The organism is Pseudomonas sp. SWI36, assembly GCF_002948105.1.
GTDB lineage: Bacteria > Pseudomonadota > Gammaproteobacteria > Pseudomonadales > Pseudomonadaceae > Aquipseudomonas > Aquipseudomonas alloputida.
Map to the genome: position 1 here is coordinate 4,511,849 of NZ_CP026675.1, position 114,542 is coordinate 4,626,390.

General features: G+C 63.1%; 96 protein-coding genes, 1 tRNA gene and 2 riboswitches (1 of these 99 cut by a window edge). Of the genes, 46 read left to right on the forward strand and 51 right to left on the reverse strand.

Translation table 11 applies throughout. The features are described 5' to 3' along the window. Positions 1-58: 58 nt before the first annotated feature. Both C4Q27_RS21565 and C4Q27_RS21570 read left to right on the forward strand, forming a co-directional pair. Positions 59-349 (forward strand): hypothetical protein, encoded by a 291-nt coding sequence (locus C4Q27_RS21565; RefSeq protein ID WP_014591666.1) that lies wholly within the window; start codon positions 59-61, stop codon positions 347-349. Positions 350-462: 113 nt separating this feature from the next. Next, positions 463-1,440: a L,D-transpeptidase family protein gene (locus C4Q27_RS21570; RefSeq protein ID WP_020192894.1), complete on the forward strand. Its 978-nt coding sequence runs from the start codon at positions 463-465 to the stop codon at positions 1,438-1,440. A 133-nt stretch (positions 1,441-1,573) separates the two neighbouring features. Here the strand turns inward: C4Q27_RS21570 and C4Q27_RS21575 are convergent, their stop codons facing one another. Further along, positions 1,574-1,825, reverse strand: coding sequence for an Lpp/OprI family alanine-zipper lipoprotein (locus C4Q27_RS21575; protein WP_003250288.1), 252 nt, complete (start codon positions 1,823-1,825; stop codon positions 1,574-1,576). A gap of 507 nt (positions 1,826-2,332) precedes the next feature. On the opposite strand from C4Q27_RS21575, the gene C4Q27_RS21580 reads away from it, so the two are divergent. Then, complete coding sequence (locus C4Q27_RS21580; RefSeq protein WP_003250290.1) at positions 2,333-2,614, forward strand: GNAT family N-acetyltransferase; 282 nt, start codon at positions 2,333-2,335, stop codon at positions 2,612-2,614. A 69-nt stretch (positions 2,615-2,683) separates the two neighbouring features. Here C4Q27_RS21580 and C4Q27_RS21585 read toward each other — a convergent pair whose 3' ends face one another. Beyond that, positions 2,684-3,760, reverse strand: a complete 1,077-nt coding sequence (locus C4Q27_RS21585; protein WP_014591663.1) for a 3-deoxy-7-phosphoheptulonate synthase — start codon at positions 3,758-3,760, stop codon at positions 2,684-2,686. Between the two features lie 232 nt (positions 3,761-3,992). Here C4Q27_RS21585 and C4Q27_RS21590 point away from each other — a divergent pair, with 232 nt between their 5' ends. The 3 genes from C4Q27_RS21590 (at position 3,993) to cysB (ending at position 6,665) form a co-directional block, all read left to right on the forward strand. Then, a complete protein-coding gene (locus tag C4Q27_RS21590; RefSeq protein ID WP_104887343.1) occupies positions 3,993-4,940 on the forward strand; it encodes a putative 2-dehydropantoate 2-reductase in 948 nt (315 codons plus the stop codon). Between the two features lie 124 nt (positions 4,941-5,064). Beyond that, the gene (locus C4Q27_RS21595) at positions 5,065-5,562 is read left to right on the forward strand and encodes a universal stress protein (RefSeq protein WP_003250295.1); all 498 of its coding nucleotides are present in this window, start codon (positions 5,065-5,067) and stop codon (positions 5,560-5,562) included. A gap of 128 nt (positions 5,563-5,690) precedes the next feature. Then, complete coding sequence (cysB, locus tag C4Q27_RS21600) at positions 5,691-6,665, forward strand: HTH-type transcriptional regulator CysB (RefSeq protein ID WP_010953293.1); 975 nt, start codon at positions 5,691-5,693, stop codon at positions 6,663-6,665. Between the two features lie 170 nt (positions 6,666-6,835). On the opposite strand, the gene C4Q27_RS21610 is transcribed toward cysB, so the two are convergent. The 5 genes from C4Q27_RS21610 to C4Q27_RS21630 all read right to left on the reverse strand — a co-directional run bounded on the left by C4Q27_RS21610 (position 6,836) and on the right by C4Q27_RS21630 (position 12,257). Beyond that, entirely contained in the window at positions 6,836-7,570 is a 735-nt protein-coding gene (locus C4Q27_RS21610) for a phosphoadenylyl-sulfate reductase (protein ID WP_003250299.1), read from the reverse strand. 80 nt (positions 7,571-7,650) lie between these two features. Next, positions 7,651-8,991, reverse strand: coding sequence for an aminodeoxychorismate synthase component I (gene pabB, locus C4Q27_RS21615; RefSeq protein WP_104887345.1), 1,341 nt, complete (start codon positions 8,989-8,991; stop codon positions 7,651-7,653). A 208-nt stretch (positions 8,992-9,199) separates the two neighbouring features. Then, complete coding sequence (locus C4Q27_RS21620) at positions 9,200-10,180, reverse strand: alpha-L-glutamate ligase-like protein (RefSeq protein ID WP_064493421.1); 981 nt, start codon at positions 10,178-10,180, stop codon at positions 9,200-9,202. Then, positions 10,180-11,715: an inactive transglutaminase family protein gene (locus C4Q27_RS21625; protein ID WP_014591660.1), complete on the reverse strand. Its 1,536-nt coding sequence runs from the start codon at positions 11,713-11,715 to the stop codon at positions 10,180-10,182. The genes C4Q27_RS21620 and C4Q27_RS21625 overlap by 1 nt, the downstream gene beginning before the upstream one ends. A 5-nt stretch (positions 11,716-11,720) precedes the next feature. Beyond that, the gene (locus C4Q27_RS21630; protein ID WP_010953297.1) at positions 11,721-12,257 is read right to left on the reverse strand and encodes an ATP-dependent zinc protease; all 537 of its coding nucleotides are present in this window, start codon (positions 12,255-12,257) and stop codon (positions 11,721-11,723) included. Positions 12,258-12,563: 306 nt separating this feature from the next. Between C4Q27_RS21630 and C4Q27_RS21635 the strand changes: the two genes are divergently transcribed. The 6 genes from C4Q27_RS21635 to prpD all read left to right on the forward strand — a co-directional run bounded on the left by C4Q27_RS21635 (position 12,564) and on the right by prpD (position 21,103). Continuing rightward, the gene (locus C4Q27_RS21635) at positions 12,564-13,280 is read left to right on the forward strand and encodes a GntR family transcriptional regulator (protein ID WP_003250308.1); all 717 of its coding nucleotides are present in this window, start codon (positions 12,564-12,566) and stop codon (positions 13,278-13,280) included. Next, on the forward strand, positions 13,277-14,167 hold the full coding sequence (gene prpB, locus C4Q27_RS21640) for a methylisocitrate lyase (protein ID WP_012053054.1): 891 nt from the start codon (positions 13,277-13,279) through the stop codon (positions 14,165-14,167). Before C4Q27_RS21635 ends, prpB begins: the two co-directional genes overlap by 4 nt. A 60-nt stretch (positions 14,168-14,227) precedes the next feature. Continuing rightward, positions 14,228-15,355: a 2-methylcitrate synthase gene (prpC, locus tag C4Q27_RS21645; RefSeq protein WP_104887346.1), complete on the forward strand. Its 1,128-nt coding sequence runs from the start codon at positions 14,228-14,230 to the stop codon at positions 15,353-15,355. A gap of 161 nt (positions 15,356-15,516) precedes the next feature. Continuing rightward, positions 15,517-18,105: a Fe/S-dependent 2-methylisocitrate dehydratase AcnD gene (gene acnD / locus C4Q27_RS21650; RefSeq protein ID WP_019752043.1), complete on the forward strand. Its 2,589-nt coding sequence runs from the start codon at positions 15,517-15,519 to the stop codon at positions 18,103-18,105. Between the two features lie 151 nt (positions 18,106-18,256). After that, the gene (prpF, locus tag C4Q27_RS21655; RefSeq protein WP_104887347.1) at positions 18,257-19,447 is read left to right on the forward strand and encodes a 2-methylaconitate cis-trans isomerase PrpF; all 1,191 of its coding nucleotides are present in this window, start codon (positions 18,257-18,259) and stop codon (positions 19,445-19,447) included. Between the two features lie 171 nt (positions 19,448-19,618). After that, complete coding sequence (prpD, locus tag C4Q27_RS21660; protein WP_104887348.1) at positions 19,619-21,103, forward strand: 2-methylcitrate dehydratase; 1,485 nt, start codon at positions 19,619-19,621, stop codon at positions 21,101-21,103. A gap of 175 nt (positions 21,104-21,278) precedes the next feature. Here the strand turns inward: prpD and acnB are convergent, their stop codons facing one another. Next, positions 21,279-23,888, reverse strand: coding sequence for a bifunctional aconitate hydratase 2/2-methylisocitrate dehydratase (acnB, locus tag C4Q27_RS21665; protein WP_064493418.1), 2,610 nt, complete (start codon positions 23,886-23,888; stop codon positions 21,279-21,281). 405 nt (positions 23,889-24,293) lie between these two features. Here acnB and C4Q27_RS21670 point away from each other — a divergent pair, with 405 nt between their 5' ends. Next, positions 24,294-24,776, forward strand: a complete 483-nt coding sequence (locus C4Q27_RS21670; protein ID WP_003250325.1) for a DUF1289 domain-containing protein — start codon at positions 24,294-24,296, stop codon at positions 24,774-24,776. A 10-nt stretch (positions 24,777-24,786) separates the two neighbouring features. On the opposite strand, the gene queD is transcribed toward C4Q27_RS21670, so the two are convergent. Further along, positions 24,787-25,143: a 6-carboxytetrahydropterin synthase QueD gene (gene queD, locus C4Q27_RS21675; protein WP_003250327.1), complete on the reverse strand. Its 357-nt coding sequence runs from the start codon at positions 25,141-25,143 to the stop codon at positions 24,787-24,789. Positions 25,144-25,196: 53 nt separating this feature from the next. Continuing rightward, positions 25,197-26,276, reverse strand: a complete 1,080-nt coding sequence (locus C4Q27_RS21680; protein WP_064493417.1) for a patatin-like phospholipase family protein — start codon at positions 26,274-26,276, stop codon at positions 25,197-25,199. Between the two features lie 238 nt (positions 26,277-26,514). Between C4Q27_RS21680 and C4Q27_RS21685 the strand changes: the two genes are divergently transcribed. From C4Q27_RS21685 to C4Q27_RS21705, 5 genes are all read left to right on the forward strand, one after another. Next, on the forward strand, positions 26,515-26,823 hold the full coding sequence (locus C4Q27_RS21685; RefSeq protein WP_010953306.1) for a PepSY domain-containing protein: 309 nt from the start codon (positions 26,515-26,517) through the stop codon (positions 26,821-26,823). After that, complete coding sequence (locus tag C4Q27_RS21690) at positions 26,823-27,137, forward strand: PepSY domain-containing protein (protein WP_003250344.1); 315 nt, start codon at positions 26,823-26,825, stop codon at positions 27,135-27,137. Before C4Q27_RS21685 ends, C4Q27_RS21690 begins: the two co-directional genes overlap by 1 nt. Continuing rightward, positions 27,138-27,806 carry a response regulator transcription factor gene (locus C4Q27_RS21695; RefSeq protein WP_104887349.1) on the forward strand — a complete coding sequence of 223 codons (669 nt, stop codon included), beginning with the start codon at positions 27,138-27,140 and terminating at the stop codon, positions 27,804-27,806. Further along, positions 27,803-29,119 (forward strand): sensor histidine kinase, encoded by a 1,317-nt coding sequence (locus tag C4Q27_RS21700; protein WP_104887350.1) that lies wholly within the window; start codon positions 27,803-27,805, stop codon positions 29,117-29,119. The genes C4Q27_RS21695 and C4Q27_RS21700 overlap by 4 nt, the downstream gene beginning before the upstream one ends. Before the next feature lie 286 nt (positions 29,120-29,405). Further along, on the forward strand, positions 29,406-30,560 hold the full coding sequence (locus C4Q27_RS21705; RefSeq protein WP_104887351.1) for an HPP family protein: 1,155 nt from the start codon (positions 29,406-29,408) through the stop codon (positions 30,558-30,560). Here the strand turns inward: C4Q27_RS21705 and C4Q27_RS21710 are convergent. Beyond that, positions 30,534-31,400 carry a LysR family transcriptional regulator gene (locus tag C4Q27_RS21710; RefSeq protein WP_010953310.1) on the reverse strand — a complete coding sequence of 289 codons (867 nt, stop codon included), beginning with the start codon at positions 31,398-31,400 and terminating at the stop codon, positions 30,534-30,536. The genes C4Q27_RS21705 and C4Q27_RS21710 overlap by 27 nt on opposite strands. A gap of 180 nt (positions 31,401-31,580) precedes the next feature. Here C4Q27_RS21710 and C4Q27_RS21715 point away from each other — a divergent pair, with 180 nt between their 5' ends. Beyond that, a complete protein-coding gene (locus C4Q27_RS21715; protein ID WP_064493414.1) occupies positions 31,581-33,470 on the forward strand; it encodes a propionyl-CoA synthetase in 1,890 nt (629 codons plus the stop codon). Between the two features lie 146 nt (positions 33,471-33,616). Here C4Q27_RS21715 and zapE read toward each other — a convergent pair whose 3' ends face one another. Beyond that, positions 33,617-34,687: a cell division protein ZapE gene (zapE, locus tag C4Q27_RS21720; RefSeq protein WP_104887352.1), complete on the reverse strand. Its 1,071-nt coding sequence runs from the start codon at positions 34,685-34,687 to the stop codon at positions 33,617-33,619. A gap of 132 nt (positions 34,688-34,819) precedes the next feature. Continuing rightward, entirely contained in the window at positions 34,820-35,062 is a 243-nt protein-coding gene (locus tag C4Q27_RS21725) for a hypothetical protein (protein WP_020193386.1), read from the reverse strand. Between the two features lie 259 nt (positions 35,063-35,321). On the opposite strand from C4Q27_RS21725, the gene C4Q27_RS21730 reads away from it, so the two are divergent. Further along, positions 35,322-35,396: transfer RNA gene (locus C4Q27_RS21730), tRNA-Gln, on the forward strand. A 117-nt stretch (positions 35,397-35,513) separates the two neighbouring features. Here the strand turns inward: C4Q27_RS21730 and C4Q27_RS21735 are convergent. Genes C4Q27_RS21735 through C4Q27_RS21745 form a run of 3 tightly spaced genes read right to left on the reverse strand, consistent with a single transcriptional unit; the run spans position 35,514 to position 40,638 of the window. Then, a complete protein-coding gene (locus C4Q27_RS21735) occupies positions 35,514-37,901 on the reverse strand; it encodes a hybrid sensor histidine kinase/response regulator (RefSeq protein WP_064493412.1) in 2,388 nt (795 codons plus the stop codon). Between the two features lie 13 nt (positions 37,902-37,914). Beyond that, a complete protein-coding gene (locus C4Q27_RS21740) occupies positions 37,915-38,376 on the reverse strand; it encodes a response regulator (RefSeq protein WP_020191520.1) in 462 nt (153 codons plus the stop codon). A gap of 15 nt (positions 38,377-38,391) precedes the next feature. Then, entirely contained in the window at positions 38,392-40,638 is a 2,247-nt protein-coding gene (locus C4Q27_RS21745) for an ATP-binding protein (protein ID WP_020191521.1), read from the reverse strand. A 267-nt stretch (positions 40,639-40,905) separates the two neighbouring features. Here C4Q27_RS21745 and C4Q27_RS21750 point away from each other — a divergent pair, with 267 nt between their 5' ends. From C4Q27_RS21750 to C4Q27_RS21780, 7 genes are all read left to right on the forward strand, one after another. After that, positions 40,906-41,433, forward strand: coding sequence for a spore coat U domain-containing protein (locus C4Q27_RS21750; RefSeq protein ID WP_104887353.1), 528 nt, complete (start codon positions 40,906-40,908; stop codon positions 41,431-41,433). A gap of 30 nt (positions 41,434-41,463) precedes the next feature. Next, positions 41,464-42,000 carry a spore coat U domain-containing protein gene (locus tag C4Q27_RS21755; RefSeq protein WP_064493411.1) on the forward strand — a complete coding sequence of 179 codons (537 nt, stop codon included), beginning with the start codon at positions 41,464-41,466 and terminating at the stop codon, positions 41,998-42,000. An 18-nt stretch (positions 42,001-42,018) separates the two neighbouring features. Beyond that, positions 42,019-42,552 (forward strand): spore coat U domain-containing protein, encoded by a 534-nt coding sequence (locus C4Q27_RS21760; RefSeq protein WP_064493410.1) that lies wholly within the window; start codon positions 42,019-42,021, stop codon positions 42,550-42,552. Positions 42,553-42,555: 3 nt separating this feature from the next. Next, entirely contained in the window at positions 42,556-43,059 is a 504-nt protein-coding gene (locus C4Q27_RS21765; protein ID WP_104887354.1) for a spore coat U domain-containing protein, read from the forward strand. Between the two features lie 40 nt (positions 43,060-43,099). Further along, on the forward strand, positions 43,100-43,876 hold the full coding sequence (locus C4Q27_RS21770) for a molecular chaperone (protein WP_020192457.1): 777 nt from the start codon (positions 43,100-43,102) through the stop codon (positions 43,874-43,876). Positions 43,877-43,984: 108 nt separating this feature from the next. Then, positions 43,985-46,282, forward strand: coding sequence for a fimbria/pilus outer membrane usher protein (locus tag C4Q27_RS21775; protein WP_104887355.1), 2,298 nt, complete (start codon positions 43,985-43,987; stop codon positions 46,280-46,282). After that, complete coding sequence (locus tag C4Q27_RS21780; RefSeq protein ID WP_020192455.1) at positions 46,279-47,250, forward strand: spore coat U domain-containing protein; 972 nt, start codon at positions 46,279-46,281, stop codon at positions 47,248-47,250. The genes C4Q27_RS21775 and C4Q27_RS21780 overlap by 4 nt, the downstream gene beginning before the upstream one ends. 76 nt (positions 47,251-47,326) lie before the next feature. Here C4Q27_RS21780 and C4Q27_RS21785 read toward each other — a convergent pair whose 3' ends face one another. The 5 genes from C4Q27_RS21785 to dkgB form a co-directional block, all read right to left on the reverse strand. After that, the gene (locus tag C4Q27_RS21785; RefSeq protein WP_064493408.1) at positions 47,327-48,475 is read right to left on the reverse strand and encodes a M14-type cytosolic carboxypeptidase; all 1,149 of its coding nucleotides are present in this window, start codon (positions 48,473-48,475) and stop codon (positions 47,327-47,329) included. 141 nt (positions 48,476-48,616) lie between these two features. Next, positions 48,617-49,390, reverse strand: coding sequence for a helix-turn-helix domain-containing protein (locus C4Q27_RS21790; protein WP_064493407.1), 774 nt, complete (start codon positions 49,388-49,390; stop codon positions 48,617-48,619). Positions 49,391-49,426: 36 nt separating this feature from the next. Continuing rightward, entirely contained in the window at positions 49,427-50,659 is a 1,233-nt protein-coding gene (locus C4Q27_RS21795) for an MFS transporter (RefSeq protein WP_104887356.1), read from the reverse strand. Between the two features lie 162 nt (positions 50,660-50,821). Next, positions 50,822-51,994 (reverse strand): MFS transporter, encoded by a 1,173-nt coding sequence (locus C4Q27_RS21800; protein WP_104887357.1) that lies wholly within the window; start codon positions 51,992-51,994, stop codon positions 50,822-50,824. 20 nt (positions 51,995-52,014) lie between these two features. Then, positions 52,015-52,818: a 2,5-didehydrogluconate reductase DkgB gene (gene dkgB / locus C4Q27_RS21805; protein ID WP_064493404.1), complete on the reverse strand. Its 804-nt coding sequence runs from the start codon at positions 52,816-52,818 to the stop codon at positions 52,015-52,017. 203 nt (positions 52,819-53,021) lie between these two features. Between dkgB and C4Q27_RS21810 the strand changes: the two genes are divergently transcribed. Next, positions 53,022-57,209: an NEL-type E3 ubiquitin ligase domain-containing protein gene (locus tag C4Q27_RS21810; RefSeq protein WP_104887358.1), complete on the forward strand. Its 4,188-nt coding sequence runs from the start codon at positions 53,022-53,024 to the stop codon at positions 57,207-57,209. Positions 57,210-57,255: 46 nt separating this feature from the next. On the opposite strand, the gene C4Q27_RS21815 is transcribed toward C4Q27_RS21810, so the two are convergent. Continuing rightward, on the reverse strand, positions 57,256-57,750 hold the full coding sequence (locus C4Q27_RS21815) for a DUF934 domain-containing protein (protein ID WP_003250391.1): 495 nt from the start codon (positions 57,748-57,750) through the stop codon (positions 57,256-57,258). Further along, positions 57,734-59,386, reverse strand: a complete 1,653-nt coding sequence (locus C4Q27_RS21820; protein ID WP_064493402.1) for a nitrite/sulfite reductase — start codon at positions 59,384-59,386, stop codon at positions 57,734-57,736. The genes C4Q27_RS21815 and C4Q27_RS21820 overlap by 17 nt, the downstream gene beginning before the upstream one ends. A 213-nt stretch (positions 59,387-59,599) precedes the next feature. On the opposite strand from C4Q27_RS21820, the gene C4Q27_RS21825 reads away from it, so the two are divergent. Beyond that, positions 59,600-60,676 (forward strand): ABC transporter substrate-binding protein, encoded by a 1,077-nt coding sequence (locus tag C4Q27_RS21825; RefSeq protein WP_064493401.1) that lies wholly within the window; start codon positions 59,600-59,602, stop codon positions 60,674-60,676. 1,260 nt (positions 60,677-61,936) lie between these two features. Here the strand turns inward: C4Q27_RS21825 and C4Q27_RS21840 are convergent. Beyond that, positions 61,937-62,152: a DUF2970 domain-containing protein gene (locus tag C4Q27_RS21840; RefSeq protein WP_020193229.1), complete on the reverse strand. Its 216-nt coding sequence runs from the start codon at positions 62,150-62,152 to the stop codon at positions 61,937-61,939. A gap of 169 nt (positions 62,153-62,321) precedes the next feature. Beyond that, positions 62,322-66,029: a methionine synthase gene (gene metH / locus C4Q27_RS21850; RefSeq protein ID WP_104887361.1), complete on the reverse strand. Its 3,708-nt coding sequence runs from the start codon at positions 66,027-66,029 to the stop codon at positions 62,322-62,324. A 182-nt stretch (positions 66,030-66,211) separates the two neighbouring features. Here metH and C4Q27_RS21860 point away from each other — a divergent pair, with 182 nt between their 5' ends. The 5 genes from C4Q27_RS21860 to C4Q27_RS21880 all read left to right on the forward strand — a co-directional run bounded on the left by C4Q27_RS21860 (position 66,212) and on the right by C4Q27_RS21880 (position 71,670). Continuing rightward, positions 66,212-68,512, forward strand: coding sequence for a fatty acid cis/trans isomerase (locus C4Q27_RS21860; protein WP_104887878.1), 2,301 nt, complete (start codon positions 66,212-66,214; stop codon positions 68,510-68,512). Positions 68,513-68,704: 192 nt separating this feature from the next. Further along, complete coding sequence (locus C4Q27_RS21865) at positions 68,705-69,739, forward strand: acyltransferase (protein WP_104887362.1); 1,035 nt, start codon at positions 68,705-68,707, stop codon at positions 69,737-69,739. 58 nt (positions 69,740-69,797) lie between these two features. After that, positions 69,798-70,382, forward strand: a complete 585-nt coding sequence (gene nfuA, locus C4Q27_RS21870; protein WP_104887363.1) for a Fe-S biogenesis protein NfuA — start codon at positions 69,798-69,800, stop codon at positions 70,380-70,382. 196 nt (positions 70,383-70,578) lie between these two features. After that, positions 70,579-71,187 carry an SCO family protein gene (locus tag C4Q27_RS21875; RefSeq protein ID WP_003250418.1) on the forward strand — a complete coding sequence of 203 codons (609 nt, stop codon included), beginning with the start codon at positions 70,579-70,581 and terminating at the stop codon, positions 71,185-71,187. After that, the gene (locus tag C4Q27_RS21880; RefSeq protein WP_104887364.1) at positions 71,188-71,670 is read left to right on the forward strand and encodes a copper chaperone PCu(A)C; all 483 of its coding nucleotides are present in this window, start codon (positions 71,188-71,190) and stop codon (positions 71,668-71,670) included. 49 nt (positions 71,671-71,719) lie between these two features. On the opposite strand, the gene C4Q27_RS21885 is transcribed toward C4Q27_RS21880, so the two are convergent. From C4Q27_RS21885 to C4Q27_RS21920, 8 genes are all read right to left on the reverse strand, one after another. Then, the gene (locus C4Q27_RS21885) at positions 71,720-71,947 is read right to left on the reverse strand and encodes a hypothetical protein (RefSeq protein ID WP_003250422.1); all 228 of its coding nucleotides are present in this window, start codon (positions 71,945-71,947) and stop codon (positions 71,720-71,722) included. Positions 71,948-72,217: 270 nt separating this feature from the next. Beyond that, positions 72,218-73,063: an AraC family transcriptional regulator gene (locus C4Q27_RS21890; RefSeq protein ID WP_003250425.1), complete on the reverse strand. Its 846-nt coding sequence runs from the start codon at positions 73,061-73,063 to the stop codon at positions 72,218-72,220. Further along, a complete protein-coding gene (locus tag C4Q27_RS21895; protein WP_064492421.1) occupies positions 73,060-73,374 on the reverse strand; it encodes an AzlD domain-containing protein in 315 nt (104 codons plus the stop codon). The genes C4Q27_RS21890 and C4Q27_RS21895 overlap by 4 nt, the downstream gene beginning before the upstream one ends. Next, positions 73,371-74,063, reverse strand: coding sequence for an AzlC family ABC transporter permease (locus C4Q27_RS21900; protein WP_004573762.1), 693 nt, complete (start codon positions 74,061-74,063; stop codon positions 73,371-73,373). Before C4Q27_RS21900 ends, C4Q27_RS21895 begins: the two co-directional genes overlap by 4 nt. 147 nt (positions 74,064-74,210) lie before the next feature. Continuing rightward, a complete protein-coding gene (locus tag C4Q27_RS21905) occupies positions 74,211-74,906 on the reverse strand; it encodes a sel1 repeat family protein (RefSeq protein WP_020193372.1) in 696 nt (231 codons plus the stop codon). A gap of 138 nt (positions 74,907-75,044) precedes the next feature. Continuing rightward, the gene (locus tag C4Q27_RS21910; protein WP_104887365.1) at positions 75,045-76,127 is read right to left on the reverse strand and encodes a hypothetical protein; all 1,083 of its coding nucleotides are present in this window, start codon (positions 76,125-76,127) and stop codon (positions 75,045-75,047) included. A gap of 39 nt (positions 76,128-76,166) precedes the next feature. Next, the gene (locus C4Q27_RS21915) at positions 76,167-76,793 is read right to left on the reverse strand and encodes a LysE family translocator (RefSeq protein ID WP_010953344.1); all 627 of its coding nucleotides are present in this window, start codon (positions 76,791-76,793) and stop codon (positions 76,167-76,169) included. Between the two features lie 2 nt (positions 76,794-76,795). Beyond that, positions 76,796-77,584, reverse strand: coding sequence for a YqcI/YcgG family protein (locus C4Q27_RS21920; RefSeq protein WP_010953345.1), 789 nt, complete (start codon positions 77,582-77,584; stop codon positions 76,796-76,798). 160 nt (positions 77,585-77,744) lie between these two features. Here C4Q27_RS21920 and C4Q27_RS21925 point away from each other — a divergent pair, with 160 nt between their 5' ends. Beyond that, the gene (locus C4Q27_RS21925) at positions 77,745-78,665 is read left to right on the forward strand and encodes a LysR substrate-binding domain-containing protein (RefSeq protein WP_003250438.1); all 921 of its coding nucleotides are present in this window, start codon (positions 77,745-77,747) and stop codon (positions 78,663-78,665) included. On the opposite strand, the gene C4Q27_RS21930 is transcribed toward C4Q27_RS21925, so the two are convergent. Then, positions 78,646-79,542: a LysR family transcriptional regulator gene (locus C4Q27_RS21930; RefSeq protein ID WP_014591618.1), complete on the reverse strand. Its 897-nt coding sequence runs from the start codon at positions 79,540-79,542 to the stop codon at positions 78,646-78,648. The two genes, C4Q27_RS21925 and C4Q27_RS21930, sit on opposite strands and share 20 nt — an antisense overlap. Positions 79,543-79,659: 117 nt before the next feature. On the opposite strand from C4Q27_RS21930, the gene C4Q27_RS21935 reads away from it, so the two are divergent. The 8 genes from C4Q27_RS21935 (at position 79,660) to C4Q27_RS21970 (ending at position 95,413) form a co-directional block, all read left to right on the forward strand. Continuing rightward, entirely contained in the window at positions 79,660-80,850 is a 1,191-nt protein-coding gene (locus tag C4Q27_RS21935; protein ID WP_104887366.1) for an MFS transporter, read from the forward strand. A gap of 66 nt (positions 80,851-80,916) precedes the next feature. Beyond that, a complete protein-coding gene (locus C4Q27_RS21940; RefSeq protein ID WP_064492426.1) occupies positions 80,917-83,277 on the forward strand; it encodes a DNA polymerase II in 2,361 nt (786 codons plus the stop codon). Positions 83,278-83,355: 78 nt separating this feature from the next. Further along, positions 83,356-87,780 carry an NEL-type E3 ubiquitin ligase domain-containing protein gene (locus C4Q27_RS21945; protein ID WP_064492427.1) on the forward strand — a complete coding sequence of 1,475 codons (4,425 nt, stop codon included), beginning with the start codon at positions 83,356-83,358 and terminating at the stop codon, positions 87,778-87,780. A gap of 97 nt (positions 87,781-87,877) precedes the next feature. Beyond that, positions 87,878-92,371, forward strand: coding sequence for an NEL-type E3 ubiquitin ligase domain-containing protein (locus C4Q27_RS21950; protein ID WP_064492428.1), 4,494 nt, complete (start codon positions 87,878-87,880; stop codon positions 92,369-92,371). A gap of 228 nt (positions 92,372-92,599) precedes the next feature. Next, positions 92,600-93,151 carry a DUF4174 domain-containing protein gene (locus tag C4Q27_RS21955; RefSeq protein WP_049587595.1) on the forward strand — a complete coding sequence of 184 codons (552 nt, stop codon included), beginning with the start codon at positions 92,600-92,602 and terminating at the stop codon, positions 93,149-93,151. Positions 93,152-93,325: 174 nt separating this feature from the next. After that, entirely contained in the window at positions 93,326-93,817 is a 492-nt protein-coding gene (locus tag C4Q27_RS21960) for a hypothetical protein (protein ID WP_064492429.1), read from the forward strand. 74 nt (positions 93,818-93,891) lie between these two features. After that, complete coding sequence (locus C4Q27_RS21965; RefSeq protein ID WP_064492430.1) at positions 93,892-94,725, forward strand: DUF692 domain-containing protein; 834 nt, start codon at positions 93,892-93,894, stop codon at positions 94,723-94,725. Further along, entirely contained in the window at positions 94,718-95,413 is a 696-nt protein-coding gene (locus tag C4Q27_RS21970) for a DUF2063 domain-containing protein (protein WP_064492431.1), read from the forward strand. The genes C4Q27_RS21965 and C4Q27_RS21970 overlap by 8 nt, the downstream gene beginning before the upstream one ends. 34 nt (positions 95,414-95,447) lie before the next feature. Here the strand turns inward: C4Q27_RS21970 and C4Q27_RS21975 are convergent, their stop codons facing one another. From C4Q27_RS21975 to C4Q27_RS21990, 4 genes are all read right to left on the reverse strand, one after another. Continuing rightward, on the reverse strand, positions 95,448-95,936 hold the full coding sequence (locus C4Q27_RS21975; RefSeq protein ID WP_064492432.1) for a DoxX family membrane protein: 489 nt from the start codon (positions 95,934-95,936) through the stop codon (positions 95,448-95,450). 14 nt (positions 95,937-95,950) lie between these two features. Beyond that, entirely contained in the window at positions 95,951-96,568 is a 618-nt protein-coding gene (locus tag C4Q27_RS21980; protein WP_104887367.1) for a ferric reductase-like transmembrane domain-containing protein, read from the reverse strand. A 163-nt stretch (positions 96,569-96,731) separates the two neighbouring features. Beyond that, on the reverse strand, positions 96,732-98,018 hold the full coding sequence (locus C4Q27_RS21985) for a HAMP domain-containing sensor histidine kinase (protein WP_064492434.1): 1,287 nt from the start codon (positions 98,016-98,018) through the stop codon (positions 96,732-96,734). After that, positions 98,015-98,755, reverse strand: coding sequence for a response regulator (locus tag C4Q27_RS21990; RefSeq protein WP_014591607.1), 741 nt, complete (start codon positions 98,753-98,755; stop codon positions 98,015-98,017). The genes C4Q27_RS21985 and C4Q27_RS21990 overlap by 4 nt, the downstream gene beginning before the upstream one ends. A 220-nt stretch (positions 98,756-98,975) precedes the next feature. On the opposite strand from C4Q27_RS21990, the gene C4Q27_RS21995 reads away from it, so the two are divergent. Together C4Q27_RS21995 and C4Q27_RS22000 are read left to right on the forward strand one after the other, a co-directional pair. Then, on the forward strand, positions 98,976-99,251 hold the full coding sequence (locus C4Q27_RS21995) for a DUF2790 domain-containing protein (protein WP_064492435.1): 276 nt from the start codon (positions 98,976-98,978) through the stop codon (positions 99,249-99,251). Positions 99,252-99,261: 10 nt separating this feature from the next. Next, the gene (locus tag C4Q27_RS22000; RefSeq protein WP_064492436.1) at positions 99,262-99,777 is read left to right on the forward strand and encodes a thioredoxin family protein; all 516 of its coding nucleotides are present in this window, start codon (positions 99,262-99,264) and stop codon (positions 99,775-99,777) included. 113 nt (positions 99,778-99,890) lie between these two features. On the opposite strand, the gene C4Q27_RS22005 is transcribed toward C4Q27_RS22000, so the two are convergent. The 6 genes from C4Q27_RS22005 to C4Q27_RS22030 all read right to left on the reverse strand — a co-directional run bounded on the left by C4Q27_RS22005 (position 99,891) and on the right by C4Q27_RS22030 (position 105,933). Beyond that, the gene (locus C4Q27_RS22005; RefSeq protein WP_010953360.1) at positions 99,891-100,739 is read right to left on the reverse strand and encodes a shikimate dehydrogenase; all 849 of its coding nucleotides are present in this window, start codon (positions 100,737-100,739) and stop codon (positions 99,891-99,893) included. Then, positions 100,736-101,185 carry a type II 3-dehydroquinate dehydratase gene (gene aroQ / locus C4Q27_RS22010; RefSeq protein ID WP_014591603.1) on the reverse strand — a complete coding sequence of 150 codons (450 nt, stop codon included), beginning with the start codon at positions 101,183-101,185 and terminating at the stop codon, positions 100,736-100,738. The genes C4Q27_RS22005 and aroQ overlap by 4 nt, the downstream gene beginning before the upstream one ends. 183 nt (positions 101,186-101,368) lie before the next feature. Then, positions 101,369-102,706, reverse strand: a complete 1,338-nt coding sequence (locus C4Q27_RS22015; protein WP_064492437.1) for an MFS transporter — start codon at positions 102,704-102,706, stop codon at positions 101,369-101,371. A 180-nt stretch (positions 102,707-102,886) separates the two neighbouring features. Continuing rightward, positions 102,887-103,663: a ParA family protein gene (locus C4Q27_RS22020; protein WP_104887368.1), complete on the reverse strand. Its 777-nt coding sequence runs from the start codon at positions 103,661-103,663 to the stop codon at positions 102,887-102,889. A 159-nt stretch (positions 103,664-103,822) separates the two neighbouring features. Continuing rightward, positions 103,823-105,394 carry a sensor domain-containing diguanylate cyclase gene (locus tag C4Q27_RS22025; protein WP_064492439.1) on the reverse strand — a complete coding sequence of 524 codons (1,572 nt, stop codon included), beginning with the start codon at positions 105,392-105,394 and terminating at the stop codon, positions 103,823-103,825. A gap of 59 nt (positions 105,395-105,453) precedes the next feature. Beyond that, positions 105,454-105,933 (reverse strand): hypothetical protein, encoded by a 480-nt coding sequence (locus C4Q27_RS22030; RefSeq protein ID WP_064492440.1) that lies wholly within the window; start codon positions 105,931-105,933, stop codon positions 105,454-105,456. A gap of 133 nt (positions 105,934-106,066) precedes the next feature. On the opposite strand from C4Q27_RS22030, the gene C4Q27_RS22035 reads away from it, so the two are divergent. Beyond that, positions 106,067-106,564 carry a GNAT family N-acetyltransferase gene (locus C4Q27_RS22035; RefSeq protein WP_104887369.1) on the forward strand — a complete coding sequence of 166 codons (498 nt, stop codon included), beginning with the start codon at positions 106,067-106,069 and terminating at the stop codon, positions 106,562-106,564. A 156-nt stretch (positions 106,565-106,720) separates the two neighbouring features. On the opposite strand, the gene C4Q27_RS22040 is transcribed toward C4Q27_RS22035, so the two are convergent. The 7 genes from C4Q27_RS22040 to C4Q27_RS22070 form a co-directional block, all read right to left on the reverse strand. Then, positions 106,721-107,155: a pseudoazurin gene (locus C4Q27_RS22040; RefSeq protein ID WP_104887370.1), complete on the reverse strand. Its 435-nt coding sequence runs from the start codon at positions 107,153-107,155 to the stop codon at positions 106,721-106,723. Positions 107,156-107,172: 17 nt separating this feature from the next. After that, positions 107,173-107,961 carry an ABC transporter ATP-binding protein gene (locus tag C4Q27_RS22045; RefSeq protein WP_104887371.1) on the reverse strand — a complete coding sequence of 263 codons (789 nt, stop codon included), beginning with the start codon at positions 107,959-107,961 and terminating at the stop codon, positions 107,173-107,175. Next, on the reverse strand, positions 107,958-108,974 hold the full coding sequence (locus C4Q27_RS22050; protein WP_019437465.1) for an iron ABC transporter permease: 1,017 nt from the start codon (positions 108,972-108,974) through the stop codon (positions 107,958-107,960). Before C4Q27_RS22050 ends, C4Q27_RS22045 begins: the two co-directional genes overlap by 4 nt. After that, positions 108,974-109,984, reverse strand: a complete 1,011-nt coding sequence (locus tag C4Q27_RS22055) for an ABC transporter substrate-binding protein (protein ID WP_104887372.1) — start codon at positions 109,982-109,984, stop codon at positions 108,974-108,976. The genes C4Q27_RS22050 and C4Q27_RS22055 overlap by 1 nt, the downstream gene beginning before the upstream one ends. A gap of 110 nt (positions 109,985-110,094) precedes the next feature. Next, positions 110,095-110,293, reverse strand: a riboswitch (cobalamin riboswitch). A gap of 28 nt (positions 110,294-110,321) precedes the next feature. Then, a complete protein-coding gene (locus tag C4Q27_RS22060) occupies positions 110,322-111,488 on the reverse strand; it encodes a DUF1624 domain-containing protein (RefSeq protein WP_064492445.1) in 1,167 nt (388 codons plus the stop codon). A 108-nt stretch (positions 111,489-111,596) separates the two neighbouring features. Next, entirely contained in the window at positions 111,597-113,723 is a 2,127-nt protein-coding gene (locus C4Q27_RS22065; RefSeq protein WP_064492464.1) for a TonB-dependent siderophore receptor, read from the reverse strand. Between the two features lie 108 nt (positions 113,724-113,831). Further along, a riboswitch (cobalamin riboswitch) is annotated at positions 113,832-114,040 on the reverse strand. A 155-nt stretch (positions 114,041-114,195) separates the two neighbouring features. Further along, positions 114,196-114,542 carry the 3' portion of a GNAT family N-acetyltransferase gene (locus tag C4Q27_RS22070; protein WP_049587612.1) on the reverse strand. Its footprint extends 223 nt past the window's final position, so only the last 347 of its 570 coding nucleotides appear in the window; its start codon lies off the right edge, out of view; its stop codon occupies positions 114,196-114,198.

The window sequence follows — 114,542 nt, forward strand, 5'->3', positions numbered from 1 at the left end:
AGCTTTAAACGGGGCCGCCTTTGGGCTAATGTTGCGCCCCCCGTTTCGAGTGCTCCAAATGCCGCGCCCTGCCTGGTCCCTGTATGCCTATCAACTGATCGAGCCCGACGAGCAGCTCGACCTGTTCGCCTGCCAGGAAAGCCGCGTCCACCTCGTGGCCCGTCAGCTCGAGCTGGGCGTGCCGGTCGACCGTACTTTGTGTGGCGGCCTGCTGCCAGCCCAGCCGCGTTGGTCGGGGGTGCCGCGATCGATCTACCGCGATGGTCGCCTGTGTGAGCTGTGCCGTGCCATCCTCGATGCCCAGCGACGTGGCATGCGTCCGGTGTGGCCAGAGCTGCACGGCAGCTGAACGAAAAGCACCTTTCATCATCTGAAACGCTTGCAACGTGCCAATGCCTCCCGCTTGCATCGGCACGGGTGTACAATCGACCCTCTTGACCCACCTTTCGAAGGATTTACCGGATGTTGCCGCGCTTTCCTGCCGTCACCCGTAGCCTGTCCCTGGCCGCCCTGTTGGTAGCGGGCCCCGCTGCTGCGCTGGAGCTGCCACTGCCACCGCCCGGTGAAGACATCGTCGGCCAAGTGCATGTGATCAAGGCAAAGTACGAGGACACGTTCGCCGATATCGGCACCGCGAACGACCTCGGCTACCTGGAAATGATTGCCGCCAACCCCGGCGTGGACCCTTGGCTGCCGGGCGCCGGCACCGAGATCATCCTGCCGACCCGTTTCGTCCTGCCGCCGGGCCCGCGCGAAGGCATCGTCATCAACCTGGCCGAGTACCGCATGTACTACTTCCCCAAGGGGGAGAGCGTGGTGTACACCTTCCCGCTGGGCATTGGTCGCGAGGGGTGGGGGTCGCCGATCGCCAACACCCGGATCACCGCCAAGACGCCCAACCCGACCTGGACGCCGCCCGCTTCGATTCGCAAAGAGCACGCCGAGGACGGTGACATCCTGCCGACTGTGGTGCCGGCTGGCCCGGACAACCCGCTGGGGCCGTTCAAGTTCACCTTGGGCGTACCGGGCTACCTGATCCATGGTTCGAACAAGAAGTTCGGCATTGGCATGCGCACCAGTCACGGTTGCTTCCGCATGTTCAACAACAACGTGCTTGAACTGTCGAAGATGGTGCCGGTGGGGACTCCGGTGCGCATCATCAACGAGCCTTACAAGTTCGGTATCAGCGCTGGCAAGGTCTATCTTGAGGCGCACACGCCGCTGGATGACCAGGGTAACCCGTCGGTTGTCGACAAACACACCGCAGTTATCAATGCCTTGCTCAAGCGCGAAGACCTGGCCAATAACCTACGCATGAACTGGGACATGGTGCGTGACGTGGTGGCTGCAGAAGATGGTATGCCGGTAGAAATTGCCGTGCCGGTGGAAAACCAAGGGGCCGCACCGATGGTGACGAGCATTCCGCCCGAACTGCAGTAAGGTAATTTCGGCGTACCCAGGCCTGCCCTTAGTGCAGGCCTTTTCGTACCTGCTGACCGCGTTTGTCGGTTTCAAAGGCAATAAAAAAGCCGACCCACAAGTGGGTCGGCTTCTTAACAATCCGTGAGGATTATTACTTGCGGCTGGCTTTGTCCAGCATACGCAGGGCGCGCTCGTTGGCTTCGTCAGCGGTCTGCTGAGCCTTCTGAGCGGCTGCCATTGCGTCGTCAGCCTTACGGTAGGCTTCGTCAGCACGAGCTTGAGCGCGAGCTGCTGCGTCTTCAGTCGCAGTCAGACGAGCTTCGGTTTCTTTGGATACGCTGCTGCAACCGGTAGCCAGAACTGCGGCCAGAGCCAGAGCAGAGAATTTCAGAACGTTGTTCATCGTGTTCCCCTTCAAGGACTTTCTATTAAATAGCCATCTCTCAGGAAAGAGAAACTGGCCGGCGTACATAGTACCCATTACTTGTAGTAAGTAAACTGACAGAGCGCAAGAACTGCAAAAAAAATGTTGCTTGACTCCGCGCCGACAAGATTTGCGACGTGTCTGTGAAAAAAATCTGCAGGGTTCGCAAGCGGTTGTGGTACAGGAACTTTTTTGTTGAACTAAGGGTGACTTTAACTGTCGATCAGCGTCTTAAGCCCTAGTACATCCGGTGGCTGTTGGGCGGGCTTGGGAAAGTCGCCTACGCGGCGGTTTAGCCTTTTTTAACCGCCAGCACCTTGAGCAATCCCGCTTGCGGTGCCTACTATCTTGTCAGTGCCAGACGATCCGAACGATTACAATCGTCCAATGGTCGAAGCGGCAACAGGTGGCGTAGAGGATTCTGTGCCGGATAAACCACCATCGGTTAAGGTAAGGGTCTGCCGAGAAGACCTGCGAGGAGTAGTGATGAGCGAAGCGCTGACCATCCACCATGACCAGGCCGGTCATCAGTTCGAGACCAACGTGGACGGTCATCGTGCCTACTTGACGTACATGGATCTGGGCAAGCAGACGCTGGACATCTATCGCACCTTCGTGCCCAACGCCCTGCGCGGCCGTGGGATCGCTGCCGCCCTGACCGAGCGGGCTCTGGAGTACGCCGAGCAGATGGGTTACACGGTGATCCCGTCTTGCTCGTATGTGGAGCGTTACATGGAGCGCCAGCAGCGGCATTCGAGCAAGGCCTGAGCTGACGACAGGCACCAGACACAACAAAAAACGCCGGGCAGTGCCCGGCGTTTTTCATTCCCGCAATGTTCAGCCGCGCTTACGCTGCGGCAGCACATCCTTGAGCTTGGCATGCATGCTGCGCAGCGTTTTCTCGGTAGCCGACCAGTCGATGCAGGCGTCCGTGATCGACACGCCATACTGCAAATCGTCCAGGTTTTTCGGAATGGACTGACAGCCCCAGTTCAGGTGGCTTTCGACCATCAGGCCGATGATCGACTGGTTGCCTTCGAGAATCTGATTGGCGACGTTCTCCATCACCAGCGGTTGCAGGGCCGGGTCCTTGTTGGAGTTGGCATGGCTGCAGTCGACCATGATGTTGGCCTTGATCTTGGCCTTGGCCAGGTCCTGTTCGCACAGGGCGACGCTGACCGAGTCGTAGTTCGGCTTGCCATTGCCGCCGCGCAGTACCACGTGGCCGTATGGGTTGCCCTTGGTGGTGACGATCGACACGCCGCCCTCCTGGTTGATGCCCAGGAAGCGGTGCGGCTTGGACACCGACTGCAGGGCATTGATGGCAACGGTCAGGCCGCCGTCGGTACCGTTCTTGAAACCCACCGCCGAGGACAGGCCCGAGGCCATCTCGCGGTGTGTTTGCGATTCGGTGGTGCGGGCACCGATGGCCGACCAGCTGATCAGGTCTTGCAGGTACTGCGGCGAAATAGGGTCGAGCGCTTCGGTGGCGGTCGGCAGGCCCATTTCGGCCAGGTCCAGCAGCAGCTTGCGGCCGATGTGCAGGCCGTCCTGGATCTTGAACGAGTCATCCAGGTACGGATCGTTGATCAGGCCTTTCCAGCCGACGGTGGTGCGCGGCTTTTCGAAGTACACGCGCATGACCAGGTACAGCGTATCGGACACTTCTTCGGCCAGCACTTTCAGGCGCTCGGCGTATTCGTGGGCTGCCTTGATGTCGTGGATGGAGCAAGGGCCGACCACGACGAACAGGCGATGGTCCTTGCCGTCGAGAATATTGCGCACCACTTCACGGCCGGCAGTCACGGTCTGCAGGGCCTTGGCGCTGAGGGGGATTTCCTTCTTGAGCTGATCAGGGGTGATCAGGGTCTCGTTGGAGGCAACGTTCAAGTCATCGATCGGTAAATCAGCCATCGTGTTACTCGTCAGGTCACGGGTGCCGGCCGCCAACTATCCCCGTGCGGCCCAGCAGCAAGAATAATCGCAGCGGGGAGCCGAACCTTAGCGCGTTACAGATGGCACGACAATGGGCTGAACCCAGTCATTGTGGGGTTTTTACCTGAGCGAGGGTGTTGCGCGCGAATGGACTGCCCAGCGCTACGTAACCTGTGTAAAAAGAGTGCTGACCCTTTACCTGGAGATTGGCATGCATTCGCACCCCCCTCGCATCGGCATCATCGGCAGTGGCGCCATCGGCGGCTTTTATGGGTTGATGCTGGCCCGGGCCGGTTTCGATGTGCATTTTCTGTTGCGCAGCGAGTACCAGGCCGTTTGTGAGCGCGGGCTGAGCCTGGACAGTGCCGTGCATGGCGCAGTGCACATGAATGTGCAGGCTTACGTCAGTGCCGCCGACATGCCGCCCTGTGACTGGCTCCTGATCGGGGCCAAGGCCACCAGCAACGAGCAGTTGGCGCCGTTGATCGTCCAGGCTGCTGCGCCCGGCGCCAAGGTGGTGCTGTTGCAGAACGGCCTGGGTGTCGAGGAGCAGTTGCGTCCGGCCTTGCGCAGCGACATGCACCTGCTCGGCGGCCTGTGCTTCATCTGTGTCAACCGCCAGGCTCCAGGTGTAATCCGCCACCAGGCGCTGGGGGCGGTCAACCTGGGGTATCACAGTGGGCCGGCCACCGATTTCGGTGTCGCGCTGGTGAATGAAGGCGCCGGGTTGTTCCAGGCTGCGGGGATCGACTCGCAGGCCATGCCGAACCTGGCCTTGGCGCGCTGGCAGAAGCTGGTGTGGAACGTGCCTTACAACGGGCTGTCGGTGCTGCTGGGGGCCAGCACTTCGCCACTGATGGCCGACAGCAATAGCCGCGAGCTGATACAGGCCTTGATGGCCGAGGTGGTGCAGGGGGCGGCAGCCTGTGGCCATGTACTGCCCGCGGGCTATGCCGAGCACTTGTTCCAGGTGACCGAGCGCATGCCCGACTACTGGCCGAGTATGTATCACGACCATGTCCACAAACGCCCGTTGGAGCTGGAGGCCATTTACGCTGAGCCGCTGGCACGCGCACGGGCGGCAGGCTGCAGCATGCCGCGCACTGAAATGCTGTACCAAGCGCTGAGTTTCATCGACAGCAGCGACCGGCCGGCCTGAGGGTGGCCGAGGCTTCGGCGGGGCCCTCCAGCCCACGGCAGCAGCGCGCCGGACGGCAAAGCGAGCGTCCGGCGCGCTGCTAAGCTGAAGCTTGCTCTGCCGCTGCGGCAGTCGAGGAGGTCGAATGATCCGCTCCATGCTGTACGCCACCGACCTCGGTGTCTACGCCCCTTTCGTGATGCAACACGCGCTGGCCCTGGCGCGCACGTTCGGTGCCGAGTTGTATGTGATCCACGCGGTCGAGCCGATGGGCCAGTTCGCCGAATCCCTCCTGCAAAGCTACCTCGATGAGCAGACGCTCGATCAATTGCACAGCCAGGGGGTGAACACAGTGATGGCGAACATAGAGCAGCGTGTGCTGGAAAACTTTCGCGACGAGTTGGGCGAAGAGGCTGACCTAGCGGTGATCAAGGCCGTGCGTGTGCGTCAGGGCGACCCGGCGCAGGTGATTCTCGACCAGGCCCAGCGGCTCAGCGTCGACCTGTTGATATTCGGTAGCCACAGTGCCGGTGCCGGGGTGGATGTACCGCTGGGGCGCACGGCGGTGCGGCTGCTGCAGCTGTCGCCGGTGCCGGTGTACATGGTGCCCTTGGCGCAGCATCTGGGGCGTAGGAAAACGTGAAGATAGGTGCAGTCCATTTCCGCGGGCATGTAACAAAATAGTTCTAGATTTATTTCCAGAACCACTAATATAGTTATATATCGTCGCTGCCTGCTGCCGCGGACTCACCGCTGAACCGAGGGAAACCTATGAAGCTTCAACAACTGCGCTACATCTGGGAAGTGGCGCACCATGACCTCAACGTCTCCGCGACGGCGCAGAGCCTGTATACCTCCCAGCCAGGTATCAGCAAGCAGATCCGCCTGCTCGAAGACGAATTGGGTGTTGAAGTCTTTGCCCGCAGCGGCAAGCATCTGACCCGCGTTACCCCGGCCGGTGAGCGCATCATCAATACCGCAGGCGAAATCCTGCGCAAGGTCGAGAGCATCAAGCAGATTGCCCAGGAGTTCTCCAACGAGAAGAAGGGCACGCTGTCCATCGCCACCACCCACACCCAGGCGCGCTATGCGTTGCCGCCGGTTATCAGCAGCTTCATCAAGCAGTATCCGGAGGTGTCCCTGCACATGCATCAGGGGTCGCCCATGCAGATTGCCGAGATGGCTGCGGACGGTACGGTCGATTTCGCCATCGCCACCGAGGCGCTGGAGCTGTTCGGCGACCTGATCATGATGCCGTGCTACAAGTGGAACCGTTGCGTTGTGGTGCCACAGGGGCACCCACTGGCCAAGCTGCCGAAACTGACCCTGGAAGCCGTCGCCGAATACCCGATCGTCACCTACGTGTTCGGTTTCACCGGGCGCTCGAAGTTGGATGAGGCTTTCAATCACCGCGGCCTCACGCCAAAAGTGGTCTTCACCGCGGCTGACGCCGACGTGATCAAGACGTATGTGCGCCTGGGGCTGGGCGTGGGTATCGTTGCCGGCATGGCTGTGGACGCCAAGCTCGACAGTGACTTGGTGGCGCTGGATGCCAGTGAGCTGTTCGAAGCCAGCATCACCAAGATCGGCTTCCGTCGTGGCACCTTCCTGCGCGGCTTCATGTGCGACTTCATCGAGAAGTTTGCCCCGCACCTGACCCGTGAAGTGATGGCCAAGGCCATTCAGTGCCATAACAAGCAAGAGCTGGAAGAATTGTTCGAAGGCGTCGAACTGCCGGTGCACTGATTCGGGGGGTGATGGGGTCGCTGTGGGAGTAACGGCCCTTGCTCAATGTCTAAAAGCTGGCGCGATCCCTGTGGGAGCGGGCTTGCCTGCGAACACGGGCGAAGCCCGTGCCATCCACCGCGGTGTCTTCTTCGCGGGTAAACCCGCTCCTACAGGCCGCCCTAGCTATCTCAAGCCTTGCTGATCAGGTTGCCCGCATGCAACCCGCATTCCTTCTGCGTCGACTCTTCCCACCACCAGCGCCCTTCACGCTCATGCTGGTTTGGCAGCACCGGGCGGGTGCATGGCTCGCAGCCAATGCTGATGAAGCCACGCTCGTGCAGGCTGTTGTACGGCAGCTCGAGCATGCGGATATAACCCCATACCTCTTCACTGCTCATCTGCGCCAGTGGGTTGAACTTGTACAGCGTGCGCTCAGGCGTGGAAAAGGCGCTGTCGATTTCCAATGCCGCCACCTGGCTGCGGGTGCCCGGGCTTTGGTCGCGGCGCTGGCCGGTGGCCCAGGCGCTGACGGTGGCCAGCTTGCGTCGCAGCGGCTCGATCTTGCGAATGCCGCAGCACTCGCCATGGCCGTCCTTGTAGAAGCTGAACAGGCCCTTTTCCTTGACGAACGGGTCGAGCTTGGCGCGGTCGGGGCTGAGGATCTCGATGGGCAGGTTGTACTGTTCGCGTACCTGGTCGATGAACCGGTAGGTCTCCGGGTGCAGGCGCCCAGTGTCGAGGCTGAATACCTTTACCTGCTTGTTCAGCTTCCAGGCCATGTCGACCAGCACCACATCCTCGGCGCCGCTGAAGGAGATCCACAGGTCATCACCGAAGTGCTCGAAGGCAAGCTTGAGGATGTCCTGCGGGGACTTGTTGGCATAGGTCGCGGCCAGGGCGGCGACGTCGAAGGGTTGGCTCATCAGGCGGTTTCCATCTTGGCTGTGGCGCTGTGCGCTCGTAGTAGGGGGATGGTAACAAAAAAATCGTGGTCTAGATGGGCTCACAAGCCCTGCAGGGTCTGCATCAGCACCCGCACTTTTGCGATCGACTCTTCATACTCGGCCTGCCACTGCGAGTCGGCTACCACCGCGCCGCCGCCCCAGCAACTGACCTGGCCATCTTTGATCAGCAAGCTGCGAATGGCGATCGAACTGTCCATTTCGCCGCGCACATCCACATACAGCAGCGAGCCGCAGTACAGCGCGCGGCGCGCGGGTTCCAGTTCGTCGATGATCTGCATGGCGCGGATCTTCGGTGCGCCGGTGATCGAGCCGCCAGGGAAGCTGTCGCCGATCAGGTCAAGCGCATCCTTGTCGCTGGCCAGCTGGCCGGTGATGCTGCTGACCAGATGGTGCACATTGGGGTAACTCTCCAGGCTGAACAGTTCCGGTACCTTCACTGAGCCAATCTCGCACGTGCGCCCCAGGTCGTTGCGCAGCAGGTCGACGATCATCAGGTTTTCCGAGCGGTCCTTCGGGCTGTGCAGCAGCTCCTGGGCATTACGCTGGTCTTCCGCCGGGTCGCTGGCGCGTGGGCGGGTGCCCTTGATCGGCCGGGTTTCCACCTGGCCCTGGCTGACGCGGATGAAGCGCTCGGGCGAAAAGCTCAGCAGGGTACTGCCGTCGGCCAGTTGCTGGTAGCCGGAGAAGGGGGTCGGGCAGGCCTGGCGCAGGGCCTGGTAGGCCCGCCATGGATCGCCTTGGCAGGGTGCGCGAAAGCGTTGGGTGAGGTTGATCTGGTAGCAGTCACCGGCCTGGATGTAGCGTTGTACCTGGTCGAAAGCGGTTTTGTATTGCTCCGGCTCCAGGTCACCGGCCATCGGCGCGAGCAGCCGGAAGTCGCCGGTGGTGGCGCTGGTGTCCTGGAACAGGCTGATCAGGCGTTCGCGCTCGTCGCCGGCCAGGCTCGGGTGGAACACCAGCTGGCTGGTGCCGAGCAGATGATCGCTGACCAGTGCCCAGGCATACAGGCCCAGTTGTGCGTCTGGCAAGCCCAGGTCGTCCACGGCCAGACTTGGCAGGTGTTCCAGGCGGCGGCCGAAGTCGTAGCTCAGGTAGCCGATCAGGCCCCCGGCGAAGGGCAGCTCTACACCGTTGGGCAAGTCGGCGTGGCCCAGTTGTGCCAGGCCAGCGCGCAGGCGCTGGAGGAAGACGCGGCCATCTTCATCGGGCTGCGCCTGCAGTTGTTGCAGCGGCCAGGCGCTGAGCAGGTCGAAACGCCCGCGTTCGGCACCGGGGCGCGCGCTGTCGAGCAGGATCGCACCGGGGGCCTGGCGCAGGTGGGCGAAATAGGCGGCAGGGTCGGGCTGGTAGGGCAGGGGGTGTAGCGTGCAGGTCGGCATCAGTATGGACGGCGATGTAAAAGCGAGGAGGGCGATTGTAGACCTGTGCAGGAAAAGCGCCTAGCGCTGGGTACGACATTCAACATTGTGTTTGGCCCATACGCAGCACAAGGCAGTTCCTGCAGGTTGAGCGAAGCGCATGAATCAACTGCAGTGCTTGCAAGAGCAACCTTGTGCTGCGAATGGGCTGCAAGGCAGCCCCTGTATTTCAGCGGCTGGGCACATGCCCGAACAGACCCTGTGCTACCCGTACCCGCTGCTCGGCGTCTTCGGTCACACCCTCCTTGGCCAGTGCTTCGATGTGCGCCTCGATGGCATGGGTGCGCTGAGTCAGGCCGCAATCGTTGGCAATCTGGATGTTCAGCCCCGGGCGGGCGTTGAGCTCGAGAATCAGCGGGCCCTTGTCCTGGTCAAGCACCATGTCCACGCCGATATAGCCCAGGCCGCACAGTTCATAGCAGCCAGCGGCCAGCTTCATGAAACCGTCCCAGTTCGGCAGTTGCACGCCGTCCACCGCGTTGGTGGTGTCCGGGTGCTTGCTGATGATGTTGTTCAGCCAGGTGCCGCGCAGGGTCACGCCGGTGGCCAGGTCGACACCCACACCGATGGCGCCCTGGTGCAGGTTGGCCTTGCCGCCGGACTGGCGAGTCGGCAGGCGCAGCATGGCCATCACCGGGTAGCCCATCAGTACGATGATGCGGATATCCGGTACACCTTCGTAACTGATGCTCTTGAATATCTGGTCCGGGGTCACGCGGTACTCGATCAGCGCGCGGTCGCGGTGCCCGCCGAGGGAGTACAGTCCAGTGAGGATGCTGGAAATCTGGTGCTCGATTTCCTCATGGCTGATGATCTTGCCCGACACTGTGCGGTAGCGGTCCTCGAAGCGGTCGGCGATTACCAGGATGCCGTCACCGCCGGCACCTTGCGCCGGCTTGATGACGAAATCGCTGCGGCCGCCGATGATCTGGTCGAGCTTCTCGATCTCTTTTTCGGTCTCGATGATGCCGTACATTTCCGGCACATGGATGCCGGCCGCCAGTGCGCGCTCCTTGGTGATGATCTTGTCGTCGACGATCGGGTACAGGCTGCGCTTGTTGTACTTCAGCACATAGTCCGCGTTACGCCGGTTGATCCCCATGATGCCCCGGGCCTCCAGGGCTTTCCACGTCTTGATGAGGCCAAACATCAGGTGTCTGCCTTGTTCAGGAAGGCCTTGAAGCGCACGAGCTCGGTCAGGCGGTAGCCGCGATAACGGCCCATCGCCAGCATGAAGCCCACCAGGATCAGCAGCACCGCCGGGAAGGTGAACACGAAGTACACCAGCTCCGGCACCATCATCAGCAGGTGTGCCAGGGAGGCGGCGAACAGGGTGCCGATGGCCACTTTCATGGCATGGCCGCCACCACGCTCCTCCCAGGTGATCGACAGGCGTTCGATGGTCATGGTCAGGATCACCATCGGGAACAGCGCTACCGACAGCCCGCGTTCAAGGCCCAGCTTGTGGCTGAACAGGCTGATGGCGGCAATCAGTACCACGACGAAGGTCAAGACCACCGACAGGCGTGGCAGCATCTGCAGCTTGAGGTGTTCCAGGTACGAGCGCAGCGACAGGCCCAGGGCTGTGATCACCGTGAACAGCATGATACCGAAGCCCAGCTGGGTTTCGCGGAACGCCAGGGCGATCAGCACCGGGGTGAATGTGCCCAGGGTCTGGATGCCGATCAGGTTGCGCAGCACCAGGATCACCAGCACGCCGATCGGGATCATGACCATGATCATGAAGGTTTGCTGGGTTTGCAGCGGCAGGCCGTACAGCGAGTATTCGAGGAAGTCGGCGTCGGTGTTCTCGTCGGTCAGCTTGGCCAGGCGGATGGCGTTCATCTCGCTGTTGTTCATGCTGAAGGTGACGGTGGCCTTCTTGCCGCCATCGACGGTGATCAGGTTGTCGTCACCGGTCCACCACAGCAGGCGGTCGCTCGGCAGGCCTTGCTCACCGGTGTCCGGGTTGAAGTACAGCCAGTCGTCGCCGTTGAAGCTGCGCAGCCACAGCTCCGGGGTTTGCGGGGTGTCGGCCAGCAGGCGGATGGTGTGCACCTTTTCCATCGGCACGTGGGCGATCGACAGCAGCAGGTCGATGACCTGGGCCTTCTTCATTGCCGAAGTGTCGCCGGCCAGCAGCAGCTTGACGTTGTCGTCGTTGAGGTTGTTGACCCGCTTGATGGTCTCGCTGACGAAGGTCTCGACGTCGGCCGAGTGCTGGCGTATAGGCGCCATCAGCGCTTCAGCGGCGATCTTCTCGGGGCCTTCGACGGCCAGGCTGTCACGGAAGGTCGGGCCTTTGACCTTGGTCTTCTCGTTGCTGTAGCGCTTGGTCAGTACCAGGCGGTAGTAGAGGGTCTGGTTGCCACTGGCGCGACGTGCCGACCAGGTAACCTTGCGGTTGCCGTCGGCACGGTTGATGCTGACCCCGTAGTTGTTGGAGATGAAGCTCTCGTTGAGGCTGACGTAGTCGCGGTTCAGCGGTGGCACGAACATCTGCACCTTGACCGGGTCCTTGCTGCTGGCCACGAACTCGACCTTGGCGTCGATGTTCCACAGGTCGTCGGTTTCATCCTCGGTCACCGGGATGCCGAGCACGAAGATCTGATAAGCCGTGACCGCCACGCCCAATAGCACCAGCACGGTGATCAGGACTTTCAGATGGAGGGTAAGAGAGCGCATCGGGATTACTCTGCTTTGGGAGCGTCGGTGGCACAGGCAGGTTTGCCGGCCGCATATTTAAGGCTTGGGTCAACCAGTGCGTCGAAGTGCTTGAGTGCCTCGGAACCGATCAGCAGCGGGAACTGGAACGCGCTGCGGTCGGTGAGGTTGACTTCGATGGTGCGCCTGGTCTGGCCCATGCAGATTTCGAGTTCGATGACCGGGCGGGCCGTGTAGGCCTTGCCCGATTCGGCATCATAGTCGCCGGCCCGGCGCTTGATCTTGCTGACGCGTGCCAGTGGGCGTTCGATCGGGTGCGAATGGGCCGCATCGATGGCGAGGTAGAAGCGTACCCAGCTTTCGCCATTGCGCTTGAACCGCTTGATGTCGCGGGCGCTGAGCGACGCGGTCTTGGCACCGGTGTCGAGCTTGGCGGCCACTTCCAGGTCCAGGTCGCCCAGATGTGCGTATTCGTTGAGACCATACACGGTCTTGCCCGCAGCCTGGCCAAGGGCCGGCAGCAGGGTGAGGCATAGCAGCAATAAAACGGGTGTAAGTCTCATATTCCTGGCGCGGTGCATTGCAAGGTTCTAGGCAAGGTTCAGGTCAAGGTGACTGGCAATTACTGCGCAAGCTTCCTCGTTTATCTGTCAACAGGCACGAATGCATGACAGACAGGCTATCCATACCCCATCGGAGGCGCGGCATTCTATCACGCCGACGTCTTGACGCCAGCGGTGCGCGATCTGACAGCGTTGAAGTGGTGATAGTTCGCGATTAGACGATTGTCGACAATGTTCATTTTGTCTTTGACTTGCAGGTCTTGTTTCGCTAGTTTCTGACCAAGAGTTTTAAAAGGTGTCGACAATATGCAGGACCTTTCCACCCCCGGCCCGGTGCTGACAGACGAAACGGAAACCCTCTCCGAAAACGTCTTCCGACGCATCCAGGCGGCCATTGTCAAGGGTGATATCGCCCCCGGCAGCAAGATTTCCGAGCCGGAGTTGGCGCGCACCTATGGCATCAGCCGCGGGCCGCTACGCGAGGCTATTCACCGCCTTGAAGGCCAGCGCCTACTGGTGCGCGTGCCGCATGTGGGCGCGCGAGTGGTATCGCTCAACCACGCCGAGCTGATCGAGCTGTACGAAATCCGCGAGTCGCTGGAAGGCATGGCCTGTCGCCTGGCCGCCGAACGCATGAGCCAGGCCGACATCGACGAACTGCGCCGGGTGCTCGACACCCATGAGCGCGATGCCGCGTTCCAGGCCGGCCTGGGCTACTACCAGCAGGAAGGCGACTACGACTTCCATTACCGGATTATTCAGGGTAGCGGCAACCAGACCCTGGTCAAGATGCTCTGCGGCGAGCTGTACCAGCTGGTGCGCATGTACCGTATCCAGTTCTCTGCCACGCCTAACCGGCCACGCCAGGCCTTTGCCGAACACCATCGCATTCTTGATGCCATCGCCGACCGTGACGGCGAACTGGCCGAACTCCTGATGCGCCGCCACATCGGCGCGTCCAAGCGCAATATCGAGCGTCACTACCTGGACGCCCACAACAACAGCACACGAGGTGAGAAATGACAGTCAAGAGCACCCCCGGTCAGCGTTTCCGTGACGCCGTTGCCGCTGAGCATCCGCTGCAGGTGGTTGGCGCCATCAACGCCAACCATGCCCTGCTGGCCAAGCGCGCCGGCTTCAAGGCCATCTACCTGTCAGGTGGCGGCGTGGCTGCCGGCTCCCTGGGCCTGCCAGACCTGGGCATCACTGGCCTGGACGACGTGCTCACCGACGTGCGTCGCATCACCGACGTGTGCGACCTGCCGCTGCTGGTGGATGTCGACACCGGCTTCGGCGCTTCGGCTTTCAACGTTGCCCGTACCGTGCGCTCGATGAGCAAGTTCGGCGCTGCCGCCATCCATATCGAGGACCAGGTTGGCGCCAAGCGTTGTGGCCACCGTCCCAACAAGGAAATTGTCAGCCAGCAGGAAATGGTCGACCGTATCAAAGCTGCCGTCGACGCCCGCAGCGATGACAGCTTCGTGATCATGGCGCGTACCGATGCGCTGGCCGTCGAAGGCCTGAACGCCGCTTTGGACCGTGCCGAAGCGTGTGTCGAAGCTGGCGCCGACATGATTTTCCCGGAAGCCATCACCGAACTGCAGATGTACAAGACTTTCGCTGATCGGGTGAAGGCACCGATCCTGGCCAACATCACCGAGTTCGGTGCCACGCCGCTGTACACAACCGAAGAGTTGGCCTCGGTCGACGTGTCGTTGGTGTTGTACCCGCTGTCGGCATTCCGTGCCATGAACAAAGCAGCCGAGAACGTGTATACCGCGCTCCGCCGTGACGGCACGCAAAAGAACGTGATCGACACCATGCAGACTCGCATGGAGCTTTACGATGCCATTGGTTATCACGCCTTCGAGCAGAGCCTCGATGCACTGTTTGCCCAGAAGAAGGGCTAAGCGCTAGCGCCCGAATTAGCCAGAAAGCATCCATAACAAATTCAAGAAAGGAGAAACACCATGGCCGAAGCAAAAGTACTCAGTGGCGCAGGCCTGCGTGGCCAGGTGGCCGGCCAGACTGCACTGTCGACCGTGGGCCAGGCCGGTGCCGGGCTGACCTACCGTGGTTATGATGTGCGTGACCTGGCCGCCGGTGCCGAGTTCGAAGAAGTCGCCTACCTGCTGCTGTACGGCGAGCTGCCAACCCAGGCCGAACTGGCCGACTACAAGCGCAAGCTCAAGGGCCTGCGTGACCTGCCGCAAGCCTTGAAGGAAGTGCTTGAGCGCATCCCGCGCGATGCCCACCCGATGGACGTCATGCGCACCGGTTGCTCGGTACTGGGCACCCTCGAACCAGAACTGACCTTCGAAGCCCAGCGCGACAAGACCGACCGCCTGCTGGCGCTGTTCCCGGCCGTGATGTGCTACTGGTACCGCTTCACCCACCATGGCGTACGCATCGACTGCACCACTGATGAAGACACCTTGGGTGGCCACTTCCTGCACCTGCTGCACGGCAAGAAGCCGAGCGAGCTGCACGTCAAGGTCATGAACGTGTCGCTGATTCTCTACGCTGAACACGAATTCAACGCCTCGACATTCACTGCCCGCGTCTGCGCGTCGACCCTGTCTGACTTGTACTCCTGCGTTACCGCAGCCATCGGCTCGCTGCGTGGCCCGCTGCACGGCGGTGCCAACGAGGCTGCGATGGAACTGATCGAACGCTTCCAGAGCCCGCAGGAAGCCACCGCCGAGCTGCTGCGCATGCTCGAGCGCAAAGACAAGATCATGGGCTTTGGCCATGCCATCTACAAAGAGTCCGACCCGCGCAACGAGGTGATCAAGGGCTGGTCGAAGCAGCTGGCTGATGAAGTGGGTGACAAGGTGCTGTACCCGGTGTCCGAAGCCATCGACAAGACCATGTGGGAGCAGAAGCGCCTGTTCCCCAACGCCGACTTCTACCATGCCTCGGCGTACCACTTCATGGGCATTCCGACCAAGCTGTTCACCCCGATCTTCGTCTGCTCGCGGCTGACCGGCTGGGCGGCGCACGTCTTCGAGCAGCGCGCCAACAACCGCATCATCCGCCCGAGCGCCGAGTATGTCGGCGTCGAACAGCGCCAGTTCGTGCCGATCGAGCGGCGCTGAATAGCTATAGAGAGGCAACCCGTTCCCCTTGTGGGAGCGGGCGTGCCCCCGAATGCGCCGGCCTTGCAACCACTGTGCACCTGCTGACGCATTCGCGGGCACGCCCGCTCCCACAGGTACGGTGAAACCTTCCGAATCCTGTGACCGAGCCTGATTCCATGATGAACACTGCATACCGCAAGCACCTGCCAGGCACCGACCTGGACTACTTCGATGCCCGCGCGGCGGTCGAGGCGATCAAGCCCGGCGCCTACGACGGCTTGCCATACACGTCCCGCGTGCTCGCCGAGAACCTGGTGCGCCGCTGCGACCCTGCTACGCTCGATGCCTCGCTGAGCCAGCTGATCGAACGCAAGCGCGACCTCGACTTCCCGTGGTTCCCGGCCCGCGTGGTGTGCCATGACATCCTCGGCCAGACTGCGCTGGTCGACCTTGCCGGCCTGCGTGACGCCATTGCCGATAAAGGCGGCGACCCGGCCCAGGTCAACCCGGTGGTGCCGGTGCAATTGATCGTCGACCACTCGCTGGCCGTCGAGTGTGGTGGTTTCGACCCGCAGGCCTTCGAAAAGAACCGCGCCATCGAAGATCGCCGCAACGAAGACCGCTTCCACTTCATCAACTGGACCAAGAAGGCGTTCAAGAACGTCGACGTGATCCAGCCGGGCAACGGCATCATGCACCAGATCAACCTGGAGAAGATGTCACCGGTGGTCCACAGCGACCGCGGCGTAGCCTACCCGGACACCTGCGTCGGCACCGACAGCCACACGCCGCATGTCGATGCACTGGGTGTGATCGCCATCGGCGTAGGCGGCCTGGAAGCCGAAAACGTGATGCTCGGCCGCGCCTCCTGGATGCGTCTGCCGGAGATCGTCGGCGTCGAGCTGACTGGCAAACTGGCCCCGAACATCACTGCCACCGACCTGGTACTGGCCTTGACCGAATTCCTGCGCAAGCAGAAAGTGGTCGGCGCTTACCTGGAGTTCCATGGCGAGGGTGCCCGCGCCCTGACCTTGGGCGACCGCGCCACCATTTCCAACATGGCCCCGGAATACGGCGCCACGGCGGCGATGTTCGCCATCGACCAGCAGACCATCGACTACCTGCGCCTGACCGGCCGTGAAGAGCAGCAGGTCAAGCTTGTGGAAACCTACGCCAAGGCCACCGGCCTGTGGGCTGACAGCCTGGGCGGCGCCGTCTACGAGCGCACCCTGAGCTTCGACCTGTCGAGCGTGGTACGCAACATGGCCGGCCCGTCCAACCCGCATGCCCGCGTCGCCACCAGCGACCTGGCAGCCAAAGGCATCGCCGGCAGCTGGGAAGAAGTGCCGGGGCAGATGCCGGACGGCGCGGTGATCATCGCTGCTATCACCAGTTGCACCAACACCAGCAACCCGCGCAACGTGATTGCCGCAGGCCTGATTGCGCGCAATGCCAACAAGCTGGGCCTGACCCGCAAGCCGTGGGTCAAGTCGTCGCTGGCTCCCGGCTCCAAGGCCGTGCAGCTGTACCTGGAGGAAGCAGGGCTGGAGAAGGAGCTGGAGCAACTTGGCTTTGGCATCGTCGCCTTCGCCTGCACCACCTGCAACGGTATGTCCGGCGCCCTGGACCCGGTGATCCAGCAAGAAATCATCGACCGCGACCTGTACGCCACTGCCGTGTTGTCGGGTAACCGCAACTTCGACGGGCGTATCCACCCGTACGCCAAGCAGGCCTTCCTGGCCTCGCCACCGCTGGTGGTGGCGTATGCCATTGCCGGTACCATTCGTTTCGACATCGAGAAGGATGTGCTGGGGGTGGTCGATGGCAAGGAAATCCGCCTCAAGGACATCTGGCCCAGCGACGAAGAAATCGATGCGGTGGTGCGTGCAGCGGTCAAGCCGGAGCAGTTCCGCAAGGTGTACATCCCGATGTTCGCCATCGAGGAAGACCGCGGGCCGAAAGTTGCGCCGCTGTATGATTGGCGCCCGATGAGCACCTACATCCGCCGCCCTCCCTACTGGGAGGGTGCCCTGGCCGGCGAGCGCACGTTGCGTGGCATGCGCCCGCTGGCGGTGCTGCCGGACAACATCACCACCGACCACCTGTCGCCGTCCAACGCCATCATGCTCGACAGCGCCGCCGGTGAATACCTGGCGAAAATGGGCCTGCCGGAAGAAGACTTCAACTCCTACGCTACCCACCGTGGCGACCACCTGACCGCCCAGCGCGCCACCTTCGCCAACCCCAAGCTGTTCAACGAAATGGTGCGCAATGACGATGGCAGCGTGAAACAGGGCTCGCTGGCGCGTATCGAGCCGGAAGGCAAGGTTACCCGCATGTGGGAGGCGATCGAGACCTACATGCAGCGCAAGCAGCCGCTGATCATTGTCGCCGGTGCCGACTACGGCCAGGGTTCGTCCCGTGACTGGGCGGCCAAGGGCGTGCGTCTGGCCGGTGTCGAGGCGATCGTGGCCGAAGGCTTCGAGCGTATTCACCGCACCAATCTGGTAGGCATGGGCGTGCTGCCGCTGGAGTTCAAGCCGGGCACCGACCGCAAGACCCTGGGCCTGGATGGCAGCGAAACCTATGACGTGCTGGGTGCGCGTACGCCACGGGCGACCCTGACCCTGGTGGTTACCCGTGCCAATGGCGAGCGCCTTGAGGTACCGGTGACCTGCCGTCTGGACACCGCCGAGGAAGTGTCGATCTACGAAGCGGGCGGGGTGCTGCAGCGCTTTGCCCAGGACTTCCTCGAAGCGACCGCCTGAGCATGAATCGGGGGCCGCTTTGCGGCCCTTTCGCGACACAAGGCCGCTCCCACAAAGGGCGGCGCAGTACCTGTGGGAGCGGCCTTGTGTCGCGAAAGGGCTGCAAGGCAGCCCCAGGGTATTTCACCGGACTATCAGGATGCCCAAGAAAATGGCACATGTACCCCAGATCAAAATCCCCGCCACCTACATCCGCGGCGGCACCAGCAAAGGCGTGTTCTTCCGCCTGCAGGACCTGCCCGAGCAGGCGCAAATTCCAGGTCCCGCTCGCGATGCGCTGCTGCTGCGGGTAATCGGCAGCCCCGACCCTTACGGCAAGCAGATCGACGGCATGGGCGGCGCCACGTCGAGCACCAGCAAGACCGTCATCCTGTCGCAAAGCATCAAGCCCGAGCACGATGTCGACTACCTGTTCGGCCAGGTCAGCATCGACAAGGCCTTCGTCGACTGGAGCGGCAACTGCGGCAACCTGTCCGCTGCGGTCGGTTCGTTTGCCATCAGCAGTGGCCTGGTCGACCCGGCGCGTATTCCGCGCAACGGTATCGCCACCGTGCGTATCTGGCAGGCGAATATCGGCAAGACCATCATCGCCCACGTTCCGATCACTGAAGGTGAAGTGCAGGAAACCGGCGACTTTGAGCTGGACGGAGTCACCTTCCCGGCGGCCGAGGTGCAGCTGGAGTTTCTTGACCCTGCAGCCGATGAAGACGGCGGTGGCGGTGCCATGTTCCCCACTGGCAATCTGGTCGATGACCTGGAAGTGCCGGGGGTCGGTACGTTCAAGGCGACCTTGATCAATGCCGGCATCCCGACCATTTTTGTCAATGCTGCCGATATCGGCTACACCGGTACCGAACTGCAGGACGCCATCAACGGCGATCCGCAGGCACTGCTGCGCTTCGAGACCATTCGCGCCTATGGCGCCGTGCGCATGGGGCTTATCGACAACGTCGACCAGGCTGCCGGGCGTCAGCACACGCCGAAAGTGGCGTTCGTCGCGCCGCCGAACACCTACACTGCCTCCAGTGGCAAGGCGGTGCAGGCCGGTGAGATCGACCTGCTGGTGCGGGCCTTGTCGATGGGCAAGCTGCACCATGCCATGATGGGTACGGCTGCGGTGGCAATTGGCACTGCGGCGGCCATTCCGGGCACGCTGGTCAACCTCGCCGCTGGCGGGGGCGAGCGCAGCGCTGTGCGTTTCGGTCATCCTTCGGGCACCCTGCGGGTCGGGGCCGAGGCACGCCAGGTGAATGGTGAGTGGACGGTAACCAAGGCAATCATGAGCCGTAGTGCTCGCGTGCTGATGGAGGGCTGGGTTCGCGTGCCTGGCGACAGCTTCTAACGCACCACTGGCGCTCGGCTTTAGTTCGTTGGGGCCGCCAAGCGGCCCTTCGCGGGCTTGCCCGTTCCCACAGGGTAACCACAGGTTCTGAATGCCGTGGTCAACCTGTGGGAGCGGGCAAGCCCGCGAAGGGCTGCGCAGCAGCCCCGGCAATTCTGAAGGGAGCTGGATATGAGCGCCAACGTAGACCTCAACGACCGCCCGGATTACGACCGGGTGCTACAAACCCTGGCCGATTACGCCCTCGGCTACCGGGTCGAATCCCGCGAGGCCCTGGACACCGCGCGCAACTGCCTGATGGACACCCTCGGTTGCGGCCTTCTCGCCTTGCGCTTCCCTGAGTGCACCAAGCTCCTTGGCCCCCAGGTGGAAGGCACGCTGGTCCCGAATGGTGCTCGCGTCCCCGGTACCTCCTATCGCCTCGACCCGGTCAAGGCCGCCTGGGACATTGGCTGCACGGTGCGCTGGCTGGACTACAACGACACCTGGCTGGCCGCCGAATGGGCTCATCCCTCGGACAACCTTGGCGGCATCCTTGCAGTGGCTGACCACCTGTCACAGAAACGGGTTGCCGCGGGTGAAGAGCCACTGCTGATGCGTGATGTGCTGGAGGCCATGGTCATGGCGCATGAGATCCAGGGCGTGCTGGCGCTGGAAAACGCCTTCAACCGTGTCGGCCTCGATCACGTGATTCTGGTGAAGGTCGCCTCGACCGCCGTGTGCGCCAGGCTGATGGGGGCCAATCGTGAGCAGATGCTCTCGGCCTTGTCCCACGCCTTCGTCGACGGCCAGGCCCTTCGCACCTATCGCCATGCGCCCAACGCCGGTTCGCGCAAGTCCTGGGCTGCGGGTGACGCCTCCAGCCGAGGTGTGCGCCTGGCCGACATCGCCTTGCGTGGGGAAATGGGCGTGCCGGGCGTGCTCACGGCGTCGCAGTGGGGGTTCTACGATGTTTCGTTCAGCCATACCAACAAAGACCTGGCGCTCAAGCCCGCCGGGCAGTACGAGCTGCGCCTGCCCCAGGCGTTGGGCAGCTATGTGATGGAGAACGTGCTGTTCAAGGTCAGTTTCCCTGCCGAGTTCCATGCGCAGACCGCGTGTGAAGCAGCAGTCACCCTGCATCCACTTGTGCGTAATCGTCTGCATGAAGTCGACCGCATCGTCATCACCACCCAGGAATCAGCGATCCGCATCATCTCCAAGAGCGGCCCACTGGCCAATGCCGCCGACCGTGACCACTGCCTGCAGTACATGGTGGCCGTGCCACTGATCTTTGGTCATCTGGTGGCCGAGCATTATGAGGACGCCTTCCATGCCAACCACCCCAGTATCGACCGCCTGCGCGAGAAGATGGAGGTGGTGGAAGACCCGCGCTTCAGTCGCGAGTACCTGGAGCCGGACAAGCGTTCGATCGCCAACGCGCTGCAGGTGTTCTTCAAGGATGGCAGCAGCACCGAGCAGGTGGTGGTGGAGTACCCGATCGGGCATCGTCGGCGGCGCGGGGAGGGGATACCGTTGCTGGAGGCCAAGTTCAGGGCCAACCTGGCGACCCGCTTTGCCCGGCAGCGGTGTCAGCAGGTTTTCGAACTGTGCAAGGACCAGCAGAAGCTGGAAGGCACGGCTGTGCACAGGTTCGTGGACTTGTTTGTGATATGAGGTGGCCTGTGCCGGCCGCTTCGCGGCTAAAGCCGCTCCTACAAGGGCATGCGCAGGTCTCGAACACCGTGGGGGCCCTGTAAGAGCGGCTTTAGCCGCGAAGCGGCCGGCACAGGCCAAAACAACAAAGCCCCGGCATCGCTGCCGGGGCTTTGTTTACAACGTGTAACTCAGCTTACGCCTGGACCACCGGGATCTTGGCGTTGGCTGCCGCTTCGCGGAACTCGGCGATCTGGTCGAAGCTCAGGTAGCGGTAAACGTCGGCAGCCATGCTGTCGATGTCTTTCGCGTACTGCATGTACTCTTCGACGGTCGGCAGTTTGCCGATGATCGAAGCGACAGCGGCCAGCTCGGCCGATGCCAGGTACACGTTGGTCGCGTCGCCCAGACGGTTCGGGAAGTTACGGGTCGAGGTGGAGACCACGGTCGAACCGGTCTGCACACGTGCCTGGTTGCCCATGCACAGCGAGCAGCCTGGCATTTCCATGCGTGCACCGGCCTTGCCGTAGATGCCGTAGTAGCCTTCTTCGGTCAGCTGGTGAGCGTCCATCTTGGTTGGCGGAGCCAGCCACAGACGGGTCGGAATGCCACCCTTGACCTTCTCCAGCAGCTTGCCGGCAGCGCGGAAGTGACCAATGTTGGTCATGCACGAACCGATGAACACTTCGTCGATCTTCTCGCCTTGTACCGAGGACAGCAGGCGGGCATCGTCCGGGTCGTTCGGCGCGCAGAGCACAGGCTCCTTGACGTCGGCCAGGTCGATTTCGATGATTTCGGCGTATTCGGCATCGGCGTCGGCCGACAGCAGCTCAGGCTTGGCCAGCCAGGCTTCCATGGCCTGGGCGCGGCGCTCCAGGGTGCGGGCATCGCCGTAGCCTTCGCCGATCATCCAGCGCAGCAGGGTGATGTTGGACTGCAGGTACTCGGCGATGGCCTTTTCCGGCAGCTTGATGGTGCAACCGGCAGCGGAACGCTCGGCCGAGGCATCGGACAGCTCGAAGGCTTGCTCGACGGTCAGGTCGTCCAGGCCTTCGATTTCCAGGATGCGGCCGGAGAAGGCGTTTTTCTTGCCTTTCTTCTCGACGGTCAGCAGGCCCTTCTGGATGGCGTAGTAAGGGATGGCATGAACCAGGTCACGCAGGGTGATGCCTGGCTGCAGTTTGCCCTTGAAGCGCACCAGGATCGATTCTGGCATGTCCAGTGGCATGACGCCGGTGGCGGCAGCGAAGGCCACCAGGCCGGAACCGGCCGGGAACGAGATGCCGATCGGGAAGCGGGTGTGCGAGTCGCCACCGGTACCTACGGTGTCAGGCATCAGCATGCGGTTCAGCCAGCTGTGGATGATGCCGTCGCCCGGGCGCAGCGACACGCCGCCACGGGTGCGGATGAAGTCTGGCAGGGTGTGGTGGGTGGTGACGTCGATCGGCTTCGGATAGGCCGCGGTGTGGCAGAACGACTGCATGACCAGGTCAGCAGAGAAGCCCAGGCATGCCAGGTCTTTCAGTTCGTCGCGCGTCATCGGGCCAGTGGTGTCCTGGGAGCCGACGGTGGTCATTTTTGGCTCGCAGTAGGCGCCTGGGCGCACGCCCTGGCCTTCTGGCAGGCCACAGGCACGGCCGACCATTTTCTGCGCCAGGGTGAAGCCCTTGCCGGAATCGGCAGGCTGCTCTGGTTTCTTGAACAGGTCGGAAGCACCCAGGCCCAGCTCGGCACGGGCTTTTTCGGTCAGGCCACGGCCGACGATCAGCGGGATACGGCCGCCAGCGCGGACTTCATCCAGCAGCACTTCGGTTTTCAGCTCGAAGGTGGTGACCAGTTCGTCGCTGTCGTGACGGCGTACTTCACCTTTGTATGGGTAAACGTCGATGACGTCGCCCATGCCCAGGTTGGTGCAGTCGAATTCGATCGGCAGGGCGCCGGCGTCTTCCATGGTGTTGTAGAAGATCGGGGCGATCTTGGTGCCGAAGCAGAAACCACCGGCGCGCTTGTTCGGCACGTAAGGGATGTCGTCGCCGAAGAACCACAGTACCGAGTTGGTAGCGGATTTACGCGAGGAACCGGTACCGACCACGTCGCCGACATAGGCAACCGGGAAGCCCTTGGCCTTGACGGCTTCGATCTGGGCCAGCGGGCCGACCGAACCAGGCTGCTGCGGCTCGATGCCGTCGCGGGCCATTTTCAGCATGGCCAGGGCGTGCAGCGGAATGTCAGGGCGCGACCAGGCGTCCGGGGCAGGCGACAGGTCGTCGGTGTTGGTTTCGCCAGGCACCTTGAACACGGTCAGGGTGTACTTGTCGGCGATGGCCGGGCGCGAGGTGAACCACTCGCCGGCAGCCCAGGATTCCAGGACGGCCTTGGCGTGCGTGTTGCCGGCCTTGGCTTTTTCGGCCACGTCGTGGAAGGCATCGAACATCAGCAGGGTGTGCTTGAGCTGTTCGGCCGCGACGGCGCCCAGTTCGGCGTCATCCAGCAGTGCGACCAGCGTTTCGATGTTGTAGCCGCCCTGCATGGTGCCCAGCAGTTCGGTGGCGTGCTTGCGGTCGATCAGTGGCGACTTGGCTTCGCCCTTGGCGACGGCGGAGAGGAAAGCGGCCTTGACGTAGGCAGCTTCGTCGACCCCTGGCGGTACGCGGTTGGTGATCAGGTCTACGAGGAAGGCTTCTTCGCCGGCCGGCGGGTTTTTCAGCAGCTCGACCAGGCCTGCAGTTTGTTCGGCGTTCAGCGGCTGGGGAACGATACCCAGGGCGGCGCGCTCTTCGATGTGTTTGCGGTAGGCTTCAAGCACAGTTATTTCCCTCATCAGTGGTCCCTAAAGGGGGTCCGGGACGCTTATCCAGCATTCAATGCACCCATGCGCTGCCGCGGCTTTGTGGGCCGCCCAACCAGGGTCGCAAGGAATCCTTACAGAAGCTGCTTTCAAAGTTTTACGCCTGCAGAACGGGGACTGATGAGGGCTGGCGCGGGCATGCGAGGGATGCATGGCCCGGGCCAACGCCGTTCTACCGGATCAACTGTGCTCGTGACGCTTTGAAAACAGCTTCCAACGGACATTGTTGCCTTTGAAAAGGCCGGGTGATTCTACGGTAAAAAAAGCCTGAAGGTAAGGCGGTGTTCATGACTTTAACGAGTGACCCTGGTTAGACAAAGGGCTAACATGGGCCTGTGTTCCATCGCCAAGCTGTTGTTTTTCATGTCCAACAAGTCCATCAAAACCCCTTGCGTCGGCCTGTGCTCCACGGTGTACGGAGACACGGTGTGCCGTGGCTGCAAGCGTTTTCACCACGAAGTGATCAACTGGAACGGCTACGACGACACGCAGAAGCGCGCCGTGTGGTTGCGCCTTGAGCAGCTGCTGGTGCAGGTAATGATGGCCAAGCTTGAGGTGTTCGACAAAGGCCTGCTGCGCCAGCAACTGGAGCAGCGCTCCATCCGCTTTGTCGAGCAGCAGTCGGTGTATTGCTGGGCTTACCAGCTGATTGCCCGCGGGGCGCGGATGATCCGTGACCTGGAGGCCTATGGCATGGTGTTGCTGCCGGAGTTCCGTGACTGGGAACTGCCCCAATTGCGCGATGCGATCGATCGCGAGTTCTTCCTGCTTTCAGAGGCGCACTACCAGCGCTACATCGCCCCCAGCTTCCTGCGCGATGCCATGGGCAGCGCGCAGGGCCAGTGAGCCGGGCGAATCAGTCGCCGGTGTATTCGCAACCGCTGGTGCAGGTTTCGTGGATGCGAACCTTGGACAGCTCCGGCATCAGCGGCTTGACCTGGTCCCAGATCCACTTGGCGATCACTTCGCTGGTGGGGTTTTCCAGACCGGGGATGTCGTTCAGGTAGTTGTGGTCCAGCTGATCATAGATCGGCTTGAAGATCGCCTTGACCTCGGCGAAGTCGCGGATCCAGCCCGTGTGCGGGTCGAGCGGGCCGGTCAGGTGCAGGCCGACCTTGAACGAGTGGCCATGCAAACGGCCGCATTTGTGCCCTTCAGGGACGTGGGGCAGGCGGTGGGCCGATTCGAATGTGAATTCCTTGAAAATTTCCACGCTGTCATAACTCTGTGTGAATCAATAATGCGCGCAGTCTACCAGCATGGCCGCTACAAGGCTTGCAGGCGTTCATGCAGCCGCCCGGTGGCGGTCAGTTCCAGCAGTTCATCCCCCAGGCGCTGGCTTTCGGCAATGGCCTTGTACCAATAGCGCTTGCGCCCTGGCGCATCGCCCATGAAGCGCTTGAAGTCGTTGCGGTCGGGCAGCTTGCCGTAGGGCAGGGCGGCCAGGTATTGCGGCGAAGGCGTCATCAGCAGCACGTTTTGCAGGCGGGTGGCATCGCCCTTGCGCCAGGGCAGGGCCTTGTCGAACCAGCCGGGTACCACCTTGTCGGTGAAGTGCGGGTACAGCACCAGGTCGTCGCCGCGATAGGGCAGGTCGAGGTGATAGTCGAGCAGGCCGCCGTCGCGGTAGGTGCCGGCGCCGGCGCCGGGGATGTCTTTCACGCCCTGCATGACCATCGGTATCGACCCGGAAGCGAGCAGGGCGTGGCGCAGGTTGGTCAAGTCCAGCGGCAGGTAGCGTGAGGGGAAGTCGGTCAGCGTGTCGAGCGGAGGCGCGGCGCGCCCATCGTGCAGAATGATGCGCTCGAAGTGACGGGCCAGGCGCGAACGGCCCAAAAGGTTACTGGCAACCACCGAGCCCAGGCCCAGCCCCAGGCGGCCGCGATGGTCGTGAGCGAGCTGGCCATGGCTTTTCACCACCAGGATGTTCAGGCGGTAGTGCGGGTTGGCCAGCAGCTGGCCGTCGCGGCCCTCCAGCAGGTCATCGAGCATGCGTTGGCAACTGCGGCTGATTTCGGCCGGGGTGACGCCCTTGGCGAAATCCTGCTCGGTGTATAGCTCGCCCAGGCGACGGATGCCGGCGACCGGGTCGTCGAGGCAGGCGCTGGCAAAGCGCCAGGCACCGATCGAAGCACCGATCAGGGCACGCTGACGGGGTGCCGAGGGTAGCCACTCGCCGAACAGCGCCAGGTCCAGGCCCTGGATGCCCAGCGGCTTCGGCCCACCCGCCGCGCCCGGCAATACCCCGACATCGGCCGCCAGCAGGCCACGCTCGCGGATGTGTCGCAAGGCACGCTGGCCGGCCTTGAAGGTGAGGGCGGGGTATTTGATGTGGATGGCGCTCATGGCGGGTCTCTTGGGCATAGGAGCAGCCTTGTGCTGCGAGGGGGCCATTACAGATAACACACCTGTAGGTGCCTGTATTGGCCCTTTCGCAGCGCAAGGCCGCACCTTGCACGGCGTCGAGTCGGGTTGGCGGCGTAACTGCGCTATCATGCCGCCAGCTGTTTTCAGGTTGAATTAAGGACCGCTGGTTAATCTTAACCCCGTAGACAACTTGCACAGTTCTCAGGAGAGAAGAACGATGAAAACCATGACTGCCCTGATCACCGCCGCTGCCCTCGCCCTGGGCGCCAATGCCGCCTTCGCCAAGGACGTTCAGCCTGACGAAGTGGTCAAACTGGTCAACGCCAAGACCATCAAGTCGCTGGACGAGCTCAAGGCCGCTGCCGTGGCCAAGCACCCAGGCGCCACCGTCACTGACTCGGAACTTGAAGACGAGTACGGCCGCTACATCTACAAGGTCGAGCTGCGTGATACGCAGAACGTCGAATGGGACGTCGACATGGATGCCAAGACCGGTGAGGTGCTCAAGGACGAACGAGACAGCTGATGATCCATGTATCCCGGACGGCACGTTACCTGGCGCTCTCGCTGCTTGCCGTCTGCTCCCTGGCTGTTGCCCGCGACCTGGACCAGGATGAAGCCCTGAAGCTCCGTCAGAAGGGCATCATCCTGCCGCTCGAACAGCTGCTCGAGACCGCCCTGGGGCGTCACCCCGGGGCGCGTCTGCTGGAAGCCGAGCTGGAAGAAGACGATGATCGCTATGAATATGAAGTCGAGTTGCTGACGACTGAAGGTGTGGTGCGCGAGATCAAGCTCGATGCCAGCACCGGCGCCCTGCTCAAAGACGAGGAAGATGACTGAATGCGCCTGTTGCTTGTCGAGGACAACGTACCGTTGGCCGATGAACTGACCGCCGGCCTGCAGTGCCAGGGCTATGCCGTGGACTGGCTGGCTGATGGCCGTGACGCGGTTTACCAGGGGCAAAGCGAGCCTTACGACCTGATCATCCTGGACCTCGGCCTGCCTGGCTTGCCCGGCCTGGACGTGCTGGCCCAGTGGCGTGCCGCTGGCCTGGCCACACCGGTATTGATCCTCACCGCCCGCGGCTCCTGGGCCGAGCGCATCGAAGGGCTGAAGGCCGGGGCTGACGATTACCTGAGCAAACCCTTCCACCCCGAAGAGCTGCAACTGCGCATCCAGGCGTTGCTGCGCCGCGCCCGGGGCCTGGCCAATCAGCCGAAGCTGGAAGCGGCCGGCCTGCACCTTGACGAAAGCCGTCAGTGCGTGAGCCGCGACGGGGTGGATGTGCAACTGACCGCCGCCGAGTTCCGCCTGCTGCGCTACTTCATGCTGCACCCGCAGCAGATCCTGTCCAAAAGCCACCTGGCCGAGCACCTCTACGACGGTGAAACCGAGCGCGACTCGAACGTGCTGGAGGTCCACGTCAACCATTTGCGCCGCAAGCTGGGCCGCAGTGTGATCGAAACCCGTCGCGGGCAAGGCTACATCTATGCCGGGAGCGGCGAGTGAAGTCGATCCAGGCGCGCCTGAGCCTGGGCCTGGTGGCGGTACTGGTGGTGGTCGGCGTGGTGCTGGCGCAACTGACCTTGTGGCTGTTCGAGGCCGGCCTGCAACGTTATCTGGAAAACGGCCTGCGCAACGAAAGCGAGAACCTTCTGGTGGCATTGGTGCGCGGGCCCTCCGGCCTGCAGTTGGATGAGCGGCGCATCTCGGCTGCCTATCAGCGGCCGTTTTCCGGTTACTACTTCCGCATCGATTTCGACCAGGGTACCTGGAGGTCTCGTTCGCTGTGGGACCTGGACATGCCCAAGCCCGCAGCGCCCGGGCTTTCCGATAGCCATGAACTCGGCCCGGAAGGCCAGCAACTGCTGGCCCTGCGTGCCGACTACCGGCGCCTGGGCCAGGACATTTCGATCAGTGTGGCTCAGGACTATTCGCCGGTGCGCGAAGGTTTTCGGCGCTTGCAGCAGATCGGCCTGGGCATGGGCCTGGTGGCGCTGATCCTGATTCTGGTGCTGCAGCGCATCACGGTTACCCGCTCGCTGCGGCCGCTGGAGCGGGCGCGCCAGCAGATCGCCCAGCTGCAGCAGGGGCAGCGCTCGCAGCTGGATGCCGAGGTGCCCAGCGAGTTGGTACCGCTGGTGGGGCAGATCAACCATTTGCTTAGCCATACCGAAGACAGCCTGCGCCGTTCACGCAATGCCCTTGGTAACCTCGGCCATGCGCTGAAGACGCCGCTGGCGGTGCTGCTGAGCCTGGCCTCCAGTGAACGCTTGCAGGGTCTGCCGGAGGTGCGCGCGCAAATGCGCGAGCAGTTGCAGCAGATTCAGGAGCGCCTGGCGCGCGAGCTGAACCGTGCGCGCCTGGCAGGGGATGCGCTGCCGGGCGCGCAGTTCGATTGTGATGCCGAACTGCCGGGGTTGCTCGGGACCTTGGGCATGATTCATGGCGAGGGCCTGCTGCTGGCAAGTGATGTGTCGCCCGGGGTGTTGTTGCCATGGGACCGCGAGGACGTTCTGGAACTGTTGGGTAATCTGCTGGACAACGCCTGCAAGTGGGCAGACAGCGAAGTGCGCCTGGGTATCACGCCGAACGCCGAGGGCTACCGGCTGTGGGTTGATGACGACGGCCCGGGTATTGCGCAAGACCAGCGGCAGCAGGTGCTGGAGCGTGGTTCGCGGCTGGACGAACAGGTGGCTGGGCATGGGCTGGGGTTGGGCATCGTGCGCGATATCGTTGATGCCTGGGGAGGGCGCCTGGCCTTGCTGGAGAGCCCGCTGGGCGGCCTGCGGGTGAGCATCGACCTGCCGCGCAAGGCCTGATAATGCCGGGGCCGCTGTGCGGCCCATCGCGACACAAGGCCGCTCCCACAGGTGTACGCAATCCCCTTTGGCCCTATCAGTACTGCAAAAAAATTGCAGTACAGCCGCAGTTTTTTGAATTAGCCCAAATTCCCCCCACCCGGCAAAATCCTCCCCACGAAACCCTGCGGTTTCCATCTCTCCACGGACGGAGCCCCTTGTGGTATTGCATGCGCAATACGAGGCCCAGGCCAACTCGGCTGGGCTTTCTTTTTGAACAGAAAAACCAAAGATCCCGATTGCCCAAATGTCTGCCTCGCGTTCCGAAAGTCGTCTGCAGCGGCTGTTGCCGGCCTCCCTCAACATCCCCCCGAAAGAATGGTTGCGTGCCGGTATCGGTGCGCTGCTTGGCCTGTTCCTCGCGGGCTGGCTGACCAGCCTGGCCTATGGCTCCAGCATCGCCCTGCACTTGCTCGGCCCGCTGGCTGCTTCGGCGGTACTGGTGTTTGCGGTGCATTCCGGCCCCTTGGCCCAACCTTGGCCGGTGTTGGGCAGCTACGCCCTGGCGGGTGCAGTGGGGCTGGCCATGCGCGAAGGCTTCGGCCCCGAGCTGTGGGTGGCTGCTGCGGCGCTCGGCATCTCGATCCTGGTCATGTGCCTGTTGCGCTGCCTGCACCCGCCGGGTGGCGGTGTGGCAGTGAGCGCGGTGCTGGCCGACCCGGGGTTGACCGCCCTGGGCGATCACCTGCTGGAGCCGGTGCTGCTCAATGCGTTGATCCTGGTGACAGTGGCAATCGCCTACAACCGTTTGACGGGGGTGCGCTACCCGAAAGGCGCGGTGCCACGCAAAGACCTGCACCACACCCATGACCCGCTGCCCGGCGAGCGGGTCGGCATCCGCAGTGAAGACCTGGACCAGGCCCTGGAAGAGCTGGGCGAGTTCGTCGACGTCACCCGTGACGAGCTGGAGCGCATCATCCGCGCCACCGAGCAGCACGCCCTGCAGCGCAGCCTTGGTGGTATCACCGCGGCCTCGGTGATGTCCCGCGATGTGCAGTTCGTCACGCCTGATACCACGCTGGAGCAGGCCTGGAAAATGCTCGCCAGCCATCACCTGAAAACCCTGCCTGTCCTGCAGCACGGCGAGCTTGTAGGCATCGTCAGCCTCAGCGACCTGGTTGGCCCGGCGATGCAGCGTGGGCGTTTCAGCTGGCGCGGTCTGTTCGGCCGCCAGGCAGTGCGCATGGCGCAAGTGATGAGCAGGCGGGTTGTCAGTGTCAGCAGCCAGCACCCGTTGGAACGCCTGCTGCCCTTGTTGTGCGAACAAGGCCTGCACTGCTTGCCGGTGCTTGATGGCGACAAGCTGGTGGGGGTGATCACCCAGACCGACCTGATTGCCGGCCTCAAGCGTCAGTTGCTCAGCAAGACCGAGGCTTCAGATAACCGGGTCCCAGCGCTGTGACCAGTCGCTGGCGCCGGCAGCGACCAGCCGGCGCAGGATCGCGAAGGCCTGTTGCAGGGCTTCGCTGTCACGTTTTCGCGGGTACACCAGAAAGGTCGGGTAGGTGAACTCCGGTGCCTGCGGTACCCGCTCGAACACGCCGCTGTCCAGATAGGCCTGCACCACCCGCGTGCGGAAGTAGCCACTGCCACCTTGGTCGAGTATGAACTGCAGGGCCAGCGGGCCAAGGTTGAAACTTAGCGCCGGGCGTGCGCAGTCGGGCAGGGCCGCATCATGCTGGCGGCGGAAGGCCTCGCCCCAGTCGATGTAGATGTACGGCTCGGGCCGCTCGACCCGGCGCACGCGAATCAGCTTCTCTTCCATCAACTGCTCCACCTGCAGGCCTGGACCGTAGGTCGGCTGGTAGACCAGCGCGGCGTCCAGCAAGCCCATCTCGACCTTGCGCAGCAGCGACTCTCCATCGCTGACCTCGCTGCGGATGGCATGGCTGGGCAGTTCACGGTGCAGGGCACTTACCCAGTCGAGCATCATCGGGTTGCCCAGGCTCACCTCACCGCCCACATGCAGCACCTGCTGGCAACCTTCAGGCAACGGCAGGTCGCGGCGCGCGGCTTCCCAGGTTTGCACCAACTGGTTGGCATAACTGACGAACGCTTCGCCATCGCTGGTCAGGCTGGCGCCGCTGCGGCTACGCACGAACAGCTGGCAACCCAGTTGCTGTTCCAGGCGCTGCACGCGCGCGGTGATCGCGGTTTGTGACACGAACAGGCGTTCGGCCGCGGCGACCAGGCTGCCGCAACGCACAATTTCCAGGAAGGTACGGGCCTGCTCGATGTCCATGGGCTGCTCGGTGGTTGAAGGGGAGGCCTATTCTAGAGGCTTTGCACCGTTATGGGGCGTAATTGCGTTGTCTGCAAATTTGCAGGTCGGTTGTGACTTTAGTCCCATGGCGGCGTGGGTATAGCGGTCCATACTCAAGTTTCGCCCTTCAATAACAACAAGTACCGGGTTTCTAACGACATGAGCTACCAGCACAGCTACGCCCATTCCATTTCCGACCCTGCCGCTTTCTGGGCGGAACAGGCCGCACACCTGGCCTGGCACCGCAAGCCTGCCCTGACCCTGCAAGCTAACGCCGACGGTACTCACCGCTGGTTCGCGGATGGCCGCCTGAACAGCTGTTACCTGGCCCTCGATCACCAGATCGAGCAGGGCCGGGGCGAGCAGTTGGCGCTGATCTACGATTCGCCAGTGACCGGCGTGCAGCAGACCTACACCTACAACCAGTTGCGCGACGAGGTGGCACGCCTGGCCGGTTTGCTGCGCCAGCTGGGGGTGAACAAGGGCGATGGCGTGATCATCTACATGCCCATGGTGCCGCAAGCGGCCATGGCGATGCTGGCCTGCGCGCGGATCGGCGCGGTGCATTCGGTCGTGTTCGGTGGCTTTGCCGCCAACGAGTTGGCCCTGCGCATCGATGACGCCCGGCCCACCTTGTTGCTGACGGCATCGTGCGGGCTGGAGTTCGACCGGGTCATTGCCTACAAACCGCTGGTTGACCGTGCCCTGCAACTGGCCCGGCACCAGCCGCGCAATGTGCTGGTGCTGCAGCGGCCACAGGCGCACGCTGAACTGCTGCCAGGCCGCGACCTGGACTGGCAGGCGGCCTTGGCCGACGCCGAGCCGGTGGCGCCCGTCGAGCTTGATGCCGGCGACCCGCTGTACATCATGTATACCTCAGGCACCACCGGTAAGCCCAAGGGTATCGTCCGGGAAAACGGCGGCAATGCCGTGGCGCTGTGTTACGCCATGCGCCATATCTATGGCATGCAGGCCGGCGATGTGTGGTGGGGCATTTCAGACGTCGGTTGGGTGGTCGGCCATTCACTGATCGTCTACGGGCCGTTGATGAGCGGCTGTACCACGGTGTTCTACGAAGGCAAGCCGATCCGCACCCCGGATGCTTCGGCCTATTGGCGGGTGGTGGAGCAGTACCAGGTCAACGCGCTGTTCTGCGCGCCTACGGCCATGCGCGCCATCCGCAAGGAAGACCCGGAGGGCGACCTGATTCGCAAGCATGACCTCAGCTCGCTGCGGCAACTGTTCCTGGCGGGTGAAAAGCTGGATTCCAGCACCCATGAATGGCTGGAGCGGGTGAGTGGCAAGCCGGTGCACGACCATTGGTGGCAGACCGAGACTGGCTGGCCGGTCACCGCGCCCTGCGTCGGGCTGGAGGGCAGCGCGGCGAAGCCAGGGTCGAGCAACCGCGCGGTGCCGGGTTACAACGTTCGTGTACTGGATGACGAAGGCCACTTGCTCGGGGCCAACCATCAGGGTTCGATCGTGATTGCCCTGCCATTGCCACCCGGTTGCAGTCAGACGCTGTGGGGGGATCACGAGCGCTACCTGCAGGCCTATCTGCGCACGTATCCGGGGTACTACCACACGGGTGACGGCGGCTATCTGGACGATGATGGCTTCGTCTACATCATGGGGCGCACCGATGATGTGATCAACGTTTCCGGTCATCGGTTGTCCACCGGCGAAATGGAAGACCTGGTCGCCCGGCACCCGGCGGTAGCGGAGTGTGCTGTGATCGGCGTGCATGACGAAATCAAGGGCCAGGTACCGTTGGCGCTGGTGGTACTCAAGGATGGCGAGGGCATTGCCGAGGCGCAGTTGCTGGTGGAGCTGGTGGGCAGCGTGCGCGAGGAAATTGGCCCGCTGGCCTGTTTCAACCGGGTACGGCTGGTGAAGCGCCTGCCCAAGACCCGTTCCGGCAAGATTCTGCGGGCGGTGCTGCGCAAGATTGCCGATGGGCAGGATTATGTGCCGCCGTCGACCCTGGATGACCCGGCAGTGCTGGGCGAGATCGAAGCGGTGCTGGCGGATTTGCCCAGGGCGGGTTGATGGTTTGACCTCGATGGCCCCTTCGCGGGCGGGACGCGCAACGGTGGTTCGGCAGAGGCCGTGGACACACATTGGTGATTGGGCGCAGTCCAGGTCGTCGTAGGAGCGGGTTCACCCGCGAAAGGGCCGTTTCAGGCATTGCAGGCTCAGGGGGCAATCTGGTGCAGTTGCCCCAACCGGCTGCGGGTACGCATCAGGTCGGCCAGCGGGCCGCCCAGGCTCTCTTCCAGCGGACGTTTACCTATGACAATCACCCGCCGATCCTGGTCATACAGCACATCCACCAGGTTGACGAAGCGCTGCTGAGCCGCCAGCGAACACGCCGAGAGGTCATCCAGCCCATCGATCACCCACTCGTCATACTCCCTGGCCAGCACCAGGTAGTCGATGACCGCGGTGGCCTTCTCGCACAGATCGTCAAAGCCAAGCACCACCCGCCGGCCATCGATGGCCAGCGCTCGCAGCGGGCGCTTGTTCACGTCCAGTATCACCGGTTGTTCGCTCGGCACATTCAGCGCCTGGCGCTGCGCCGCATCACCCGGCCAGACATAATGGCCCTGGGTAAAACGCTGATGCTCGCGGTTGGCCGGCAAACTGCGAAAATCCGTGTCGCCACCGACTTCGAGCACGTGCATCGAGCTGTTGATCAGGCGAATGACCGGCAGAAAACGTTCGTGATACAGCGGGTTGGGCAACAGCCCTTCGGGCGCGTAGTTAGAGGTCACCAGCAAGTACACGCCACGGGCGAACAAGGCGTTGAACAGCCGGGTGAGCAGCATGGCATCGCCTATGTCATGCACGTGGAATTCGTCGAAGCACAGCACCCGGTAACCACCCACCAGCTCGTCCAGCGTTGCGCCCAGCGCGTCGTCCAGCGCCCGGTGGCGGTGCATGCCCTGGTGCAGGCGTGCAAAGAAATCATGAAAATGCAGGCGCAGCTTGGCGGCTATCGGCACGGCCTGGAAAAAGCCATCGAGCAGCCAGCTTTTACCCCGGCCGACCGAGCCGTACAGGTACAGACTGCGCGGTTGACCTTGTTCAAGCTGCGTCAGTTGTTCGGCCATGCAGTGGATTACCCGCCGCTGACCGTCACTCAGCTGATAACCGCGGCTGTGCGCCTTGTCCTCGAACCAGCCGAGCAGCTCGCTCTGTTGATTGGCGGTGCCGCGCAAGCGTTGGCCAAGCTGGCGCAGCGGGGTAGGGATCCAGGCAGACAAAAGCAACGCTCCTTGGGCGATGGCGGGGCAGCCTGCAGCTTGCCCGAGAGCGGCCATTTTGACTAATAGAGAAAGTGCCGGGCAATCATCACTTCTTGCGATAGGTCTGGCCGCCTCTTGTGCCTCTACGGGCTATGCCTTTCGCTCCAGCTGGCGTTCGATCATGTACTTCACCGCCAGGCGACGCTCCTTGAGGTGGCGCAGGTCTTCATCGACGAAGTTACCGGCCGATATCGATTCGGCAGCCAGCACCTGGTTGTCGATGTCCACGTACTCGTCCAGCAGGCGATCCAGCGCCTTGTCCTGCTGACGGCGCTGCTGGACGATTTCGCGCGGGTAGTGCAGGTCCTGGTAGAGGTCGTGAGAGACAGGCATGGGGTCCTCCTTGGTCAATGCAATGGGCTTATCTGATTGGAAGTGCGGAATGCGATTGTGTTGAAGCGAGGCGGGCGGAAACCGACGGACGGTCGCTGCACCAGCAGCGAAATGACTAACTCGCTGTTTTTTGGCAATTTTTTTTATCAGGGGGGTTCACAGACCGAAAGTTTGTTGTTAAAGTGCCGCGCATTCCAAGACAACAACCCAGTTGTCACTCAGTTGGAATTGTCAGAGCAGCAAATGCTGCATCCGATACAGGGGCGTCGCCAAGCGGTAAGGCAGCAGGTTTTGATCCTGCCATGCGTTGGTTCGAATCCAGCCGCCCCTGCCATTTTTCAAGATTCAAACGTATTCAACCCGGTGCCAGGAAAGATGAGCACTGGGTTTTTGCGTTTTTGTGATTTTGCGCGCCTCCGCGCCTCCTGAGCGCGGGTCGTGCCGTACCGGGTTACCCGGAAATCCCCAGCATTTCGTTCAGCGCCCTGGCCAGTTCATCAGCCTGCACCGGCTTCTGGATCACCAGGCTGCCCGGCAGTTCCAGCCCCTGCAACTCCGCATAACCGGTAAGAAACACCACCGGCAGGCGGGGGTACCGTTCGCGGGCAGCCAGCGCCAGTTGTGCACCATTGAACTCGGGCATGGCGAAATCAGTCAGCAGCAGGTCAATGTCGTCATCCAGCAAGGCCAATGCCTGCTCGCCGCTGTGCGCCTGGCGCACCTGGTAGCCGTATTGGCGTAACACATCGCCTAGCATGTCGCGCACCAGATGGTCGTCGTCCACCAGCAGCACCGTGCGGTTATGGCCGCTTTCGCTGATCGACTGACTGAGCACTGCTGGCACGGGTTCGTTCACCATCTCCTCTTTTACCGCCGGCAGGTATACCGCCACTTCGGTACCGCGACCGAGTGTGGTGTCGATGCGCACACCGCCACCGGACTGCTTGGCGAAGCCGAACACCTGGGCCAGGCCCAGGCCCGAACCTTTGCCGATGTCCTTGGTGGTAAAGAAAGGCTCGAATACCTTGGCCAGCACCTCTTCGCTCATGCCGCAACCTGTATCGCGGATGCTCAGCATCACGTACTCGCCCGGGTCCGGGTCTTCCGGACGTTGCGGGCGCTGGTCGATGTGGGTGTTGCGCGTTGTCAGGGTCAGCTGACCGCCGTCGGGCATGGCATCGCGGGCATTGATCGCCAGGTTGAGGATGATCATCTCGGTCTGGGTGGGGTCGGTCAGTGCCTGCCACAGGGCCAGGTCAAGGTCCAGACGCACCGAGACGTTGCCACCCAGCGTGCGGCGCAGCAGCTCTTCCAGGCCGGCCAGGGTACGGTTGAGGTTCAGCGGCACCGGCTCCAGACGCTGGCGGCGGGAGAAGGCCAGCAACTGCGAGGTCAGCTTGGCGCCACGCTCGCCCGCTTCGCGGATATGGGTGAGGCGAGTGCGGGCCTTGTCCAGGTCGGCCTTGGCCAGATCGCGCTCCAGAAAGCTGGCACCTGTGAGTATCACCGTCAGCAGGTTATTGAAGTCATGCGCCACGCCAGCCGTCAGTTGCCCAACCGCTTCCAGCCGCTGCATCTGCTGCAGAGCGGCCTCGATGCGCTCGCGCTCGTTGATCTGTTCGCGCAGCCGGGCGTTGGCATCTGCCAGGCCCAGGGCGGCTTCGCGCTCGCTGGTGATGTCGCGTGCCACCACGTACAGCAGGGTGTCCTCCGGCACCACCACCCACGACAGCCAGCGCTGTTGGCCGCCGGCATGCAGGATGCGGCCGACAAAGCGTGCGCTGGTGCGGCCGTGGGCGAGGGCGGCCAGTTCGGTGAGTAACTGTTCCTGGTCGTGCTCAGGCAGCAGGTGCAGCAAGGAGGACTGGCTCAGGCGTTCGCGCGAGAAGCCCAGGCTGGCTTCCCAGGCGGGGTTCAGTGCGACCGGGGTCAGGTCTTTGTTCAGCACGGCCAGCAAATCCTGCGACAGCTCCCAGGCACGATCGCGTTCGCGGGTACGGCGTTCGACCCGCTCGCCAAGCATCTCGTTCAGCTGACGCAGCGCCTGGGTGGCCTGGCGTTGCGCGTGGATGTCCTGCAGTACGCCGGAGAAGCGAACGCACTGATCATCGACGAACTGGCTTTGGCCGCTGCTCAGCAACCAGCGAGGCTCCAGGCCATTGGGTTGCGCGATCCGAAACTCCACGCGGTAATGACCGTCACTTTCCGGGCGCATGGCATGTTCCACCGCCTCGCGCACCAGTGGCAGGTCGTCGGGGTAGATGCCGGCGTAGAACACTTCAAGGCTCATTTCGGTGCTGGTGGGCAGGCCGAACAAGGTCTTGCAGCGGTCATCCCACAGCAACAGGCCCTCTTGCGGGCGCAGGTCCCAGGTGCCCATGCCGGCGGCGTCGATGGCAATGCGAGCACGTGCTTCGACGTCCGCCAGGGCCTCTTCGGCGCGGCGACGGCGCTGGCGTTCCTGCACTTCGCTCAGGGCTCGGCGCACGGCTTTGGGCAGCAGTGGCAGGTTCTTCTTCAGCACATAGTCGGTCGCGCCCAGGCGGATCATTTCCACCGCGTGCTCTTCGCCATAAATGCCGGACAGGAATATGAACGGGATGTCGGGTGCCAGGCGTTGGGCGATGGCCAGCACTTCTGTGCCGGACGAGCCTGGTAGCACGCAGTCACACAGGATCAGGTCGTAGCGGGCCTGGCGCAGGGCATGTTCGACACCCGCATGGTCGAATACCAGCTGCGACTGCACATGCAGCCCGCTGCGCTCCAGGCGCATCAGGGTAAGCTCGGCGTCCATCGAGCTGTCTTCGACCATCAGTAGTTTCAACGGCGTTTGCTGCATCGTCGCGGCGGCCTCAGTTGCTACCGCGACGGTTCAGTCGCAGTGAGCCGGGTGGCGGTTCGTTTAGCACTGCCCAGAATACCCCGAGGTCGGAGATGGCGGTGACGAATTCCTTGAACTCCACGGGTTTGACCACATAAGCGTTTACCCCCAGCTCGTAGGCACGCAACAGGTCGGGCTCTTCGCGCGAAGAGGTCAGCATCACGGTGGGGATGCTGCGCAGCTCGGCAGTGGCGCGCACTTCCTTGAGCACTTCCAGGCCGTCGACCTTGGGCAGTTTCAGGTCGAGTAACAGCACGGCAGGGTTGCCGTCATCGCGCTTGGCATAGGCGTTGCGGCGCAGCAAGTAGTCGAGGGCATCGGCGCCGTCACGCAGCACGATGACCTCGTTGGCCAACTGGCTGCGCTCCAGGGCCAGCAGGGTCAGCTCCAGGTCTCGGGGGTTGTCTTCGACCAGCAGAATGGGCTTGAGCATGATGGTAGCGATGCCTCAGGTAGCAGTGTTTCGGGGTAGGGTGAAGTGGAAGCTGGCGCCCTGGTCGACCTGGCCAGTGGCCCAGACTCGACCGTCGTGGCGCTCGATGATGCGGCGTACACTCGCCAGGCCAATGCCGGTGCCTTCGAAATCTTCCATGCGGTGCAGGCGCTGGAAGACGCCGAACAGCTTGTTGGCGTAGGCCATGTCGAAGCCCACGCCATTGTCGCGGATGCAGACCTCGGTTTCTTCAGGGTGCTGTACGGCACTGATGCCGATGCGAGCAGGATTGCGGCCGCGAGTGTACTTGATGGCATTGGCTATCAGGTTGTGCAAGGCCATGTTGATGAATGCCGGGTCGCCGATCACCTTGGGCAGTGGGGCGATGTCCCAAACGATTGCGCGGCCTTCGTAATCGGGGGCCAGCTCGCTGCGAATGGCCTCGACCAGGGCGTTGAGGTCGACGTCGGACAGGCGCAAGGCCGAGCGGCCCATCTGCGAGAAGTTGAGCAGGTTGTCGACCAGGCTGCCGGCAAAGTGCGCCGCTTCACCGATATGCTGGAGGAAGCGCTTGCCGCGTTCGCTCAGGCCCTGGCCTTCGATTTCGCCAAGCAGTTCGGTATAGCCGGCGATGTGCCGCAGCGGTGCGCGCAGGTCGTGGGAAACACTGTAGGAAAACGCTTCGAGCTCCTTGTTGGAACGGCGCAATTCGCCAGCCAGTTGTGCCAGCTCTTCCGCCTTGCGCAGGACAATGCCCAGCACAGCGCTGCGCAGCTCCATCACGCCCTCGATCACCAGTGGGTCCCACGCCTGACAATAGCCGCGCAGTTCTTCCTGCCAGCGTTCAAAACTGTGCCGTGGGTCGAGGTTGCCCTGTGGCCCGACCTGCTTGGTCGGCTGCCCGGCCCAGTTGACCGTGCGTATCTGCTCGGGGCGGAACCACAGCAGGTAGTGCGAGTGGATCTGCGAGATGGCCACTGCCAGCACCCCGCCAGCATGGTTTGCCAGCTCGGGCAGCTCAGTGATGTCGCGGCGCAGGTTGTCGCTATGGAACACGCTGTCTTCGTCACGTTGGCCTAGCCAGTGCACCAGCGCCGTCACCTGGGCCTCAGGCGGGGTCTGGCCGATCAGGTCACAGCGCTCGGCCGAGATCACTGCCGCGCCCTGGGCGTCGGCGAAGGCCAGCAGCACGTGGGGCAGGTCGCGCAAGCCGTCACTGACGCTGTCGTGGTCGGCCATGGACGAGATCATGCGTACGATGTGCTGGCGCAGCGCCAACAGCTTGCGCGTGCTGGCATGGGACTCGCGGGACTCTATCTGCAACGACAGCACGCTGGCCAACAGCTCGCAGGCCGTGCGGGTGCGCAGGTCCACCGGGCGTGGCTGCTGATGGTGGCAGGAAATCAGCCCCCACAGCTCGCCGTCGACCACGATCGACAATGACATCGAGGCCAGCGTGCCCATGTTGCGCATGTACTGCAGGTGCACGGGTGACACGCTGCGCAGTACAGCGAAACTCATGTCCAGCGCCTTGCCTGTGCGCGGGTTGGTTGCGGGCAGCAGTGGCGAGGGCTGATAGTTGGCATCTTCGATTACGCGGATTCGGTTGACCCGGTACAGCTCGCGCGCCTGGCGCGGGATGTCTGCAGCCGGGAAGCACAGGCCTGCGTAGCTGGGGTAGCCCGGGTCGGCCACCTCGGCCAGCACCTGGCCATTGCCTTCGGCATCGAACCGGTAGGCCTTGACCCGCCCAAAGCCGGTGATGCGCTTGAGCTGCAGCACCGCTTGTTGCAGCAGGTCTTCGATACTGCCGGCCAGTTGCAGACTGGCGACAAAGCTGCGCACCAACGGGTAGTAGTCGCCTTGCCCGACCAGGTCTGCTGGCAGGCGGGGCGGTTCGAACTCGGCAATCAGTACCTGATCGTGGCAATGGACCAGCATGTGCAGCAGGGCACTGATGGGTGCGCCCTGGCGCAAGCGCACGTCGCCAATGTGGAAGGGGAAGACTTCATCTTCGGGAAGCCGTGTGAGGTGCGCGTGCAGGTCAAAGCCCTCGTGAACCAGGTCGGCGAAGTGGCAACCGATCAGTTCGCGGGCTGGCAAGCCCAACCAGTGCTCGACATTTTCACTGGCCTGCAGCACGCACAGGTCGGTGGCATCCAGCACCAGCAGAAAGCCGTGAGGCTGGATGCTGCCCGGAACCTGGATCGGTTCTTGGGCACAGCGCTCCATGGCGTCTGCCAGTGAGTTGTCTGCAGTCATGATTGAAAAAGCTCCTGTCATGTCCGTCCGTGTACGGCACAGGTGTCTGGCGCGGGACGAATACGATTCACCCTAACAGAATCCCGGCGAATTTACCGGCTCCTGGCCATTGGAGGCACGGGGTGGCCACGGGTTCTGTGCGGTACAGGCTTTTTTTGATGCCACGGTATCGCTTTGTCGCTAATACAAAAAAATGGCTTTATGCCACATCGGCTGCGCCGCCTCACTGCTACGCTCAGTTCAAGACGTTTCGATAAGGATAACAAGGTGACGGAGCGCATGCTGGCCGCGCTGTTCGGCCTGTTGTTCAGCGGCAGTACCGTGGCTGCGGATTTTCTCGTGGAGGTGCGGGTACTGGTGCAGCGTGGCTGCATGCTGGTCAACCAGACCCGCGATGCGGGAGCCCAGGCCCTGGGGCGGATTGACCTGGGTGCTACGGCGCGCCTGGATGGCCCTGGCGCGCCCTTGAGTGGTGTGCTGCTGAGCCAGCGTCCGCCGCGCCTGGAGTGCAACCCGGATACGCCTTATCAGGTGCGCGTCGATGGTGGCCTGCATGGTGGCATCGGCGAACTGCGCTACCTGGCCAGCGACGATCTCCTGGCGCGGCCCATTCCTTACCGCTTGTACCGTGACGCTGCCTGGCGTGAGCCGCTGGCAGTGGGGGTAGCCCAATCGGCGCGTGTACCGGGCAGCGGTTCGGTGGAATTGCCGCTGTATGCACGTATCGACAAACTGGCCTGGGTGCCGGATGCAGGGGTTTATGCCGATCTGCTGAAAGTCACCGTCACCTGGTAAGGACGCCACCATGCACAAGGACGCCATGCCATGAGCCGCACTTCGATCCTGTTGCTCACCCTCGGCCCGCTGCTGGTCCCCGGCGGTGCGGTGCATGGCAGCACCACCGGTTTCATCCAGGCGCGGCTGGTGATCAGCGCGTCTTGCCAGATCAGCAGCAACGAGACGCAACCGGCCGTGCTGGGTGACCCAGGCGTACTGGACTTTGGCGAGCGCGGTCCGAACTGGGACCAGCCGTTGCGCAGCCAGGTGGACGAAGTGGGCGGTCAGGGTAGCCTGCAGATCAGTTGCACGCCTGAGGTTCGGGCCTTCAACGTGCGTATCAATGGTGGCCTCAATGGCGACGATGGCATTCGCCGCCTGAGCAACGGCCGTGAACTGATTCCATACCAGCTGGCGGTTGACCCAGGCGGCAGCAGCCGCTACGGCGTCGGCCAGGCACGGGCCTTCACTATCAGCAGCAGCCAGCAAGTACCGATTCCCATCTACGGTGTGGTAGTGGCGCAACCGCGTGCGCTGCCGGCCGGGCTTTACCGCGACACCCTCAGAGTGACCCTGGACTGGTAACCACGCAAGGAGACTCCGATGCGAACGAACCTTTCATATTGCGTCCTCGCAGGCCTGGGCCTGGCGTTGGCTTCCCAGGCCCAGGCGGCCACGGTGACGGGGAGTATCAGCTCGACCCTGACGCTGACTGCGGCGTGCCAGGTCAATGGCACATCGGGCACGTCGGGGCTTAACTTCGGAGCCCTGGACTTCGGTACCCAGGATGCCTTGTTCGTTACCGCCGATGCCCAGGTGCTGGGAGGCGGGGGAGGCGCCATGAGCATCCTGTGCTCGGCAGGTACGGTGCCTGTGATCAAAGTGCGTGCCGGCCTGCATGACGGCCAGTCGAGCGGCGGCTCCCGTGCGCTCGCCGATGGTTCTGGCAACTTTGTGCCGTATGACCTCTATACCGACGCTGGGCGTACGGCGTTGCTGGCGGTCGACGACACCATCACCCTGCCGACCAGTACCGGCGCCGCTCAGACGGTCAACCTTTACGGCAAGGCCGTCGGCAAGGCAGGCCTGCCCGCAGGGGTCTACAGCGACACGATCTCGGTCGAGCTGTCGTTCTGACCCATGCGCGGCTGGCTGGCAGGGGGCCTGACTGGCGTCAGCATGTTGTTGGCCGCCCCATTGGGGGCAGTGACCACCAGTACCTTCACGGTGACGGCGCAGGTTGTCGCCGGGTGCCTGGTGGTGGGGGGTGTCACCAGCTACGGCACGCTCGATTATGGCTCGCAGTCGGCGCTGTCCACGGGCCTGCTCAGCACATCGCTGGGTGGTTCTACCGTGACGTTCCAGTGCACGCCGGGCGTGGCCATGAGCATGAGCCTGGACGGCGGGCAAAACAGTGCCAGTGGCACACGCAACCTGAAGCGCACCAGTGGCACGCAAGTGCTGGCCTACCAGTTGTACCGGGACGCCGCCTATAGCCAGGCCTTGGGGATCGGCCAGAGCGTGGCGGTGAGCTATTCCGACCCGACGGCGATCAAGCTACCGGTGTACGGGCGGGTTCAGCTGACCGGCACGCAGCCGGCAGGGATCTACACCGATGTGGTGCAAGTGACGGTGACCTGGTAACGGCCAGCGCCACCCATGACAAGTGTCTAAGGAGAGCTGCATGCGGGCAGGCGCGAAGTGGACGCGTGGATTGACTGGATTATTGTCGCTGGCAAGCCTGCCGGCCTGGGCGGCCACTTCGGTGCTGATCTGGCCGATCGACCCGGTGCTGGAGGCCGACCAGAAGGCAGGTGCGTTGTGGCTGGAAAACCGTGGCACTGCGCCGGCAAACCTGCAGGTGCGAGTATTCGCCTGGCGCCAGGGTGATTACCAGGAGCAGTTCCAGGCGCAGCGCGAGATTATCGGCAGCCCGCCGGTCGCCAACATTGCACCCGGGCAGAAGCAACTGATCCGCCTGACCCGTACCGGCCCTTCACCGGCCGGCCAGGAGCAGGCCTACCGCATCATCATCGACGAGATTCCTCCCGCCATCCCGGTCGACAAGGCCGAGCCCGGCGCGACGGCGGCCATTCGTTTGCAGATGCGCTATTCGGTGCCGCTGTTCGTCTACGGCGAAGGGCTGTGGGGCAAGGCCGACCCTGAAGGCAGACGCAATGCCGAGGGCGTGGGCAAGCCGCAGCTCAGTTGGCGCCCGGTGACGGTGCAGGGCAAGCCCTACATTGAACTGCGTAACACGGGCCCGGTACATGCGCGGCTGACCGATGTGGTCGTGCAGCAAGGTAGCCAGAGCAAGCCACTGGCTGAAGGCCTGCTGGGTTATGTGCTGCCGGGGGCAAGCATGCGCTGGCCGGCTCCCGTGGCGTCCGGCAACGGCAGCGTGCTCATGGGCAGGGTCAACGGTCAGCGCTCGGCGGACGCGATCCGCCAAGGCCAATGAGCCAACGACTGAATGAAGTGCAGGGGCCAGGGAGGACCCGGCAATGGTTGGAAACCGTGTGTGAAATGGCTCTCGGCGACGACGTGCCGCTGGTGCCTGGGGCTGGCCATGGTCAGCCCCGCGCTGGTACTGGCCGACGACTTGCCCCCACCGCCCACGGAGATGTCCGCCATCGCCGAGGCCACCCTTTACCTCGACCTGGTGGTGAACCAGATGCCCAGGGTTGACCTGATACCGGTGCAGCAGCGGGCCGGGCGGTTTTACCTGGACAGCGACGTATTGCGTGCAGCCGGCGTCTCGCTGCCGGGCAACCCTCAGGGGGAGGTGGCCCTGGACAGCATCGCGGGGCTGCACACCGACTACGACAGTCAGAACCAGCGCCTGCTGCTGCAGGTTCCGCCAGCCTGGTTGCCAGAACAGCAAGTGGGTGATCGCAACCTTTACCCGGCCAGCGATGCGCGCAGCAGTTTCGGCGCCTTGTTCAACTACGACCTGTATCTCAACGACACCGATGAAGGCGGTACCTACCTGGCCGCCTGGAACGAGCTGCGCCTGTTCGACAGCTGGGGTACCTTTTCCAGTACCGGGCAGTGGCGTCAGTCTTTCAATGGCGCACAGGTGGACGATACCCGCCGTGGCTTCATGCGTTACGACACCACCTGGCGCTTCACCGACGAGCAGCGCCTGCTGACCTACGAAGCCGGTGACTTCGTGACGGGCGCCTTGCCCTGGAGCAGTTCGGTGCGGGTGGGCGGAGTGCAGCTGTCACGCGACTTCGCGGCGCGTCCGGATCTTGTCACTTACCCGTTGCCTGCGTTCGCCGGCGAAGCGGCGGTGCCGACGTCGCTCGACCTGTTCATCAACGGTTTCAAGTCCAGCACCACCGAACTGCAGCCAGGCCCGTACACCCTCACCAACGTGCCGTTCATCAACGGTGCCGGGGAGGCGGTGGTGGTCACCACTGATGCCCTTGGCCGGCAGGTGTCGACCACCTTGCCGTTCTACGTCACCAGCAGCCTGCTGCAGAAGGGCCTGTCGGACTACTCGGTGGCCGCCGGCAGCCTGCGCCGTGATTACGGTGTACGCGATTTCAGCTATGGGCCGGGTATCGCCTCGGGCAGCCTGCGCTATGGGCTCAGTGACATCTTCACCCTGGAAACCCACGCCGAAACGGCGGAGTCGCTGATGCTGGGTGGGTTGGGCGGCAACATGCGCGTGGGCAACTTCGGCGTGCTCAACGCTGCCTTGGCGCAAAGCCGGTTCGAGGGCGACAAGGGCCACCAGGTCGCCCTTGGCTACCAATACAACAGCCAGCGCATCGGCTTCGGTTACCAACGCCTGCAACGCCATGGCGATTATGCCGACCTGAGCCGGGTGGGCTCCCCGGACATGCAACTGAGCAAAAGCAGCGAACAGGTCACCCTCAGTGTCAACCTGAACGAGTACGGCAGCATTGGCGCTGGCTACTTCGATGTGCGCGCCGGTGACGGTACGCGTACCCGGTTGATCAACCTGAGCTACAGCAAGCCGCTGTGGGGCAGCAGCAGTGTGTACCTGTCGGCCAACCGTGAAGTGGGTGACAGCCAGTGGGCGGTGCAGGCGCAGCTGGTGATCCCGTTCGACCTGCACGGCACCCTGGCGCTGAGCATGGAACGCAGCAATGAAGGCGAGACCCTGCAACGGGTCAACTACAGCCGTGCGGTGCCAGCCGGTGTCGGCGTCGGTTACAACCTGGGCTATGCCGCAGGCAGCGACCGTGATGCCTATCGCCAGGCCGACGTCACCTGGCGCCTGCAATCGGTGCAATTGCAGGCCGGTGTGTATGGCAGCAGCGGCGAGATGACCCGCTGGGCCGACGCCAGTGGTTCGCTGGTGTGGATGGATGCCGGCGTGTTCGCCGCCAACCGTATCGATGATGCCTTCGTGGTGGTCAGCACCGCAGGTTACGCCGATGTACCGGTGCGTTATGAAAACCAGGAAATCGGCCGTACCGATGCCAAGGGGCACTTGCTGGTGCCTTACAGCAGCGGTTACTACCGGGGCAAGTACGAGATCGATCCCATGAACCTGCCACCGGATGTCCTCGCGCCGGACGTTGAGCAGCGTGTGGCGGTACGACGGGGCAGTGGCTACTTGCTGGAGTTCCCCCTCAAGCGCGTCATGGCGGCCAGTGTCGAATTGGTGGATGGCAATCAGCAGGTGCTCAAACTGGGTAGCCGTGTTACCCACGCAGAGAGTGGCACCCAGGCGGTGGTGGGGTGGGACGGGTTGGTGTATCTGGAGAACCTGTCGTCGCATAACCGCCTTCAGGTGGCGCTTGAAGGGGGTGGGCATTGCGAAGTGGCGTTCGACCTGCCCGAAGCGCAAGGCTCGATCCCTTTGATCGGTCCGTTGGTGTGCCGATGAATGCCTGGCGGCGGGGCCTGGTGGCGAGCGTGCTGCTGTTGCCGAGCAGTACGGCCTGGGCGCTTTGCTCGTCGGTGGCCACCTTGCCGGCAGCGTTTGGCAGCCTTAATTCAACGCAGGTTCGCAACACGGTACAGACGGCTTCCAGCCTCAACTCGGGGTTGCAGTGCACCGGTTCGCTACTGACCTTGCTTAGCAGCGGTGATCATTTCTACGCCACGATCACGCCCGCCTCGGGTGGGCTGGTCGGCCCGACAGGCGATGTCATTCCCTACACGCTGTATGCCGACAACACCACCCGCTACCCGATTACCCGGGGTGTGGCCTACGACTTCGCCCGCAACGGTATCCTCGACTTGCTGGGGCTGCTCGGCGGTACCACGCCCAAGGCGGTGCCGATCTACATGCGCACCCAGATTGGCAGCAATGTCGCGGCCGGGTTGTATCAAGAGGCCCTGACCGTGGCCTGGAGCTGGGATTATTGCTCGGGGATTGGCGCGTTGGGGATATGCCTTGGGCGCGACATCGGCTCGGGTAGCCAGCTCTTGAACGTGAGCCTGACGGTGACCAACGATTGCCAGATCACCACGCCTGACATCAGCTTCGCCAGTGCGCCGGTGGTGGCGGGGTTCGGCACGGTGAGCCAGGGCATAAACGTGTCATGCACCAAGGGCAGCAGCTACACGGTAGGGCTGGGTGACGGGCAGAACGTGTCCGGTGGGCGGCGGCGGATGAAGTCTTCGGCCAACAACTACCTGGCCTATGACATTTTCAAAAGTGCCGGTACCGTGCGCTGGGGGGCGTCAGGGGCTGCCAGGCGTTCCAGTACGGATGCCGACATCAACCCCGGCGTAGGTACCGGCACGGGTAGCCAGGTGTTCAACTACAACGCCAAGGTCTATACCGATCAGGCGACACCGCCGGCTGCGACCTATACCGACAGTGTGATACTGGATGTGCAGTTCTGAACGGCGATCAATACCCCCGAAGCAGCCGCCGCGTGTCGCGACGGGCTGCTCCTGCAGGGGCTGCGCAAGGCGAGGTTCAGCGCAAATCGCCTACCATCCTGGCCAAGGTCTCCAGCACCGCCCCGGCCAGTGCCTTGGAGCGCGCCCCCGACCACCCGGTGATTGCATCGGGCGCATCGTCATGGTCCTTGAACGGCATTTCCAGCGTCAGTGACAGGCAGTCATGGGCCATGCCCACCGCATTGCAGGCCAGCGTCGTATTCGCCTGTCCGGGTTCGTCACGGGTATAGCCATGCACTGTCTGGAAGTCGCGGGTCAGGCTGCACAAGGTGCTACGGAACTGCTCTTCGAGTTTGGCCAGCCGAGGGGTGTAACCCGGGTTGCCCTCGCATGCGGCCGTGAACACGTGGGGGATCTCTTCGTCACCGTGCACGTCGATGAAGGCATCCACACCGTACTGCTTCATCTGCGCTTGTGCAAAGAACACTTCCGGGCTGAATTCGACGCTGGCGTCCTGCCAGGCGCGGTTGAGGTCCTTGCCCTTGAAGTTGGTGCGCAGGTGGCCGAGGAAGGCGCCGTCGGGGTTCATGTTGGGGATCAGGTAAAGGTCGGCCTTGGCCAGCAATTGCTGGACCACCGTATCGTTGGCCTGCAGGCGGTCGATCACGCCTTCCATGAACCATTCGGCCATGTGCTCGCCCGGATGCTGCTGGGCAATCAGCCACAGCTTGCGCTTGCCTTCGGCACCGTCGCCTGCCCGCAGCAGTGGGATATCGCGGCCCTGGACACTGCGGCCGCTGGCCAGCAACTCGACCCCCGGGAGTTGGCAGGCACGTTCGATCAGCTGGTTGTGGCGGGCACGCGGGTAGGGCTCGAAGTAGGCGAACCAGATCTGGTCCTGTTCAGCCTTCACCTCGAACGATAGCGCCGTACCGTCGAACTGGCTTGGCACACGGAACCAGCGCTGCTGGTCGTAGCTGGCCACAGCGTTGTAGCCGCTCCACGCATTCTTGTACGAGGAGCCAGAAGCGTTGTCCAGGCTGAAGCGATGGACCTGCCCCGGTGTGAGCCCGCTGACCTTGAAGTGGAACCACTGGTAGTGGCCGCTGTGGGTGTCCGGGCGAATGGCCAGGTGTACCTGGGCCGGGTTGCTGGCATCCAGTACCTGTATGTTGCCGGAGTCGAAATCGCAGTCGATCTGCAGGGGGGACAGCGTCACGGTCATGTGCCGGGCTCCTTTGCGGGCATTGTTGTAGGGGTACTGTATACGGCTTGGCGGGGATGCTGTGCAAGAACAGGCAGGGCGAGCCCTCAGCGGACAGCCCGTATGCGGGGGGCCAGTGCCGGCAAATGCGTGGACTTCAGGTTATCTGAAGAACTGACTGGGCGTGGTACCGAACTGGCGCTTGAACATGCTGGCGAAGGCACTTGGGCTGTCATAGCCCAAGGCCCCCGCCACATCGATGATTCGCTCGCCCAGGGCAATCCGCTCCAGTGCCTGCATCAGCCGCGCCTGCTGGCGCCACTGGCCGAAGGTCATGCCGGTTTCCTTGCGGAACAACCGCTGGATGGTCTTTTCGTCCACCCCCAGGCGCAGGCCCCAGTCGGCAACGGTGGCATTATCGTCGGGCCGTTCATGCAATGCCGTGCAGATCACCCGCAGGCGCTGGTCGCTGGGCTGCGACAGTTTCAGCGGCAAGGTCGGCAGTACGCAGATTTCGTCGAGGATGAGGCGCATGACCCGGGCTTCGCGCGAGTCCTCGGCAAACGGTGCGGTGAACCCCACCGAGGCCTTGATCAGTTCGCTGAGCAAGGGCGAGATGCTGATGGCCTTGCTCTGCAGGGGCAGGCCGGTTGCCGCGTCGCTGCGCACGAACACACTGCGCATCTTCACGTCGCCGACACAGCGAATGGCATGCACCTGCCCGCAAGGCATCCACACACCGCGGCTGGGTGGCACCGTCCAGCATTCGTTTCCGGACTCGACGATCATCAGGCCTTTGATGGCATAGATCAGTTGATGCTTGGTATGGCTATGGGGCTCGATGAACCAGTCGCTTGGGTAGTCTGTCGCACGGCTACCCACTTCCCAGGTCCACTCATCGACCTCCACCAGCAATTCACGCTGCGGCTTTACCATCGTGACCTCGTATCGAAGCAGCCTGGCAGCGCCACTTTAGCAGCAACGGCCAGGGCGGGCCTGCGAGCGGGTGGCCGGTAGGAAGGCGGTGGCCAACCCGAGCAGCGGCAGGAACGCGATGGCCTGGTACACCCACTCGATGCCATGCCGGTCGGCCAGTGCGCCCAGGCCGGCTGCACCCAGGCCGCTGATGCCGAACATCAGCCCGAACATCACCCCTGAAACCATGCCGACCCGGCCCGGCACCGCCTCCTGGGCATACACCACCAGGGCAGCGAATGCCGAGGACATCACCAGGCCGATGGCCACCGCCAGCACGGCTGTCCAGGCAAGGCTGGCATGGGGCAGGGCCAGGGCGAAGGGCGCCACGCCAAGGAACGAGACCCAGATCACGGCCTTGCGCCCGATGCGATCACCCACCGGGCCACCGGCAAAGGTGCCCAGCGCAACGGCTGCGAGGAACACGAACAGGTACAGCTGGCTGTGCTGCACACTCAGGCCGAAATGCTCGATCAGGTAGAAGGTGAAGAAGTTGGTGAACGAAGCGATGTAGACGAACTTGGCGAACATCAGCACGGCGATCACCGCCACAGCGCGCCACATGGCACCCCGCGACAGGCCGGGGGCCTGTTGGCCAGCGAAGGTCTTGAGCCGGGCCTGGCCGTGGCGCACGCTCCAGCCCGTCACCCGCAGCAGCACCAGAACAGCCAGCGCAGCGGCCAGCATGAACCAGGCAATGGCCGGTTGGCCGTGCGGAATGATGATGGCAGCAGTGAGCAGCGGGCCGAGGGCCGAGCCGGTATTGCCGCCGACCTGGAAGGTGGATTGCGCGGTCCCGAAGCGCCCGCCGGAGGCCATTCTGGCCACCCGCGAGGCCTCTGGGTGGAAGGTGGCCGAACCCACGCCGACCACGGCGGCGGCCACCAGCAGCATTTCATAGCTGCCGGCAAAGGCGAGCAGGGCGATGCCCACCAGCGTCACCAACATGCCGGCAGGCAGCAGGTAGGGTTGTGGGTGCTTGTCGGTGAACATGCCGACCCAGGGTTGCAGCAGGGAAGCGGTCACCTGATAGACCAAGGCGATCCAGCCGATCTGGGCGAAGCTCAGCGCGAAATCGCTTTTCAGCATGGGGTAGATCGACGGCAGTACGGCTTGAATCAGGTCATTGAGCAGGTGGGCGAATGCAGCAGCACCGACGATGCGCACGACAAAGCCCTGAGGCTGGTCGGCAGGCGTGGCGGCGGCTACGGAGGCGGCGGAGGTTGTCATGGGCAAGGTTCTTCTATGGCAAGGGAGCAAGGCGTTGCCGCAGCAGGTTATCCAGTGCCGAGGTTGCCTGTCTCACGCCGAACAGGCAGCCAATGTCGCGTTTCGGGCATCCGTGCCCACAGCCTGACAGGAGAACGGAGGCGCTCCTGCAGGTGATTGCCTTCAGGCCATATCGGCTGCGGTCTTGCCGGCGACCTTGTTGCGCCCGCCCAGCCATACCAGCAACAGCCCCGCAGCCGCCAGCACACCTCCGGCCATTGGCACGGCGGCGTAGCCCAGGTTCAGGCTGATAACCGCACCACCCAGCGCCGCGCCCACGGCGTTACCCAGGTTGAACGCACCCACGTTGATCGACGATGCCAGGCCTGGCGCCTCGATGGCGGCAGTCATTACGCGCATTTGCAGCGGCGGTACCACGGCGAAGGTGAACATGCCCCAGACCAGCAGGGCGATGGCAGCGCCGATGTGGCTACCCAGTACCAGGGGCATCGCCAGCATGATCAGCGCCAGCATGGCGAGGAAGATCTTCGCCGCGCCATCCAGTGACCAGTCGGCCAGGCGGCCACCCAGGCTGTTGCCAAGGGTGAAGCCAACCCCGATCAGTACCAGTCCCAAGGTTACGAAGCCGTCCGAGGCCCCGGTCAGTTCGGCCAGCACCGGCGCCACGTAGGTGTACAAGGTGAACATGGCGCCGGCACCGAGCACGGTGGTGGCCATTGCCAGCAGCACGCTGGGGCGGGCAATGACCGCCAGTTCCTTGCGCACATGTGGCACGCTGCCGCGTTCACCCTTGGGCAGGGCGTACCACAGTGCGGCCATGGCCAGCAGGCCGAGTACGGCGGTACCGGCAAATGCCATGCGCCAGCCAATCTGCTGGCCGATCCAGGTGGCGGCCGGCACGCCGCCGATGTTGGCGATGGTCAGGCCCATGAACATGGTGGCCACGGCGCTGGCCTGTTTCTCCTTGGGCACCACGCTGGCTGCCACCACGGCTCCCAGGCCGAAGAACGCACCATGGTTGAGGCTGGTGACCAGTCGCGAGGCGAGCAGGGTGTAGTAGTCCGGCGACAGTGACGACAGCAGGTTGCCAAGGGTGAAGATGGCCATCAGCGCCATCAGCGCAGCGCGCTTCCCAAAGCGGCTGAACAGCAGGGTCATGATCGGCGCGCCGACCATCACGCCAATGGCATAGGCGGTGATCAGCATGCCGGCGCTGGGGATGCTTACCTCCACGCCTTGGGCGATGACCGGTAGCAGCCCCATCGGGGTGAACTCGGTAGTACCGATGCCAAAGGCGCCAATGGCCAACGCGAAAAGCACGCGGCCGGGTCTCATTGTTTGAGCAGTCATCGGTGTCAGTCCCAGGTTGGGGCCAGGCCGTCAGGGCTGACCTCGCGGCCATTGCGCTCCAGCTTGGCGATGCGTGCCATGTCGTCGCTGTCCAGCTTCAGGCCACGGGCAAGCAGGTTGCTGGCCAGGTTTTCACGCTTGGTCGACGACGGGATCACGGCATAGCCCAGTTGCAGGGCCCAGGCCAGGGCAACCTGGGCGACGGTAGCCTTGTGCTTGGCGGCGATCTGGGCCAGTACCGGGTCTTTCAGCACTTTGCCGTAGGCCAGGGTCATGTACGAGGTCACGGTGATCCCTTGTTCCTTGAGGAACGCGGTCAGCTTGCTGTTCTGCAGATAGGGGCTGAGCTCGATCTGGTTGGTGGCGATTTCCCCTTTGCCGACCACGGCAATGGCTTGCCTGGTCAGCTCGATGTTGAAGTTGGAAACGCCGATCTGGCGAGCCAGGCCTTGCTGCTTGGCGTCGGCCAGGGCCTTCATGTACTCGGGCAGTTCTACGCCGTTGCCCGGCGCTGGCCAGTGGATCAGCAGCAGGTCGACGTAGTCGGTGCGCAGTTTCTGCAAGCTGTCACGCAGGCTGGGGATCAGCTTGTCGGCGGCGTAATTGTCGACCCAGATCTTGGTGGTGATGAACAGCTCGCTGCGCGGCACGCCGCTTTCGGCGATGGCCTGGCCGACTTCGGCTTCGTTCTTGTAGATCTGTGCGGTATCGATGACACGGTAGCCGACTGCCAGGGCAGACTTGACCGAGTCGATGACGGTTTGGCCGGTGAGGCGGAAGGTGCCAAGGCCGAAGGAAGGAACGCTCATGGGGTTGCTCCTGAATAGGGGGAGGATCATGTGGTGCCCAGTGTGCAGGTTTGAACGGCAGCGAATAAGCCGCTACGGCGCCAAAGTCATTTGACCTGTAGGCACAAATACATTTTCAAGCTGTGCATTCACTACATAAATAGGGCCAGAGGGGATTGGAACCTTGTTCAGCTAGCGCTTTTTATCAAGCGTTGAGGCTGCCCATGACCCCTTCAGTAATACCCGCCGACTCCATCGATGCGCTGATTGCCCGTCAGTTGCCAGGCTGGCTCAAGCGCGCGTCTGCCCAAGAGCTGACAGGGCTGCGCGCCGCTGCTTTGCGCCAACAGCGGGCGCAGGACCAAGTAGACGCCTGGTTAGGGGCCATAACCCCCTTGGATGAGTTCGCCGAGTCGTTGCTCAAAAGAGCACTTGAGGCCCATTCGATCAGGCAGGTAGACCTGCGCCAGGCTCAGCTCAAGCTGGTGACCCTGCAGCCAAAACCGTCGATATCACCTGCCTTGCCAAGCACTTCGACACGCATCGTCAGCACCCAGACGCTGCTCTCGGCGGCACTGCACAACTTCCACGAAAAGGAAATGCAGCCTGGCTGGTTCGCGACCGGGTCGCAGTTGGTCACTGCCAGCGGGCACCTGCTGCCGCTAAGTGCGCAAGCCTTTGTCCGCCTTTGCAGAGACCTTGATATCGGCGGGCGTTATCAAAGCCATTTGCAATCGAAGCTTGAAGGCGAGGGGGTGGCCGTCGAGAGCACCCTGGAGGAGGCGTTGAGCGCCAACCTGGCGCTTGCTGCAATCGCCGCAAGGATCAAGGGTGAAATCGATGAGCAGACCTGTCAGTGGATCAACCAGGTTGTGGGCACCGCGTCTTTCCTGCCAGCCGCCAACACCATGTTGAAGTGTCACACCCTGCGGCTGTTGGGCAAGGAGGTCATTGGTGCACTGGTGATCGAAGTGCGTCAGAACGCCCGCCTGCTTGGTGTTATCGCGTGGTTGCCTGAGGACCCGTATGCCCCGGTGAGTTGGCACACCAGCTGGGAGCTGCTGTACATGACGCTTGGCATACGCTTGCGTAATGAGGCCTATCGGCGGTACTTCCAGCGCTTCGTCGCAGAGCGTGATCGCGTCACCTTCTGCGCGGCCCTGAACGCACTGCTCAGCCACGGTAATACTGTTCTTCCGCTTGAGCTGGATGGCCGCTGTTTTGCGATCGAGGGCGACGTGTTCGTCGCGCTGCGCCAAGCCCGGATCGAAAAAATGCTGGATGACGCGAGGGTATTGGCGGTTTCGACAGAGGATGAAGATGTCGCCGACCGCCGCGCACGTTTGCAGGGCTATCTGGATTTGGGGTTGAGCGTGGCAGGCCTGGCAGCGCTGTTTGTGCCTGTGTTGGGGCAGGCCCTGCTGGGGCTTACGGTGGTGCAGCTGGCAGGTGAGGTGTACGAAGGCTACCAGGATTGGCAGTTGGGTGATCGCGACGCCGCGTTGGGCCACTTGTTCAACGTGGCCGACACGGTTGTGATGACGGCGGTGACGACGGCCGGGGCGACGGCACTTGGCAAGCTGGCCCAGCGAGTGGCGCAGGTGGATGCCTTGGTGCCGGTAAGCCTGGGCGATGGCCAGTTGCGGCTGTGTGATCCGTCCTTGTCGGGCTATCAGCGTGAGGGCGTCGATCTGATGGTAGGCCAGGCCGTGAATGAAACTGGCCGTTCGCTGAGGCGCCTGCACGATGCTGTCTATGAGGTGAGCGAGGGGGACGATGGCGCATGGCGTATTCATCACCCATCAAGGCCAGGGGCGTATTCACCGGCACTTGAGCACAATGGTGCCGGGGGATGGGTGCATGAGTTCGAGCAACCGCAGCGCTGGCATGACCCCGCCTACATGGTGCGCCGCCTTGCCAGCCGCACGGCGCAGGTGCCCGATGAGGCGGTATCTGTAGCGCTGCAGACCACCGGTTTCGAGGCTGACTGCCTGCGCCGTTTGCTGTTGGAAAATGCGCCCGCGCCGGCACGCTTGCTCGATGCCATCGAACGCCAGCAATTGCACCGTGATTTCCCGATGTTGCGGGGTGACGCTTTCGAGGAGGTCTTCAACGAGCGACAGATCAATCCGCAAGCAGCGGACCGCGTATTGATGCGGGACTTCCCAGGCCTATCCCACCGCTGCGCACGGGAAATCGTCGAGGGGGCCAGCAGCGTCGAGATGGAGAGCCTGACGGGTGCAGGCCGGGTACCCCTGGCGCTGGCGGAGCGTGCCCGCTGGGCAATACGCGACAGCCGGATAGACCGTGCCTGCGCAGGGTTGCGCCAGGCCGCCGCAGAAAATGACGATACCGGTAAGCTCGCGCTGGGCCTGATCGATGCCATCGCCCCTTGGTCGGCTGGGGTCAACGTTGAGCTGCCTGCCGCGGGCAGGGGTGGGTTGCTGCAGACGTTGAGACGGCAGCTGGACAGCCGCCAGCGACAGTTGCTTGGTATTAGCCAGATGACGGATGACGCACTGGGTGAGCGGCTTGGGCGTGAGGCGCTCGCTGACCGTGAAGCGGCGGCCCGAATGATTGGGCTGGCCCGTGTGGGGCAGGGGATTCGCCCTCCTGTACGGTTGTTCGATGGGCGGTTGGGCTACCCGCTCAGTGGCCACCTGACAGGGACTCGCCAGGCACTGCGGCGCACGTTGAACCACGTGTATCCGGTGATGAGCAGTGAGCAGCTGGAGGTCTACCTGCAAGACCTGGCTTGGCGGGGAGTGGACCCCTGGAACCATGTGAGCCAACTGTTACAGGCCAAGGTCAGCCTCAAGCAGGCATTGCAAGCCTGGCGAAACGACGCAGGACTGAACATTGTTCGCCGCCTGCGTCGTATCAAGGTTGCCAGGCGTATTACGGCAAGCTGGCAGCGCTTTACCCCAGGGGAGGTGGCGGGTGACTACCACCTGACCCTCATGGGTGAGCGGGTGGGTGACCTGCCAGCGTTGCCTGATAATGTGAGTTTCGACCACATCACGCACCTGACCCTGCGCGATATGCAGGTGACGAGCCTTGATGCGGGCTTTCTTGGTCGCTTCAGCAAGGTGCGTAACCTGGACTTGCGGAACAACCAGCTGACGCGCCTTCCCGCAGGTATCGAGCAACTGACCGAACTGAGGACCCTGCGCCTTGGCGGCAACCAGATCGTGCTTTCCAGCGAGGATAACCTGCGTTTGAGCCAGCTTGTGGAGCTGCGCCGCTTGGAGCTCAACGGTAACCCGGTCGGCTTGCTGCCACCCTTGGCGTCTTTCCCCCTGCTGCGCCGGCTGTCCTTGCGCAACACCGGGCTGGGCGATCTGCCCGCTGATCTGGCCAGGCACGGTAATCTGGAGTTGCTGGACATGCGTGACAACCAGATCCAGACGCTGCCTGAAGCGCTGTCTTTAGTGCCGCTTCGCTTGTTGCGGGGCCTGGAGCTGCACGACAATCCACTCTCGGACGAAACCTTGCAGCGCTTGCAGTTGGCCAGGGCGTCGGCCGGGGCCGTTGAGCGTCGACGTGCAGCTCATGCCACTTCGATCCCGAACGCTGCAGCCCCTTGGTTTTCAGGATTCACGCCAGCCCAGCGCGAGGTGCGATTGGCGAGCTGGAACCGCTTGAGCCAGGAAGCCGGGGCGCAGGATCTGTTCCGCTTTTTCTCTGATTTACGCGCCCTGCGTGAATACGACGCACAACCGCGCGACCTGCAGGCCCGGGTGTGGCATATCCTCGAGGCCTGCGAGCAGCACGCTGAAGTACGCGCGAGCCTGTTCGAGCAAGTTGCCCGGCCGCGCAGTTGCAGTGACGAGTTGCTGCTGACGCTCAGCGAGCTGGAGGTTGGCGCGCTGGTCGCCAAGGCCGGTACAGCCGGTACCGGGTTACAGAAGGAGCGGGCGCTGGTCAGGCTGGGGCGTTCGTTGTTCCGCCTGGACAAAGTCAACGCAATTGCCGCGCGGCATATTGCGGATTACTTTTCGAACGATCCCGTTGAGGTTTACCTGACCTATCGCGTCAGGCTGGCAGATAGTCTCGACCTTCCCGTGCAGCCCAGCCATCTTTCGTACGAGAGTTTCAGTGGGGTTGGCCGTGAAGACCTGGACGCCGCGCGCAGCGAGGTGCTGCGGCAGGAAACGCCACAAGCCTTGGCGCAGGCGCTGGCAGATCGAACCTTCTGGCAGGACTACCTGCAGGAGCAGCAGGCGGCGCGCTTCAGCCGCTTGGACGAGCCTTTTCAGCAGCGCCTGGATGCGTTGCTCGAGCAATCGAAAACGCTGAGTGATGGCGACTATTTTGCCCAGGTCGAGCATATCTGCGCAGCGCGTGAGGTCGCGAAACGGCAGCTTTTGCTTGAGTTGAGCCGTGAGGCAATCCAGCGCCACGGCCTGTGAACGAAACAGCCCGCCGAGAGGCGGGCTGTTCGCTGGGGCGGGACGATCAGCGGCGGCGGAACAGCGGCAGCGGTTCGTCGGTGGCGGCCTGGTAGGTCACCGAGAAGTCCTTCAGGCTTTGCAGCGCGTCTTCCGGGTCCTTGTCGGCACGGATGGCGAATGCGTCGAAGCCGCAGCGGGCCATGAAGAACAGCTGGTCGCGCAGCACATCGCCGATGGCGCGCAGTTCGCCCTTGAACTTGTAGCGGTCACGCAGCAGACGCGCATTGGAGTAGCTGCGGCCGTCGGTGAATGCCGGGAAGTTCAGGGCGATGACCTGGAAGTGGTGCACGTCTTCACCGATTTCCTCCGCTTCCTGGTCGCTGTCCAGCCATACGCCCAGGCCGCCATCGCGGGCCTTGAGCACGTGGGCATGGTCGCGCCACATCTGCAGCGGCACGATGTAGTCGTCGCAGTTGGTCAGCTCGTCGAACGAGGTTTCCTTGGGCAGCAGGTGCCAGGTTTCGTCGACGATCTGGTTGTTCTTAATGATTCGCTGCATAGACGCGTTCCTTGAAGGGGTCGATGCCGATACGCTGGTAGGTGTCGATGAAACGCTCTTCCTCGGTGCGTTGCTCGACGTACACGGCGATCAGCTTCTCGATCACATCGGCCATGTCATCCTGCGCGAAGGACGGGCCAAGGATCTTGCCCAGGCTTGCGCCGCGTGCGGCGTTGCCGCCCAGCGACACCTGGTAGAACTCCTCACCCTTCTTGTCCACGCCGAGGATGCCGATGTGGCCCACGTGGTGGTGGCCGCAGGCGTTCATGCAGCCGGAGATGTTCAGGTCGATTTCGCCGATGTCGAACAGGTAGTCCAGGTCGTCGAAGCGGCGCTGGATGGACTCGGCAATCGGGATCGACTTGGCGTTGGCCAGCGAGCAGTAGTCGCCACCCGGGCAGCAGATGATGTCGGTCAGCAGGCCGATGTTCGGGGTGGCGAAGCCGCTCTCGCGCAGTTCAAGCCACAGCGCGTGCAGCTGGCGCTGCTCGACGTCGGCGAGGATGATGTTCTGCTCGTGCGAGGTGCGCAGGAAGCCGAAGCTGTAGCGTTCGGCCAGGTCGGCCACGGCGTCCAGCTGCTTGTCGGTCACGTCGCCCGGGGCAACACCGGTAGGCTTGAGTGACAGGGTCACAGCCACGTAGCCCGGGCGCTTGTGGGCGCGGGTGTTGCGCGAGCGCCAGCGGGCGAACCCTGGGTGCTCGGCATCCAGGGCGGTGTAGTCGACGTTGTCGAGTGCCAGGTACTCGGGGTCGACGAAGTGGCGCGAGACGCGCTGCACTTCGGCTTCGGTCAGGGTGGTGGTGCCGCCACGCAGGTGGACCATTTCGGCCTCGACCTTTTCGGCGAACACTTCCGGGGTCAGCGCCTTGACCAGGATCTTGATCCGCGCCTTGTACTTGTTGTCACGGCGACCGTAACGGTTGTACACGCGCAGGATGGCGTCGAGGTAGCTGATCAGGTCCTGCCATGGCAGGAACTCGTTGATGAACGAGCCCACCACCGGGGTACGGCCCAGGCCACCACCGACCAGCACACGGAAGCCCAGTTCGCCGGCAGCGTTGCGCACCGGCTCAAGGCCAATGTCGTGCACTTCGATGGCGGCGCGGTCTTCCTGCGAGCCGTTGATGGCGATCTTGAACTTGCGTGGCAGGTAGGCGAATTCCGGGTGGAAGGTGGTCCACTGACGGACGATTTCACACCACGGGCGCGGGTCGACGATTTCGTCTGCGGCCACACCGGCGAACTGGTCGGTGGTGGTATTGCGCAGGCAGTTGCCGCTGGTCTGGATCGCGTGCATCTGCACGGTGGCCAGTTCGGCGAGGATGTCGGGGATGTCTTCCAGCGCCGGCCAGTTGAACTGCACGTTCTGGCGGGTGGAAATGTGGGCATAGCCCTTGTCATAGTCGCGAGCGATCTTGGCCAGGGTGCGGACCTGTTTGGCGTTCAGCTGGCCGTACGGCACCGCGACACGCAGCATCGGCGCGAAACGTTGGATGTAAAGGCCGTTCTGCAGGCGCAGAGGGCGGAATTCTTCTTCGCTCAGCTCACCGGCCAGGTAGCGGCGGGTCTGATCACGGAACTGCTTGACGCGGTCCTCGATGATCCGCTGATCGTACTCGTCGTATACGTACATAAAAGTCCTGTCTCAGGCATGCAGCTATTCGCGCGCACGGCCGCGCACTCCGGTACGGAGCCGGGGAACGATAGCAGGTTGCGGTTATGCGCTAAAGTGATGTTTTTGCATATGAAAAGAACCAAATGGACTATGTGAGATTGACTGCCATTTGTGCGCGGAGCATCGCCAGGCGTTTATAATCCGGCGTTTGCTTCGCAGAGATGTGACCCCATGCTCAAGGCCCTGTGCCAAAGCTTGTGCCTTGTCTTGCCATTGGTGGCAAATGCGCAATCGGCTTCGGTGGTGTTCCTCAACCCGGGGCTGTCCAACGAGACATTCTGGACCAGCTATACCCGCTTCATGCAGGCCGCCGCGGACGAGCTGGGCATGACCCTGCAGGTGCAATACAGCGAGCGCCGCGCCGACCTGGCACTGACCCAGGCCCGGGCGATCCTGAGCGCGCCGCAGCGGCCGGATTACCTGGTGCTGGTCAATGAGCAGTACGTGGCACCGGAAATCCTGCGGCTGTCGCGTGGCACCGGGGTGAAGCTGCTGCTGGTCAACAATGGCCTGACCGCCAGCCAGCGCCTCAGTATCGAGGGCCAGCCCGACAAGTACGCCGAGCCACTGGGTACCTTGATTAGCAACGACGAGCAGGCAGGCTTCCAGATGTTGCACCTGTTGCTCGCACAACTGCCTCGCGACGCAGGGCCGGTGGATCTGGTGGCTTTTGCCGGGGTCAAGACCACCCCGGCCTCGCAGTTGCGCGTTGAGGGCATGCGCCGCGCCTTGGCCGATTTCCCTCAGGTGCGCTTGCGGCAAGTGGTATATGGCGGCTGGAACCGCCAGCGCGCGTACGAGCAAGCGAAGCAGTTGCTTGAGCGTTACCCGGCCACCCGGCTGGTGTGGTCGGCCAATGACCAGATGGCCTTTGGTGCCATGCAGGCGTTCGAGGAGGCCGGGCACACGCCGGGGCGTGACGTGCTGTTCGCTGCCGTCAACAGCTCGCCCGAAGCCTTGCGCGCGCGTATCGATGGGCGCCTGAGCGTACTGATGGGTGGGCATTTCACCCTTGGCGGTTGGGCCATGGTGATGCTGCACGATGATGCCCATGGGCTGGCGTTGAACCGCGACGGCGTGCGCGAACGCCGTGTTCCGGTATTGCAGGAAATCGATCAGGCCAAGGCCAGGCGTTGGCTGAAGCTGTTGGAAAGGGACGACTACGGCGTCGATTTTCGGCGTTACAGTGCCGAAGGGCGGCCGCCCGGGTACCGTTACCCGTTTCTGGCGTCACCGGTCGAATATTGAATGACCCTGCTTGAGGGAAGGGCATTGCTCGTCTTAACTGCTGGTGGTGAAGTGCATTCCCATAACCACTACAAGAGGCAATGCAATGGGAAACTCAACCAAGGTCCGCAAAGCTGACAGCAGCGTCGATGCCTGGGCGATCCTCTGCCTGATCGTTCTGGTGGTGGTCACTGCCGTGTATTGGGTCAGCCACCAGTGACTTGCAACTCAAGACCGTGATGTAGCAGGGGCGTCTGCGGGAGGGAATCTCGCAGGCGCTTTATTATTGCCTGTGGCCGCCTCTTCGCGGTGAAAACATATCCCTTGAGAATGTCGCAGGACCGTCGTAGGAGCGGGTTTACCCGCGAAAGGGCCGGCCCTGCTGGCCAATCTCCACCTGCCGTTCACCGTTGCGGCCGCGACCATATTCGCGGGTAAACCCGCTCCTACACAGATCGGTGGTGGACACAGGTCGGTGGTTGGACACAGGCCCTCGTAGGAGCGGGTTCACCCGCGAAAGGGCCGGGACTGCTGGCCAATTTCCACCCGCCGTTCACCGTTGCCGCCGCACCGGATCGGTGGTGGACACAGGTCGGTGGTTGAACACAGGCCGTCGTAGGAGCGGGTTCACCCGCGAAAGGGCCGGCCCTGCTGGCCAATTTCCACCCGCCGTTCACCGTTGCCGCCGCACCGGATCGGTGGTGGACACAGGTCGGTGGTTGAACACAGGCCGTCGTAGGAGCGGGTTCACCCGCGAAAGGGCCGGGCCTGCTGGCCAATTTCCACCCGCCGTTCACCGTTGCCGCCGCACCGGATCGGTGGTGGACACAGGTCGGTGGTTGGACACAGGCCGTCGTAGGAGCGGGTTCACCCGCGAAAGGGCCGGCCCTGCTGGCCAATTTCCACCCGCCGTTCACCGTTGCCGCCGCACCGGATCGGTGGTGGACACAGGTCGGTGGTTGGACACAGGCCGTCGTAGGAGCGGGTTCACCCGCGAAAGGGCCGGGCCTGCTGGCCAATTTCCACCCGCCGTTCACCGTTGCCGCCGCACCGGATCGGTGGTGGACACAGGTCGGTGGTTGAACACAGGCCCTCGTAGGAGCGGGTTCACCCGCGAAAGGGCCGGGCCTGCCGGCCAATTTCCACCTGCCGTTCACCGTTGCCGTCGCGACCGTATTCGCGGGTAAACCCGCTCCTACGCCTGATCGAGGGTGGACACAGGTCGGGTGTTGGACACAGGCCCTGTAGGAACGGGTTCACCCGCGAAGAGGCCGGCACAGGTTAGCGGGTCAGGTGCAGGGCCAACTGCACCAGGCCGATCAATACCGCAATGAACACCAGGGTGAACAGCCCCCCCAGCGCAATGAAATGGCTGGCCTTGCCGTGGGTGAAGTCGCGTGCGCGGTTTTTGCCGCTTTGCACGCCGAAGGCGGCAGCGAGGATGCTGTGCAGCATCTGCCAGAAGGTCGGGGGTTTGCCCTGGCTGGAATCGTCCATGGTGGCTCCTGGGGAAATCAGAGGCAATCAGGGACAGTGTAGGCAATGGTTGTGAGGTTGCCCGTGCCGGCCTCTTCGCGAGGAAACCCGTTCCAACAGGTAAATGACTGCCCTTGAGGGCTGTTTCTTACCTGTGTGGGCAAGCCCGCGAAGAAGCCAGCGCAGTCGTTTAGCTGTCATACCCCAGGTTAGGCGCCAGCCAGCGCTCGCTCACGCTGATATCCTGGCCTTTGCGTGCGCTGTAACGTTCGATCTGATCCTTGTCGACCTTGCCTACGGCAAAATACTTCGCCTGCGGGTGGGCGAAGTACCAGCCGCTGACCGCCGCCGCCGGGAACATCGCGAAGTGCTCGGTGAGGTACACCCCGCTCGGCCCGGTTTCACCGATGGCGGTGCCATCGAGCAGGCGGAACAGGGTTTCCTTTTCAGTGTGGTCGGGGCAGGCCGGATAACCCGGCGCAGGGCGGATGCCGCTGTACTGTTCCTTGATCAGCGCCTCGTTGTCCAGGTGCTCGTCGCGGGCATAGCCCCAGTGCTCTTTACGCACCTGCTCGTGCAGCCATTCGGCACAGGCTTCGGCCAGGCGGTCGGCCAGGGCCTTGACCATGATCGAGCTGTAGTCGTCGCCCTTGTCCTGGTAAGCCTTGGCCACTTCCTCGGCACCGATGCCGGCGGTGGTGATGAAACCACCTACGTAGTCGGTAACGCCACTGTCTTTGGGTGCGACGAAGTCGGCCAGCGACCAGTTGGGCTTGCCGTCCGGCTTGATGGTCTGCTGGCGCAGGTGGTGCAGGGTGGCCAGTGCCTGGCCGTCTTCGCCGTAGACTTCGATGTCGTCATCGTCCACCTGGTTGGCCGGCCAGAAGCCGAATACCGCGCGGGCGCTGATCAGCTTCTCGTCGATCAGCTTGTCGAGCATCTCGCGGGCATCCTTGTACAGCGCCGTAGCAGCCTCACCAACCACCTCGTCGGTGAGGATGCGCGGGAACTTGCCGGCCAAGTCCCAGGAGATGAAGAACGGGGTCCAGTCGATGTACTCGGCCAGGGTGCGCAAATCGATGTCTTCCAGCACCTTGACGCCGGTGAAGGAGGGCACCGCTGGCTGGTAGCTGGCCCAGTCGTACTGCGGCTTGGCAGCGATCGCCTGGGAGTAGCTGAGGCGCTCGGTGCGGGCGCTGCGGTTGGCGGTGCGCTCGCGCACGTCCACGTATTCCAGGCGGGTCTTCTCGACGAAGCCCGGCTTGAGTTCTTTGGACAGCAACTGGGTGGCCACGCCGACCGCGCGCGAAGCGTCGGTGACGTAGATGACCGCGTCGTTGCTGTACTTGGGCTCGATCTTGACCGCCGTGTGCGCCTTGGAGGTGGTGGCGCCACCGATCATCAGCGGCAGTTCGAAGCCCTGGCGCTGCATTTCGCGGGCAACGTGGACCATTTCGTCCAGCGACGGGGTAATCAGGCCGGACAGGCCGATGATGTCGCACTTCTGCTCGCGGGCCGTCTGCAGGATCTTCTCCGCCGGTACCATCACGCCAAGGTCGACGATGTCGTATCCGTTACAGCCCAGCACCACGCCGACAATGTTCTTGCCGATGTCGTGCACGTCGCCTTTCACCGTGGCCATCAGGATCTTGCCCTTGGCTTCTGGCTTGTCGCCTTTTTCGGCTTCGATGAAGGGGATCAGGTGAGCAACGGCCTGTTTCATCACCCGGGCCGACTTGACCACCTGCGGCAGGAACATCTTGCCCGCGCCGAACAGGTCGCCGACCACGTTCATGCCGTTCATCAGCGGGCCTTCGATCACTTCGATGGGGCGCGCGCACTGCTGGCGGCATTCTTCGGTGTCTTCGACGATGAACGCGGTGATGCCCTTGACCAGCGCGTGCTCCAGGCGTTTTTCCACCGGCAGCGAGCGCCACTCTTCGTTTTCCACTTCCTTGGTTGCGCCGCCACCCTTGTAGTCGTCGGCGATGGCCAGCAGTGCATCGGTGCCATGCGGGGTGCGGTTGAGCACCACGTCCTCGACCTTTTCACGCAGCTGGGCCGGGATCTCGTCGTAGATCTCCAGCTGGCCGGCGTTGACGATACCCATGGTCAGGCCGTTCTGGATCGCGTGGTACAGGAACACCGAGTGGATCGCTTCACGCACCGGGTTGTTGCCACGGAACGAGAACGACACGTTGGACACGCCACCCGAGCTCAGGGCGTGGGGCAGGTGGTCGCGGATATAGGCACAGGCCTCGATGAAGTCGACGGCGTAGTTGTTGTGTTCTTCGATACCGGTGGCGACAGCGAAGATGTTCGGGTCGAAAATGATGTCTTCTGGCGGGAAGCCCACCTCGTTGACCAGGATGTCATAGCTGCGCTGGCAGATTTCCTTCTTGCGCGCGGCTGTGTCGGCCTGGCCGACTTCGTCGAAGGCCATGACCACCACGGCAGCGCCATAGCGCTTGCACAGGCGGGCGTGGTGCTTGAACTGCTCGACGCCTTCCTTCATGGAAATGGAGTTGACGATGCCCTTGCCCTGGATGCACTTGAGGCCGGCTTCGATCACTTCCCACTTGGACGAGTCGATCATGATCGGTACGCGCGAAATGTCCGGCTCACCCGCGATCAGGTTGAGGAACCGGACCATGGCCGCCTGGGAGTCGAGCATCCCTTCGTCCATGTTGATGTCGATTACCTGGGCGCCGGCCTCGACCTGCTGCAGGGCGACTTCCAGGGCTTCGGTATAGTTCTCTTCGCGGATCAGCCGGGCGAACTTGGCGGAACCGGTGATGTTGGTGCGCTCACCGACGTTGACGAACAGCGACTGGCGGTCGATGGTGAACGGCTCCAGGCCCGACAGGCGGCAGGCCTTGGCGATTTCCGGGATCTCGCGCGGCTTGTACTTGGCCACGGCTTCGGCAATGGCCTGGATGTGCCCCGGCGTGGTGCCGCAGCAGCCGCCAATGATGTTGAGGAAGCCGCTGGCCGCGAATTCTTCGACCACCGCGGCCATCTCGGCCGGGGTTTCGTCGTACTCGCCGAAGGCGTTCGGCAGGCCGGCATTGGGGTGGGCGGACACATGGGTATCGGCCTTGGTCGCCAGTTCTTCCAGGTACGGGCGCAGGTCCTTGGCGCCGAGGGCGCAGTTCAGGCCCACGGAAATCGGCTTGGCGTGACGCACCGAGTTCCAGAACGCTTCGGTGGTCTGGCCCGACAGGGTACGGCCGGATGCGTCGGTGATGGTGCCGGAGATCATGATCGGCAGTTCGACGTTGTCGTCCTCGAACACTTGCTGCACGGCGAAGATCGCCGCCTTGGCGTTGAGGGTGTCGAAGATGGTTTCGATCAGGATCAGGTCGGCGCCGCCTTCGATCAGGCCGCGGGTGGCCTCGATGTAGTTTTCTACCAACTCGTCGAAGGTGACGTTGCGAAACCCTGGGTCGTTGACGTCCGGGGAAATCGAGCAGGTTCGGCTGGTAGGGCCGAGCACGCCGGCAACGAAGCGCGGCTTGTCCGGCGTCTCCAGGGTCTTGGCATCGGCAACCTGGCGAGCGATGCGCGCGCCTTCGACGTTCAACTCGTAAACCAGCGACTCCATGCCGTAGTCGGCCTGGGAAATCTGCGTGGCATTGAAGGTGTTGGTTTCGAGAATATCGGCACCGGCATCCAGGTAGGCCTTCTCGATGGCGGCGATCACGTCCGGGCGGCTGAGCAGCAAAAGGTCGTTGTTACCCTTCACATCGCTTGGCCAATCGGCAAAACGCGTGCCACGATAGTCGTGTTCCTCCAGGCGGTAGCTTTGGATCATAGTACCCATGCCGCCGTCGAGGATCAGGATGCGCTCTTTGAGTGCGTTCTGGAGTGCTTGGAGACGAGCGCTGCGGTCGGACATAGGAACTACCTGGTCGGGCGAATATCAGAAGGTGCCGAATCATAACAAAGCTGCGCGGTTTTTAGGCATGTCGCCCATTTGCATGAAAACTGCTCATGTTGGGCGGGTGGAGGCAGCGCGAAGCACCCAGGACGACCAGGCAACAAATCGTGATGGCTTTCAAGAACCAGGACTTTCCGCACATGGTGCATCGTATCCTTGCCGGCGCCTTCGCCCTGCTCATCAGCGGCGCGGTATTCGGGCAGGCCCCCCAGTCGAGCCCGGCTATTTCCTACACCCGGGACATTCAACCGATCTTCACCGAGAAGTGCGTGGCCTGCCATGCCTGCAACGACGCCGCCTGCCAGCTCAAGCTGGAAAGCCCTGAAGGCGCGGTACGCGGGGCCAGCAAGGTCCCGGTGTACCAGGGCGAGCGGAGCAAGGCGGTGCCCACCACGCGGCTGTTCTACGACGCACACAGCGAAGAGCAATGGCGCAAGAAGGGCTTCTACTCGGTGCTCGACAACCAGGGCGGTCAGGCCGCGCTGATGGCGCGCATGCTGGAGTTGGGCCACAAGACCCCGCTTACGCCCAACGCCAAGCTGCCCGAAGAGATCGTCCTGGGCCTGAGCCGCAACAACATGTGCCCGTTGCCCCATGAATTCGACGCCTATGCCGGCGCACACCCCAAGGAGGGCATGCCGCTGGCGGTGACCGGGCTGACCGACAAGGAATATGCCACCATGCGCCGCTGGCTGGCCGCTGGTGCGCCGGTGGAGTACCAGCCGATCCAGCCGAGCGCGGCCGAAGCCAGGCAGATCGCAGAGTGGGAAGAACTGCTCAACCGCCCGGGTTCTACCGAGGCGCTGGTGGGACGCTGGCTGTACGAGCACCTGTTTTTGGCGCACATCCATTTCGCTGGCGGCGAGCAGGGCCACTTCTTCCAGTGGGTGCGCTCGCGCACGCCAAGTGGCAAGCCGGTCGATATCATTGCCACCCGCCGCCCCAACGACCCGCCAGGCACGGACTTCTACTACCGGTTGATCCCGGTGCAGGGCGTGATCGTGCACAAGACGCACATCACCTACCCGATGGGGCCGCAGAAGCTCAAGCGCGTGAAGCAGCTGTTCTATGCCGGCGACTGGCATGCCGCCGCGCTTCCGGGCTACGGCCCGCGCCACCGGGCCAACCCGTTTGAAACCTTCGAGGCGATCCCGGCCGTGGCGCGCTACCAGTTCATGCTGGATAACGCCGAGTACTTCGTGCGCACCTTCATCCGTGGCCCCGTGTGCCGCGGGCAGATTGCCACTGACGTGATCCGCGACAACTTCTGGGCGCTGTTCCAGGAGCCGGCCTTCGATCGCTATGTCACCGATGCCGAGTACCGGGGCGAGGCTACCCCGCTGCTGGCCATGCCTGGTCAGATCGATGACGTGGGCAGTGTGCTGAGCCTGTGGCACGCCTATCGTGACAAGCGCAACGACTACGAGAAACTGCGCCGTGAAGCCTATGCCGAAATGCCGGCACCGAGATGGTCGACGCTGTGGGCCGGCAACGACAATGCGCTGCTGAGCATCTTCCGCCACTTCGACAGCGCATCGGTGACCAAGGGCCTGGTGGGGGATGTGCCGCTGACCGTGTGGCTGTTCGACTACCCGTTGTTCGAGCGCACGTATTACCAGTTGGCGGTCAACTTCGATGTGTATGGCAACGTATCGCACCAGTTGCAGACGCGCCTGTACTTCGACCTGATCCGCAATGGTGCCGAGGTCAACTTCCTGCGCCTGATGCCGGCCGACCAGCGCAAGGCGATCCTTGGCGACTGGTACCAGAACAGTGGCAAGGTGAAGATGTGGATGGATTATGAAGACATCGACACCGACACCCCGAGTGGCATCAAGCTCGACCCGCGCAATCCCAAACGCGACTTTGGCCTTAAGCTGCTGCAGCGCACCGGCAGCCTGAATGCCGCGCCGGACCCGATCAACCGCTGCCAGGGCGCGTTCTGCTCACGGCCGCAGATGAGCGAAGAGTTCCGCAATGCCGAGCAGTCGCTCAGCCGACTGGTGTCGCGCCCGGCGGCCGGGCTGAAGGTGATCAACCAGTTGCCCGAGGCGACCATGCTGCGTATCGAAGGGCAGGACGGCCAGCGTCAGGTGTACAGCCTGCTGCGCAACCGCGCGCACAGCAACGTGGCGTTCCTGCTGGGTGAGGCGTACCGCTACCAGCCGGGGCTGGATACCCTGACCCTGTACCCGGGGGTGCTCAGCAGCTACCCGAACTTCATCTTCAACATCCCGACCACGGATGTGCCGGAGTTCGTCGAGGACATGGAGTATGCCAAAGATGACGCGGCGAAGTTCGAGCGCATTGTCATGCGCTGGGGTGTGCGCCGCAGTCACCCAGCGTTCTGGCGCTACTTCCACGACCTGAACAGCTATATCAAGGAGACCGAACCGGTCGAGGCGGGCGTGCTGGACATGAACCGCTACCAGAACCTCTGATCGGGTTGGCTGACCTTTCCGATTTGCCTGCGGTCGGACACGGTAGGTGGTCTGGATCGATTGCTGGGGGCTGCTTTGCAGCCCTTCGCGGGTGAACCCGCTCCTACGACAGGTACGGCGCTGCTTTCAAGGCTGGCGCTGGCCTCTGCACTCGATACGGGCCTCAATGCACCGCCAAGCGCAGGGTATTCCATGCTGTATTCGCTTCAGGCATTGCGGGCGTTCGCCGCCTGGGTGGTGGTCTGCCACCATTTCATGCAGATCTTCTTCGACTTCCACGCCACCGGCCCCATCGGCCAACTGCTTACCGACCGTGGCGCCGTAGGTGTCGACATCTTTTTCGTCATCAGCGGGCTGGTCATCTACCTGTCGACCCGCGACAAAACCATCGAGCCGCGCCAGTTCCTCCTCAATCGGGCGCTGCGCATCGTCCCTGCCTACTGGTTCTACACAGCCCTGATGGCCATGTTGCTGCTGGCATTCAGCCAATGGATGCCACATCAGGCGTTTGACTGGCGGCACCTGTTCCTGTCGCTGCTGTTCATCCCGGCGGAAAACCCAGGTGGTTATGGCCTTTACCCGACCCTGAACGTGGGCTGGACGCTGAACTTCGAGATGTTCTTCTACCTGCTGTTCGGCCTGGCGTTCCTGGTACGCCAACGGCATCACCTGCTGCTGGTGACTGCCGCTCTGTTGCTGGTCAGTGAGGTACTGGGGCGCATGGGCGTGGTCAGCCGCTTCTACAACAACGACATCATCTACGAGTTTCTGTTGGGCATTGGTGTCGGTGTACTGTACCGCCGCGGGCTGATCCGCCAGGGCCGGTGGTTGCCGCTGGCGTTGCTGGGTGTGGCGGGCATGGCGATCTACTGTCTGGACGCTTCCCAGCGCTTGCTGCACTGGGGGTTACCGAGTGCGATGGTCGTCCTGGCCTTCGTGGCCATGGAGCCGCTGTTCCAGGGCAATCGGCTGCTCAAGGCCCTTGGCGACTGTTCGTACTCGGTGTACCTGATACATGTGCTGGTGCTGTATGCCGGTTGGTTCGCCAGTGAGCGCCTGCATCTGAACCCGTTCCTGACATTTGCCCTGTGCGTGCCGTCCATTGGACTAATGTCGTGGTTCAGCTACCAGTGGCTGGAGCGCGGCCTGTACCGGCGAATGCAGGCCTGGCTGGCGGCGCAACGGGGGCCGGCCCCTGAATATGCGCTTTCCCGAGTCAATTGCTAGGACTTTGTTCGAAGGCTGGGTTGGCGTACACTTGGCCGCAAGTCTGTGAGGAACCTACATGAGCGCTATAACCATTACCGACGCCGCCCATGACTACCTGGCCGATCTGCTCTCCAAGCAGAATACGCCCGGCATCGGCATTCGCATTTTCATCACCCAGCCGGGCACCCAGTACGCCGAGACGTGCATCGCCTACTGCAAGCCGGGCGAAGAGAAGCCTGACGACACCGCCGTGGGTCTGAAAAGCTTCACTGCCTACCTGGACGCCGTCAGCGTACCGTTCCTGGAAGACGCGATGGTCGACTACGCCACCGACCGCATGGGTGGCCAGCTGACCATCAAGGCGCCAAACGCCAAGGTGCCGATGGTCAACGAAGACAGCCCGATCAACGAACGTATCAACTACTACCTGCAGACCGAGATCAACCCCGGCCTGGCCAGCCATGGCGGCCAGGTGAGCCTGGTGGACGTGGTCGATGACGGCATTGCCGTGCTGCAGTTCGGTGGTGGCTGCCAGGGTTGCGGCCAGGCCGATGTCACGTTGAAGGAAGGCATCGAGCGCACCCTGCTCGAGCGTATTCCGGAGCTGAAGGGCGTGCGTGACGTGACTGACCACAGCCAGAAAGAAAACGCCTACTACTGAGTTGAAGGCGGCTCCCTTAGCAACAAAGTGTTACGGTTTCAACCCCTGCGACAACAGGCCGCAGCCCGTATTCAAAGGGCTGCAGGCCATACCCGCCATGGTCAGGTAGAACCCCTCTGGGTGTCATGCCAGAATGCCCCGGTTTTTCGACCGGCCCGTCCCGAGGGCCGGCACCTTCCCTGTAAAGGATGGTTTCATGAATGATCTTTTGACCCGGCGTGCGGTTGTCGCCGGCATGGGCGTTCTCGGGCTTGGCCTGCTGGCAGGCTGTAGCCCGGCCCGGGGGCTCGAGTTCAAGTACGGCAAGAACATGAGCAACGAAATCCTCGGGCGCAAGTTCAGCCTCAAAGACCCGCAAGGTAACGTGCGCACCCTGTCGAGCTTCTACGGCAGCATGCCGATGGTCTTCTTCGGCTTCACCCAGTGCCCAGCCGTCTGCCCGACCACGCTTGCGCGTGCGGCGCAGATTCGCAAGCTGCTGAGGGGCCGCGACCGCGACCTGTTCCAGGTGGTGTTCATCACCCTTGACCCGGAGCGCGACACGCCCGAGGTGCTCGATGCCTACGTCAAGGCCTTCGACCCGACGTTCACCGCGCTGACCGGCACCCCCGAGGAAATTGCCGCCGTGGCCAAGGAATTCAAGGTGTTCTACGAGAAGGTTCCGGCCGGAGACACCTACACCATTTCTCACTCGTCCACCAGCTACGTCTACGATACACGTGGCACCCTGCGCCTGAGCCTGGGCCATTCCCTGAACGCCAAGGAATGCGCCGAAGATCTGGTCACCCTGATGGAGATCTGCTGAATGTCGATGCAACCGATCAAACGCGGTCTGGCTGCCCTGGTACTGATGGGGCTGGCCCTGCCGGCCCTGGCCCAGACCACCGTGAGTGATGCCTGGGTGCGTGCCAGCGTGCCGCATCAGCAGTCCACCGGTGCGTTCATGGTCCTGACTGCCAGCAGCGACAGCAAGCTGGTGGGTGTGGCTTCGCCCGTGGCCAAGACCGTGCAGGTGCACGAGATGACCATGAACGGTGACGTGATGGGCATGCGTGAGGTCAAGGCTGTCGAATTGCCAGCCGGCAAGGCAGTGACCCTGGACCCGAATGGCCTGCATGTCATGCTGATGGGCCTGAACAATCAGGTGAAGGAGGGTGACAAAGTGTCACTGACCCTGACCATCGAGGATGCCAAGGGCGCCAAGGAAACCCTGGACGTTCAGGCGCAAGTGCGTGCGCTCAACGCCGACGCAGGTGGTGGGCATGATCACATGCACATGAACCACTGACAGATCAAAGGGCCGCGTTCAGCGGCCCTTTTCTTTTCAACTGCGCCTTTCAGCTACGAAAGCGCGGCAGCGGTCTGTCGAGGGTCAGCGACGTCAGGGTCTTGCGAACCTGGGCCTCATCGGCCTCCAGTGCCTTCAGGCTAGCGCGGATCTTGCCGGCGGCGGGCACATCGCCCTGCCGGTCGATCCAGTCGGCAATCTCCTTGCAGGCACTGCTCAGACAGGCCTGGCGCTGGTTCATCAACGACAGAAGGGTGGTGAGCTCTCTTTCGGACATGACAGGATCCTCCATTCAGCCTTGTCAGTGTAGCAGAGGGTTGGCCAGGCTCTTGCGGCCTTTGCAAGGCGCGCTGCGGCAGCTGCAAAGGGCTACTGCCGCGTCTCAGTAACAACGCGTTACTTATAAACAGCATGTTTTTAAAGTTGATGCTCGTCTCGTGCGTGGGATCCAAGGCTCGGGATCTGAAAGTGACCTGTTGAAGTGCTCAACTGCACAGTCTGGTAGCTGCTGGCGGGTCTGCATTCTCGAGAGGGCGCTGCCGCCCTCTCACGCGCGTAGAGCAGAGTGAACGCAGGCTTGTCGATACGCCCCCGGGGTCACCCCATAGGCCTGCTTGAACTGCCGGCTCAAATGGCTCTGGTCGGCAAAGCCGAGGTCGAACGCCACTTGCGAAGCGGCCAGGCCGTGCTTCAGCATTTCGCGGGCGCGGGCCAGGCGGCGTTGCTTCAGCCAGGCATGGGGTGGCAGTCCGGTGGCCTGGCGGAACACCCGGGCGAAGTGGAACGGCGACAGGTTGACTGCTGCCGCCAGCGCTTCCAGTGAGGGCGGGTCGGCCAGTTGGCTTTCCAGCAGTTCGCGGGCGCGGGCTACGGCGAGGGGTTCGTGGCCAGGGGCCGAAGGCTCGGCGCACTGCCCGTGCCGCTGCACCAGGGCCAGCACCGCCTGGCGCCAGGCCGTCTGCTGCTGCAAGGCGCTGGCGCTGGCTTCGGACAACTGATGCAGCTGGCTGAACGCGAGGGCCAGGGCCGGGTCATGGATCACGCTGTCCTTGAAGCTGGGCATGCCGTGGCGGCCCAGTTCCAGTTCGTCAAGCACACCGGTCACCCGCTCGTGCTCGGGATAGAAGCCGCGATAACGCCAGCCGGCTTCATGGGCCGTAGCGCCGGTATGCAGTTCGTCGGGGTTGATCAGCACCATGCTGCCGACCGGTGCCAGGTGCTCGCTGCCGCGGTGCCAGAAGCGCTGGGCGCCCGACTCGATCACGGTGAATACATAGCCCTCGTGCACATGCGGGGCGAAGCGCTGCTGGTAATAGCGAGCGTGCAGCATCTCGACGTCGCCAAGGGCTGGCGCCTGCCAGAGGTGTGTCTGCTCGCGCAAGGGTGGGCTCATGCCAGCCAGCTGCGCAGAAGGAAGAAGATCAACATGCTCACCAGCATGCTCAGCAATACGCTGCGGGTCAACAGCACCAGGGCGATGGCCACAAGGGAGCCCAGCAGGTAGGGGTTGAGCAGGCTCAGGTTGAGCTGGTGGTCAGCCATGAAGATGATCGGGCCGCAGATGGCAGTGAGCATGCCCGGCACGGCAAAGCCGAGAAACTGCCGGGCATTCGAGCTCAGGCGCAAGGGCAGGCGCGGCTCCAGGAATGCGTAGCGGTTGAGGAACACGATGGTGCCCATGGCGAAAATCAGGATCCAGGTCATGCGCGGGCTCCGGCGAATTTCTGGCAGATGAACCCGGCGCTCATGCCCAGCAGGCCTGCGACCACCAGGGCGGTTTCCCAATGCCAGTAACTGAACAGCACTGAACAGAACAGCGACACGGCTACGCACACCACGGTGGCCAGGTTGCGCACCAGCGGGGCGATCAGGGCGACAAAAGTGGCGACAATGGAGAAATCCAGGCCGAACTGGTCCAGGTGTGGAATATTCTGGCCCAGCAGTATGCCGGCCAAGGTGAACAGGTTCCAGGCAATGTAGAAGGTCAGGCCCACCCCCAAGGCATACCAGCGGTTGAATTGCTGCTGGTCGTACTGGCTGGTCAGGGCGAAGAATTCGTCGGTCAGCAGAAAGCCCAGGCCCAGGCGCCAGCGCAGCGGCTGGCTGGACAGTACCGGGCGCATCGACAGGCCATACAGCAGGTGCTGCGAGGTCAGCAGCAGGGTGGTGAGCAGGATCGACGCCAGGTTGGCACCCCCCTTGAGCATGCCAATGGCCACCAGCTGCGCGGCGCCGGCGAAGACGATGGCCGACAGCCCTTGCCCCTGCCAGGCGCTGAGGTTGGCCTCGATGGCCATGGAACCGGCCAGCAGGCCCCAAGGGGCAACGGCCAGGGACAACGGGAGAATGGCAATGGCGCCGTGAAGAAAGGCTTGGCGGGCGATGTGGGGCATGATGGCTGCATGACGGCTACGAGGCAGGCCAGCATGACAGACGGGGCAGGGGATGGCTTGAACGATCTTGCTGGTCTAGGCGTGTTCGCCTCAACCTCAGTGGCCAACTGACAACAGGGCCGTAAGGCGGCCCCGAATGACCCTGGGTTATGGGCGGCTGGTCAGCAGCTGTTGCGCCGTTGCGCAGCCATTGATGTCTACGGCTTTCTGCAGCAGGCTCGTGCGCTGCTGTGGGTCGAGGTCGCCAAGCAGGCGGTACACCTCGGCCTGGTAATCGCGCTGACGCCCCCACAGCATTTCCAGGCCTTGTGGCCGGCTGCGGTTGCAAGCCAGGCGTGTGGCCGGTTGCGGGTAGTAGGGGGCGTACACGGTGGCCATGCTGGGGATGGCCTCCAGCGCTGTACGGTACTCGCTGCTGACGTTGTACGGCTGGCACCAGGTGGCAATGGCTGGCGCCGGTGCGGCAAACCCCTGCTGGAGGCTGGCTTCGAGCAACGGGCAGGCGGCCTCCGGGATTTGCGCGGCGGGCAGGTACGTCATGTAGTACAGGGCCAGGCGGTACTGTGCGACAGGGTGGCCAAGCTCTACCGATTTTTTCAGCAGGGCAACCGCTGTCGGCAAGGTGTGAGCCATGGCCTGGCCCTGGCGGCTAAGCTCAGGGTCACCGCCTACTGCGGTGCGCAGCGTGCTGTTAGCGTCGCCCTGATCATCGGCCTGCTCCAGCAGCGGCAAGGCCTGACGGTAGAGCAGGTCGGCATGAGGGTCGATGCGTACCTCCAGCGCTTGCGCGACCAATGGCATCAGCGCAGCCAATAGCGGGGGCAGGCGCCGCACAAGGTTCACAGGCAAACCCCATGGATGGCCAGGTACGGAAGGACGGCTTCGGTGTTCATGGCGGTCAAGCGTGCGCCTCGGGCAAATCGTAACGACGACGTATTCTAGCCACCCAAGGGGGGTGGCCGAAAGACCACCCGACAACTGTCAGACGAGCTTGATCGGCGTGACCTTGCGCTGGGCATGTTTTTCCTGGGCCAGCCCAAGCTTGGCGGTGATCACCTTGGCCAAGGCATTGTTGCCCAGATCGTTCAGGTGCAGGCGGTCGATGAACAGGTCGGCGCCGAACACGGGCGAGCTGTCGAGCATGCAGTTCATGTCGTAGCAGGGCACCGGGTCGGCCTGGCTTTTGATGCGGCGGAAAAATGCCGAATGCAACTGTCTGTCGAACGCGCCCTCCAGCAGCCGGTCGAAGTTCGCCGGTTGTTGCTGCAGCGCGGTCAGCATGGCTTGCTCACCGGCGGGCAGAGTATCCCGGCACCAGGGCAGCAAGGGTTGCAGGATGAAGGTGAGCGTGGCGTGGCTGTCTGCCAGCAGGCGATCCCATTGGCGCAAGGTGCGGCCAATGTTGTCGGCGGCACGGGCCAGCCGTTTTTCCGGGGGCGACAGTGGCCAGCTGACCGGGGGCGCGGCCACAGGAGGGGCCAGCGCCTGGCCGATGCGCCGCCACAGCGACTGCCGACGAGGTGGTGCGCAGGGCTGCAGGCCTTCGCTGAAACTGTTGAGAAAGGCCTGGTAGGCCTTGGCGTGCTGCGGGTCGTTGGTACCTGCGAGGACTTCACACAGGGCTTCGTGGGCCAAGCTGTTGAGGCCACTGAGCACCACCACATGGCCGAGCTGACCAAGGCGGTGCTGGTGGGTCAGGAACATCATCAATTCCTGGGTGGCGTTGAGCCCGCAGCCGGCCAGGCTCAGCCAGACTTCGCCCGTGAGCATCGACAGGTGCGAGGCCACCGTGTGTTCGTCGGAGCTGGCGCCGATGCCCAGGGCTGTGGAGCCGCCGACCAGCAGGTTGATGCGCGACGCACCACCGTGCTCGGCCGCCGAAAAGCGCTTGCCGGCGCAATGGCTGTAGCGCAGGCCAAGGGCATCGGTGTTGATGGTGCCGGAGCGGTAGCCGGTTTCGTGCACATGCAGGGTATAGGGGGCACGGCGACTGCCCAGCAGGAGAAAACGCTGGTAGTCCTGCTGCAGCGGCGAAGGAGACGGGCGCGTGTCAGTCGTGGTCATGGTCTCTCCTTCGCTGATGCCGGGTGCTTTGCAGCAGGTTCAGGCCGCCAGTTCCTTGAGGTTGTACAGCAGGCCGCCGGCGGCGATCAGCAGCAGGGCGACGCCCGACGCCAGGCTGATGATGCGGTTGCTGCGCTGCGAGGCGATCTTGCCGATGGCGAAGATGTACAGGCTGAGCACGGCGAAATCGATGGCCACCCACAGTAGCGACAGCACCACCATGCTCTTGCCGAACGACTCGGTGATCTGAATGAACTGCGGGAAAAAGGCGATGAAGAAAATGATGTCTTTCGGGTTGGAAATGCCCACCATGAAGCCTTGCATCAGCCCGCCGCGCCCAGCCTTGGGGGCCTCGCTCGCCGCGTCTGACGCGGGTGCCTGCAGGGCGTCCCTCAGCGTGCCCACGGCAATGTAGCCGATGAACAGGCAGCCCAGCAGGCTCATGGTGCTGAGCCATGTTTTGTCGATGGCGGCACTGGTGAGGATGATCCACGCTGCCGCGCCAATCAGCACCAGTGATGCCCAGTTGGTGCCGACGGCGGTGAACATGGCCTTGCGCGAGCCGGAGGCGGCCGCAGTGTTGACGATCAGTGCAACCACCGGGCCGGGAGTGGCGATCAGTAGCAGCACGGTGAGGGCGTAGGTGGCGGTGAGTGCGGTATTCACGGTCAGTTCTCGATCAGTATGTCGGGTGTCGGCTGGTGTGCGGCATGGGCGTGGAACGGGCAGCGTGACGGGTTGAGCGAGCCTGCCTCCTGCAGTTGATACTGCTTCCACTCGTAGTTGTCGGTATCGCCGAAAAAGCCAAGGGTGTCGGGCACAACGCCGTCGTTGTAGTGGTGCACGCGCTCGCGAATGCGCTCGCGGATGCGCTTGCCACTCTCGGTGTTGGCGTTGGCCACTTCGTCGAAGTTCTCCCGCGGGTTGATGACGAAGGTGATGTGCTGGCCCAGGTTGCGGCTTTTCATCTGCTGATGGCCGGGGAAGTTCATGTTGATGAACAGCGGCATGCCGGCATAGCAGAACGACCAGCCGGTATCGTCGGGATCGGTCGGGATGCCTTGAGGCCAAGGGTGCGGGTCGCGCGCATGCACGCCGCGCAGTACCTTCCAGGCCAAGGCCTGCTGCTCGGCCAGGCTGCTGCCGGCTGCGGTTTCGAGAAACACCACCAAAGGGCTGCCGATGCGCTGCTTGGGTGCGATCGGTGCGACGGTGCGCACATAGTTGGCCAGGCCCTGCGCGATATCATCGGCCAGTTGCTCGGCGCGGGCGAAGAGAATGTGGCAGGTTTCGCCGTTTACCGCCTTGCGGCCGAACAGGCAGGGGAATTCGGGGTTGGCGAGAATACTGCGAAAGTGTTCTATGGTTTTGAACGTCCAGTGTTGCATGGTGTGACCATGTTCAGCGGCAAGCTCCAGCGCATCCAGGCGATAGCAATTTCCATATCCCGTAAACATGATTTCCCCAGGCGTTGATTTAAGTGAACGTTCCAGTCACATGCAGGCAGGATCTTGGTTATGTTTGTTATTTACCGGCATTTTCCGAGACGCTCTTGTCGTTGTAAAACGCGTGGAGTTATGACCTACTATTAGTCCTACTCATGCTCGGGACGCCGCCATGTCGGAACGGATTCAGGCCTTGCACGCGCTGCGTGCCTTCGAGGTGGCCTCTCGCTATGGCTCTTTCACCCGTGCGGCTGAAGAGCTGGCCCTGACCCAGGGCGCCGTCAGCCACCACATCAAGACCCTCGAAGCCCTGTTCGGCTGCGACCTGTTCGAACGTCGGGGCCCGAAACTGAGCCTGACCGAGCACGGCCGCCTGCTGGCGCAAGAGCTGAAGGTCGGTTTCAAGATCATCGAGAATGCCTGCGCACTGCTGCGTCAGGATCGCTATGGCCTGCGCCTGAAGGCGCCGTCCACGCTTACGGTGCGCTGGCTGCTGCGGGCGCTGGATGCGTTCAAGAAGGTCGAGGACAACTGCAGCGTGCAGCTGTCCAGTGTGTGGATGGATATCGACAGCGTGGATTTCTATTCCGAGCCCTACGACTGCGCCATTCTCCTGGCAAGCGGGCGTTTTCCCGCCGATATCGAGAGTTTCAAGCTGTTCGATGAATGGCTGATCCCGGTATGTCATCCGGATTACATGACGCAGGCACAACCGCAACTGTCCGACCTGCCCCGATGCGAGTTCCTCCACCCGTCACCCGACCGGCGTGACTGGCGGCGTTGGCTGGCGCGAATGGACGCGCTGGACATCAGCATCGACCAGGGGCAGGTGTTCGATACCCTCGACCAGGGCATATCGGCCGCCCAGCAAGGCCTGGGCATTTCAGTGGTCGATCTGGTACTGGCCAGCACCGACCTGGCCGCCGGGCGCCTGGTCACGCCTTTCAAGCATGCCGTGGCCACCGGCGACGGTTACTACATGACCTGGCTCAAGGCCAGCCCAAAAGCGCGGCAGATGCACAAGCTGCGTGACTTCCTGCTCGGCCAGGTACCGCCGCTGGCCTACAAGGACATCAACTACCTGTACGGTTGAATACCCGAGCGAGCATGAAGTCGATGAATACCCGCAACTTTGGCGGCATCTGCCGCCCGGAAGGCCACAGCAGATAGAAGCTGCCGCGCCGTTCCATGAAGTCGTCGAGGACACTGACCAGTGAGCCATTGGCCAGTTCGCGACCCACGTTGAAGTCCGGCAGACAGGTAATGCCGCGGTGGTTCAAGGCAAAGCAGACGCGCGTTTCGACGTGGTTGCAGACCATCGAGATGGGGATGTCATAGGCTTGCTCGGGATGCTCCTGGCGCAGCGGCCAGGTTTCCAGCTTGCCGTTGCTGGGGAAGCGATAATGCAGGCAGGTATGCGCCGCCAGGTCGCGTGGGTGCAAGGGTGTGCCGCGTTCGCGCAGGTACTCGGGCGAGGCTACCAGGCGGTGCTGAAAGTGCCCGAGGAATTTGGCGCTGAGCCGGGAATCCACCGGCTGCCCGCCGCGCATCACCACATCGAAGCCTTCGCCGACGATATCCACCATGCGGTCGGAGAAGTCCAGGTCCAGTTCAACCTGTGGGTACAGTGCCATGAACTCGGCCAGGGCCGGCATTACCAGTCTGGTCACCTGCGGCATGCTCACCCGCAGGCGCCCGCGCGGCGTTTCGCTGGCCTGCGACAGCTCCTGCTCGGTGGCTTCGATTTCGGCGAGGATGCGCCGGCTGCGTTCGAGGAACATCGTGCCCTCGGCGGTGAGGGTGATGCTGCGTGTGCTGCGGTGGAACAGGCGCACGCCCAGGCGGCTTTCCAGGCGCGCCACGCGCTTGCCCACTGCAGAGGCACTGATCCCCAGTGACTGGCTGGCGGCAACGAAGCTGCGGGTTTCGGCCACCCGGTTGAAGACCACGAAGCCGCTGAGGCTGTCCATGTCGCACTCCTGATTGCGGACGCTGATGTCCTGGGTGAGCGGCATTGTAACCGTCTTTTTCCGTAATGGCCTTGTCTAGCAGACTGTTCGCCTCGTTTCTCACTCAAGGCATTTGCAATGTCCCAGACATCTTCCGCACCGTTGCTGGCTGCCAGCAACGAACGTCTACCCGTTGGCGGTCTGCTGGCGCTGGCCATGACCGGTTTCATCGCCATTCTCAGCGAAACCCTGCCGGCGGGTCTGCTCGATCAGATCGCCGATGGCATGCACATCAGCCAGGCCATGGCTGGGCAATGGGTCACGGCGTATGCCTTGGGCTCGTTGCTGACCGCCATCCCGTTGGTGACGTTGACCCAAGGCTGGTATCGGCGCCGGGCGCTGTTGCTGGCGATCATCGGCTTCGTGCTGTTCAACGGGCTGACGGCCTTGTCGGACTCCAACACGCTGACCCTGGTGCTGCGCTTTTTCACGGGGGCTGCGGCCGGCCTGGCATGGGGCCTGATCGCTGGCCATGCCCGGCGCATGGTGCCGGTGCCGTTGCAGGGCCGGGCCATGGCCCTGGCCATGCTCGGTCAGCCGATTGCCTTGTCGCTCGGCTTGCCGATTGCGACCTGGCTGGGAGCGGGGCTGGGCTGGCGCGCGACGTTCGTGGTTGTCACGCTGGTGGCGTCGCTGCTGGTGGTGTGGGTGTTGCGATCCGTGCCGGACTACCCGGGGCAGGCTGCCGGCAAGCGCCCGGCGGCCATGCAGGTATTGCGCACGCCGGGGGTGTTGATCGTATTGCTGGTGATCCTCACCTGGATCCTTGGCCATAACATCCTCTACACCTATATCGTGCCGTTGCTGGCGGCGGCTGGCATGGCTGCGGACATTGGCCCTGTGCTGATGGTGTTTGGTCTGTCGGCGCTGGCCGGGATCGGCCTGGTAGGGCTGCTGGTCGACCGACACCTGCGCAAACTGGTGTTGCTGAGCCTGGCCGGTTTTGCCTTGGCCACGCTGGCATTGGGGCAGGCATCGTCGTGGTTTGTGTACTTGAGCATCGCCTTGTGGGGAATGACCTATGGCGGCGCCCCGACCCTGCTGCAGACAGCGTGCGCCGACGCCGCAGGCCCGGGTGGTGACGTGGCGCAGTCGATGCTGGTGACGGTGTGGAACTGCGCCATTGCCCTGGGCGGGATCATTGGCGGATTGCTGCTGGCTGGGGCCGGTGTGGAGTGGTTTGGCGGGGTGGTGCTGGTGTTGATCGCCTTGGCCTGGCTGCTGGCCGTGGCCGGGCGGGGGAGCGGTTTTGTGGCGGGGAAGCGCTAAAACACTCATGCCAGGCACGACACAGGTAGAATAACGCCATCTACAGACAATCCAGAGGTCGACGCAGTGGAGTTGCAGCAGGGTTTTGTCCTGACCCGGCACTGGCACGATACGCCGGAAGGCACCTGCGTGGAGTTCTGGCTGGCCACCGATGACGGGCCGCGGCTGTTGCGGCTTGCGGCGCAGGAGTCGGTGGCTTTCATTCCTCAGGCGCAGGCCGAGCACGCCCGTGTGCTGCTGGCCAACGAAACCGGGACGAAGCTCAAGCCACTGCGCCTGAAGGACTTCGAGCATCGCCCGATGCTCGGCCTCTATACCCGCCAGCATCGCCAGTTGATGCAACTGGAGCAGCGTCTGCGCACGGCCGGTATCGACGTGTTCGAGGCCGATATCCGGCCGCCGGAGCGTTACCTCATGGAGCGGTTCATCACGGCGCCGGTGCAGTTTACTGGCCAGCCGGATGCGCAGGGCGTTTACCGGGAAGCCCAGCTCAGGCCTCTGCCAGGCTATCGCCCGGCGCTGCGCCTGGTGTCGCTGGACATCGAGACCAGCGAGCGTGGTGAGCTGTACAGCATCGCGCTGGAGGGCTGTGGCCAGCGCCAGGTGTACATGCTCGGCCCGGCCAACGGCGATGCCAGCGGGCTTGACTTCGACCTGGAGTATTGCGCCGATCGCGCCGCCTTGATCACCCGGCTCAACCAGTGGATGGCCAGGCATGACCCGGACGCGATCATTGGCTGGAACCTGGTGCAGTTCGACCTGCGCCTGCTGCATGAGCACGCCAAGTCGTTGCAGGTGCCACTGGCCCTGGGGCGCAACGGTGCGGTCATGACCCTGCGCAGCCATGCCGGTGGCGGCCATGTTTTCGCCGATGCGCCGGGGCGGCTGCTGATCGATGGCATCGAGGCGTTGCGTTCGGCCACCTGGAGCTTTGCCTCGTTCAGCCTGGAGAACGTTGCCCAGACCCTGCTGGGTGAAGGCAAGGCCATCGACACGCCGTACCAACGCATGGACGAAATCAATCGCCGCTTCGCCGAAGACAAACCGGCCCTGGCACGCTACAACCTGAAGGACTGCGAACTGGTCACGCGCATTTTCGCCCATACCCGGCTGCTCGACTTCCTGCTCGAACGGGCCTCGGTGACGGGATTGGCCGTGGACCGCAGCGGTGGGTCGGTAGCCGCGTTCTGTCACTTGTACATTCCACAGATGCACCGCCTTGGCTTTGTCGCGCCCAGCCTTGGCAGCCGGCCGGACGAAGCCAGCCCCGGCGGGTTTGTCATGGATTCGCGGCCAGGGCTTTACGACTCGGTGCTGGTGCTGGACTACAAGAGCCTGTACCCGTCGATCATCCGGACCTTTCTCATCGACCCGGTCGGGCTGATCGAAGGCCTGCGCCAGCCTGACGACGCACATTCGGTCGAGGGCTTTCGCGGTGGGCGTTTTTCACGCACACAGCACTGCCTGCCAGCCATCGTCGAACGGGTGTGGCAGGGCAGGGAAGCGGCCAAGCGCGAGGGCAATGCGCCGCTGTCGCAGGCCTTGAAAATCATCATGAATGCCTTTTATGGCGTGCTTGGCTCCAGCGGTTGCCGTTTCTTCGACCCGCGCCTGGCGTCGTCGATCACCATGCGCGGCCACCAGATCATGCGCCAGACCAGGTCCCTGATCGAGGCGTGTGGCTACGATGTGATCTACGGTGACACCGACTCCACCTTTGTCTGGCTCAAGGGTGCCCACGCCGAGGAAGACGCGGCGCGTATTGGCCGCGAACTGGTGGCAAAGGTCAACCAATGGTGGCAAGCCCATCTGCACGAGACCATGAACCTGCACAGCGCCCTCGAACTGCAGTTCGAGGTGCACTACCGGCGCTTCCTGATGCCCACCATCCGCGGCACCGACGAGGGCAGCAAGAAGCGCTATGCCGGCCTGGTGCAGCGGGCCGACGGTGCTGAAGAAATGGTTTACAAGGGCCTGGAGTCGGTGCGCACCGACTGGTCACCGCTGGCCCGGCAGTTCCAGCAGGAACTCTACGGCCGTGTGTTCCGCAGCGAGCCCTACCGTGATTATGTACGCGAGTATGTACGGCGCACGTTGGCGGGCGAGCAGGACGAACTGCTGGTTTATCGCAAGCGCCTGCGTCGCCCGCTGGCCGATTACCAGCGCAACGTGCCGCCGCATGTGCGTGCCGCACGCCTTGCCGACGACTACAACAAGCGCCTGCAGCGCCCTCTGCAGTATCAGCGTGGTGGCTGGATCAGCTACGTGATCACCACCGCCGGGCCTGAGCCGCTGGAAAACCTGCAGGCACCGATCGACTACGATCACTACATCAGCCGTCAGCTACTGCCGGTGGCCGACGCCATCCTGCCCTTTGTCGGCGATGATTTCGCGCGCCTTACCGACCATCAGTTACTGCTGTTCTGAGCGGGTGGTAGATAGCTAGGCGTCAGCATGACGCAACAGTCTTCAGACTCGGCCTTCCATGTCGTCGCGGAGGCAGAGATGCAGAACAATAGCAGTCAACCATCGGCTGCGGTCGATACCCTTGCCATGGCACAAGCATGCCAGGACCACTACATCGCACAGCGGTTGCCGGCCTGGATGAAGCGGCTGAGCATGGCCGAATTCACCCTGCTGAGCGAGGCGCTGCCTGAACTGCTGGCCTGCCGTGCAGGCTTGTCGTCAGTGCTGGCGCGGCTAGGCAACCTGAATGCATTTGCCCGGCCCTTGCTGCAGCAAGCGCTCGGTGCCCACGGCGACCTTGATGTCGATCGCCTGTACTTTCGCCAGTGGTACACCTTTCCCTCACACACGATCCATTATGTAACCAGTAGGTTTCCGGTTGTCGGCAGCGACTACTACGACATTCCTCTGCTCGAGGCCGCTTTGTGCAATTTCACTGCAGACCAGCAGCGCGACCAGGCACAGGGCAATTGCCTGGTCGATGTGCGCGGCGCAAGGCGCAGTGAGCTGTCTGCACCGGGCTTCGCCAGGCTGTGTCGAGCGCTGGATCTTGGGCAGAAATACCAGGCGCATCTGGATTCGGTACTTCAGCCCGAAGTCAGGGGATTGCTGACGCGACGGCAACGCTACAGCATGCTGGTGGATGCCCTGCAGGCCAGGGCGCAGGGCATATTGAGCGCAGACGAACTGCAGTGGGTGGTGGCGCTCTGCACCAAGGACACGCTCGACAAGCTCGAAGGCGCATCGGTTCGCGTGCGCCAGTTGGCGGTGTTCGGTTGCCGCTTGCAGCAAATCGTCGTGCTGGACGTGATCGACGCGGGCTTGCTGTTCAACACCAGCAAGCGCGTGCTGGTCTATGTACCGGGTGACCCGCACGGCCCCTGGAGCGTGCGCAGCGACCTGGAAGATTATGCCCGCCGGGTGCTTGGCAAACGCCTGCGCAAAGATGACTACCGGCGTTTCTTCAACCGCTTCGTGCGCCGACGCGATAGCCAGCGATTCTTCTCGGCCGTCAGTGAGCGGCTCGATGACGTGCCCGGCTGGGCAACCCGGGACCTCGATGAGCAGACCTTTGCCTATCGCCTGCCATTGTTCGAGCACCTTGCTGACGACTGGGTCGCGCGGATCAAGGACGATGCTGCGATCATCGCCCCGCCCGTGGCCTTGCTTGATCGCGAGGTCCAGGCCGAACACGCCCGCCGTTTGCGTGCTGAAGGCTGGACCCTGTTGGGTGTCGCAGGGTTCTTCGTTCCGGGCATCGGCGCGGTGTTGTTGGGGGTGATGGCCTGGGAACTGCTTGAGCAGACGTTCCAGGCTGTAGGGGACTGGCAGGAAAACGAACGCAATGCAGCGCTGGCGCACCTGCTGAATGTAGGCAAAGGGCTGCTGGCTGTCGGGGCAACCGTTGCGGTAGTCGCCACGGCCCGACGCGCCTGGAGTCTGGTGGACAACCTGGTACCGGCGCAGCTGGAAAACGGTGAGGAAAAACTGTGGAACGCAGACCTCGGCCCCTATCGCTGCGAAAGCCCGCCAGACACGGCGGTGCCGGACATGGAGGGTGTGCACCGTGTTGGCGAGCGCCGCTGGATCAGCATGGACGGGCACTGGTATGAGATGACCTGGCACAACGACGATGAACAGTGGCAATTGCTCCCTTATCAGGGCTATGCGCCGCCGCTCCGTCACAATGGGGCCGGTGCGTGGCGGCTGTGGTGCGAACAGCCCGCCGGGTGGGGCGACACACGCCAGTTGTTCCGCCGCCTGGGCGGGCCATTCAGCGACCTCGACGACGCGCAGATCGACCGGTCGCTGGCAATTCATGGCCTGGATGATCAGCATCTGCGGGCATGGCATGTGTATGGCCGACCGCCGGAGGCCGCGCTGCTCGACACCGTCACACGCGTGCGGCTCGCTGGCAGGATTGGTACGTTGGTCAACCAGTTGCGCGAGGGCGGTGTAACCGCAGACCCGCAACTGCTGGAGCGGGTCATGCGCCTTCCACAAGCCGCCGGCAAGGAAGGAGCAGCGTTGGCCGATGTGGCTTGGGCCGGGCGACGAGAACTGCTTCAGGCGTTGTACGAAGAGCAGAATCCCGACACTGAAACTGGCCGCCTCTTACGACAGAACTTTGCCAGCCTGCACCGCTTGGCCGCGGATGAGGTGCTGCGCGATGCCAGCGAGGATGACCTGCAGCTTTTGCGTGAGACGGGGCGTGTGCCGTTGCTGATGGCCGAGGCAGCAAGGTTGCAGGTTGCGCGGATTCGAATGGCGCGGGTGTACGAGGCGCTGTGCATCGATACGCCGCAAAACCTCGACCTGGCGCGTGTGGTCCTGAACCTGCTGGTGCATGTGCCGGGGGCTGGCGGGCCGGGGTGGCGATTGTACGACGGTGATGCCAGCGAGCCGTTACTGACGGTCGAGGGATCGGCGCAGACGTTTGACCTGCTTCATCGTCATGGGCTGTTCCGCCTGCGTGCCCCAACGCACACGGTTGCCGGTGAGAGGGGCGAGTTGTTCGAGACCTTGGCCGCAGCCTATGACGACGCATCGCAAGCGGCCATCGGCCAAGGCCAGCCCTTCGTGCCTGCGTTGCGCCAGGCGCTGACCAACGTTGCTTTCGACCAGCGCCAGACCGTGGTGAACCTGCTCAGGCTGGAACAGCCGAGCGGCTCGTTTCTCGCGCCGCAACGTCTTGCTGATGGCCGGATTGGTTACCCCATGGCGGGCGGCAGGCTCTGGGGGGCGTTAGGGCGAAACCGGCCAAGGGCGCTTCAGGCCCGGTTGCGAGACCTGTACCCGGCCTTTACCGACGAACAGATCGGGCGCTGGTTGGCCTCAAGTGACGCGCAGGCCCGGTTATCTGTGCTGGAACAGCAATATGGGGTGCTCAAAAGGCACTTGACCCAGTGGGCACGCAGTGCCTTGCTGTCACCAGAACTGGCCGCCCGGCGTGAGTTCAGAAAGGGGCTGATCAACTGCTGGCGCTGTCTTGTGCCGGAACTGCAAGGGCAAGCGGCACTGGACGACGGGCGTTTCATGCTGACCCAGACCATCAGCCGTTTGCGCCATCTGCCGGCCCTGCCCGCGCAAGTGGGCTTTCCTCACGTCTCGATCCTGGCCTTGCGCGCCATGCGCGTGGAGCACGTTCCGGACGAGTTTCTGCGGGCGTTTCCCAACTTGCGCAACCTGGAAATCACCCATTGCCGACTCACGCGCTTGCCATTGCCTCTGATGCTTGTCCAGAAGCTGGAGGTACTCGACTTGTCTGGTAACCAGATCACGCTCGACCAAGGCCAGGCGTTGGTCCTGGCAGATTGCCGGTCCCTGGTGTACCTGAACCTTTCGGACAACCCGTTGCGCAGGGCATTTTCCGTCCAGGCAATGACCGAGCTGAATGCCCTCTACCTGTCAAACACCCAGATGCCCGGGTTTCCCTACGGGCTGATGGACGCGCCAGAACTGCACACCCTGAACCTCAGCGACAACCGTATTTCTGAACTGCCCGAGGGTTTTCATCAGTCGCAGTTGTGGCGTTCGGGCAGGGTCGAGCTTTCCGGCAATCCGCTGGAGGCAGCATATGACGGGGTTTCAACCTGGCATTTGCTTGAGGCCAGTCGCGTGCCTTACCGGTTGCGCTTTCTGGATGCGTTACCTGGCGAACGTCGAGATGAAATGGCCGCACTGTGGGCCCATGTGGAGTCCGAGGAGCAGTCGGAGGAATTCTTCAATACCCTGTCGATGCTGACAGAGTCGGGTGCCTTCAATCGCTCATCGACCGCGTCCGCGCTCGCGGCCCGTGTGTTCGACATGCTCCAGGCGATGTCTGAGCATGATGCCCTCAGGCATGAGCTGTTCGAGCACGCAGCGGCGACCGGTTGCCAGGATAATGCCACCGCTCGTTTCGCTGACCTGGAACTGCGACTGATGATATGGCGCACGCGGCACGGTGAATCTGCCCGGCGGCCTGAGCTGGCCTTGCTAAGGCTCGGTGCCGGGATGTGGCGCTTGGCGTTGCTCGATCAGCTTGCCGCTGAACATGCCTATCGGGTGGGGGCGGGCGCTGAGTCGATCGAATTTGCCTTGGCCTATCGAATCGCCTTGCGCAATGTCCTGGACTTGCCTGCCCAACCCGGTGAAATGCTCTATGCAGGCATCCCGGCGCTGAGCCATCAGGACCTTCTCCTGGTCCGTGAAAGGGTCCTGATGAAACAAACCCGGGAAGATATCGCTCATTATCTGTCACGGCAGTGGTTCTGGCAGGATTACCTGCACAAGACTTTCCCGGTTCGCTTGCAAGTGCCACCCTCCATGCACGCTGAACTGGAACGGCTGATGGCGTTGGGAAATCGGGAAGAGGATATCGCACGGCTGCAGACCAGCAACCAGCAACGCGAGCATGCGGTGTTGCTGCAGTTGACGCTGGAGGCGCTGGACCGGAACACGGTGCAGCGTCCGCTCAGCTAGCGGGTTGGCGGTTGTCTGAGCGCAGGCATTAGCTATATAGCGCCTGGCGGGGAGCAGGCAACTTAGTCTGGCCTCTTTTCATGAAGAGGCCCCCGCTATGGACACCACTTTGCCGTCAGATGCGCAGGCCGCCATCGATGCTTTCCAGGACGGCATCATCGGCAGGCGCCTGCCACCTTGGTTGCGTCATGCACCTGCTGAGCAACTGCCTGAGATCGGCAGGGCATTGTCAAACAGCCTTCGCTGCTGTGAGCAAGTGAACACGGTGCTGCGAGGTATCGAGGGCATCGACAGTTTCGTCGCATCAGCCCTGGGGAAGGCCCTCGACGAGCGTTATGGGCTTGGCCGTAACCCTTACTCGCTCAGGTTTCTGGAGGGCCGCCGGGAAGCTGTGATCAACAGTCAGCCGGTGGGCGCGCACCTGACGGCCGTGGTCTATGAAGAAAAGCCGCTGCTCGAAGTGGCATTGCGCAACTTCACGGCCGCCCAGGCGCAGGAAGGTGGCCAGCCGCGCGGTAACCGCCTGCTGCTTCCACGCCACGGCACGGTCAAACCCCCTACAAGCATCGAGTTTGCCGGACTGTGTCGTGAGCTGGACCTGGGTGAGCGCTATCAACGTCATCTGGATGCCATCCTCACGCCCGCTGGCAGTGCCGAGCGCCTGGTGTCTCAGTTTGTAGATGCCAGGCGCTACACCATGCTTGTGGACGCCTACAAAGCCAGGCAGGAGGGAACGCTGGATGCCAGCGAACTCAATGTGATGGTGGCTGTGTGCGAGAAGGGGGAACTGCCGCGCCTGGCGGGCGACCTTGTGCTGGCCAGGCAACTGAAATTGCTGGGTTGCCCGATCGAGCAGGTCACCGTGTTCGTTGTCATTGAGCAGGGCGTCCTGTTCAACACGACGCGGCGGGTTTTGCTTTACGTGCCTGGGGACCCTTTTTCGCCTTGGCGCGCGTTCGAGAGCATCGACAAACTGAACCGCGAACTGGGCCGTTGCTTGCGAGACAAGGCCTACCAGCGTTTTTTCAGCCGCTTCGTGCTGCGGCGAGACAGCCAGGCTTTTTTCGCCCAGGTCGCGGAGCGCTTCGATGACCTGCCGAGCTGGGCTTTTCGCGATCTCGAACCGCGCTTGCAGGCTTACCCGCAGCCGTTGTTCATCAGCCTGGCACAGGCACGTATCCACCAGATCAAGGACGATGCGGCGATGATCGCGGTCCCTGTGGCCAGGCTGGATCGTGAGGTTCAGCGCCAGCATGACCTGCGCCTTGAAGCCGAAGGATGGGCGCTGCTCAACCTGGCCAGTTTCTTTCTGCCAGGGCTTGGCCTGGCGCTGCTGGCCGTGACGGCCTGCGAACTGCTGGGTGAGGTCTACCATGGCGTCGAGGCCTGGCAGGAAGGCGATCGCCAGGAGGCGCTCGACCATTTGATCCATGTGGCGACAGACCTTGCCGTGCTGGCGACCACGGTAGCCGGGGTGGGTGTGGCTCGACGGGTTTGGGCACGCTCTGCGAAGGTCGATGCCCTGGTGCCGGCTCGGCTGGAGGACGGCACAGAGAAACTCTGGCAACAAGATTTGACCCCGTTTCAAAGCCAGGCACCCGTTGCAGCCTCAAGCCCGGACGCCTTGGGTATTCGGCGTCAGGACGGGCGGGCCTGGATCGAAATGGACGGGCATCACTATCGCGTGACAGAGGCGGGTGATGATCAATGGCAGTTGTATCCGGTCGACGGCCACGGGCCGTTGCTGCGTCCCAACGGCTCAGGTGCCTGGCGGTTGTGGTGCGAGCAACCGGCTCGGTGGACCGACAAATACCGCATGTTCCGGCGTCTGGGCGAACCCTTCAGTGGGCTGAATGACGAACAGATCGATCAGGTTCTGCTGTTCCACGGCCTTGATGGCGACGACCTGCGTGGCCTGCATGTACACGCCCAGGCACCGAGCCCCGGGATGATCGACAGCGTGGCGCGGGTCAGGCTTGATCAACGCATCCGCAGCATGATTGGCCGTTTGCGCAGCGGCGAGCCGGTAGACGATACAACAGTGCTCGATCACGCTCGGCGCTTGCCAGGCGCGAGTGGCCTGGCAGATCAGGCACTGGCCGCGTTGGCCTGGACGCAGCGGCGAACACTGCTGCAGCACCTTTTCGAAGCCTTGCAGCCCAGCGATACCCCTGGCAGCGCGGCGCTGCGCCGGGTGTTCCCGGGGCTGAGCGCGCGCACTGCGCAAGCACTGGTACAGGCCGCCAGCAGCGTTGATCGCATGCGGCTGCTGTCCAGCGGAAGGGTTGCACTGGGGCTGGCCGAGGCGGCAAGGGGCAGCGTGCTGGCTACCCGCCAGGCTCGGGTATTTGAAGCGTTGTACCTTGATACGCCGCAGCATGCAGACCTGGCACGGGTGGCCTTGGGCTTGTTGCGGTATCTACCCGGAAGCGAACAGGGTGTGTGCTGGCGCCTTTACGAAGGCTCCCTGGGCGGGCCGATACTGGCGAAGACCGAGCAAGGGCAGCGGGCGTTCGATCTGGTGCACGTTAACGGTAGGTTTCAACTGCATGGCAGCCAGGGCACGGGGCTGGGTGAGGCAGGTGAGTTGTTCGACGTCATGGCGCCAGCCTATACCGAAGCGCAACGGCAGGCGATGGGGATCGGCGATCCCTTCGAGCACAACCTCAGGGTGATACTGGCGCGCGAAGCGGCACGCCATCGTGATGAGATCAGTCGTTTGCTTGGCGCGGTACGCCCAGGTGCTGTCCGAGGGCCCGTGCGCTTGGCCGATGGACGTATTGGCTACCCGCTGGGTGGTGGCGGAGTGGGTGGTTTCGCATCAAGGGGGAGTGCCCTGAGGGCAACGCTGCGCGATCTCTTTCCGTGGTTGAGTGATGAGCAGGTCGAGACCTTCGCCGATGACGCCAGGCGTTCAGGGCATCAGATTGAACACGTACTGGCTGACCTTCGCAATGAGTTCGCCATCCTGCGCATGACACTGAATACCTGGGTGGCACGAGGGCAGGGCGATGTCAGGGAAGATCGAGAGGCTCTACGCCAGACGTTGTTCAATTGCTGGCGGCGGTCGGTGGGCGTGGGGGAACTGCAAATCAATGCACAGGAAAACCTCCACGTCATGTTCTGCAATTTCAGATCGAGCGGCTTGCCCAACATACCCCCACAGGTCAGCTTCAGAGGTGTGACCAGCCTGTCGCTGCTGCACCTTGACCTTCTGGAGGTGCCCAGCAGCCTATTGCTGGCTTTCCCTAACCTGCAAACCCTCGATCTGGGTGGGAACCTGCTGACGCGCCTTCCGCAGCCGTTGCTGCAGATAGCGCAGTTGCGGCATCTGAGCCTGACCAACAACCGGATCGTCCTGAACATTGCACAAACCGCCACACTGGCCAGTTGCACGAGCCTGCAGTCTCTCGACCTGTCCCACAACCCCCTGGGGAGCAGGTTCACGTTGGCGGGTTTGGCTGAATTGCGTTGGCTGAACTTGCGCGACACACAGATCTCGCAGTTTCCACTGGGCGTGTTCGACAACGCTCAGTTGGTATCCATTGACTTGCGGGATAACCGGATCAGGCACATTCCAGAGGGTTTCTACCAGTTGCCCGTGTGGCAGCGGCGGCGGTTCCGCTTGAATGCGAACCCCTTGGGCGAGGCCCAGACACTACGCTTGCAGGCTTCGTTGAGCAGCGACGATCCTGCCCTCGACGAGGAGCAAGTGCTTCTGCGGCTGCAGCACGCGCGTGAAGTATGGGGGGATGCCGTGGCCCCGGAGCATCGCGGCTTGATGCTTGCTGCCTGGGACTCGCTGGATTCGGGGCAGGACGCCGAGCGTTTTTTCCGGGTGCTTCGCCAGTTGTTGCTGTCCGAAGACTTTCGTGTCAATGCGCGTGCATTGGGCAATCGGGTCATGGCGGTACTGCAAGCGATGGCCATTACGCCAGAGCTGCGGCAGAACTTGCTGTCGGTGGCCAATGATGAGTGGGGGTGCCAGGACGGTGCAACCTGGTGCTTGAGTAACCTTGAACTGAATTTGCTGGTTTGGCAGGTTGAGCACGCGGCTCAGGGAGGAAGCGAACGCGCTTTGCTAGACCTGGGCAGACGTTTATGGCGCCAGGATGCAGTCGACCTGTTCGCTACCCGATGGGCGCTACAGCATGGCAGGACGCAGGAAGGAAGCGAGGTGGGGTTGGCTTTCAGGATCGGGCTGAGGGAGCGTCTCGACCTGCCATTGCAGGTGGGAGAAATGAGCTTTCTTGCGATCTCAGGCGTCCTGGATGCGGACCTTGCACAAGCAGAGGCTGCGGTGCGGGATGCAGAAACCCCGGAAGAGGTTGCCCGCTCCATGGTTGACCGTGAATTTTGGCAGGCGCACCTGGAGCGTTCCCATCCTGAGCGATTCGCTGCGGTCGACCTGCCGTTCAGAAGGCAGCTTGAAAGGGTGCTTGACGACGAAGCGCTGAGCGAAGGGGCCATGATCGACCAGGCGGATGCCATTCGTGATGCTCAGCGCGCTGCACGCAGAGGGCTGATGCTGGATATGACGATTCAAGCGATGGAAGAGGGACCCAAGGGGCCATCGATCGATGTGCGTTGACATACGCTCAGGGCAAGGGCTCGCCTGGCCCTGCCAAAGCGGCTTTGGGCTATGCTCAATCAAGCTGACTGTGGTTTGTACCAGCGACGTAGTCTTGGCTTCAGGTGGCTCGGAAATCGACAGTTACTTTTGCACACCCCGTTCTGGAATGAAGTGGTTTAGGCTCCCTGTCGGATTTTTCTCCATGATCTGTAGTCATTGGTTTATCGAGACAATAAGGAGATACGCATGCTTGTCCGGTCACTGACCCTCGCAACCTTGCTTGCTGTTGCCGGCCCCCTGTTTGCCGCAGACAGTGATGCGCCTCTAGCCAAGGAACTGGGCAAGGCCAGACCATTGGTGGTTATCGCTCCCAGCAGTGCCGACCCGACGTTGCGAGGGCTGAACAAGGCGCTTGAGGACCCGGCCACCCAGGCCGCGTTCAAGGAGCGCAACCTTGTCCTGTACAGCGTCGCCAACATGATGGGCAAGCGAGAAGACAAGAACCTGGAGCAGCAGACCACAATGGCCCTGATTCGGGAACTGAAGCTGGGGGCGAGCAAGGGTACCAAGGTGATTCTGGTGGGCAAGGACGGTGAGCGGCACATGCTCAAGGACGACGACACCGGCGAGGCCATCGACCCGCAGGTGATCCTCAAGGCGGTCGATGATCTACCTGCCAGCGAAAAGGCGGTGGCGGCACCCGAGCCCGTAGCGGCGGCCCCGCAAGCCAAGGAAAAGGACAGCAAGCCGGCCAAGCCCGCCAAACCAGCGGCCCCGCCCAAACCGCTGGAAGACTGATCACGCCTCATGGCCCCAAGGCACCTTGGGGCCCGTTGCCGGGTGGTGTGTATCGCACTGTATCTGCCTGTGCTGCAGACCTACTGCCATACAAAAGCGCGCCTGGCACGATACATCCCCGACAAACCGCAACGGCCTAATGGCTCCACTTTCCAACCCCAGTGGAGCTGCATCATGACTCAAGCAAAAAACACCCTCGGCCTGCTCGGCGCCGCCCTGATCGGCAGCATGGCATTGAGCAACAGTGCGTTCGCCGTCGAGCCGCTGGCTCAAGGTTACCAACTGGCCTCGGCCAAAGTGGCCGGCGAGGGCAAGTGTGGTGAGGGCAAGTGCGGGGGGAGCGGCAAGGCTTCCCAAAGCGAAGGCAAGTGCGGTGAGGGCAAGTGCGGCGCCGGCGCCAAGGCCGGGGCTGAGGGCAAGTGTGGTGAAGGCAAGTGTGGTGACGCCTCGTTCGCCAGAACCGACAGCAATCACGATGGCAAGGTCTCGCGCGATGAGTTTCTGGCGGTGGCCAAGGACCGTGCCGGTGATTTCGACACGATCGACCGCAACCATGACGGTTTCATCTCCGAGCAGGAAGCGGCGGATCACCTCAAGGCGATTTACCAGGCCAATGGCAAAGCCATGCCGGACGGCTTGTTCAGCCACCTGACCGGCAAACCCTGACGTTCTACCCCATGAAACGCCACAACGCTCCTCCTGCTGGCCAGGTGGGGCGTTGTGCCTGTTGGAGAACTTTTATGTTTCCTGCGATGTTGAACGTCGGCCTAGGCTTGCGTCGCGGCCTGTTGCCGGAACTGCTGGCCATGGAGGCGGGTGCAGTGGACTTTCTGGAGTGTGCGCCGGAAAACTGGATTGCCGTGGGCGGCGCCTATGGCAAGGGCTTGGCCCAGTTGGCGGAGCGCTTTGCTGTCACCTGTCATGGGTTGTCTTTATCGCTGGGTGGCAGTGCGCCGCTGGACCGCCATTTCCTCGAGCAGACCCGGCAGTTTCTCGACCGATACCAGGTGCGACTGTACAGCGAGCACCTGAGCTACTGCAGTGATGACGGGCACCTGTACGACCTGATGCCCATCCCGTTCACCGATGAAGCCGTACGCCATGTGGCCGCGCGCATACGCCAGGCTCAGGAGCAGCTGGAGCGGCGCATTGCCGTGGAGAACATCAGCTACTATGCCGCGCCGTATCAGGCGATGAGCGAGCTCGACTTCATCCAGGCGGTGCTCGAAGAAGCGGATTGTGACCTGCTGCTGGACGTCAACAATGTCTATGTCAACGCCTGCAACCATGGCTACGACGCCCAGCAATTCCTTGCAGGCTTGCCCCAGGCGCGGGTGACCGGGATGCACGTTGCCGGGCATTACGATGAAGCGCCGGACCTCAAAGTGGATACCCACGGGGCAGCCGTGAAGGAGGATGTCTGGGCGCTGTACGCCAGCGCTTGTGCGCGCTTTGGCGTACAGCCGACGGTGCTTGAACGTGATTTCAACTACCCGCCCTTGGCCGAGCTGTTGGCCGAGACGGCGCGTATGCGTGCTGTGCAATGCGCTGCCGGAGGGCAAGCAGATGAATGAGACCCTGCGTGCGCAGCAGTATGCCTTGGCCCGTCACCTGCGCGACCCACAGCGCCATGCCCCGCCGCCCGGCGTCGAGGCCCGGCGCCTGAAGGTTTACCGTGAGTTGTTCTATGGTGCCATCGAAGGCTTGCTGGCTGGCAGCTTCCCGGTGATGCGCCAGGCGTTGGGCGAGCAGCGCTGGCATGCCCGAGTACGTGATTTCTACGCCAGTTACCGTTGCCAGACGCCGTTGTTTACCGAAATTGCCGAGACGTTCGTCGACTACTTGCAACATGTGGCGCTGGACACCCCTTGGCAGCTGGAGCTGGCGCACTATGAGTGGGTCGAGGCGCAACTGTACCTGAGCGATGCCGAGGACCCGGCGCATGACCCGGGTGGTGACCTGCTGGCTGGAGAGCCGTTGTTGTCTTGTGTGGCGCGGGTCCTGGCCTATCGTTGGCCGGTGGAACGCATTGGCGTGGACTACCAGCCAACGGCTGCCCCAGCATCGCCGAGCTTGCTGCTGGTTTATCGCGATGCCCGGTTGCAGGTGCGCTTTGCCCGGTTGGCACCTATGGCGTATCGGTTGCTGGTGGAGCAAGGAACTGGAAGAGAGCGGCTGCAGGCATTGGGCGGAGATATGCAGCAAGGGTTGGCATTGTTGGAAGCATTGCGCGAGCAGGGTGTCATTGTCGGAACAGTTTGAAGGCATTGGGGGGCTGCGCAGCAGCCCCCGATCCTCATCTGCCGAACCGCATGCCCAGCCAATGATCGAGGCTAAGGCGCCCGGCGCCCTTGAGCAGCAGTGGCAGCAACGCCACCAGGTAGATCAGCGGCAACTTGTAATTGCCGAAGCCCTGGTCGGTAATGGCATAGCCTTGGGCCAGCTCCGCCAGGCCCGACCAGTGCGCCGGCCAGTGCACTGCCGCTATCGCTACAACGGTCACCACCATCAAACCCAATGATGCCAGCCGGGTACCCAGGCCCAGCAACAGCAGCAACGGCAGTACCAACTCGGCCCACATCGACAGCTGCCAGTTCAGCTCCGCGGGCAGCAGGTTGAAGGGGAACGGGAAGCTGGTCTGCAGGTCGGCGAACCAGTTGCTGCCGTTGAATTTCTCCAGGCCGGATTCGTAAAACTCCCAGGCCAGAAATACCCGTAATGGCACGTCGGCGCTCCAGCTGCCGAGGCGGTCAACGGTGGTCAGGGTACGGGTCAAGGTCGTCATTTGCGGTTCTCTCTTCAGGCAAGGGCGCGGGTGCTGCGGCGTTGTTTACGGGCCATTTTGGCGGTTAGCTTGACGGCGATGGCGCTGAACATCAGGGCGAACGCCAGCGGGTACCAGCCCCCCATGGGTATGCGCTTGTAGAACGACAGGCAGAACACGGCAGCCAGCACCCACATGCCGCTGCTGTGCAGCGCTTGCCAGGCACGGCCGCCCAATAGCCGCATGGGGGCCTTGAACGAGGTGGCGGTGAGCAGCAGCAAGAACAGGTAGCCGACCGTGCCGGGCAGGCTGGAAGTGAGCGTGCGGCCGGCCCAGAACAGCTCGGGGAATTGCTGGGCGTAGCGATAGATCAGCACGCCATGCACGGTGTGGGAGAACGCGAATGCCAACCCCAGGTAGCGTCGCTCCTGGAGGATGCGGCGGCTTGCTGTGCCAGGCAGCAAGGTCACCAGCGACGAGGCCAGGAACGCCAGCAGGAACAGTGCGAACGAGCTGCGTGCGGTGGCACGGATGGCACTGCGCAAGCCGTCCGGGTCAGGTTGGCTGGCCAGGACTACGGCGGTCATCGCCAAGGTCAGGCCGGCGAGGGCGGCGAACAGCGTCCAGCCGGTGGGCAAGGTGAAGGCTTTCATCAGGGACTCCCGGGGTGTGGTTGTGTGACCGGGAGTGTCTCGAGGCGGGGTATCTGCAGTGTGTCAGGGGGATGCAGTTGTGTATCTGTTTGTAGAGGCGACCTCGCGTTTTACAGGAACGGCCCGATCGAGACACAAGGCCGTTCCTGCCAACGATCGCACTTCAGGTGAGTTCGATCTGCGCGCACAATCCGCCCTGTTCGCGGTTGCTCAGGGTCAGCCGGCCCCCCATGGCCTGGATCAGCTGGTGGGCAATGGCCAATCCCAAGCCGGTGCCACCCGTGCTGCGATTGCGTGAACCTTCCACCCGGTAGAACGGCTTGAGCACTTCATCCAGCTCGTCACCGGGTATCCCTGGCCCGTTGTCGAGCACGCGGATGATGGTGGTACTGCCCTCGCGTGACACTTGCAGCTCGGCAGCACCTGCAAACTTCAGGGCGTTGTCGACCAGGTTCACCAGTACCCGGCGCAGCGCATGCGGGCGGGTTTCCAGCAGAGTCCCGCTGCTGCCGTGGCGTTCAACCTGGGCGCCGCTGTCCTGGTAGTCGAATACCAGGCTGTCGAGAAAGGCATCAAGGTTGACCCGGCAGGTCGCTTCGGTGCTGCTGTCCATGCTGCGGGCGTAAGCCACGCCTTCGCGCACCAGGTGTTCCATTTCATCCAGGTCGCTCCCGAACTTGTCCCTTTCGACCCCCTCATCCATCACTTCGACCCGCAACTTCATGCGAGTGATCGGTGTTTGCAGGTCGTGGGAAATGGCTGCCAGCAACTGCATGCGTTCCTTGAGGTGGGCAGCAATGCGCGCCTGCAGGGCGTTGAAGGCCACGGCAGCGTAACGCACCTCGCGTGGGCCGCTTTCATCCAGTTGCACGCCGGGCTGGTCCGGGTCGAGGTTGTCCACTGCCTGGGCCAGACGGGTTAGCGGGCCGATGGCCAGGCGTACCGCCAGCCAGGTACACAGCAACAGCACAGCCAGCTGAATCAGCAGCACCACGGGCAACCAACGGGCTACCGGGACCGGTGCGGGTGTCACGTCGATGGTCAGTGGCGCGCCGTCGGCCAGGTTCAGGTGCGCCTGGAAGTGCGCATTGGGCCCCGGGATTTCCAGGAAGGTCAGGCGGTAGTCGCTGCCAATGGCCTTGACGATCGACGCGGCGGCCATCGGTGGGTCACTGCTCGGCATCGCTTCGCCTGCCAGGCCCTGGTCGAGGCGATAGCGGTAGGTGCGCCGTTCCAGGCGTGGCAGCCAGGCGGCACGCTCGGCTGCGGGCAGGCGGTCAAGGATGGCAACCGAGGTCGCCACGTCCTGTTCGAGGTTGCTGAGCATCATCGAACGGCTGCTGATATATCGCTCGTAGGCCTGCAGGCCGAACGACAGACCATAAGCCAACACCAGGCCGGTGAAGAAGATCAGCGCCAGACGCGAGGCCAGGGTGCGCGGCCATTTCATGAGGGGGTCTCGAGCAATTGCACCGGCAGCGAAAACACGTAGCCCTCGCTGCGCACGGTCTTGATGCAGCTGGGCTCGCGGGCATCGTCACCCAGGCGCTGGCGCAGGCGGCTGACCAGCAAGTCGATGGAGCGGTCGAAGATGTCGGCTTCGCGGCCCTGGGTCAGGTTAAGCAGCTGTTCGCGGCTGAGCACCCGCTGCGGGTGGTCGAGGAACACCCGCAGCAGGCGGTATTCGGCGCCGCTCAGGGCCACCAGGGTTCCTTCGCTGTCGAGCAGGTGGCGCGCGGTGGTGTCCAGGCGCCATTGACCGAAACCCAGCAGGCGGCTGCTTTCACTGATGGTCAGGTTGGGGGGCAGCATGCGTGTGCGGCGCAGCACGGCGTTGATGCGGGCGAGCAGTTCGCGGGCCGAGAACGGTTTGGTCAGGTAATCGTCGGCGCCCATTTCCAGGCCGATGATGCGGTCGGTTTCGTCATTGCGGGCGGTCAGCATCAGCACCGGCGTATTGCGGTGCTTGCCGGCGCGCAGCTCGCGGCACAACAGCAGGCCGTCGTCGCCAGGCATCATGATGTCGAGCACGATCAGGTCGACGCTGTTGGCTTCGAGAAAGGCGCGCATCTGCCGGCCGTCGGCAACGATGCTGGTGCGCAGGCCGTTCTTCTTCAGGTAATTGCCGACCAGTTCGCGGATCTCGCGGTCGTCGTCGACGATCAGGATGTGATCGACGTGTTCCATGCGCTGGGTTCCTGTGCAAAGTGGGTTGGGCGCAGTGTACCGAGCGCGTTCGCCCTTGCCTGCGGGAGTTTGTATTGCAGTGTATCTGGCACGGGTAGGGATACAGCAGGAGGCACATCACAACGTTGGGCGACACATGCGGGATACCTGGCTGACGTGAAATGGCTCTCGACCGGGGAGCAACACTCCCCACCCCTAAGTGTTACCCAGGAGAGAAGCCATGAACGTCAAGACTATCGCCAGCGCCAGCCTGTTCGCCGTGCTCAGCTTCGGCGCCATCGCTGCCCAGGCCGCCACTGCCCCGATGCAGGATGGTGGGGTCATGCAGTACCGCTACGATGAGCCTCTGGATGTGAAGAGAGTGCTGTCGGTGCAGGATGATCAGCGCAATGCCTGTGGCCTGGTGAATACCCGAATGGACTACCTTGACTCCCATGGCCAGCGGCAAAGCGTGCAGTACCTCACCTATGCCACGGACGGTTGCCATGAAAACTGATCGGCGCCGGATGCTCAAGGCAGGTGGTTTTGCGCTGGCGCTGACGGGGCTTGGATTGGCGGGGCACCTGAAGGCACGCGACAGCTACGGCGCCATGCCATCGCTGGCGGGCGCCAGCCAGTGGTTGAATTCGCCGCCCCTGGATGCCCCGGGGCTCAAGGGCAAGGTGGTGCTGGTGGACTTCTGGACCTGGGACTGCATCAACTGCCGGCGCAGCCTGCCGCATGTGAATGATTGGGCGCGGCGCTATGCCGATCAAGGGCTGGTGGTGGTGGGGGTGCACACGCCCGAGTTCGACTACGAGCATGATGTGGCGACTTTGCAGGACAAGGTAGCCCGGTTGGGTATCGGGTATCCGGTGGCGGTAGATAATGACTACAAGGTGTGGAATGCCTGGGGCAACCAGTTCTGGCCGGCGCATTACTTTGTCGACCGCAAGGGGCAGGTACGCCATGTGCACTTTGGCGAGGGGGATTATGGTGGGCAGGAACAGGTGATACAGGCTTTGCTGGATGAAAAAGGGTGATTCTCCTGTACCGGCCTCTTCGCGGGCATGCCCCACAGGGAGAGTGCAATCAGTAACGTTTGCGCAGTACCTGTGGGAGCGGGCGTGCCCGCGAAGAAGCCAACACTTTTCTATCAGGTGAAACTGGCAAAGTGCGCCTGCATCCGCGCCGCATCCGCCTGCCGCCCGCTGAACAGCTCGAATGCCTTCACCGCCTGGAACACCGCCATGTTGCTGCCATCCAGCGTGCGGCAGCCCAGTGCCCGGGCCGCGCGCAGCAGTTCGGTCTCCAGCGGGAAGTAGATGATCTCTGCCACCCACAGGCGGGGATGCAGCAACTCCACCGGCAGTGGCGTGCCCGGTAGCTTGGCCATGCCCACCGGCGTGGTGTTGACCAGCCCGTCCGCTTCGGCCAAGGCTGTGGCCAGGTCGGTGCCAAGCACGGCGCGCTCCGCGCCGAAATGGGTGTTCAGGTTGTCCACCAACGCCTGCGCACGGGTCGCATCCACTTCGAACAGCACCAGCCGTTCTACCCCTTCACCCAGCAGGGCATGGGCCACGGCCGAGCCAGCGCCACCGGCACCCATCTGCACCACCTGGCGCCGTGCAACGTCGGGCAGGCCACGGCGCAAGCCTTCGGCAAAGCCCAGGCAATCGGTGTTGTGGCCGACGCGCTTGCCGTCCTTGAGCACCACGGTGTTTACCGCGCCGATACCACGGGCCTCGTCGGACAGCTCGTCGAGCAACGGCAGGATTGCCTGCTTGAACGGGTAGGTAATGTTCAGCCCGGTGAAACCGGTATGTTGCGCGGCTTCGAGCAGGCCAGGCAGGGCGCTGTCGTCCAGTTGCAGCTGGTCGGCGTCGATCAGCCGGTACAGGTAGCGCAGGGCCTGGGCGTCGCCTTCGTGTTCGTGCAGGGCCGGGGTACGTGACAGTTGGATGCCGCGGCCGATCAGGCCGGCAAGGATGGCTTGCTGGCTCATGCCGCACGCTCCTGCAACAGCTCGGCGAAGTGGCTCAGCGCCATGCGGTAGCCGTGGCTGCCCAGGCCGCAAATGACACCGACGGCGATGGACGATACGAACGACAAGTGACGGAACGGCTCGCGTTTGTGCACGTTGGACAGGTGCACCTCGATTACCGGCAGTTCGCTGGCCACCAGGGCATCGCGGATGGCGACCGAGGTGTGCGTCCAGGCGCCAGGGTTGATCACGATGCCCGCGCAGCGGCCACGGGCGGCGTGGATCCAGTCGATCAGTTCGCCTTCGTGGTTGGTCTGGCGGAATTCGATTTCCAGGCCGTGGGCCTGGGCAGTATCGGCGCATCCCTGAGCCAGGTCAGCGAGGGTTTCGTGGCCGTACTGGGCAGGCTCGCGGGTGCCCAGCATGTTCAGGTTGGGGCCGTTGAGCACGAGAATAAGGGGCTTCATGACGGGCATCGCTTTGTTGTTGTTGAATGCCCGTAGTTTTGTACTGACTGGTTAGTTCCGTCAATTGGACAAGGTCGTCGCACCGGGAAAGTGGGCGATTATCGAACTTCTTCAAGGGGATTGGCGTGAAAGGCAGCAGGAAGACATTTGTGAATGTGGGGCTGCAAGGCAGCCCCAGAACGCTTAAACGGTCCTTCGGGCTCCAGCCCGCACACCGTCCACGCCTACGTCCTCATGTAAAGAAATCCGCGACGTTTCCGGCAACGCCAACCCGCCCACCAACGCCACCAGCGCAATCACCACCAGGTAGAACGCCGGTGCCAGGCTGCTGCCGGTCTGTCCGATGAGCCAGGTTGCCACCAGCGGTGCTGTGCCGCCAAACAGCGTGTAGGCCACGTTGTAGGTAATCGCCGAAGCGGTGTAGCGGGTACGGGTAGGGAAGCTTTCCGACAGCAATGCTGCGGTAACCACGCCGCTGCACAACGCCCCCACCGCGAGCAGGATCACCCCCAGCAGCGCACCCGACATCGAGCCAGAGCTGGCCAGCCAGTACGCCGGGAACACGCAAAGCATCACCCACAGGCAGGTAAAACCGATGGTCTTGCGCCGCCCCACCCGGTCCGAAAATGCCCCGGCCAGCGGGCAGCCCACGGCAGCGAACAGCAGGGCCACGGTGGTCACCAGCAGTGACTGCGCACGGGTCAGGTTGCCGACCAGTTGCAGGTAGGTGGCGAAGTAGGTGGTGAACATGTAGAACGACAACGCGGTCAGCGAAATGAACGCCCCCAGGTTGCGAATGACCCGGCCATGGTGGCGCAGGGTTTCCTTCAGCGGTGAATGCTCGTGCTCCTTGCCCTGGGCGACGGCTTCGCGGAACGCCGGGGTTTCTTCCATGCGCCAGCGCAGGTACAGGCCGACCAGTCCCAGCGGTGCGGCAATCAGGAACGGAATGCGCCAACCCCAGGCATTCATCGCCTCGGTCGACAGGCTGGCTTCCAGGCCATAAGCGATCACTGCCGCACAGGCAAAGGCGGAAAAGGTCGACACAGGCACGAAGCTGCCATAAAAGGCACGCTTGTCGTCAGGCGCGTGCTCCATCAGGTAGGCGCAGGCCCCGGCATATTCGCCGCCGGCAGAAAAACCCTGCAGGCAGCGGGCCAGGGTCAGCAGCGCCGGGGCTGCCAGGCCGATACTGGCGTAGGTCGGCAGCAGGCCGATCAACGTGGTGGAGCCGGCCATCAGCAAGATGGTCAGCGACAGGATGCGCTTGCGTCCCAGGCGGTCGCCCAAGGCGCCGAAGACGATGCCGCCCAAAGGGCGCAGCGCAAAGGCCACGGCGAATACCGCGAAGGTTTTGAGCAAGGCCACGCTGGCGTCTTCGCTGGCGAAGAACTGGCTGGCGATCAGCGTGGCGAGAAAGCCGTACACGGCGAAGTCGAACCATTCGACGAAATTGCCGATGGCCGAAGCGGCAATTACCCTGCGCAGGGTGGCGGGGGATACCTCATGATGTGCGGACATGCGGGTGCTCTCCGGTTTCCTTTGGCAGCCATGTTGAAAGTGGCGCAGTCGGGCCGCGCCATCGTTATTGTGCTTGCCAGTAGATAGCCGAGCGCTGCAAGGCGCTTTGTCGAGGGCGACCTCGGTATACCTGATTCGACCGGTGCAGCAGGTTACAGCCGGAGTGCCCCCAATGGCCTGTCAGGCCGCACGCTCAAGCACATCCAGCAAATCGATGAACTCCAGGGCAAGTTTATGCCGCGGCGCCAAATGCACCAATGGCACCGAGGCATGGTGCGATTCACGCATCTTGATCGAACTGCTCAGGTACACCGGCAGCACCGGCATGCCTTCGTTGCGCAGCTGCTCAACCAGGGTCTGGTGCAGCGCGGTGCGGCCGGCGAACTGATTGACCACCACACCTTCCACCTGCAGCGCGGGGTTGTGGTCCTGGCGCAGTTCTTCGACCTCGGCCATGACACTGTGCAGGGCCTGGCGCGAGAAACTGTCGCAGTCGAACGGAATCAACAGACGCTCGGCCGCCACCAGCGCGCTGAAGGTGTAGAAATTCAGCGCGGGTGGGGTGTCGATGTAGATCCGCTCATAGTCCTCGTCCAGTGCCACCAGCAACTTGCGCAGCTTGTTGATCTTGAACTTGCTCTCCAGCTTGCTTTGCAGGTCGCTGAGGTCTGGGCTGGCGGTGACCAGGTGCAGGTTGTTGTAGCGGGTTTCGGTGATTGCCACGCGGTGCTTCTTGCCGGCGGCGGTAACTGGCGACAAGGTCTGGCGGAAGAAGTCGGCGATGCCGGGTGGAATGGTGTCGTTGACCAGCCCGGTGAGGTAGAAGGTGGCATTGGCCTGCGGGTCGAGGTCGACCAGCAAGGTTCGGTAGCCCTCGGCGGCGCTGGCAGCGGCGAGGTTGCAGGCGATGCTGGATTTGCCGACGCCACCTTTCTGATTGAAAACCACACGACGCATGAGACGCTCATCCATGAAGTAAAAATGTCAGGTCGGGGTCAATCCTATGACTGAAACGCTGCAGTTTTATGACAGGAATTGTTACAAGCCACCGAATCATCGTAGCCTGTACCGGCATTTTCACGGGCAAGCCCGCCCAATGGGGACAACACAAGACGTTCAGGCAAAAGCGACCCGGTTGCGCCCCTCTTGCTTGGCCCGGTAAAGCGCCCGGTCAGCCTCGCCCAGTGCGTTCATGGGCTCACCGTGAGTCTCGCCATCCCAGTGCGTCACTCCCAGCGAAATCGTCACGGCGCCCACCGATTCCACTGGCATCTCCTGTACGGTCACACGCAACCGTTCGGCCACCGCGGCCGCCACGTTCAGGGTGGCCCCAGGCAGCAAAATCAGGAACTCCTCGCCACCGGTGCGACACAACAGGTCGCCCTCGCGGCAACAACGGCGCATGAGCTCCGCCAGCTGGCGCAGCACCTGGTCGCCCACGTCGTGTCCATGGCTGTCATTTATCCGCTTGAAGTGGTCGATATCCAGCGCAATGGCTGCAAACTCCCGGTTTTCAGCCTCCAGTAACGACAGGCTGATTTCCAGGCTGCGGCGGTTGCCCAGGCCGGTCAGCGGATCGGTCTGGGCGTCCCGATTGAGCCGGCCGATACGCTCTTGCAGCAAGTTCAGGCTGAACAGCAACGCGCGCTTGAGCTCGGCCGCCTCGAAGTACCAGGCCCGCACCTGATGCAAATGCTCGGCGGTACCGGCGCGGTCCATCGTGCGGGCACCGGCGGCGAGTTTCCACAGCGGGCGGGCGATGGTACGGGCCAGCCACCACAGCAGCAGGCTGCCAACCAGCGCCAAGGGCGCCGAACTGGCGATCACGTTCAGCACCAGGTGGTGCAACGGCGCCACCGTCTGCACCAAGGGCTGCTGCGCTACCACGCCCCAGCCGGCGCTGGGCACAGTGGCGAAGCCAGCGAGCATTTCCACGCCCAGGCTATTGGTCAGCTGCCGGGTACCACTGTCCAGTTTCGCCATCTGGTCGATCAGCGCATTGCCCTCCACCACCGTGCCTACCCGCTCGCTATGGGGGTGGTACAGCAGGCGTCGGTTGCGGTCGACCACATACAGGTACGAACCGTCCTTGTAGAAATGCTCGCCCAGCAGGCTGTTGAGGATGTTGCGTTCACGCAGGTACAGGCTGCCACCGACATACCCCAGGTAGCGGCCGTTGCGATCGAAAATGGGTTGCGACAGCGCGACCACCAGGTTGTCGGCCGCCGACAGGTAGGGCGTGGAAACCAGTGGACGGCGTTCGTGCAGGGCTTCGAGGGCGCCGGGTGACTGCACGTGGGTGCCGACCAGGTGGCGTAGCGGGGCGGGGGATACTGCCAGCAGTACACCGTTGGCATCGATCACGAAGGTGGAGTTGAAGGCCATGCTCTGGCCCAGTACGCGGTCGCTTTCCACCTGCAGCGCAGCGGCATCGCTCAACTGCCGGCTTTGTACGCTGGCGCTGAACATCAGTTGCTGCAAGGCATTGCCTATGAAGGTTTCGGTGATGCTGGCCAGCTTTGTCGCATACACCCGGTTGGCTTCCAGGGCATTGTCGATCAATAGCTGGCGCTGCACCCGGTAGCTGGCGAAATAGCTGGCGCACAGCATGACCACTGCGGTGAGGGCGCAGAGCACCAGAATGAGTGTACGTAGATCCAGGCGCAATCCATGCTTGGTGTGTGTCAATCCTGACCTCGGGTGATCGTAAAGGGCGGCTGAACGGAAGTTACCTTGGCCAGCAGCGCTCAAGAGCCTGCATTGTCCAGCGCCTCAAGTTCGTCTTCCACCCGTTGCATGCGCTGCTCGACCAAGGCCTGCACGTTCACATCGCGGGCGGTTTCGCGCATCAGGGCGGTGAGTTTTTCGCTCAAGCGTTTGCCGGCTTCGGTGTCTTCCAGGGCGCGAGCTTTGGCTGGGTCCTGGGTGGCGGCGACGATGGTGGCGAATTCGGCGTCGCTGAAGTTCTTTTCGCTGTACAGGCGGAACAGGTCCCGGCGCTGGTCCTCGACGGTGAGGTGCTTGCGCAGTACGTCCTGGATGGTCGCTTGCGACAACTGCGGATGACTGCGGCCCAGCAGCGCGGACATGCGCTCGATGTTGTGCGTGTAGGCGTCCTGCAGCGGCAGCTGGCTGAGGATCTGATCTTCACGGGAGGGTTTCTGGTCGCAGGCGGTGAGTGCAGCAGCCAGCAACAGGGGTAACAGCAACTTCGGGAGGCGAGGCATGGTGTGGCCTGGTCGGGCAGTGAAGACTGCTGATTATACCGATGTCCGCCTTGCCGCGACGAGCCCCGTGATTTGCCTTGAGCGGCACGCTGCGGTAGAACCCTACGCTCCCAACCACACTGGCAACAGCCCGATGCCGAACTGGACCCTGCAACCTGTGGCGCGTGACGCCATTGCCGAAGTGCTGGCGTTTGTCGACAGCGCTCGCCGCGCGCTTTTTCCGATGCTCGCCAACGCACCCTTGCCGCGTGACCTGGGGCATTTCGCCGACACTTACCTGGACGGCGCCGGCTGCTTTCTGGAAGCCCGTGAGGGTGGGCGGCTGGTTGCGGTGATCGGTTACTTGCCCTATGACCATCGCTTTGCCCAGCTTGATTACCGCGCAGAGCGGGTAGTCGAGGTGGTGCGGCTGTTCGTGTTGCCGGCCTACCGCAGGCATGGCCTGGCGGCTGCCTTGTTTGGTGCCTTGCGCGAACGGGCGATGCAAGCGGGCTTGGACTGCCTTTACTTGCATACTCATCCGTTTCTGCCGGGTGCCATTGCGTTCTGGGAGCGGCAAGGCTTCACGGTGGTGGATGTGGAGCAGGACCCGGTGTGGCAGACCACGCACATGCAGTTGCGATTACGCTGACCTGTGGGAACGTGCCTATTGGTGATGAAGATCGCGCCCTGGGTCACTGGGTCGAACGCACTGCGGTTGAGGAGGTTCCAGTTGCCATCCTCGGTAAAGCCCATGCTTCGCAACGGGGCGGAGCCGGCCAGGGTGTGAGCGGCCCGAATAGCCGCCTCACTGCCCGGCCTCGAGCTTTTGCAACTGTGCGGCAAAGCGGGCTTTGGCCCGCGCCGGCAAGCTGGCCGGCAATTCGTCTGCAGGCGCGTCACCGACCTGGATCACCATGACCATGCCCATGGCCATGTGTGGAATGCACTGGATACCGTAAACGCCCGGCACGCTGAAGGTGTGCTCGAACGGCTGGTTCAGCTTGCTCTTGAACGGTTCGGCACCGGTGGGTAGCAGGCCCGCCACGCTGGCGGCATTATGCCCGCTGTGGCTCGGCAGGAAGCGCACGCTGTCGCCGGGGGCAATGTGCAAGTGGTCAGGCTCGTAGACCATGGCGCCGTCGCTGCCACGGTTGAGCATTTTCACTTCATGCACTTCGGCCAGTGCGGTCGGGGCTAGCAGGGTGCTGGCGAGCAGCAGGGCGACAGGGCGCAACAGCATGGGCAGGGCTACCAGGTTCAGGGGGCGCGAAAGCGCAGGATGCGCACGCCGTCGAAAGGGTCGGTGAGGTAGTGGGCGTGGACGCCGAAGGTGCTTAGCAGGCGCTCTGGGGTAAGCACTTCGAAGGGGGTGCCGAGGGCGACGAGACGGCCCTTGTCGAGAACCGCGACACGGTCGCAGGTCAGCGCCTGGTTGAGGTCATGCAGCGCCACCAGGGTGGTAACCGGCAGCGCCTGCACTTGTTGCAGCAGGCTCAGCTGATGCTGGATGTCCAGGTGGTTGGTCGGTTCGTCCAGCAGCAGCACCTGCGGCCGTTGGGCCAGCGCGCGGGCGATGTGCACACGCTGGCGCTCGCCACCGGACAGCGACCCCCACAGGCGCGTGCGCAGGTGCAGGGCGTCGAGGTCGGCCAGGGCTTGCTCGACGATGGCGCAGTCTTGCCGGGAGAACGGTGCCAGGGCCGAGAGCCACGGCGTGCGGCCCAAGGCAACCGCGTCGAACACGCTGATCGCATCGAGTGTGTCGGCCTGTTGCTCGACCAGCGCCAGCGCCTGGGCAACACGGCGGCGGGGCATCTGTGCCAGTGGCTCACCCAGGAGCTGCACGCTGCCGCAGGCGGGTTTGCGCAGCCCTGCCAGCAACTTCAACAGCGAGGACTTACCCGAGCCGTTGGGGCCGACGATGCCCAGGGTTTCACCGGCGACAACGCGAAGGTCGATATCGCTGAGCACGGTATTTCCGGCCAGTTGCAGCCCCAGCCCATGGCAGGCCAGCGGAGGGATGCGAACAGCTGCCATGGCGGTCATGGGCGCCCCCGACGGCTGACCAGAATCAGCGCGAATACGGGGGCACCGATCAGCGCCGTAACCACGCCCACCGGGATCACCTGGCCGGTGATCAGCGTGCGCGAAAGAATGTCTGCCGCAATCAGGAACAGCGCACCGCCCAGTGCGCTGGCGGGCAACAGACGGCTGTGCCCGGGGCCGAGCAGAAGGCGCAGGGCATGGGGGATAACCAGCCCGACAAAACCGATGGCGCCGACAATGGACACCATCACAGCCGTCACCAACGCTGCGCAACTGATCAGCAGCAACTGGGTGCGCCGCACCGGGATGCCCAGCGAGGCGGCCGAATCGGCACCGAAGGTGAAGGCATCCAGCGCACGGCGATGCCACAGGCACACCAGCAAGCCGAAAACCGCCACCGGTACGGCCAGCCACACCGAAGGCCAGCGCACGCCGCTCAGGTTGCCCAGCAGCCAGAACAGGATGCCGCGCGCCTGTTCGGCGGTGGCCGACTTGGTGATCAGGAAGGCGGTCAGTGCATTGAACAGCTGCGAGCCGGCGATACCGGCAAGGATGACTTGTGCATTGTTGCTGCTCGGGCCGGCCGCGCGGGCCAGCACCAGCACCAGGGCGAATGCGGCCCCGGCACCGATGAAAGCCCCTGCGGACATGCTTAATGCCAGGCTACCCAGGCCCAACAGGCCGACGAGTACCGCGCCGGTCGAGGCGCCGGCAGACAGCCCCAGCAGGTAGGGCTCGGCCAGTGGGTTGCGCAACATCGCCTGCAGGATGACACCGCAGGTGGCCAGCCCGGCGCCACAAGCGGCCGCGACCAGGGTGCGGGTCAGGCGGTAGTTCCAGACGATGCCGGCGTCGATCGGGTCCACCGGGTAGGCGGCTTGCCACAGGTGGTTGGCCAGCACCTGACCGACCACGCTGGGCGACAGGTTGGTTTCGCCGATGGCGGTCCCGGCCAGCAGGGCGGCCAACAGGGCGGCCAGGGCAACCGCGATGCAGGGTAACAGGCGGATCATCACGGGGCTGCTTTACCGCTGGCGAAGGCCGTGGACAGCGTCTGCACGCCGCGGAACAGGCGGATGCCGGCCTGCATGGCGTCGGCGTCGAGGATAATGATGCGGTCGTGCTTTACCGCGTCCATGTTGCGGGTTACCGGGTCACTGCGCAGGAATTCGAGCTTTTTCTGGTAGTCGTCGGCGGGGAAACGGCGGCGGTCCATGCGCGCGATGATCAGCCAGGTCGGATTGGCCTTGGCCAGGGTTTCCCAGCCTACGCTTGGCCATTCTTCGCTGGACTCGACCACGTTGCGCACACCGAGGGTGCGCAGCATGAAGTCGGCGACACCCTGGCGGCCGGCCACATAGGGGTCGATGTCCAGGTCGGCGCTGGAGAACCAGAACAGCGCCGAAGTTGCCGACAGGTCCTTGCCGGCCAGTTGTGCCCTGGCGCTGTCGAGGCGCCCTTGCAACTCGGCGTTCAGTGCCGCGCCGCGGTCCTGAACGTCGAAGATCTCGGCCAGTTCGCTGACGCTCTTGTAGATGCTGTCTACCTGGAACGCTTGCAGGCGGGTGCCGTCTGCACCGACCAGGTTGTCCTTGCCCTCGCAGTCCGATGGCAGCACGTAGGTGGGGATCTTCAGCTCATCGAACTGCTCGCGGGTGGCGACCACGCCCTGGGCACCGACCATCCATTCAAACTGCGCCGCGACCAGCTGCGGGCGCTTGCCGACCACCGCCTCGAAGCTGGGGTCGTTGTCGGCCAGGCGCGGCACCTTGGCGTTCACCGCCTGGTATTCCGGCAATACGTTGTTGAACCACAGCGAGGTGCCCGCCAGCTTGTCACCCAGCCGCAGGGCATAGAGCAGCTCGGTACCGGCCTGGCCGATGGTGACGGCGCGCTGCGGCGCCTGGGCAAAAACCTGCGGCTTGCCGCAGTTGTCGACCGTCAGCGGGTAGTGGGTGGCAGCGGCCTGGGCCAGGCCAGTGAGGCTTAGGCCCGCGAGCAGGGTGGCGAAACGGGGCAGCATGCTGGGCGATCTCCTATCGGACAGTTCTGGTGAGGAACGCACGGACAGGCATCGCCGAGCCCCAGCGGGTGGCTGGGGCAACACGGATGGCCAATCCCGGACACCCCGCCGGTTGGTGAATGTAGGCCGGCAGGTCTCCTGACTGGTGCGTCACGGCCCGGCTCCGGCCTTCCCGGGCGGTAGGCCCAGTGGCATCGATGGAGCAGGCTCGGCACCTACAGTTGCGGGGGCAGTTCCGATTGGCCTGTACTGGCAGGCTTGGGATTCCCTTTTAGTTCCGTGGTGGAAACCGGCGGCCCGCATGGTAGACCATCGCGCCGCCAGGTGAAAACGCTTTTCAGAAGTACTTCAGCCAACGGATGTCGCGGCGACGCTGCTTCAGGCGGGCGAACCCGCGCACCGGCAGGTACAGCGCAACCGCCAGCAGCACCGCGCCCAGCCACACCGCTGCAATACCGTCGAAACCGAAGTAGTCGCCATGGTTGAGCCCGAACAGCGCCACGCAGGCCAGGTACAGCAGCTTCAGCACATACAGGTGCAGCAGATAGAAGAACATCGGTGCCGCACCGAACACCGCCAGGGCAGTGATCCAGCGCGCCTGGCCGGCCCGTTCGAACGCGCGCAACAACAACAGGCCGCAGCCCAGGGTCAGGGTCAGGAACAGCAGCGACGGTGGGTATTTGGTGATGTTGAAGAAGCTCATCAGGGTTTGCATGAAGGTTGGGTAACCGCTCCACGGTGCCTCACCGTAACCGTTGAACATGCGCAGCAGGACAAAGCCAAGCAGCGCGAGCAAACCCGCCACCAGCAGGTGTTGCTGGCGTTGGCCGGCATCGCTGCCGCGGGCGAACCAGGGGCCAAGGCCGTAGCCCAGGGCGATGACGCCGATCCACGGCAGCACCGGGTAAGACGTGCGCAGGTGCAGGTTTTCGGAAAACGCCAGCCAGCCGCGATCATGCAGGATTGCCCACGGCACATGCAGGGCTGAATCCACGCCAAAGTGCAGGCCGTCGAGCAGGTTGTGGCCGGCGACGATGCTGGCGCCCAGGGCGAGCAGTGCGGCGCGCGGCAGCCACACCAGCAGCGACAGGGCGATCATGCTGACGCCGATGGCCCAGATCACTTGCAGGTAGATCACGCTGGGGGGCAACTGGAAGGTCCAGGCGAAGTTGACCAGGGTGAACTCCAGCACCACCAGGAACAGCCCCCGTTTGAACAGGAACGCCGAGACGTCGCCACGGCCCTGATGCTTCTCGCCATACAGCCAGGCCGACAGGCCGGTCAGCAGGACGAACACAGGCGCACACAGGTGGGCGAGGGTGCGGCTGAAGAAAAGCGCCGGTTCCGTGGTGTCGATGGCCATGGGGTCGCCGACCTGGCGGTGCAGGAGGAAAGTCTCGCGGACATGGTCCAGGAGCATGAACAGGATCACCAGGCCGCGCAGGGCATCGATGCTCTGCAGGCGCTGGGTGATCAGAGTGGGCGTGGCGATGGCGCTTGTCATGGGTGGACGCTAATAGTAATGAATTTCATATAGAACGTTATCTTATAACCAGCAGATGAAGGGTTGGTAGCGGTTTTTGTGCATCGGTGCTGTGAAGGGGTATTCAGGTCAGAAGCTGTAATCCACCGTCGCGAAGTACGACCGCGGCATCCCCATCAACCACTGCTGGCCGCTGAACGCCGACTGCACATACTCGCGATCGAACAGGTTGTTCAACTGCAACCCCAACTTCACATCCGGCAACACCTGCCAGGCGATGTTGGCATCGACCACGGTGTACCCGGGGGCGCTCTGGGTATTGGCGGTATCGGCATAGCGCTCATCCACATAGCGCGCCCCAATGCCGGCCTCCACCTGCTGGCCGAAGCCTTTGCTCAACCAAAGGTTGGCGGTACGCCGTGGCACGTTGGCCGGCCGGTTGCCTGCCCGGTCCTGCGGCATGCCGCCGACCATTTCGTCGAAGTCGTCGTACTTGGCGCGTACCAGCGATGCGTTGGCCGATACCTGCCACTGATGGGCCAGGGCCAGCTCCAGCGTCGCTTCCAGGCCATCGGAGGTCTGCTGCCCGGCTTGTTGCTTCTCGTGCGTGATCGGGTCGTCCACCAGCAGCTTTTTCTTGACGATGTGGTAGGCGGCAAGCGTCCATTCGCCACGTCCCTGCCAAAAGCGCTGCTTGAGGCCTGCCTCGGTCTGCTTCGCCTCGGTCAGGTCATAGTTCATCTGCGCGGGGCTGAGGCTGATGAGGTTGTTGACCCCGTCCTCGCTGGTCGAGTACTGGCCGTACAACGACAGGTCGTCGTTGAGTGCGTACACCAGCCCGACGCGCCAGTTGCCCCCTTGCAGGCTGCGATCGCTGCGGCTGTCGTTGGTCAGGTTGTCGCGGTCGATGTGGTTCTGGTCGCGACGCACACCGGTAACCAAAGACAGGCGGTCGCTCAATTGCAGGCGGTTTTCGGCAAACAGGGCAAAGGTATGGGTGGTCGAGAGCGTTTGCGGCCGCAACGGCGAGGCGCTGTGAAACCAGCCTGGCTGTGGCTGCCACGGGTCGATGTAGTCGCCGCCCACATCGTTGTAGGGTGAATTGCTGTCGACGTTGAATCGCACCTTGTTGTACTCGGCACCGAGTACGGTCTTGCTGGCCAGGCCGAACAGGCTGTGGTCGAAGGTGAAGGTCTGGCGGTCACCGAACTGTTCCTGGTTGTGCTTGATCTCCAGGTAGCTGCCGCGCAGCAGCTGCTCACGCCCGGTGTCCCAGCTGTAGTCCTCGGCGTTGCGCCAGTGGCGGCGGCTTTTGATGTAGTACAGCTGGTTGCTGGCGCTGAGCTGGTCGTTCAGCGCCCAGTCGGTCGTGAGCCGGGTCCATTCATCAACGTACTGCTGCACGTCGTTCTGCACGTTGTAGTTCTTCTTGCGCAGGCTGCTGCGGTAGTGGCCGTCGATCAGCGGGGTACCGTAGTAGTTGGCAGGTTGTGCATCGCCGCGGTCATGGGCCAGCGTGAAGCTGAGGTCATCACTGGCATCGAAACGCAGCGCGGCGCTCAGGGCCAGGCTACGTGAAGTGGTGCGGTCGACCCAGCCATTGCCGGCCTGTTGGTTCAGCGTCAGGCGGTAGCTCAGGCGCTCGCTGAGGCTGCCGCCGCTGTCCAGGCCGAGCTGCTGTCGGTCCCACGAGCCGTAACCCAGGCGCAGGTGGTTGCGCACCTCGCCGGCAAAAGGTTTTTTCGGGATCACGTTGATCACTGCGCCGGTGGCGCCTTCGCCATGCAGTACCGAGGCCGGGCCGCGAATCACTTCGATGCGTTCGACCATCCACGGGTCGACCGGGAAGGTCTGGGTGCCGGCACCGGTGTACAGGCGCGCGCCGTCGAACAGGGTCATCACCGAGCTGTGGCCGGCAAAGCCGCGGGCAGACAGGCCAGTACCGCCGTCCCCCGGGGAGCCGACGAAGGTGATGCCCGGCGAGCGGGTCACTGCATCCTGCACCGTGATGTTGTTGCGCTGCTGAATCTGCCGTTCGCTGATGCTGCTGGTGCTGGCCGGTGTTTCCAGGGCGCTGAGGCCAAGGCGCGAGCCGGCCTGGGTCGGCGTGGCCAGGTCGATGGCGCGGCTGTCCTGGGTGTCGGTGATGGCCGTGGAAGGCAGGGCCAGAGGTTGCGGGTCGCGGTCATCAGCCAGCGCCGGCAGGGCGACGGCCAGGCAGGCCGCCAGGGGGTGAAGCTTGAACATACGGGACATGTCGTTCCACTGCTGCAGGAATGAATGGATCCCGGTGGAAAACACGCAAAGGCGAACCATGCAGGCAGGCGCGCGCACGGATTCCGGCCTGCGCCCGCCCACCGCGGGTTGCCAAGTGAAGCTCCAGGCCGGTCTCCGGGCTTGCGAGGGGCATGAAACCTTCACCTTCCCATGCTTGAGCACAGTGGTATCTCGAAGGGTTCGCTCGCTTACCGTTGCGGGGGCAGCACCGGACTTGTCGTGGGCAACACGACGCACCGGTTTCCCGTTTCACCCTGCGCGCGGCGGCGCAGGGCACCTGAAACTGGCGCGCATCTGACCACTGAAATGCTGGGGCGTCAAATGTTGGCGTGCTGTGAATGCTGAGAAAAAACAACAGGTTGTGCGTTCTTGGGGTGCCGATACCCCTTTGGCAAGAACATCAGGCCCCAGCGTGATGAGCTTGCCGGGAAGGCAGGCTTGCCTGAGATGGCTAGCGCCCGCGGCGCCGCGATACCCGTGCCTCGATGTTCTTGCGCCCGATCAGCAGGGGTGGCTTTTCCACCACCGGCTCATCCGCCAGCCACTTGTACATCACCAGGCAGTCCACCAGCCCCAGGCGGGCATGACGGTAGGCCTTGGGCAAACGGCCGACTGTTTCAAAGCCCAGCTTGTGCCATAGCGCCACGGCCACTTCGTTGCTAGCTACCACCGAGTTGAACTGCAATGCCAGAAAGCCTTCCTGGCGCGCCAGCTTTTGCGAGTGTTCGCACATCAAGCGCGCTACGCCCCGGCCGCGCGCCTGTTCGCAGACCATGTAGCCGCAATTGCCCACATGCG

Excerpts from the sequence above, each read along its gene's own strand:
- C4Q27_RS21565 (WP_014591666.1), top strand. The coding sequence starts at position 59 with ATGCCGCGCCCTGCCTGGTCCCTGTATGCCTATCAACTGATCGAGCCC.
- C4Q27_RS21570 (WP_020192894.1), top strand. The coding sequence starts at position 463 with ATGTTGCCGCGCTTTCCTGCCGTCACCCGTAGCCTGTCCCTGGCCGCC.
- C4Q27_RS21575 (WP_003250288.1), bottom strand. The coding sequence starts at position 1,825 with ATGAACAACGTTCTGAAATTCTCTGCTCTGGCTCTGGCCGCAGTTCTG.
- C4Q27_RS21580 (WP_003250290.1), top strand. The coding sequence starts at position 2,333 with ATGAGCGAAGCGCTGACCATCCACCATGACCAGGCCGGTCATCAGTTC.
- C4Q27_RS21585 (WP_014591663.1), bottom strand. The coding sequence starts at position 3,760 with ATGGCTGATTTACCGATCGATGACTTGAACGTTGCCTCCAACGAGACC.
- C4Q27_RS21590 (WP_104887343.1), top strand. The coding sequence starts at position 3,993 with ATGCATTCGCACCCCCCTCGCATCGGCATCATCGGCAGTGGCGCCATC.
- C4Q27_RS21595 (WP_003250295.1), top strand. The coding sequence starts at position 5,065 with ATGATCCGCTCCATGCTGTACGCCACCGACCTCGGTGTCTACGCCCCT.
- cysB (WP_010953293.1), top strand. The coding sequence starts at position 5,691 with ATGAAGCTTCAACAACTGCGCTACATCTGGGAAGTGGCGCACCATGAC.
- C4Q27_RS21610 (WP_003250299.1), bottom strand. The coding sequence starts at position 7,570 with ATGAGCCAACCCTTCGACGTCGCCGCCCTGGCCGCGACCTATGCCAAC.
- pabB (WP_104887345.1), bottom strand. The coding sequence starts at position 8,991 with ATGCCGACCTGCACGCTACACCCCCTGCCCTACCAGCCCGACCCTGCC.
- C4Q27_RS21620 (WP_064493421.1), bottom strand. The coding sequence starts at position 10,180 with ATGTTTGGCCTCATCAAGACGTGGAAAGCCCTGGAGGCCCGGGGCATC.
- C4Q27_RS21625 (WP_014591660.1), bottom strand. The coding sequence starts at position 11,715 with ATGCGCTCTCTTACCCTCCATCTGAAAGTCCTGATCACCGTGCTGGTG.
- C4Q27_RS21630 (WP_010953297.1), bottom strand. The coding sequence starts at position 12,257 with ATGAGACTTACACCCGTTTTATTGCTGCTATGCCTCACCCTGCTGCCG.
- C4Q27_RS21635 (WP_003250308.1), top strand. The coding sequence starts at position 12,564 with ATGCAGGACCTTTCCACCCCCGGCCCGGTGCTGACAGACGAAACGGAA.
- prpB (WP_012053054.1), top strand. The coding sequence starts at position 13,277 with ATGACAGTCAAGAGCACCCCCGGTCAGCGTTTCCGTGACGCCGTTGCC.
- prpC (WP_104887346.1), top strand. The coding sequence starts at position 14,228 with ATGGCCGAAGCAAAAGTACTCAGTGGCGCAGGCCTGCGTGGCCAGGTG.
- acnD (WP_019752043.1), top strand. The coding sequence starts at position 15,517 with ATGAACACTGCATACCGCAAGCACCTGCCAGGCACCGACCTGGACTAC.
- prpF (WP_104887347.1), top strand. The coding sequence starts at position 18,257 with ATGGCACATGTACCCCAGATCAAAATCCCCGCCACCTACATCCGCGGC.
- prpD (WP_104887348.1), top strand. The coding sequence starts at position 19,619 with ATGAGCGCCAACGTAGACCTCAACGACCGCCCGGATTACGACCGGGTG.
- C4Q27_RS21670 (WP_003250325.1), top strand. The coding sequence starts at position 24,294 with ATGTCCAACAAGTCCATCAAAACCCCTTGCGTCGGCCTGTGCTCCACG.
- C4Q27_RS21680 (WP_064493417.1), bottom strand. The coding sequence starts at position 26,276 with ATGAGCGCCATCCACATCAAATACCCCGCCCTCACCTTCAAGGCCGGC.
- C4Q27_RS21685 (WP_010953306.1), top strand. The coding sequence starts at position 26,515 with ATGAAAACCATGACTGCCCTGATCACCGCCGCTGCCCTCGCCCTGGGC.
- C4Q27_RS21690 (WP_003250344.1), top strand. The coding sequence starts at position 26,823 with ATGATCCATGTATCCCGGACGGCACGTTACCTGGCGCTCTCGCTGCTT.
- C4Q27_RS21695 (WP_104887349.1), top strand. The coding sequence starts at position 27,138 with ATGCGCCTGTTGCTTGTCGAGGACAACGTACCGTTGGCCGATGAACTG.
- C4Q27_RS21705 (WP_104887351.1), top strand. The coding sequence starts at position 29,406 with ATGTCTGCCTCGCGTTCCGAAAGTCGTCTGCAGCGGCTGTTGCCGGCC.
- C4Q27_RS21710 (WP_010953310.1), bottom strand. The coding sequence starts at position 31,400 with ATGGACATCGAGCAGGCCCGTACCTTCCTGGAAATTGTGCGTTGCGGC.
- C4Q27_RS21715 (WP_064493414.1), top strand. The coding sequence starts at position 31,581 with ATGAGCTACCAGCACAGCTACGCCCATTCCATTTCCGACCCTGCCGCT.
- C4Q27_RS21725 (WP_020193386.1), bottom strand. The coding sequence starts at position 35,062 with ATGCCTGTCTCTCACGACCTCTACCAGGACCTGCACTACCCGCGCGAA.
- C4Q27_RS21735 (WP_064493412.1), bottom strand. The coding sequence starts at position 37,901 with ATGCAGCAAACGCCGTTGAAACTACTGATGGTCGAAGACAGCTCGATG.
- C4Q27_RS21740 (WP_020191520.1), bottom strand. The coding sequence starts at position 38,376 with ATGCTCAAGCCCATTCTGCTGGTCGAAGACAACCCCCGAGACCTGGAG.
- C4Q27_RS21745 (WP_020191521.1), bottom strand. The coding sequence starts at position 40,638 with ATGACTGCAGACAACTCACTGGCAGACGCCATGGAGCGCTGTGCCCAA.
- C4Q27_RS21755 (WP_064493411.1), top strand. The coding sequence starts at position 41,464 with ATGAGCCGCACTTCGATCCTGTTGCTCACCCTCGGCCCGCTGCTGGTC.
- C4Q27_RS21760 (WP_064493410.1), top strand. The coding sequence starts at position 42,019 with ATGCGAACGAACCTTTCATATTGCGTCCTCGCAGGCCTGGGCCTGGCG.
- C4Q27_RS21765 (WP_104887354.1), top strand. The coding sequence starts at position 42,556 with ATGCGCGGCTGGCTGGCAGGGGGCCTGACTGGCGTCAGCATGTTGTTG.
- C4Q27_RS21770 (WP_020192457.1), top strand. The coding sequence starts at position 43,100 with ATGCGGGCAGGCGCGAAGTGGACGCGTGGATTGACTGGATTATTGTCG.
- C4Q27_RS21775 (WP_104887355.1), top strand. The coding sequence starts at position 43,985 with ATGGTCAGCCCCGCGCTGGTACTGGCCGACGACTTGCCCCCACCGCCC.
- C4Q27_RS21780 (WP_020192455.1), top strand. The coding sequence starts at position 46,279 with ATGAATGCCTGGCGGCGGGGCCTGGTGGCGAGCGTGCTGCTGTTGCCG.
- C4Q27_RS21785 (WP_064493408.1), bottom strand. The coding sequence starts at position 48,475 with ATGACCGTGACGCTGTCCCCCCTGCAGATCGACTGCGATTTCGACTCC.
- C4Q27_RS21790 (WP_064493407.1), bottom strand. The coding sequence starts at position 49,390 with ATGGTAAAGCCGCAGCGTGAATTGCTGGTGGAGGTCGATGAGTGGACC.
- C4Q27_RS21795 (WP_104887356.1), bottom strand. The coding sequence starts at position 50,659 with ATGACAACCTCCGCCGCCTCCGTAGCCGCCGCCACGCCTGCCGACCAG.
- C4Q27_RS21800 (WP_104887357.1), bottom strand. The coding sequence starts at position 51,994 with ATGAGACCCGGCCGCGTGCTTTTCGCGTTGGCCATTGGCGCCTTTGGC.
- dkgB (WP_064493404.1), bottom strand. The coding sequence starts at position 52,818 with ATGAGCGTTCCTTCCTTCGGCCTTGGCACCTTCCGCCTCACCGGCCAA.
- C4Q27_RS21810 (WP_104887358.1), top strand. The coding sequence starts at position 53,022 with ATGACCCCTTCAGTAATACCCGCCGACTCCATCGATGCGCTGATTGCC.
- C4Q27_RS21815 (WP_003250391.1), bottom strand. The coding sequence starts at position 57,750 with ATGCAGCGAATCATTAAGAACAACCAGATCGTCGACGAAACCTGGCAC.
- C4Q27_RS21820 (WP_064493402.1), bottom strand. The coding sequence starts at position 59,386 with ATGTACGTATACGACGAGTACGATCAGCGGATCATCGAGGACCGCGTC.
- C4Q27_RS21825 (WP_064493401.1), top strand. The coding sequence starts at position 59,600 with ATGCTCAAGGCCCTGTGCCAAAGCTTGTGCCTTGTCTTGCCATTGGTG.
- C4Q27_RS21840 (WP_020193229.1), bottom strand. The coding sequence starts at position 62,152 with ATGGACGATTCCAGCCAGGGCAAACCCCCGACCTTCTGGCAGATGCTG.
- metH (WP_104887361.1), bottom strand. The coding sequence starts at position 66,029 with ATGTCCGACCGCAGCGCTCGTCTCCAAGCACTCCAGAACGCACTCAAA.
- C4Q27_RS21860 (WP_104887878.1), top strand. The coding sequence starts at position 66,212 with ATGGTGCATCGTATCCTTGCCGGCGCCTTCGCCCTGCTCATCAGCGGC.
- C4Q27_RS21865 (WP_104887362.1), top strand. The coding sequence starts at position 68,705 with ATGCTGTATTCGCTTCAGGCATTGCGGGCGTTCGCCGCCTGGGTGGTG.
- nfuA (WP_104887363.1), top strand. The coding sequence starts at position 69,798 with ATGAGCGCTATAACCATTACCGACGCCGCCCATGACTACCTGGCCGAT.
- C4Q27_RS21875 (WP_003250418.1), top strand. The coding sequence starts at position 70,579 with ATGAATGATCTTTTGACCCGGCGTGCGGTTGTCGCCGGCATGGGCGTT.
- C4Q27_RS21880 (WP_104887364.1), top strand. The coding sequence starts at position 71,188 with ATGTCGATGCAACCGATCAAACGCGGTCTGGCTGCCCTGGTACTGATG.
- C4Q27_RS21885 (WP_003250422.1), bottom strand. The coding sequence starts at position 71,947 with ATGTCCGAAAGAGAGCTCACCACCCTTCTGTCGTTGATGAACCAGCGC.
- C4Q27_RS21890 (WP_003250425.1), bottom strand. The coding sequence starts at position 73,063 with ATGAGCCCACCCTTGCGCGAGCAGACACACCTCTGGCAGGCGCCAGCC.
- C4Q27_RS21895 (WP_064492421.1), bottom strand. The coding sequence starts at position 73,374 with ATGACCTGGATCCTGATTTTCGCCATGGGCACCATCGTGTTCCTCAAC.
- C4Q27_RS21900 (WP_004573762.1), bottom strand. The coding sequence starts at position 74,063 with ATGCCCCACATCGCCCGCCAAGCCTTTCTTCACGGCGCCATTGCCATT.
- C4Q27_RS21910 (WP_104887365.1), bottom strand. The coding sequence starts at position 76,127 with ATGACCACGACTGACACGCGCCCGTCTCCTTCGCCGCTGCAGCAGGAC.
- C4Q27_RS21920 (WP_010953345.1), bottom strand. The coding sequence starts at position 77,584 with ATGTTTACGGGATATGGAAATTGCTATCGCCTGGATGCGCTGGAGCTT.
- C4Q27_RS21925 (WP_003250438.1), top strand. The coding sequence starts at position 77,745 with ATGTCGGAACGGATTCAGGCCTTGCACGCGCTGCGTGCCTTCGAGGTG.
- C4Q27_RS21930 (WP_014591618.1), bottom strand. The coding sequence starts at position 79,542 with ATGGACAGCCTCAGCGGCTTCGTGGTCTTCAACCGGGTGGCCGAAACC.
- C4Q27_RS21935 (WP_104887366.1), top strand. The coding sequence starts at position 79,660 with ATGTCCCAGACATCTTCCGCACCGTTGCTGGCTGCCAGCAACGAACGT.
- C4Q27_RS21945 (WP_064492427.1), top strand. The coding sequence starts at position 83,356 with ATGCAGAACAATAGCAGTCAACCATCGGCTGCGGTCGATACCCTTGCC.
- C4Q27_RS21950 (WP_064492428.1), top strand. The coding sequence starts at position 87,878 with ATGGACACCACTTTGCCGTCAGATGCGCAGGCCGCCATCGATGCTTTC.
- C4Q27_RS21955 (WP_049587595.1), top strand. The coding sequence starts at position 92,600 with ATGCTTGTCCGGTCACTGACCCTCGCAACCTTGCTTGCTGTTGCCGGC.
- C4Q27_RS21960 (WP_064492429.1), top strand. The coding sequence starts at position 93,326 with ATGACTCAAGCAAAAAACACCCTCGGCCTGCTCGGCGCCGCCCTGATC.
- C4Q27_RS21965 (WP_064492430.1), top strand. The coding sequence starts at position 93,892 with ATGTTTCCTGCGATGTTGAACGTCGGCCTAGGCTTGCGTCGCGGCCTG.
- C4Q27_RS21970 (WP_064492431.1), top strand. The coding sequence starts at position 94,718 with ATGAATGAGACCCTGCGTGCGCAGCAGTATGCCTTGGCCCGTCACCTG.
- C4Q27_RS21975 (WP_064492432.1), bottom strand. The coding sequence starts at position 95,936 with ATGACGACCTTGACCCGTACCCTGACCACCGTTGACCGCCTCGGCAGC.
- C4Q27_RS21980 (WP_104887367.1), bottom strand. The coding sequence starts at position 96,568 with ATGAAAGCCTTCACCTTGCCCACCGGCTGGACGCTGTTCGCCGCCCTC.
- C4Q27_RS21985 (WP_064492434.1), bottom strand. The coding sequence starts at position 98,018 with ATGAAATGGCCGCGCACCCTGGCCTCGCGTCTGGCGCTGATCTTCTTC.
- C4Q27_RS21990 (WP_014591607.1), bottom strand. The coding sequence starts at position 98,755 with ATGGAACACGTCGATCACATCCTGATCGTCGACGACGACCGCGAGATC.
- C4Q27_RS21995 (WP_064492435.1), top strand. The coding sequence starts at position 98,976 with ATGAACGTCAAGACTATCGCCAGCGCCAGCCTGTTCGCCGTGCTCAGC.
- C4Q27_RS22000 (WP_064492436.1), top strand. The coding sequence starts at position 99,262 with ATGCTCAAGGCAGGTGGTTTTGCGCTGGCGCTGACGGGGCTTGGATTG.
- C4Q27_RS22005 (WP_010953360.1), bottom strand. The coding sequence starts at position 100,739 with ATGAGCCAGCAAGCCATCCTTGCCGGCCTGATCGGCCGCGGCATCCAA.
- aroQ (WP_014591603.1), bottom strand. The coding sequence starts at position 101,185 with ATGAAGCCCCTTATTCTCGTGCTCAACGGCCCCAACCTGAACATGCTG.
- C4Q27_RS22015 (WP_064492437.1), bottom strand. The coding sequence starts at position 102,706 with ATGTCCGCACATCATGAGGTATCCCCCGCCACCCTGCGCAGGGTAATT.
- C4Q27_RS22020 (WP_104887368.1), bottom strand. The coding sequence starts at position 103,663 with ATGCGTCGTGTGGTTTTCAATCAGAAAGGTGGCGTCGGCAAATCCAGC.
- C4Q27_RS22030 (WP_064492440.1), bottom strand. The coding sequence starts at position 105,933 with ATGCCTCGCCTCCCGAAGTTGCTGTTACCCCTGTTGCTGGCTGCTGCA.
- C4Q27_RS22035 (WP_104887369.1), top strand. The coding sequence starts at position 106,067 with ATGCCGAACTGGACCCTGCAACCTGTGGCGCGTGACGCCATTGCCGAA.
- C4Q27_RS22040 (WP_104887370.1), bottom strand. The coding sequence starts at position 107,155 with ATGCTGTTGCGCCCTGTCGCCCTGCTGCTCGCCAGCACCCTGCTAGCC.
- C4Q27_RS22045 (WP_104887371.1), bottom strand. The coding sequence starts at position 107,961 with ATGACCGCCATGGCAGCTGTTCGCATCCCTCCGCTGGCCTGCCATGGG.
- C4Q27_RS22050 (WP_019437465.1), bottom strand. The coding sequence starts at position 108,974 with ATGATCCGCCTGTTACCCTGCATCGCGGTTGCCCTGGCCGCCCTGTTG.
- C4Q27_RS22055 (WP_104887372.1), bottom strand. The coding sequence starts at position 109,984 with ATGCTGCCCCGTTTCGCCACCCTGCTCGCGGGCCTAAGCCTCACTGGC.
- C4Q27_RS22060 (WP_064492445.1), bottom strand. The coding sequence starts at position 111,488 with ATGACAAGCGCCATCGCCACGCCCACTCTGATCACCCAGCGCCTGCAG.
- C4Q27_RS22065 (WP_064492464.1), bottom strand. The coding sequence starts at position 113,723 with ATGTCCCGTATGTTCAAGCTTCACCCCCTGGCGGCCTGCCTGGCCGTC.